The sequence below is a fragment of the Massilia sp. TSP1-1-2 genome (assembly GCF_049896185.1).
Lineage (GTDB): Bacteria > Pseudomonadota > Gammaproteobacteria > Burkholderiales > Burkholderiaceae_D > Telluria_A.
Map to the genome: position 1 here is coordinate 1 of NZ_JAFCTU010000017.1, position 115343 is coordinate 115343.

General features: G+C 63.3%; 80 protein-coding genes (1 of these 80 running past the window's edge). 36 read left to right on the forward strand and 44 right to left on the reverse strand.

The window, feature by feature from the left end; genetic code table 11:
• Positions 1–315 precede the first annotated feature (315 nt).
• From ACP7BV_RS15665 to ACP7BV_RS15695, 7 genes are all read left to right on the forward strand, one after another.
• Positions 316–600: a cupin domain-containing protein gene (locus ACP7BV_RS15665; RefSeq protein WP_426105098.1), complete on the forward strand. Its 285-nt coding sequence runs from the start codon at positions 316–318 to the stop codon at positions 598–600.
• Positions 601–727: 127 nt separating this feature from the next.
• The gene (gene ipdC, locus ACP7BV_RS15670; RefSeq protein WP_426105099.1) at positions 728–2398 is read left to right on the forward strand and encodes an indolepyruvate/phenylpyruvate decarboxylase; all 1671 of its coding nucleotides are present in this window, start codon (positions 728–730) and stop codon (positions 2396–2398) included.
• Between the two features lie 20 nt (positions 2399–2418).
• Positions 2419–3441, forward strand: a complete 1023-nt coding sequence (gene ubiU, locus ACP7BV_RS15675; RefSeq protein ID WP_426105101.1) for a ubiquinone anaerobic biosynthesis protein UbiU — start codon at positions 2419–2421, stop codon at positions 3439–3441.
• Between the two features lie 20 nt (positions 3442–3461).
• Positions 3462–4355, forward strand: a complete 894-nt coding sequence (locus ACP7BV_RS15680; RefSeq protein ID WP_426105102.1) for a U32 family peptidase — start codon at positions 3462–3464, stop codon at positions 4353–4355.
• Complete coding sequence (ubiT, locus tag ACP7BV_RS15685) at positions 4352–4840, forward strand: ubiquinone anaerobic biosynthesis accessory factor UbiT (protein ID WP_426105103.1); 489 nt, start codon at positions 4352–4354, stop codon at positions 4838–4840. The genes ACP7BV_RS15680 and ubiT overlap by 4 nt, the downstream gene beginning before the upstream one ends.
• Positions 4837–5250 carry a plastocyanin/azurin family copper-binding protein gene (locus ACP7BV_RS15690; protein WP_426105104.1) on the forward strand — a complete coding sequence of 138 codons (414 nt, stop codon included), beginning with the start codon at positions 4837–4839 and terminating at the stop codon, positions 5248–5250. Before ubiT ends, ACP7BV_RS15690 begins: the two co-directional genes overlap by 4 nt.
• 89 nt (positions 5251–5339) lie before the next feature.
• Positions 5340–7796: an adenosylcobalamin-dependent ribonucleoside-diphosphate reductase gene (locus ACP7BV_RS15695; RefSeq protein WP_426105106.1), complete on the forward strand. Its 2457-nt coding sequence runs from the start codon at positions 5340–5342 to the stop codon at positions 7794–7796.
• Positions 7797–8312: 516 nt separating this feature from the next.
• Here the strand turns inward: ACP7BV_RS15695 and ACP7BV_RS15700 are convergent.
• Positions 8313–8621: a c-type cytochrome gene (locus ACP7BV_RS15700; protein WP_426105108.1), complete on the reverse strand. Its 309-nt coding sequence runs from the start codon at positions 8619–8621 to the stop codon at positions 8313–8315.
• Positions 8622–8764: 143 nt separating this feature from the next.
• The gene (hemN, locus tag ACP7BV_RS15705; RefSeq protein ID WP_426105109.1) at positions 8765–10204 is read right to left on the reverse strand and encodes an oxygen-independent coproporphyrinogen III oxidase; all 1440 of its coding nucleotides are present in this window, start codon (positions 10202–10204) and stop codon (positions 8765–8767) included.
• Between the two features lie 385 nt (positions 10205–10589).
• Here hemN and ACP7BV_RS15710 point away from each other — a divergent pair, with 385 nt between their 5' ends.
• From ACP7BV_RS15710 to ACP7BV_RS15730, 5 genes are read left to right on the forward strand one after another with little or no spacing between them, the layout of a single operon-like run.
• Positions 10590–12866 carry a nitric-oxide reductase large subunit gene (locus ACP7BV_RS15710; protein WP_426105110.1) on the forward strand — a complete coding sequence of 759 codons (2277 nt, stop codon included), beginning with the start codon at positions 10590–10592 and terminating at the stop codon, positions 12864–12866.
• Positions 12867–12915: 49 nt separating this feature from the next.
• Entirely contained in the window at positions 12916–13401 is a 486-nt protein-coding gene (locus ACP7BV_RS15715) for an RrF2 family transcriptional regulator (protein ID WP_426105111.1), read from the forward strand.
• Complete coding sequence (locus tag ACP7BV_RS15720) at positions 13398–13802, forward strand: SirB2 family protein (protein ID WP_426105113.1); 405 nt, start codon at positions 13398–13400, stop codon at positions 13800–13802. The genes ACP7BV_RS15715 and ACP7BV_RS15720 overlap by 4 nt, the downstream gene beginning before the upstream one ends.
• A complete protein-coding gene (locus ACP7BV_RS15725) occupies positions 13799–14035 on the forward strand; it encodes a DUF2249 domain-containing protein (protein WP_426105115.1) in 237 nt (78 codons plus the stop codon). The genes ACP7BV_RS15720 and ACP7BV_RS15725 overlap by 4 nt, the downstream gene beginning before the upstream one ends.
• The gene (locus tag ACP7BV_RS15730; RefSeq protein WP_426105116.1) at positions 14035–15285 is read left to right on the forward strand and encodes a hypothetical protein; all 1251 of its coding nucleotides are present in this window, start codon (positions 14035–14037) and stop codon (positions 15283–15285) included. The genes ACP7BV_RS15725 and ACP7BV_RS15730 overlap by 1 nt, the downstream gene beginning before the upstream one ends.
• Here ACP7BV_RS15730 and ACP7BV_RS15735 read toward each other — a convergent pair.
• Both ACP7BV_RS15735 and nirK read right to left on the reverse strand, forming a co-directional pair.
• A complete protein-coding gene (locus ACP7BV_RS15735; protein WP_426105118.1) occupies positions 15273–15953 on the reverse strand; it encodes a Crp/Fnr family transcriptional regulator in 681 nt (226 codons plus the stop codon). The two genes, ACP7BV_RS15730 and ACP7BV_RS15735, sit on opposite strands and share 13 nt — an antisense overlap.
• Before the next feature lie 108 nt (positions 15954–16061).
• Positions 16062–17486, reverse strand: coding sequence for a copper-containing nitrite reductase (gene nirK / locus ACP7BV_RS15740; RefSeq protein WP_426105119.1), 1425 nt, complete (start codon positions 17484–17486; stop codon positions 16062–16064).
• A gap of 248 nt (positions 17487–17734) precedes the next feature.
• Here nirK and ACP7BV_RS15745 point away from each other — a divergent pair, with 248 nt between their 5' ends.
• Positions 17735–18694, forward strand: a complete 960-nt coding sequence (locus ACP7BV_RS15745) for a transporter (protein WP_426105121.1) — start codon at positions 17735–17737, stop codon at positions 18692–18694.
• 11 nt (positions 18695–18705) lie between these two features.
• Positions 18706–19170: a TlpA family protein disulfide reductase gene (locus ACP7BV_RS15750; RefSeq protein WP_426105122.1), complete on the forward strand. Its 465-nt coding sequence runs from the start codon at positions 18706–18708 to the stop codon at positions 19168–19170.
• Positions 19171–19517: 347 nt separating this feature from the next.
• Here ACP7BV_RS15750 and ACP7BV_RS15755 read toward each other — a convergent pair whose 3' ends face one another.
• From ACP7BV_RS15755 to ACP7BV_RS15775, 5 genes are all read right to left on the reverse strand, one after another.
• Entirely contained in the window at positions 19518–20147 is a 630-nt protein-coding gene (locus tag ACP7BV_RS15755; protein ID WP_426105124.1) for a hypothetical protein, read from the reverse strand.
• Positions 20148–20227: 80 nt separating this feature from the next.
• Entirely contained in the window at positions 20228–24862 is a 4635-nt protein-coding gene (locus ACP7BV_RS15760) for an RHS repeat-associated core domain-containing protein (protein ID WP_426105125.1), read from the reverse strand.
• A gap of 378 nt (positions 24863–25240) precedes the next feature.
• The gene (locus ACP7BV_RS15765; RefSeq protein WP_426105127.1) at positions 25241–27691 is read right to left on the reverse strand and encodes a putative bifunctional diguanylate cyclase/phosphodiesterase; all 2451 of its coding nucleotides are present in this window, start codon (positions 27689–27691) and stop codon (positions 25241–25243) included.
• Positions 27692–27748: 57 nt separating this feature from the next.
• Complete coding sequence (locus tag ACP7BV_RS15770; RefSeq protein WP_426105129.1) at positions 27749–28246, reverse strand: RrF2 family transcriptional regulator; 498 nt, start codon at positions 28244–28246, stop codon at positions 27749–27751.
• A 68-nt stretch (positions 28247–28314) separates the two neighbouring features.
• Positions 28315–29505 carry an NnrS family protein gene (locus ACP7BV_RS15775; RefSeq protein ID WP_426105131.1) on the reverse strand — a complete coding sequence of 397 codons (1191 nt, stop codon included), beginning with the start codon at positions 29503–29505 and terminating at the stop codon, positions 28315–28317.
• A gap of 230 nt (positions 29506–29735) precedes the next feature.
• On the opposite strand from ACP7BV_RS15775, the gene ACP7BV_RS15780 reads away from it, so the two are divergent.
• Positions 29736–29987 carry a heavy-metal-associated domain-containing protein gene (locus ACP7BV_RS15780; RefSeq protein ID WP_426105133.1) on the forward strand — a complete coding sequence of 84 codons (252 nt, stop codon included), beginning with the start codon at positions 29736–29738 and terminating at the stop codon, positions 29985–29987.
• A gap of 16 nt (positions 29988–30003) precedes the next feature.
• Here the strand turns inward: ACP7BV_RS15780 and ACP7BV_RS15785 are convergent, their stop codons facing one another.
• From ACP7BV_RS15785 to nosZ, 10 genes are all read right to left on the reverse strand, one after another.
• Positions 30004–30696, reverse strand: a complete 693-nt coding sequence (locus tag ACP7BV_RS15785; RefSeq protein ID WP_426105135.1) for a response regulator — start codon at positions 30694–30696, stop codon at positions 30004–30006.
• A gap of 32 nt (positions 30697–30728) precedes the next feature.
• The gene (locus ACP7BV_RS15790; RefSeq protein WP_426105137.1) at positions 30729–32654 is read right to left on the reverse strand and encodes a type IV pili methyl-accepting chemotaxis transducer N-terminal domain-containing protein; all 1926 of its coding nucleotides are present in this window, start codon (positions 32652–32654) and stop codon (positions 30729–30731) included.
• A 76-nt stretch (positions 32655–32730) separates the two neighbouring features.
• A complete protein-coding gene (locus ACP7BV_RS15795; protein ID WP_426105139.1) occupies positions 32731–33759 on the reverse strand; it encodes an FAD:protein FMN transferase in 1029 nt (342 codons plus the stop codon).
• A gap of 84 nt (positions 33760–33843) precedes the next feature.
• Positions 33844–34275, reverse strand: coding sequence for a c-type cytochrome (locus tag ACP7BV_RS15800; protein ID WP_426105141.1), 432 nt, complete (start codon positions 34273–34275; stop codon positions 33844–33846).
• Between the two features lie 26 nt (positions 34276–34301).
• Positions 34302–34799: a nitrous oxide reductase accessory protein NosL gene (locus tag ACP7BV_RS15805; protein WP_426105143.1), complete on the reverse strand. Its 498-nt coding sequence runs from the start codon at positions 34797–34799 to the stop codon at positions 34302–34304.
• Positions 34784–35620 carry an ABC transporter permease gene (locus tag ACP7BV_RS15810; protein ID WP_426105145.1) on the reverse strand — a complete coding sequence of 279 codons (837 nt, stop codon included), beginning with the start codon at positions 35618–35620 and terminating at the stop codon, positions 34784–34786. Before ACP7BV_RS15810 ends, ACP7BV_RS15805 begins: the two co-directional genes overlap by 16 nt.
• Positions 35604–36533, reverse strand: coding sequence for an ABC transporter ATP-binding protein (locus tag ACP7BV_RS15815; protein WP_426105147.1), 930 nt, complete (start codon positions 36531–36533; stop codon positions 35604–35606). Before ACP7BV_RS15815 ends, ACP7BV_RS15810 begins: the two co-directional genes overlap by 17 nt.
• Positions 36514–37785 (reverse strand): nitrous oxide reductase family maturation protein NosD, encoded by a 1272-nt coding sequence (locus ACP7BV_RS15820; RefSeq protein ID WP_426105149.1) that lies wholly within the window; start codon positions 37783–37785, stop codon positions 36514–36516. Before ACP7BV_RS15820 ends, ACP7BV_RS15815 begins: the two co-directional genes overlap by 20 nt.
• Before the next feature lie 77 nt (positions 37786–37862).
• Positions 37863–40025, reverse strand: coding sequence for a 4Fe-4S binding protein (locus tag ACP7BV_RS15825; protein WP_426105151.1), 2163 nt, complete (start codon positions 40023–40025; stop codon positions 37863–37865).
• 35 nt (positions 40026–40060) lie between these two features.
• Positions 40061–42001, reverse strand: a complete 1941-nt coding sequence (gene nosZ, locus ACP7BV_RS15830; protein ID WP_426105153.1) for a TAT-dependent nitrous-oxide reductase — start codon at positions 41999–42001, stop codon at positions 40061–40063.
• A 280-nt stretch (positions 42002–42281) separates the two neighbouring features.
• Here nosZ and ACP7BV_RS15835 point away from each other — a divergent pair, with 280 nt between their 5' ends.
• Positions 42282–42749 carry a hemerythrin domain-containing protein gene (locus ACP7BV_RS15835; RefSeq protein WP_426105155.1) on the forward strand — a complete coding sequence of 156 codons (468 nt, stop codon included), beginning with the start codon at positions 42282–42284 and terminating at the stop codon, positions 42747–42749.
• Between the two features lie 30 nt (positions 42750–42779).
• Here ACP7BV_RS15835 and ACP7BV_RS15840 read toward each other — a convergent pair whose 3' ends face one another.
• A complete protein-coding gene (locus tag ACP7BV_RS15840) occupies positions 42780–54059 on the reverse strand; it encodes an amino acid adenylation domain-containing protein (protein WP_426105157.1) in 11280 nt (3759 codons plus the stop codon).
• Between the two features lie 373 nt (positions 54060–54432).
• Here ACP7BV_RS15840 and ACP7BV_RS15845 point away from each other — a divergent pair, with 373 nt between their 5' ends.
• The 3 genes from ACP7BV_RS15845 to ACP7BV_RS15855 all read left to right on the forward strand — a co-directional run bounded on the left by ACP7BV_RS15845 (position 54433) and on the right by ACP7BV_RS15855 (position 56329).
• A complete protein-coding gene (locus ACP7BV_RS15845) occupies positions 54433–54651 on the forward strand; it encodes an MbtH family protein (RefSeq protein WP_426105159.1) in 219 nt (72 codons plus the stop codon).
• A 62-nt stretch (positions 54652–54713) separates the two neighbouring features.
• Positions 54714–55490: a thioesterase II family protein gene (locus ACP7BV_RS15850; protein ID WP_426105161.1), complete on the forward strand. Its 777-nt coding sequence runs from the start codon at positions 54714–54716 to the stop codon at positions 55488–55490.
• A 38-nt stretch (positions 55491–55528) separates the two neighbouring features.
• Positions 55529–56329 (forward strand): 4'-phosphopantetheinyl transferase family protein, encoded by an 801-nt coding sequence (locus ACP7BV_RS15855; RefSeq protein WP_426105163.1) that lies wholly within the window; start codon positions 55529–55531, stop codon positions 56327–56329.
• Between the two features lie 2 nt (positions 56330–56331).
• Here ACP7BV_RS15855 and ACP7BV_RS15860 read toward each other — a convergent pair whose 3' ends face one another.
• Entirely contained in the window at positions 56332–61656 is a 5325-nt protein-coding gene (locus ACP7BV_RS15860) for an amino acid adenylation domain-containing protein (RefSeq protein WP_426105165.1), read from the reverse strand.
• A 246-nt stretch (positions 61657–61902) separates the two neighbouring features.
• Between ACP7BV_RS15860 and ACP7BV_RS15865 the strand changes: the two genes are divergently transcribed.
• Genes ACP7BV_RS15865 through ACP7BV_RS15880 form a run of 4 tightly spaced genes read left to right on the forward strand, consistent with a single transcriptional unit; the run spans position 61903 to position 66275 of the window.
• Positions 61903–63018, forward strand: a complete 1116-nt coding sequence (locus ACP7BV_RS15865; RefSeq protein ID WP_426105167.1) for an efflux RND transporter periplasmic adaptor subunit — start codon at positions 61903–61905, stop codon at positions 63016–63018.
• Positions 63015–63698, forward strand: coding sequence for an ABC transporter ATP-binding protein (locus ACP7BV_RS15870; RefSeq protein WP_426105168.1), 684 nt, complete (start codon positions 63015–63017; stop codon positions 63696–63698). The genes ACP7BV_RS15865 and ACP7BV_RS15870 overlap by 4 nt, the downstream gene beginning before the upstream one ends.
• Complete coding sequence (locus tag ACP7BV_RS15875; RefSeq protein ID WP_426105170.1) at positions 63695–64945, forward strand: ABC transporter permease; 1251 nt, start codon at positions 63695–63697, stop codon at positions 64943–64945. The genes ACP7BV_RS15870 and ACP7BV_RS15875 overlap by 4 nt, the downstream gene beginning before the upstream one ends.
• Positions 64938–66275: a TolC family protein gene (locus ACP7BV_RS15880; protein WP_426105172.1), complete on the forward strand. Its 1338-nt coding sequence runs from the start codon at positions 64938–64940 to the stop codon at positions 66273–66275. The genes ACP7BV_RS15875 and ACP7BV_RS15880 overlap by 8 nt, the downstream gene beginning before the upstream one ends.
• 57 nt (positions 66276–66332) lie before the next feature.
• On the opposite strand, the gene ACP7BV_RS15885 is transcribed toward ACP7BV_RS15880, so the two are convergent.
• Positions 66333–67700 (reverse strand): UDP-glucose dehydrogenase family protein, encoded by a 1368-nt coding sequence (locus tag ACP7BV_RS15885; RefSeq protein WP_426105174.1) that lies wholly within the window; start codon positions 67698–67700, stop codon positions 66333–66335.
• A 240-nt stretch (positions 67701–67940) separates the two neighbouring features.
• Between ACP7BV_RS15885 and ACP7BV_RS15890 the strand changes: the two genes are divergently transcribed.
• The 12 genes from ACP7BV_RS15890 (at position 67941) to ACP7BV_RS15945 (ending at position 82638) form a co-directional block, all read left to right on the forward strand.
• Complete coding sequence (locus ACP7BV_RS15890; RefSeq protein ID WP_426105176.1) at positions 67941–69605, forward strand: NucA/NucB deoxyribonuclease domain-containing protein; 1665 nt, start codon at positions 67941–67943, stop codon at positions 69603–69605.
• A 104-nt stretch (positions 69606–69709) separates the two neighbouring features.
• Positions 69710–70228, forward strand: a complete 519-nt coding sequence (locus ACP7BV_RS15895) for a hypothetical protein (protein WP_426105178.1) — start codon at positions 69710–69712, stop codon at positions 70226–70228.
• A gap of 706 nt (positions 70229–70934) precedes the next feature.
• Positions 70935–71315 carry a hypothetical protein gene (locus ACP7BV_RS15900; RefSeq protein WP_426105180.1) on the forward strand — a complete coding sequence of 127 codons (381 nt, stop codon included), beginning with the start codon at positions 70935–70937 and terminating at the stop codon, positions 71313–71315.
• Positions 71312–72088, forward strand: coding sequence for a TorF family putative porin (locus ACP7BV_RS15905; RefSeq protein WP_426105181.1), 777 nt, complete (start codon positions 71312–71314; stop codon positions 72086–72088). Before ACP7BV_RS15900 ends, ACP7BV_RS15905 begins: the two co-directional genes overlap by 4 nt.
• Before the next feature lie 233 nt (positions 72089–72321).
• Complete coding sequence (kdpF, locus tag ACP7BV_RS15910; RefSeq protein WP_426105183.1) at positions 72322–72411, forward strand: K(+)-transporting ATPase subunit F; 90 nt, start codon at positions 72322–72324, stop codon at positions 72409–72411.
• Complete coding sequence (gene kdpA, locus ACP7BV_RS15915; protein WP_426105185.1) at positions 72411–74216, forward strand: potassium-transporting ATPase subunit KdpA; 1806 nt, start codon at positions 72411–72413, stop codon at positions 74214–74216. Before kdpF ends, kdpA begins: the two co-directional genes overlap by 1 nt.
• Positions 74217–74235: 19 nt before the next feature.
• Entirely contained in the window at positions 74236–76317 is a 2082-nt protein-coding gene (gene kdpB, locus ACP7BV_RS15920; protein ID WP_426105187.1) for a potassium-transporting ATPase subunit KdpB, read from the forward strand.
• A gap of 12 nt (positions 76318–76329) precedes the next feature.
• The gene (gene kdpC, locus ACP7BV_RS15925) at positions 76330–76914 is read left to right on the forward strand and encodes a potassium-transporting ATPase subunit KdpC (RefSeq protein WP_426105189.1); all 585 of its coding nucleotides are present in this window, start codon (positions 76330–76332) and stop codon (positions 76912–76914) included.
• Between the two features lie 2 nt (positions 76915–76916).
• Positions 76917–79646, forward strand: coding sequence for a two-component system sensor histidine kinase KdpD (kdpD, locus tag ACP7BV_RS15930; RefSeq protein WP_426105190.1), 2730 nt, complete (start codon positions 76917–76919; stop codon positions 79644–79646).
• A gap of 1 nt (position 79647) precedes the next feature.
• Positions 79648–80346 (forward strand): two-component system response regulator KdpE, encoded by a 699-nt coding sequence (kdpE, locus tag ACP7BV_RS15935; protein WP_426105192.1) that lies wholly within the window; start codon positions 79648–79650, stop codon positions 80344–80346.
• 7 nt (positions 80347–80353) lie between these two features.
• Positions 80354–80620: a hypothetical protein gene (locus ACP7BV_RS15940; RefSeq protein ID WP_426105194.1), complete on the forward strand. Its 267-nt coding sequence runs from the start codon at positions 80354–80356 to the stop codon at positions 80618–80620.
• Positions 80621–80745: 125 nt separating this feature from the next.
• The gene (locus ACP7BV_RS15945) at positions 80746–82638 is read left to right on the forward strand and encodes a potassium transporter Kup (protein ID WP_426105196.1); all 1893 of its coding nucleotides are present in this window, start codon (positions 80746–80748) and stop codon (positions 82636–82638) included.
• Between the two features lie 263 nt (positions 82639–82901).
• Here the strand turns inward: ACP7BV_RS15945 and ACP7BV_RS15950 are convergent, their stop codons facing one another.
• The 19 genes from ACP7BV_RS15950 to ACP7BV_RS16040 form a co-directional block, all read right to left on the reverse strand.
• Complete coding sequence (locus ACP7BV_RS15950; protein WP_426105198.1) at positions 82902–85970, reverse strand: DUF6519 domain-containing protein; 3069 nt, start codon at positions 85968–85970, stop codon at positions 82902–82904.
• A gap of 42 nt (positions 85971–86012) precedes the next feature.
• A complete protein-coding gene (locus ACP7BV_RS15955; protein ID WP_426105200.1) occupies positions 86013–88115 on the reverse strand; it encodes a phage tail protein in 2103 nt (700 codons plus the stop codon).
• Positions 88112–91276 (reverse strand): PA14 domain-containing protein, encoded by a 3165-nt coding sequence (locus ACP7BV_RS15960; RefSeq protein WP_426105202.1) that lies wholly within the window; start codon positions 91274–91276, stop codon positions 88112–88114. Before ACP7BV_RS15960 ends, ACP7BV_RS15955 begins: the two co-directional genes overlap by 4 nt.
• A complete protein-coding gene (locus ACP7BV_RS15965) occupies positions 91273–93708 on the reverse strand; it encodes a putative baseplate assembly protein (protein ID WP_426105204.1) in 2436 nt (811 codons plus the stop codon). Before ACP7BV_RS15965 ends, ACP7BV_RS15960 begins: the two co-directional genes overlap by 4 nt.
• Positions 93705–94064, reverse strand: coding sequence for a GPW/gp25 family protein (locus tag ACP7BV_RS15970; protein WP_426105206.1), 360 nt, complete (start codon positions 94062–94064; stop codon positions 93705–93707). Before ACP7BV_RS15970 ends, ACP7BV_RS15965 begins: the two co-directional genes overlap by 4 nt.
• Position 94065: 1 nt before the next feature.
• The gene (locus tag ACP7BV_RS15975) at positions 94066–94389 is read right to left on the reverse strand and encodes a hypothetical protein (protein WP_426105207.1); all 324 of its coding nucleotides are present in this window, start codon (positions 94387–94389) and stop codon (positions 94066–94068) included.
• A gap of 38 nt (positions 94390–94427) precedes the next feature.
• The gene (locus ACP7BV_RS15980; RefSeq protein ID WP_426105208.1) at positions 94428–94943 is read right to left on the reverse strand and encodes a phage baseplate assembly protein V; all 516 of its coding nucleotides are present in this window, start codon (positions 94941–94943) and stop codon (positions 94428–94430) included.
• On the reverse strand, positions 94940–96064 hold the full coding sequence (locus tag ACP7BV_RS15985) for a hypothetical protein (protein ID WP_426105210.1): 1125 nt from the start codon (positions 96062–96064) through the stop codon (positions 94940–94942). The genes ACP7BV_RS15980 and ACP7BV_RS15985 overlap by 4 nt, the downstream gene beginning before the upstream one ends.
• Entirely contained in the window at positions 96057–96446 is a 390-nt protein-coding gene (locus tag ACP7BV_RS15990) for a LysM domain-containing protein (protein ID WP_426105211.1), read from the reverse strand. The genes ACP7BV_RS15985 and ACP7BV_RS15990 overlap by 8 nt, the downstream gene beginning before the upstream one ends.
• 19 nt (positions 96447–96465) lie before the next feature.
• On the reverse strand, positions 96466–97122 hold the full coding sequence (locus tag ACP7BV_RS15995; protein WP_426105212.1) for a hypothetical protein: 657 nt from the start codon (positions 97120–97122) through the stop codon (positions 96466–96468).
• Positions 97123–97129: 7 nt separating this feature from the next.
• On the reverse strand, positions 97130–100477 hold the full coding sequence (locus ACP7BV_RS16000; RefSeq protein ID WP_426105213.1) for a DUF4157 domain-containing protein: 3348 nt from the start codon (positions 100475–100477) through the stop codon (positions 97130–97132).
• A complete protein-coding gene (locus tag ACP7BV_RS16005; protein WP_426105214.1) occupies positions 100474–100743 on the reverse strand; it encodes a hypothetical protein in 270 nt (89 codons plus the stop codon). The genes ACP7BV_RS16000 and ACP7BV_RS16005 overlap by 4 nt, the downstream gene beginning before the upstream one ends.
• A complete protein-coding gene (locus ACP7BV_RS16010) occupies positions 100740–102674 on the reverse strand; it encodes an ATP-binding protein (protein ID WP_426105216.1) in 1935 nt (644 codons plus the stop codon). The genes ACP7BV_RS16005 and ACP7BV_RS16010 overlap by 4 nt, the downstream gene beginning before the upstream one ends.
• A complete protein-coding gene (locus ACP7BV_RS16015; protein ID WP_426105217.1) occupies positions 102671–103978 on the reverse strand; it encodes a DUF4255 domain-containing protein in 1308 nt (435 codons plus the stop codon). Before ACP7BV_RS16015 ends, ACP7BV_RS16010 begins: the two co-directional genes overlap by 4 nt.
• Positions 103975–104778 (reverse strand): hypothetical protein, encoded by an 804-nt coding sequence (locus tag ACP7BV_RS16020; protein ID WP_426105219.1) that lies wholly within the window; start codon positions 104776–104778, stop codon positions 103975–103977. Before ACP7BV_RS16020 ends, ACP7BV_RS16015 begins: the two co-directional genes overlap by 4 nt.
• Positions 104775–105506 (reverse strand): hypothetical protein, encoded by a 732-nt coding sequence (locus ACP7BV_RS16025; RefSeq protein WP_426105220.1) that lies wholly within the window; start codon positions 105504–105506, stop codon positions 104775–104777. The genes ACP7BV_RS16020 and ACP7BV_RS16025 overlap by 4 nt, the downstream gene beginning before the upstream one ends.
• Positions 105506–106027, reverse strand: coding sequence for a phage tail protein (locus ACP7BV_RS16030; protein ID WP_426105221.1), 522 nt, complete (start codon positions 106025–106027; stop codon positions 105506–105508). The genes ACP7BV_RS16025 and ACP7BV_RS16030 overlap by 1 nt, the downstream gene beginning before the upstream one ends.
• A gap of 11 nt (positions 106028–106038) precedes the next feature.
• On the reverse strand, positions 106039–108324 hold the full coding sequence (locus ACP7BV_RS16035) for a phage tail sheath family protein (RefSeq protein WP_426105223.1): 2286 nt from the start codon (positions 108322–108324) through the stop codon (positions 106039–106041).
• A 519-nt stretch (positions 108325–108843) separates the two neighbouring features.
• Positions 108844–109257: a hypothetical protein gene (locus ACP7BV_RS16040; RefSeq protein ID WP_426105225.1), complete on the reverse strand. Its 414-nt coding sequence runs from the start codon at positions 109255–109257 to the stop codon at positions 108844–108846.
• 238 nt (positions 109258–109495) lie between these two features.
• On the opposite strand from ACP7BV_RS16040, the gene ACP7BV_RS16045 reads away from it, so the two are divergent.
• A complete protein-coding gene (locus ACP7BV_RS16045) occupies positions 109496–110437 on the forward strand; it encodes a DUF726 domain-containing protein (RefSeq protein ID WP_426105226.1) in 942 nt (313 codons plus the stop codon).
• On the opposite strand, the gene ACP7BV_RS16050 is transcribed toward ACP7BV_RS16045, so the two are convergent.
• From ACP7BV_RS16050 to ACP7BV_RS16060, 3 genes are all read right to left on the reverse strand, one after another.
• Positions 110434–111699 (reverse strand): DUF6708 domain-containing protein, encoded by a 1266-nt coding sequence (locus tag ACP7BV_RS16050; protein WP_426105227.1) that lies wholly within the window; start codon positions 111697–111699, stop codon positions 110434–110436. The two genes, ACP7BV_RS16045 and ACP7BV_RS16050, sit on opposite strands and share 4 nt — an antisense overlap.
• 579 nt (positions 111700–112278) lie before the next feature.
• On the reverse strand, positions 112279–113967 hold the full coding sequence (locus ACP7BV_RS16055; RefSeq protein ID WP_426105229.1) for a cyclic peptide export ABC transporter: 1689 nt from the start codon (positions 113965–113967) through the stop codon (positions 112279–112281).
• Positions 113964–115343 carry the 3' portion of a penicillin acylase family protein gene (locus tag ACP7BV_RS16060; RefSeq protein ID WP_426105230.1) on the reverse strand. It continues 1104 nt past the right edge of the window, so only the last 1380 of its 2484 coding nucleotides appear in the window; its start codon lies off the right edge, out of view; it ends in the stop codon at positions 113964–113966. The genes ACP7BV_RS16055 and ACP7BV_RS16060 overlap by 4 nt, the downstream gene beginning before the upstream one ends.

Below are 115343 nucleotides of genomic sequence, written 5' to 3' on the forward strand. Positions count from 1 at the left end.
CGACACCGGCCAGGTCATTTAACTCGTCCTGAGTAAGTCACGTCCGGTCTGCCGAGAACTGACCACCCCGCCGCCAAACATCAACCCCATGCCGCTTCATTAATGTCCCGTTTAAATGGGTAGGGGAGCTATTGCTCGCAACATTGAAATTGCTGCCGATGAGGCACTGCGTCGGCCAGCCGGACACGCAGTGGCAGTTTATGAAACATTCAGGCTAGCGCCCGGAAATGCGCCGCCCTCGCCCTTACTCTGGCCCTGCTCCCGCCGTCGCTCGCACTGGCCCAGGTCAAGCGCACCCCGGTCCTGACCGCCGACGTGGCCGCCCCCGGCCGTGAAGCGGTGGTGGTGCGCGGCGAAATCGACCCCGGCGCAAACGCGCCGCGCCACACCCACCCGGGCGACGAAATCAGCTATGTCATCGAAGGCGAAGTCGCACTGCTGATCGACGGCGAGCCGGCCCGCACCATCAAGGCCGGCGAGGCGTTCGTGGTCCCGGCCGGCAAAGTGCATGGCGCGCGTAACGACAGCGGCGCGCCGGTCCGGTTTGTCGGCGTGTACGTCGTGGACAAGGGCCGTCCATTGGCCACGCCGGCACGCTGACGCGGCGCAAGTTCCGGCTCGCATCGGCTTTCGTTTTCCTTAATCCAGTTTAAGGCGGACAGGCTGCTGCCTGGGATACATTGCGTGTGGGCCGGCACTGGATCGGCTCGCCTCCAATGAGTCCCCCATGAATCTGTCACAGGCTTTACTGCACGCGCTGCGCCAGCACGGCGCGCGTGAAATATTCGGCATTCCCGGCGACTTTATTCTGGCGTTTTTCCGCCAGGTGGAAACGACCGGCATCCTGCCCATGTATACCCTGAGCCATGAACCGGCAGTCGGCTTTGCCGCCGATGCGGCCGCGCGCTACCATACCCGCCTGGGCGTGGCGGCCGTCACCTACGGCGCCGGTGCGCTGAACATGGTCAATGCCGTGGCGTCCTCGTATGCCGAAAAGGTGCCGCTGGTGGTGATTTCGGGCGCTCCCGGCGCGGCGGAGCGGCGCAGCGGCTACTTGTTGCACCACCAGGCCAAGACGCTCGACTCGCAAATGGCGATCTTCCGCGAGATCACCTGCGACCAGGTGGTCCTCGACGACCCGGCGCGCGCCCCGCAGGACATTGCGCGCGTACTGGCCAGTTGCATCGCGCAATCGCGCCCGGTGTATATCGAGCTGCCGCGCGACATAGTGATGGCGCCCTGCGCGCCGGTTGAACGCCTGGCGAGAGCGCCCGTGCCGGCGCGCGCGCTGGCCGCCTGCGCGGACGCGGTACTGGCCAGGCTGGCGCAGGCAAGTTCCCCCCTGCTGCTGGTCGGCGTCGAAATCCGCCGCTACGGCATCGAGGAAAAAGTCGCCCGCCTCGCGCACCTGCTGGGCATTCCGGTGGCCACTACCTTCATGGGCCGCGGCCTGCTGGCCGAGACCGACGTTCCTCTGCTGGGCACCTACCTTGGCGTGGCCGGGCCGCTGGCGCTGTCGGCGGCGGTCGAGCAGTCCGACGCGCTGTTCATGCTGGGCGTGATCGTCTCGGACACCAACTTTGGCGTCTCGGGCGACAAGGTCGATCTGCACGGCGCCATCCTGGCCTGCGACGGCGCGGTGACGATGGACTACGAGGTCTACCCCGGCGTGCCGCTCGAAGCGCTGGTGGACGCTCTGCTCGAACGCGGGCACCGGGTCTGCGACCGGCCGCACGCGCTGGCGCCGCCGTCCTACCCGCACGGCCTGCAGCGCGACGCGGCCTCGATCGCCCCGCGCGACATCGCGCGCGCCCTGAACGACATGCTCGCCACGGACCCCGGCCTGCCGCTCGCGTCCGACATTGGCGACTGCCTTTTCACCGCGCTCGATATCGCCCACACCGCGCTGGTGGCGCCCGGCTACTACGCCACCATGGGTTACGGCGTGCCGGCCGGGCTCGGGCTGCAGGCCGGCGGCGCGGGGCGTCCCGTCATCCTGGTCGGCGACGGCGCCTTCCAGATGACAGGCTGGGAGCTGGGCAACTGCCAGCGCTACGGCTGGGACCCTATCGTCATCGTCTTTAACAACTGCAGCTGGGAGATGCTGCGCGCCTTCGAACCGGCGGCCGGCTTTACTGCGCTGAGCGACTGGCACTTCGCCGACATGGCGCCTGCGCTGGGCGGCAACGGCTGCCGCGTCAACACCCGCGCCGAACTTGGCGCCGCGCTGGACGCCGCACTTGAACGGCGCGGCCGCTTCGAGCTGATCGAAGTGATGATCCCGCGCGGCGTGGTGTCGGACACGCTGGAGCGCTTCGTGCAGGGCGTGCGGCGCCTGCAGCAGCCACATCAGTCCACCACCGTAGCGACCCCGCTCGAAATCGAACCAGCGCTCTAATTGACAGGCGACAGACCTACTTGAACACTTCAACTACTCACGCAGTTCCCGAACTGGTATGCCCGGCCGGCAGCCTGCCCGCCCTCAAGGCCGCCGTTGACAATGGCGCCGATTGCGTCTACCTCGGCTTTCGCGACGCGACCAACGCGCGCAATTTTGCAGGCCTCAATTTTGACGACGAGACCATTGCGCAAGGCGTCGCCTATGCCCACAAGCGCAACTGCAAGGTACTGGTCGCCCTGAACACCTATCCGCAGGCCGGCGACTGGCGCGCCTGGCGCCAGGCCGCGCAGCGCGCCGCCGAAGCCGGCGTGGACGCGCTGATCTGCGCCGACCCGGCCCTGATGGCCTGGGTCGCCGAACACCATCCGGCACTGCGCCTGCACCTGTCGGTGCAAGGCTCGGCCACCAACGCCGAAGCGATCAATTTTTACCACCGCCATTTTGGCATTGCGCGCGCCGTGCTGCCGCGGGTGCTCTCGATGGCGCAGGTGCGCCAGGTGATCGCCAGCACGCCGGTGGAAATCGAGGTCTTCGGCTTTGGCAGCCTGTGCGTCATGGTCGAGGGCCGCTGCGCCCTGTCCTCGTACGCTACCGGCGAGTCGCCCAATACCCACGGCGTGTGCTCGCCGGCCAAGGCTGTGCGCTGGCACACCACCCCGCAGTCGCTCGAGGCGCGCCTGAACGGCGTGCTGATCGACCGCTACGCAAACGACGAGAACGCCAGCTACCCCACGCTGTGCAAAGGGCGCTTCGAGGTCGAGGGCGAGAACTACTACGCGATCGAGGAACCGGCCAGCCTGAACACGCTCGAACTGCTGCCGCAACTGATCGCGGCCGGCGTGCGCGCCGTGAAGATCGAAGGCCGGCAGCGCAGCCCCGCTTACGTTGCCCAGGTCACGCGGGTGTGGCGCGAAGCGCTCGACGCCTGCCGCGACAACCTGCCGCGATACTCGGTCCACCCGGCCTGGATGGCGGCGCTGGACAAAGTGGCCGAAGGCCAGCAGCACACGCTGGGCGCCTATCACCGCGCCTGGAAATGAATACTACCGGAGTTTAGTCCATGTTAAAGCTGGCCCTTGGCCCCGTACTGACCTATTGGCCGCGCGCGGCCACGTTCGATTTTTACCAGGAGGTGGCCGAAGGGCCGGCCGACATCGTCTACCTGGGCGAGACGGTCTGTTCGCGCCGCCACGAAATGAAGCTGAGCGACTGGCTCGACGTGGCCGACCTGCTGGCCGACGCCGGCAAACAGGCCGTGCTCTCGACCCAGGCGCTGATCGAATCGAACAGCGAACTGGGAACCCTGCGCAAAATCGCCGCCAACGGGCGCTACCTGGTCGAAGCGAATGATTTTGGCGCCGTCCACAGCATGGCGCCGGGCACGCCTTTTGTCGCCGGACCCCACCTGAACCTGTACAACGGCCCTTCGCTGGCAGTGCTGGCCGAACTGGGCGCATCGCGCTGGGTGCTGCCGCTGGAGATGGGGCGCGAACAGCTGGCCCATGTGATGCGCGACGGCCCGGTGCAGATGGAAACCGAGATCTTCGCCCATGGGCGCATGCCGCTCGCCTTTTCGGCGCGCTGCTTCACGGCGCGCAACCGCAACCTGCCCAAGGACGACTGCCAGTTCAGTTGCCTGGACCATCCCGACGGCCTGCTGCTGCGCACCCGCGAGCAAAAGCCCTTTCTGGTCCTGAACGGCACCCAGACCCAGTCCGCGTCCGTGAACTGCCTGATCGGCGAACTGGAAGACCTGGCGCGCTGCGGCGTGGACGTGCTGCGCATCAGTCCCCAGGCCAGCGGCACGGCGCAAGTGCTCGCCATCTACGACCAGGCCAGGCGCGGTTTGCTGGACGCGAGCGACGCCCGCGCGCAGCTGGCGCCTTTGCTGCCGGGCGAAGCCTGCAACGGTTACTGGTACGGCCAGAGCGGCATGCAGCAGGTGGCGGCATGACCTGGCGCCAGCGCCCCCTGCCCGTGTTGCCGCCTCTGCTGCCGCCCCTTGGCAGCGTCCTGTCGCGCCTTCCCGCCTACCCCGGTTCATGGCTGTTTGCGCGCATGCTCAATGCATCGCTGGCACCCCAGCTGGCCGCCGACACCAAGGCCGGCCTGGAAGGCAAGCTGCTGCGGCTGCGGGTCAGCGATCTTGGCATCGCCTTTGATGTCAGCTGGCGCAAAACCGGCTTTGCACCATCCGCGCCACAGGCAACGCCCGACCTTGCCATTGCAGCCTCGCTGCACGACCTGTGGCTGCTGGCGCGGCGCGAAGAAGACCCGGACAGCCTGTTTTTCCGGCGCCGCCTAGTGCTCGAAGGCGACACGGAACTGGGCCTGCTTTTCAAGAACGCCATTGACGCGTTCGAACTGGGCGCCTTGGACCTGTTCCTGCGCCGCCTGGCGCCGTTTTCCCGGCACGCCACGCCCAAGGATGCAGCATGAACGCGATGGGCGCCGCGGCGGCACTGCTGGCGACACTGGCGATACTGCACGGCCAAACCGCCACTGCCGGCCAGGCGCGCACGGTCGACATTGGCATGTACGACAGCATGCGCTTTGCGCCCGGCGAGTTAAGCGTCGAGCATGGCGAGACGATCCGCTTCATCGTCCGCAACCAGGGCAAGGTGCAGCATGAAATCGTGATTGGCACCCGCGACGACATCGCGAACCGGCGCCAGTCCGGTCACCACGGGCATGGGGCCGGGAGCGCCATGCTGCACGTCGCTCCCGGCGCCAGCGAACAGTTCCTGTGGCAGGCCGAGCTATCCGGCGAACTGGAATACGCCTGCCTTTTGCCCGGCCACTACGAGGCCGGCATGCGCGGCACGATCCTGGTGCTGCCAAATCCTTAGCCTGCTTCAAGGACTTTTTTCATCGCCTGGCCGATAGTAGCGTGCGCTGGCGCCGTCGTGGCGGCCGGCATACAGATTTCAGGATACGCATGAACGCCAACGAAAATATGTTTAACCGCACCCTGCCCGCGCAGGAAGTATCGATCGATGTCTTGTGCGAAAAATACGCAAAGGGCAGCGAAGACAGCATCGCCGCAGTGCAGGCACGGGTGGCCCGTTCGCTGGCCCAGTACGAGAGCGCCGAGCTGCACGAGACAATGAACGAGCGCTTCCTGTGGGCGCAGCAGCAAGGCTTCATTCCCGCCGGGCGCATCAATTCAGCGGTCGGCATGGGCATGAAGGCGACCTTGATGAACTGCTTCGTGCAGCCCGTTGGCGACTCGGTGACCGGCCTGCACGAAGGCCTGCCGGGCATCTACACGGCCCTTGCCGAAGCGGCCGAGACGATGCGCCGCGGCGGCGGCGTGGGCTACGATTTCAGCGCCATCCGCCCGTGCGGCAGCAAGGTCAAAGGCACCCATTCACGCGCCTCCGGTCCCGTGTCGTACATGGAGGTATTCGACGCCTCCTGCAAGACGGTGGAATCGGCCGGCGCGCGGCGCGGCGCGCAAATGGGCGTGCTGCGCATCGACCATCCGGACATCGAACGCTTCATCACGGCCAAGCATGACGGCGCCCTGACCAACTTCAATTTGTCGATTGCGGTAACCGACGCCTTCATGCAGGCGCTCGAGGCCAAGCTGCCGTTCGAGCTGGTGCACGCTGCAGAACCGTCGGACGACCAGATCGCCGCCGGCGCGCGCCAAAGGATCGATGGCCAATGGATCTACCACACGCTGGACGCGTCCCTGCTGTGGCATGCCGTCATGCAGTCCACCTACGACCATGCCGAACCGGGCGTCCTGTTCATCGACCGCATCAACGCCGAAAACAATCTGTACTACGCCGAAGAGCTGTGCGCCACCAATCCGTGCGGCGAGCAGCCGCTGCCGCCGTACGGCTGCTGCGACTTGGGCTCGGTCGACCTGACCCGTTTTGTCGACGCGCCATTTACGCCCGGCGCCACGCTCGACTTTGCGCGCCTGCGCGAAGTGGTGGCCGTGGGCGTGCGCATGCTCGACCTGGCGCTCGACGCCACCGAGTGGCCGCTCCCGCAGCAGGCCGAAGAAGGCCGCACCAAGCGCCGCGTGGGACTGGGGTTCTTGGGCCTGGGCAGCGCGCTGGTCATGCTCGGCGTCGCCTACGACAGCGAGGCGGGGCGCAGCCTGGCCGCGCGCATCGCCGAAGAAATGCGCGACGCCGCCTACGCCGCTTCAATTGCACTGGCCCGCGAAAAAGGCCCGTTCCCGCTGTTTGACGCCGACGCCTACCTGGGCGGCCAGTTTATCGCTCGCCTGCCGCAGGCGCTGCGCGAGCAGATCGCCGAACATGGCATCCGCAATTCGCACCTGCTCTCGATCGCCCCGACCGGGTCCATCACGCTCGCCTTTGCCGACAACGCCTCGAACGGCATCGAACCAGCCTTTTCGTGGACCTATTTCCGCAAAAAGCGCATGGCTGACGGCAGCACGCGCAGCTATGAGGTGGCCGACCATGCGTGGCGCCTGTATCGCCACCTCGGCCACGATGTCAGCGACGCAGCCGCCTTGCCGGCGCAGTTCGTCACGGCGCTCCAAATGGCCGCCACCGACCACCTGGGCATGATGCAGGCGGTGCAGCCGTTCATCGACACGGCGATTTCAAAAACCGTCAACGTTCCGACCGACTATCCGTATGCCGACTTCAAGAACCTGTACCGCGACGCCTGGCGTGCCGGCCTGAAAGGCCTGGCCACCTACCGGCCCAACGCGGGCCTGGCCAGCGTGCTCAGTGTGGCCCCGGCCGAACCGGCGCCAAGCCTGCCGGACGAAGACCCGCTGCGGCGGCGCTTTGACAGCCGCCCGTCCGGGGAACTGGAATCGGTCACCTGCAAGGTGCGTTACAGTACGCAGGAAGGGGCCAAGGCGGCCTACCTGACGGTCAGTTTCATCCGCGCCGAGGGGCGCCTGGCGGGCCTGCCGGTGGTCATCGAGCGTCCGTTCGAGTTTTTCATGCCGGCCAACCAGCGCAGCGACGGGCAGCAGTGGATCACGTCGACCATGCGCCTGCTTTCGCTGGCGGCGCGCGCCGGCAGCTCGGTTGCCAAGGCCCTGGCGGACATGCGCGAAGTAGTGTGGGAAAAGGGGCCGGTGCGCTGCGGTACGCTCACGCGCGCAGATGGCGCCGAGGTGCCGGTGTATCACGATTCGGAAGTGGCGGCGATTGCCTTTACGCTGCAGCGCGTGCTGATACGGCGCGGGTTTCTGGACCAGCAGGGCAACCAGGTGCCGACAGAGCAACTGGCGCGCCAGCTCGAGGGTGCAGCAGCGCCGGCACCGCGAGTGCCAACCGCGCAAGCTGCGCAGCATGCGGGGCGCAAGTGTCCTGACTGCGGAGCCTATGCCTTGCACAAGGTTGATGGGTGCAGCCATTGCAGCGAGTGTCATTACATTGGCAGCTGCGGCTAGCGCAGCGGTTTAGTTGATCGCACTGCCAGAAGCGGGCATACCGACAAGCGTCATCGACGGCTCATGTCGGAATGCTCGCTTCGCGCTTCTCCGGTATCTACTGGCTGCCAACTAGAAATCGCCACATTTGACACCACGAAAGCCTAAACCAACATCGTCCTCGCGCACGCGGGGACCCAAAGAACGGTAGCTCGGTTGAAACGTTCTATAGGTCCCCGCGTGCGCGAGGACGATGTTGGTTTGGAGCCGTGGGGTTGAGAACATCGCAACTCATGTTCGGCGACGCGCTTTTCCGACCGTCTGGCTGCCGACTAGAAATCGCCACCTTTGACACCACGAAAGCCCAAACCAACATCGTCCTCGCGCACGCGGGGACCCATAGAACGGTAGCTCAGTTGAACCGTTCTATAGGTCCCCGCGTGCGCGAGGACGATGTTGGTTTGGCGCTGTGGGGTCGAGAACATCGCAATCCATGTTCTTTCCAGGACCGGCGAGCGTGTTACATCACCCTGCCCGTTATTTCTGCGCCAGCACCCACTTGGCCAGCGTGGCCGCTTCAGCCGGGCTCACGGCATTCGGCGGCATCGCCATCGGACCCCAGACACCCGTGCTGCCTTTGGTGATGCTGGCCACCAGCTTGGCTTCGGCGTCCTTCTGCCCCTTGTACTTGGCCGCCACATCGCGGTAAGCCGGTCCGATCACCTTCTTGTCGATCGCGTGGCAACCCATGCAGTTCTTGGCCTTTGCCAGATCGGCGTTGGCCTGTGCCTGGCCGCCGACAGCCATGGCGGCGAAGGCAAGCAAGGCGAAAATCGTGGTCTTCATAATCATCTCCATATAAACCGCAAACGCGGCAAAACAATTGTAGAACGAGCTTTCCAGTGCACGGACCGCACGCGCCGATTTACTTGAACCAGCTTAAGAACCAGCTTAAGAACCAGCTTAAGAACCAGCTTAAGTACGCGCTCTCAGATCGTCTTCGAGTAACGCATGCGCTGCAGCGGGATCTCGTTGGGACTGCCGAAGTATTTGTCGAACACCATGCACAGGTTGCGCACCAGCAGGCGCCCGGCCGGCGTGACGGTCAGCGCGGCGTCTTGCACCGTGAGCAGGCCGTCAGCCTCGAACTCGCGCAGGCGCGCCAGTTCCGGGCCAAAGTAGAGAGCAAAGTCGATGCCGTGCGCATGCTCCACCGACCGCACGCTCAGCGCAAAGTCGCACATCAGGCGTCCGATCACGTCGCGCCGGATAACGTCGTCCGGCGTCAGTTCAATCCCGCGCGCCACCGGCAAGTGGCCCGCATCAAGCCCGGCGTAATAGCGCTCCAGCGATTTTTCGTTCTGGCAGTACGACTCGCCCACGGCGCTGATGGCCGACACGCCGCACGAAACCATATCGGTATCGGCGTGCGTCGAGTAACCCTGGAAGTTGCGGTGCAGCTGGCCGCTGCGCTGGGCCACGGCCAGCTCGTCGTCGGGCTTGGCGAAATGGTCCATGCCGATGTAGACGTAGCCGGCTGCGGTGAGGCGCTCGATGCACAGGCCCAGCATGGCCAGCTTGTCATGGTCGGTGGGCAGGTCGGCGTCGACGATCAGGCGCTGCGACTTGAACAGCTGCGGCATGTGCGCGTAATTGTAGATCGAGATGCGGTCCGGGCTGGCCGCCACCACCTTGGTCAGCGTCTCGCCGATGGTCTTCAAGCTTTGCTTGGGCAGGCCGTAAATGAGGTCGATGCTGATCGAGCGAAAACCGGCCGCGCGCGCTGCGCTGATCGCGTCGTGCGTCAGGGCGTCGGGCTGGATGCGGTTGACCGCTTTTTGCACTTCCGGGTCAAAGTCCTGCACGCCCAGACTCACGCGGTTGAAACCCTGGCGCCGCAGCGAGCGAATGCGCTCCGGGTCTACGGTGCGCGGATCGATCTCGATCGAATACTCGCCGCTATCGTCGTCGGCAAAGGTAAAGCAGCTGCGCAGGTGCTCCATGAGCGAGGCCATCTGCGCGTCGGTCAGGTAGGTCGGCGTGCCGCCGCCCAAGTGTAGCTGCTCGACCCGCTGTTCGCTGCCAAGCAAGGCTGCCTGCAGGCTGATTTCGCGCTTCAGGTAATCGAGGTAGATGGCCGCCTTGTCGTGTTCCTTGGTGATGATCTTGTTGCAGGCGCAGTAGTAGCACAGCGACTCGCAAAACGGGATGTGCAGATAGAGCGACAGCGGCAATCGCGCGGCGCCCTGGCCCAGGCCCGCCACCACGGCGGCATACTCGGCATGGCCGTAGCCGGCGCGAAAGCGGTCGGCGGTCGGGTAGGACGTATAGCGCGGACCCTGCTGGCTCATTTTTGCAATCAGCGCGGCGTCGAAATGGACTGCCGACGAGGGCGCGCCCTTCAAGCCTGTCGCATCGTTGTTTCCCATGGTCGTTCTCCTGTTTTCGCCGCAGACAGCGGCGTCAATTGCTTCTATTCGGCAATCATGGTAGTCACGCCTGCGAAGCGCGGCAAGCCGAATCGTGCGCTGCGCAACTATATTTGCACGTGCCACGTGTTCTTCCGGAAATTTGATCTACATCATGGGCAATTCCCGCGCAATGCCGATAAGATCCGCTCTCCTGGCGCTATCTGGCATGCACGTTCTGGCGTGCCAGTGCCGCCAACCCCGACCGCGCACCCCCGCCACCACTACTGCGGAAAAACCTAAACTGGATCAATTTTAGCCCTACATAATCTTTGCACCGAATAAAAGATGCAAATAGAATGCATCTTAGTACTCACTCCATCACTACAACATCAGAAGGAACATCATGCACGCCACGCGCAAACTATGGACATGGCTAGCTGTCATCTGCGTACTTTCATTTGCCGCCCTTGGCTGGGTCGGCCGTGAAATTTACCTTGAGGCGCCGCCCATCCCGATGCAGGTCCGCAGTACCGACGGAACTGTGCTCTTCTCGAAAGATAACGTCCAATACGGCCAGCAGGCATGGCTCATGGCCGGCGGCCAGCAGCTCGGCACCGTCTGGGGCCACGGCAGCTACGTCGCGCCCGACTGGTCGGCCGACTGGCTGCACCGCGAGGCGCTCGCCTTGCAAGACCTGCTCGCCGAACGCACGCTCTCGCGCAAGTACGTTGAGCTCGACGCCGGCGACAAGGGCAAAATCGACGTCATGGTCAAGACCGAACTGCGCACCAACACCTATGACGCGGCAACCGGCACCCTGGCGCTCTCGCCAATTCGGGCCGAAGCCGTGCGCCGCACCGCTGCGCACTTCAACGATTTGTTCGGCAACGCCGCTTCCCTGAACGCCTTGCGCGAACAGTATGCGATGACGCCCAACGCGCTGCCAAAGGCCTACGACCGCGAGTCGCTCACCGCCTTCTTCTTCTGGACGGCGTGGGCAGCGGCCACCGACCGCCCGGGTGAAACCAACCTGTCTTACACCAGCAACTGGCCGCATGAGCCGCTGGTGGACAATACGCCGACCGCCGGCACCGGCATCTGGTCGATCGCCAGCGTCATCCTGATGATCGGCGCCATCTGCGGCATGATCTTCTACCATTCGATGCACAAGGAAGAAGGCGACCCGGTTCCGGCCAAGGACGACCCGCTGTTCGAACTGAAGCCCACCGCATCGATGAAAGCGACCCGCAAGTACTTCTTCGTGGTCGTCGGCCTGATCCTGGCGCAAGTGGGCATGGGCATCATCACGGCCCACTACTCGGTGGAAGGCACCAGCTTCTTTGGCTTCCCATTGGCCCAGATCCTGCCCTTTACCATCAGCCGCACCATCCACACCCAGTTCGCGGTGCTATGGATCGCCACCGCGTGGCTGGCCACCGGCCTGTACATCGCCCCTGCCATTTCGGGCCATGAGCCAAAGTACCAGGCGCTGGGCGTGAACGTGCTGTTCTATGCGCTGCTGTTCATCGTGGTCGGCTCGACCGCCTTCGGCTGGCTCGGCACGCTGCAAAAACAGGGCACCGACTTTGCCTTCTGGATCGGTAACCAGGGCCTGGAATTTACCAGCATGGGCCGTATCTGGCAGATCCTGCTGTTCGTTGGCCTGCTGTTCTGGGTCTTGCTGCTCGGCCGCGGTCTGTGGCCTGCCCTGAAAAAGCCATCGGAAAGCCGTGGCCTGATCGCCATGGTATTCCTGGCGGCACTGTGCATCGGCGGCTTCTATGCCACCTCGCTTACCTGGGGTCCAAAAACGCACTACTCGATGGTTGAATACTGGCGCTGGTGGTTGGTCCACCTGTGGGTTGAAGGCTTCTTTGAAGTGTTCGCCACTGCCGTCATCGCGCTGCTGTTCACCCGCCTTGGCCTGATTCGCGCCGCTTCAGCCAACACCGCCATCGTGCTTGAAACGATCGTGTTCCTGTTCGGCGGCATCCTGGGCACGCTGCACCACCTGTACTTTACCGGCACCCCGACCGCCGTCATTGCGATCGGCTCCATGTTCTCCGCGCTTGAAGTGGTGCCGCTGTCGATCATCGGCGTTGAAGCCTACCGCAACTTCCAGCGCTCGAAAGCGGCGCCGTGGGTACAGAACTACAAGTGGCCGATCCTGTGCTTCATCGCAGTGGGCTTCTGGAACATCGTTGGCGCCGGCCTGCTGGGCTTTTCGATCAACACCCCGATCGCGCTGTACTACATGCAAGGCATGAACATGACGGCAGCCCACGGCCACGCAGCGCTGTTCGGCGTGTACGGCATGCTGGGCATCGGCCTGATGCTGTTCTGCCTGCGCGGCCTGTCCGATCGCCTGGCCTGGTCCGACAGCGCGCTGCGTCCGATGTTCTGGCTGCTCAACATTGGTCTGGCGATGATGGTGTTCATCTCGCTGGTCCCGGCCGGCATCTACCAGGCCTGGGCAAGCGTGTCGCGCGGCGTCTGGTACGCCCGCTCGCCTGAAGTGGTCCACTCCGCGTTCATGGAAACCATGGTCTGGCTGCGGGTACCGGGCGACATCGTGTTCACCGTCGGCGTGATGTTCCTGGTCCTGTTCATGTGGCGCTTGGTGTTCCAGAATCGTCCTGCGCGCAAACTGGCGGCAGCACAGCTGGCAATCGTCAAGTAAAGACCCCCGGCGCCGGCCTGCCAGTTGGTTGGCAGCCGGCGCCGGTTGCATGTTCACGCAACAGGGATCACCCATGCGCCTGACCGACTACACCGACTATGCACTGCGCTTGCTGATGCATCTGGGAGGACATCCCGGCAAGCTCATCACGGTGCGCGAGATCGCCGGCATTCATGGCATTTCGCGCAACCACCTGACCAAGATCGCGCACCAGCTTGGCGCGCTTGGCGTTTTGCGAACACTGCGCGGGCGCGCCGGCGGCATCCAGCTGGCGCGGCCACCCGAGCAAATCATGTTAGGGTCTGTCATTCGCATGACGGAGCCCGATTTTCAAATGGTCGACTGCTTTTCCGCCGCACCGAGCAACTGCCTGCTGGCCGGCCGCTGCGTTCTCAAGGGCTTGCTGGCTGAAGCCACCGCCGCTTTTCTTGAGCGGCTTGACCGCGTGCCGCTGTCGGCCCTGCTGGGCATTGGCCCCGGACCCGCGCCCGAAGGCGTCCATCTGCTCTCCTTTTGCCGTACCCTGACACCATGAACTACCTCCTTCTCAAGCATGCGCACATGACCTTCGCCGCCATCAGCGCGGCGCTGTTTTTGGTGCGCGGCGTGTGGATGCTGGCCGACTCGCCCATGCGCGAGCGCGCCTGGGTCAAAAGCCTGCCGCACATGGTCGACTCGCTGCTGCTGGCCACGGCCATCGCGCTGGCCTGGTGGAGCGGCCAGTCGCCCACCACCAGCGCCTGGCTGGCGGCCAAGGTGGGCGCGCTGATCGCCTACATCCTGCTTGGCTCGGTCGCCCTCAAATACGGCAAGACGCGCCTGATCCGCGGCGCCGCTTTTGTCGCCGCCCTCGCCTGCTTTGGCTACATCGTCGCCACGGCCATCACCAAAAACCCCCTGTTCTTTCTCCCTCTTCTTTCTTTGAGAGCGCCATGACACAGCACACCGTTCCCCCTGAAGTGTTCCTGGACTTGCGCGGCATGTTCCCGCCCGAACCCATGGAACGCGTGCTCGACGCCCTCGCCGGCCTGCTCGCCGGCCAGCAGATCCGCTTGCTGATCGAACGCGAACCGCACCCGCTGTTTCGCATCCTGGAGCGCAATAACTACCTATACACCACTACCCAGCCGGAGCCGGGCCTGTACCAGATCGTGATCCGGGAGCGCTGATGCAGCGCTCCCTTGCCTATGCGCTCTCGCCCGCGCCAGGCTTGCCGCTGCGTTTTCTGCTGGCCGCGCCATGGTTCGGCGTGCTCGCCGCGCTCGCGCTGTTTGCCGCCGGCGAGCGCGCCTTCGCCTCGCGCTGGTCGGCCGGCGTGCTCGGTTCGACCCACTTGCTGACCTTGGGTTACCTGGGCATGGCGATGGCAGGTTCGATGCTGCAGCTGATTCCCGTGGTCACCGGCGCCGCCGTGCCGGTGAGCCGCGCGGCGGCGGCGACGGCCTGGGGCGGCCTGGCGCTGGGCGCCCTGCTGCTGGCATGCGCGCTGGGCCTGGGGGCAAGTTTCCTGTTTCTGCCGGCCGCGCTGCTGCTGGCGTGCGCTTTCGCCGTGCTCCTGGTCGTCATTGGACGCGCCTTGTGGCGCCCTGGCACGGCGCCCGCCATGCCGATGGTGCGCGGCATGCGGCTGGCACTGGCCGGCCTGGCCGTCACGGTGTCCCTGGGCGTGACGCTGGCGTTCGCCCTGAGCGGCGCACTGGCCGCGCCGGTGCCGATGCTGGCCGACCTGCATGCCGGCTGGGGATTGCTCGGGTGGGTCGCCATGCTGGTGGTGGGCGTCGCGTTCCAGGTGATCCCGATGTTCCAGTCATCGAAACTCTATCCGGCGCAGGTAACGCGCTGGGCGCCATGGCTCCTTTTCAGCCTGCTGGCCGCCTGGTCCGGCGGCGCCCCGTATGCCGGCGCCCTGCTGGCAGCAGCCCTGGTCGCCTTTGCCGCCTTCACGGCGTGGCTGCTCACTACCCGCAAGCGCAAGGAGCCGGACGCCACCACGCGCTACTGGCGCCTGTCGCTGGGCAGCCTGGCGGCCAGCGCGCTGCTGTTCTTTCTGCCCCCGTCAGCGCAAGCCCCGCTCGCCCTGGGCGTCGTGTTCATCGGCGGCTTTGCGATGGGTGCGGTCAACGGCATGCTGTACAAGATTGTGCCGTTCCTGCTGTGGTATCACCTGCAAAGCGATCCGCATGCGACCAAGGGCCAGGTGCCGACGATTCGCCTGATCCTGCCCGACGCTCTGGCGCGGCGCCAATTTTACTGGCATGCGCTGGCGCTGGCGGCGCTGCTGGGAGCCGTCTACTGGCCCGGCTATCTGGTGCGCCCGGCCTGCGCGCTACTGGCCGTCTCGAGCCTGCTGCTGGCAACCGACCTGTGGCGCGCGGCGAACAGCTGCCGCAAGATCAAGGCGATCTTTCAGCCTTCGTAGGTGCGCAGGCGTTCAATGTCCAGGATCGTGATCAAGCGCCCTTTCACGGTGATCATGCCCAGCTCCGACAGGTCGTGCAGCACGCGTGAAAAATACTCGGGCGTCAGGTTCAGGCGCGAAGCGAGCAGCTTTTTGCTGACGGCGAGCGTGACCTGCGAACCATCGCCGTCCGGTTCATCCTTGAGCAAGTAGCCGACAATGCGCTGGCTTCCCGAGCGCAGCGAATACGACTCCACATCCTTCATCAAACCATGCAAGCGCCGGCTCATGCCAGCGAGCATGCGGCGCGCGAACGCCGGGTTGTGTTCCAGTTCGCCGAACACGGCTTCCTTGGCAATGTGCAGCAGCATGGTGTCAACCAGCGCCGTGGCGCCAACGATATACGGCTTTTCCATGAACATCAGCGCTTCGCCAAAGCTAAAGCCCGGCCCGATGATCTCGACGATTTTTTCATCACCCTGGACTGACAAAAAGCCCAGTTTGACCTGGCCGTAAATGACGATGTGAAAGCCGCGGCACGGGTCGCCCCGGTGGAAAATAGGCGTGCCGCGCGGGACATGCACTTCGTGGGTGGCGGCGGCGAGCACGGTGAGCTCGTCGGCGGTGAAGTCGGCAAACAGCGGCAGCCGCTTGAGAAACTCGCGCCGGTCGATTTTGGAGGTAAGCATGGTGCATCTTTCATTCAAACGAAGCTAAGTACAAACGCAAACTACAACGCCAAACCACAACGCAAAAAAGACCCGCAGGCTGCGGGTCTTGCAAAACGCGTTGCCGGATCAGTGTCCTGAAGGGGCGTCGGGCCTGCTGGTGGTACGGAACACTTCCGGGTTATCCTTGCCCGTCACGTAGAGGAAACCGGCCAGGCCTTTTTCCATGCGCGACAGTGCATGGTCAACCAGGATGTAACGCCCCGGCACCTCGACCTTGAATTCCACCATCGTAGCACCACCGGGCGCAACCGTTGTCGTCTGCACGTTCTTTGCCGGCAGCGACGTCAGGTCAGCCTGCGAATAGACGCGGTCGAACACTTCGCCAATCACGTGAAAGCTCGACGTCAGGTTAGGCCCGCCCACCCCGAAGAAAATGCGCACCGTTTCGCCCACTTTCGCTTCCATGCGGTGCGTCTTGGTGAGCGCATCGTGGGTGCCGTTGAACATCAGGTGCTCGGGCTGCTCGTTGAGCAGTTTTTCGAGCGAGAACTCGGCTTCGCCTGGCGTGCCGTGGCGCTGAGCGGTGTACAGCTCACCTTGCATCACATAGAACTCGCGGTCCACTTTGGCCAGGCCGCCTTCCGGCTCGACCAGGATCATGCCGTACATGCCGTTCGAGATGTGCTGGGCGACCATCGGAGTGGCGCAGTGATACACATACAGGCCGGGATTGAGCGCCTTGAACGTGAAGCTTTTGGTGCTGCCGGGCGCGGCCTGGGTGACTGCAGCGCCGCCGCCGGGACCGGTTACTGCATGGAAGTCAACCGAGTGGATCATGTGGCTATCCTTGGCGTTGCTCAGGTTTACCTCGACCGTGTCGCCGACCCGTACCCGTAAAAAGGGACCGGGCACCTTGCTGTTGAAGGTCCAGTATTTGTACGTGGTGCCGTCAGCCAATTGGCCGACGACTTCCGTCGTCTCCAGCCCGACCGTCAGCTTTTGCGGTCCGCGCGCGCCGACCGGCGTACCCACGTCGGTCGGGTTGCGCGAAATGTCGGCGCCCTTGGCCACCGGCGCGGCAACTGCCCCGCCGACGATGATCTTGCCGATCATGCCGGCCGCAACGTGGCCGGGCAAGGAGCAGATATAATTGAAGACGCCCTTTTTGTCGGCCTTGAAGACGATCGAGGTGCTGGCGCCCTTGTCGTTGATCTGGTTCGACTTGACGTTAAAGTCGGGCACCGTCAAGTCGTGGGTGGCGCCGTCGCCATTGACCAGATTGATCTGCACTACTGCGCCTTCAGGCACATTGAGCGTTGGGTTGGCCGTGCCCTTGTTGGCGCCCGTCTCGCTGATGAACACCAGCTTGCCGTCGGCAATATCGGTGCGCAGCGTGTACGTCACGTCCGGCCGGTACTGAACGGCCGAGCTTCCCGTAGCGGCGCCGTGTCCGGCGTGCTGGGCAAGTGCCGACGACAAGCCAGCTGGCGACAAGGAAGCTGCGCCGATAACCAGCGTCAGGAGGGCTTGCGAAATGATGGTCCTTTTCATGTTTTTCTCACCTAGTAATGTCTGGTGCGAATCTGCACCGCTTGACCTTGATCAAATCATACATTTGATCAGCATATTAAAAAATTGATCCAGATCAAAAATTTCCCAACCTGCAATATTATTGGGTTTTCTGGAAAATTTTGATGTAGATCATGTGAAAAACATGCGCGCTAAAAGTATGATTTCCACGCCACGACAAGCAGTCGTCCATACCTGCCCTGGCAGGCTTTCATTCTCAGGGACACATTATGAAAACAACGCACACTCTCCTGGCCGCGGCCCTTGCAGCACTGGCGCCATCAATTGCGCTGGCCAGCTGCGGCGCCTCCTTTTGCGCCGTCAACACCAACTGGACAGCCGAGAGCGCGCTGACTGAAGCAAGCGACGCCTTCGACCTGCGCTACGAGTACATGAACCAGGACCAGCCGATGTCCGGTTCGGATAAGGTGTCGGTCGGCCAGGTCCCCTCGCACCATGACGAAGTGAGCACACAAAACCGCAACGTGGTGCTAAGCTACGGCCACAATTTCGGCAATGGCTTTGGCCTGACGGTCAGCGCCGCGGCTGTTCAGCGCGAACACTTTCATATTCACAATCACCACGGCGCCAAGATCGGCGACAGCTGGAAATTTACCGCTTTGAACGACGCGCGCATCATTGGGCGCTACCAGTTGACGGGCGTGGCCGACCCGCTCAAGCCGGCCAGCGCCGGCATTACTTTCGGCGTCAAGCTGCCGACCGGAAAATATGACGAGAGCAACGCCCAGGGTGCGCGGGCCGAGCGCAGCATGCAGCCCGGCAGCGGCACCATGGACTTGATCGCAGGCAGCTACTATCATCAAAAACTGACCGCGCTCGACGCTTCCTGGTTTGCCCAGGCACAGTACCAGCACGCGATCAACACGCGCGAAAACTTCCGCCCCGGCGCCCAGCTCGGCGTGGATGTGGGCGTGCGCAAGGGCCTGGCTGGCGGCCTGGGCATCCAGGGCCAGCTGAACTACGTCCACAAGAGCGCCGACAGCGGCAGCGAAGCGGAACCGGCCAGCAGCGGCGGACGCTTCCTGTACGCCAGCCCGGGCCTGAGCTATGCGCTGAGCAAGTCGACGCAACTGTATGCGTTCTACCAGGTGCCGCTGCACCGCCACGTCACCGGCGTGCAACTGACGGCCAACCGCGCACTGGTCATCGGCCTGTCGGCCCGCTTGTAATGCGCGCCCGGATGCGTACCCGCTCCCTGCTGGCGGCGGCCCTGCTGGCCGTTGCCGCTTTGTCGCCCGCCCACGCCATGCACCTGACCGATGTCGAAGGCAAGCTGCACACGCTCGAAGCCTATCGCGGCAAATGGGTGGTGCTCAATGTCTGGGCCACATGGTGCGCGCCGTGCATTCAGGAGATGCCCGAACTCGAAGCGCTGTCGCACGCGCGCAGCGACGTAATGGTGCTGGGACTGGCGGCCGACGGCGAGAGCGTGATGCGCTTGCGCCAGTTCGCCAGGGCGCTGCACGTGAGCTACCCCATCATTGCCGGCAACGAGCAAGCCATCAAGGAATTCAAGGTGCAAGCTTACCCGACCACGCTGCTGTTCAACCCGGAAGGCAAGCTGGTGTTGACGCGGCTGGGGCAATTGACCCGGGCGGAACTGGAAACGCATTTGCCGGCCGTGCCAGGCCGGCTGCGCCCGTAGCGGCTTGTGGGTGAGGGCTGATGGCCCAGCAAGGCGCCCATGTCGGCGGCGGCGAGCGGACGTGAGAACAGAAAACCCTGGCCGAAGTCGCACCCTGCGTGCGCGAGCGCCAGCTTGAAGGCATCGTTGTCGCCAGCGCGGGGAGCCTATGACGGGCGCTGGCCGTCGATGAACTTGGTCGAGGTCCGGCGCTGCGCGGCGAGGAAAAGCTGGGTTCGACGGCGATTGCACGCAAGGCGACGCCACGGATACCGGCATTCCCGCGGCGCCCCCCCCCCCTCGATATCAATAGGAGGATAGATCGAACGGCATAACTACCCCGTGCCGTTCCGTGGCGGCTTCCCTCGTTATCGCGAGGTTTTCTTTTCCGGGTCGCTTTTAAGGTGTTTCGCGGCTAAGTCTTCCCAGTTTTGAAGTGGATTAATTCCAATGAGTTTCGCGAAGCCATAGAACTTTGAAATAAAGGCCCCAGGAACAGATGCTGCTGAGCCCGCCCATTCCGCCCTGCCGCAAGCAAAATCAATAGACATTTTCTTAGGTTCGTTTTTCTGGAGAAAAAAAGTAATGCTGTGGTGCGGCGCGAATATACATGATTTTGAACTCACCTCTGGCGTGTTCAGAATCTTCAGATCAACACTCCGGTTTGCACCAACTTCTTGGTCCATCTCCCAGAGCAGAGCGACGAGCTTTGAGGTTTGCTCTTCACTGAGAATTTTACTTTGATAAACGATATCGACAGGCACCAACGAAATCCCCCTTTGAGAATCGAGCGCGTCGATAATTGAGGAGTGTTCCGTTACAAGGATTTTATCTGCTTGATCAACCAGCGAAATCATCTCCTGAGTGAATGTCAAATTCGGCCCTTGTTTGGCTAGTCTGGCAGGAGCAGACTCCAACACTGGAGGCGAAGCCCGATCAGGCTGACAGCCAACCGATAATATAGATAACACTAGAAATCCACTATGCACAATTTTCATACATCACTCGAAAAAATGGGAGCATTAAAACCGATGGGCAACCACTGGAAAGATTAAATTTAAAGCGGACGCTATAGAGCTCAGTGACGCATTCCGGGAACTTTAGTGACCCATGGGCCCTGTCCATCCCAGCTCGGCGGTGGGCCAATCTTTCCGGACCCTAGCATGCCGCCATTGTTGTACCACGCCTCTTCAGTCGGGGCAAAAACCCAAGTTCCGAGTTGACCAGCTAAGTCTTCTGCATAGCCGGGCGCCCCATCTTTGCGGTCTCTACCCGTCTCACACGAGCCTAAAATGATCGGTTGACCATGCCAGTTCTTGTCCGCTCTAATAATTGCTGCCAGATCTTTAGGGAACATCAAACCCTTTCCGGTTGGCCCATACATGACCACAGAAGCTCCATGTCCAGCGACGGTATAGTAGCCCGGCACATTCCAAGCATTCGCACCTGACCAAAATTTGGGCTCTGTTGGACTGAAAAAGTTAAGATCTGCCAGACCAAACGGGTCGGCGTGCGTGAGAGGACGACTCCCAACGTAAGCGTACGTATTGATTCCGCCGTCTAACCCAATTGGATCGCTCTGCACATACCGCCCCGTCTGCGGATCATAATCCCTGAAGTAGTTGTAGTGGCTGTTGGTCTCTCTGTCATACACCTGTCCTGGAAAGCGCGGATTGTAGGTGAACTTCGGCAGGCCGGCCGGGCTCTCGTCGGGCTGCTGAAGGCCGAACGGATCGGCGTTGTCCCAGCGCCAGACCAGCCGGTTGTCGCTAAGCTGCGTGATTGCCCGCGGCGTCAGAATGTGATCGGCGTACACGCTGAAGACATCGGTCATCGACGTGGGCGGCGCCCCTGGCACCGGAGTCCCGCTGTCGCGGGGCTTCAATACGGCTACCGGCAAATCACCCAGATACACGGTTTCCTGGATTGCGCTTCCGGCTCGGTCGTACTCACCGACCAGATGGCCCTCTCGGTCGTAGACATAGAAGGTCAGTGCACCGCCGGCCCCGGATTTCGCAACCCGCTGGCCAAAGCCGTTGTACCGGTAGCTTGTGGTGCCCCCGGCCACGGCGACGGCCATGAGCCTGCCATTGGTTCCGTAGGTGTATTTCACGGTCCCGTCGCTCGTCAGATTGCCCGCGTTGTCGTAAGTATTCGTTTTGGCCGGCGCCGGGCCTGACGTCTTGTCGAGCCGGTTGCTCGTGGGAGCGACGATATTGATATAGGTCCCGGACCCAAAACGTGCCTTGATGCGGTTGCCGTTGGCGTCGTAGTCGAAACCCTGGCTGACGTTCGCGCCCTCCACCCGAATCAAACGGTCCAGATCGTCATACGTGTAGCTTTGATCGAGGCGCATTGCGTTCGGCGCGCCGCTGTGGACGATCGATTTGATGCGATCGGCTGCATCGTAGTTCAACGTTCGCACAACGCCGCCGGCGCCGGCCAGGCCCAGGGGATAAGTCTTGAGCCGGCCAACTGCATCGAACTCCCGCTTGTAGATATTCTTGCTCGCTGCGCTCCCCCAGCTCCAGCTCTGTACGGCTCCGAGCGCGGAGTACCCAATGTTCGACAGGATCGCTGTCGCGGTCTGCGCATTCGGTGCTGTGAGGGAGAGCTCGCTCGCCTTTCCATCGGCGCCATAGACGACGTCGATGCGATTGCCGCTTGGGTAGGTCATCGACGTCACGTGCCCGGTGCCGCCGCCGCTGGTCCCGTATTTGTAGCCAAGCGCAAACTGCTTTGCCGCAGTGCCGCTGCCGATAATATGAACCTGCGCCTCAAGGCGGCCGTACCCGTCATAGGCAAAATTGCTTCTGCCTGAGTCGTCGGTCATCGCCGTTATTCGTCCGGCTGCGCTGGACGCGCCTTTGCCATACGCATAAATACTGGTGCCGACTTTCGTCACCCGCCGCGCCGCATCATAGCTATAGGCGGTTGTGACACCGCGGCCGTCACGGCTGGCCACAAGATTGCCCACGTCGTCGAACTCGTACGTGGCGGCGCTGGTGTCCGGGCTGTTCACGGCTCTTTGCTGGCCGTAGCCATCCAGCGTATAACGCGTGGTCAGTTGGCGAGGGTCAGTGACGCTGACCAGATTGTCCTGGTGGTCGTAGCCGTAGCTGGTCGCCGTCACCGGCTTGCCGGCCGCCGCAGGAGGCAGCGCCGCTTTCGCAAGGCGGTCGAGGTTGTCGAACTCGGCGGTGGTGACGCGGCCCAGCGCATCAGTGAGCGCCCGCAGGTTTCCTCCACGGTCGTATTGCAGCGTCGTTGCTGCAGTCTGCTGGCCACGCTGGATGCTTGCCAGACGATTGAGCGCGTCAAAGGCGCGGTTGCCGACCATAACCTGCGCCCCGGAGGAATTGCGCAGCTCCTGCTGGGTCACATTGCCCATCTTGTCCAACGTCAGTTGAACCTGGTTGCCCGCGCCGTCGCGCAGACTGGTCAAGCGGTGGGCGTTGTCGTAAGCCAGCGTCACCGTCGAACCGTCCGGGGAAAGGACGCTTTTCAACTGGCCCGCAGCATCATAGGAATACCGGGTTGTCTCGACACCGCCCTTGCTTCCTGCAACGGTGCTGGAATCGAGTCGCTGCCCGGCCCCATACACCAAATTGACCGTCACGCCATTGGCGCGCAGGATTTTGCTTGCAAGGCCATCCTGGGTGTACTCAAGGAACTGCGTTACTTCGCCCACGGCATTCTGTGTGGTGGCAAGATCTCCCGTGGCATGGCTCGCTGTCGTGTCGTCGTAGTAGACATTGGTGATCGATTCCGCCTGGCCCAGCGCATTCGCCGGCCCGGTAGCTTTGAGCAACTGGCCGGAGGCGTTGTAGCTGTAATGCCAGGTCCTGGCGCGGCCGTCGCTCTGCGCCGCGAACCCGCCAGATCCGTTTGCATCGCGCGTTGCCTGGACCGTTGTGGAGCACAGGACGACGATGGGCTTGCCGTTGGGGAGCAGCGCACCAGCCGCGCAGCCGGCTACGGTGCCATTGGCGTCTGGCTGGCCGTTGTAGACATACCTTGTGATCTGCTTGGGGCTAGCGATGGCGGTCTCGAGTTCCATGTCCGGATGCCATTGCTTGCTTGTCCTGCGGCTAGTGGCGGCGATGGCTTCGGTGGCGCTGGCCGGGCAGCTGGCGGCCGCCGTCAGACCGGATACCTGGCTTGTCAGCAATCCGCGTACGGGATCGGTAATGAAGCAGGTTTTTTGATCGTTGAAATCGATGCTGCTGGTCAGCTGGCCAACATTGTCGTAGGCCAGCTTGCTCGATCCCGGCCCGCAGCCTGCGCCGCCGGGCTGGCTCTCGCTCGCGACCAGTCCCCCGGTGCCTCCCGGAAAGGCCAGACCGATCTCGCGCGTGGTTCCCAACGAGTCGGTGATGATGCGCTTCGCTTTTTCTGGATAGCCGAACGTGTAGCGATCGGCGCCGCCCGCATGCTCGGACAGCACCGCCTGCCCGGCGTCGTTGTAGGCGTAACTTGCAAACCAGACGCCGTTCTCATCCGTGATTCCGGTCAGCAGGTGCGCGTAATTGCGGTCTTCATAGTGGTAGCGCCGCGTGCTCAGCAGCGCTGCCTGGGCGTCGTAGAACTCAACTGTTGCAAGTCGCTCGGTCCCGGCGAGTTCGCTGTCGTCGTCGTCTTTGTACACATCATAGTTGTAGTGCACGGACATCGTCGCGCCAGTGATCGTGTCCACTGCGTCGCCGCGCCAGGTCACCGTCAGCGAGCGGCCGCTGGCGTCGGCAATCGTGGCCAGTCTGTTGTCCGGCCCGTAGGTGTAGGACTGGCCAACGCCTTCCCGGGTATGCGTGCTGACCAGCAAGTACCGTTCGCCGATCTTCTTGAACCGTTCGATGCTGCCGTCGCGCCTGGTCAGCTCCCAGTCGTCGAGTGTTGTGTTGAGGCTGCGGAGCGTTTCGCGTTTGTCCGTCTTGGAAGCAAAGGGGCCCGATTGCAGTCGGCCGAATTCAAAATAGGCGCCGTCGCCAAATGTTCCGGTCACCCCGACAGGCTGAGAGGGATGGAGTAACGAAAATACCACGGCGAAACTGCGGTCGAATGAAAAGGACCAGCCTTGTCCTGCGGACTGGCCCATGCCACCTTCGCGCAGCGAACGATAGGTCCTGCTGATGCGCAGCGTCCCGTTCGGCGCGCCCTGCAAATCGGTTCCGGTTTGAATCTTGGCGCCGCTGCTAACTGCGACAGGATTTCCCTTGACAAACCCGCGTTGAGAAGCTGCGCAGCTTGGCGGGCGCGCCCTTTCCGCCCATTTGACGCAGATGCCGGGCGACTTGGCGGTGTAACCATCTTCGCAGTCCAGATAAGTATGCGAGTAGTCCCAGACTGGGGCACCTTCCAATAGCTTGTAATAACAGCCATAGCTGGGTATGTTGAGTTCCTCCGGCTTCATCGAGCGAAGCCTGACACCCCAGTGGTTCGTCGCACTGAGCTTGCACGCTTCTTGCGGTGTGCGGACATGGCCGATTTTATTAATCGAGATGAAATAACTCCAGCCTTTCATGCCGGCTGGCATTGTCTCGGCAGCCTGGGCGCTTGCCGATGCGGCAAGGCCAAGGGCCAACGCGAGTACCAGCTTGTGGTGTCGGGAAACCATGGTCCGCAAGGATGGTGAAGCATGTCCCGGTTGTAAATGACAAAGCACGTTGAGACCCCGGTGATACTTGTCGATCGAACGATCGAGTCGGGTCGGCATTGTTTTTCCTGTGAATATTTGTCTGACAAAGGCACGCTCATCAAATTTAAGGCGGAACGGGTATTGTTGCGCCCGCCCAATCTTTGGTATTTTCCAACGCGCTTGCGATGACAGATGATCAGGCACATTGCTTTTTTGACATTGATGATGATCACGGAACAGACGACGTGAGGACAACAAGATTTGATTTGAACGTGGGGCGCTGGGGCAACCCAGCCGCAGCGACGAGGTGCAAGTTCACCCGACCACGCTGCTGTTCGAGCCAGAAGGCAAACTGGTGTTAACGCGGCTAAGGCAATTGACACGGGCGGAACTGAAAACCAATTTGCCGGGCGATGCAGGCCGTTCGCGCCGGTGAGCGGCTCGCCCGTGCAGCGCCTAATGCCCCAGCAAGGCGCCCATGTCGGCCGCCACGAGCGGGTGAGAAAACAAAAACCCCTGGCCGAAGTCGCACCCTGCGTGTGCCAGCAAGTCGCGCTGCTCTTGCCTTTCTATGCCTTCGGCAATCACCCTGATGCCCAGCTTGTGGGCCATGGCAATGATGGCTTCGCACATGGTCAGGTCGTCTGAATGCGCACTCAAGCCCCGCACAAAGGTCTGGTCGATCTTGAGATAGTCGACATGAAACTTCCTCAGATATGACAGCGCCGAGTAGCCGGTGCCGAAATCATCGATGGCAAGTTCTCCGCCCGCGTCGCGCCAGCCTTGCAACTGCTCCATGACGGCCTTGCTCGATTCCAGCAGCAATCCCTCGGTGATTTCCAGAATGGCCCCCGCCCCGCCCGACGGCGGCCTGGCCTTGCCCACGCTTTGGCTGGCAAACTGCGTGCCGCCTCCCCCACCGTTCTGGCGCAGCTGCACCGGCGACAAGTTGACGCTGACCTTGAACTGCGGGTCAGCAATCTTGCGCCAGATGTGCGCCTGCTGGCTGGCGCGCTGGTAGACCCACTCGCCGATCGCCGTGATCATCCCGGTCTGTTCGGCCACGGTAATGAATTCAAGCGGGCTGACCATGCCGCGCACCGGATGGCGCCAGCGCAGCAGCGCCTCCGCCTTGTGGATGGCGCCGTCGGCCAGCGCCACGATCGGCTGGTAGCGCAGCTCGAACTGGTCGTTGGCCAGCGCACCGCGCAAGTCGTTGATCATCCGCATCCGGCCCAGCGCTTCGTTTTGCATGCGCTGGGTAAAATAATGAAAGCGGTCGCGGCCATGATTCTTGGCCGCGTACATGGCCTGGTCGGCATTCCTGATCAAGCCATCGGCCTCGCGCGCATCTTCCGGAAACAGCGTAATGCCCACGCTGGCCGAGACATAAATGGTATTTTGCGCGACGTAAAACGGCAGCGCCATGGTCTGCACGATGGTGGAAGCAACCCGTTCGACCACGGCAGGGTCCTCCAGTTCGCCTAAAATCACGGTAAATTCATCGCCCCCGATGCGCGCCACCGTATCGGCGCCGCGCACGCAGCTGGCCAGGCGGCCGGCCGCCTGCTTGAGCAAGCTGTCGCCCATTTCGTGGCCGAGCGTGTCGTTGACTTCCTTGAACTGGTCCAGATCGATGAACATCAGCGCCAGCCGATGGCCGGCGCGTCCCGCTTTTTGTATCTCGTGCTCAAGCCGGTCGCGAAACATGCTGCGGTTCGGCAAACCGGTCAGCATATCGAAGTTCGCTTGCCGCCAGATCGTTTCATTGGCCCGCTTTTGGTCCGTGACATGCGAGAACATGCAAATGCGCAGCTTGTCGCGCTTGTGCTGGTCGTAAATCGTATCGATCCGCAGCCATTTCAGGCTGATTTCAGCTGACTTGAGCCGGATGCGCAGCGAGCCGGCCCAGTGCCCGGTCCTGCCCAGCAGTTGCTCGGCATCGGCGCCAATCAAATGCTCGGCGCCACCCTTGAGCAGGTCGGCGTCGTGCCCGATTACTTCCTCTTCGGTGTAGCCGGTAAGCATGGTAAAGGCGGGATTGATGGCCTCGATGCGCCCATTCATGCAAACAACCATGATCGCTTCGCCGATGGCTTGGTACACCATGTCCGACAGGCGCAAGGCTTTGTCGGTCTTGCGTTTTTCCGTCATGTCGGTGGAAATGCCAATCACGCCAATCAGTTGTTGGCGCTCATTGCGCAGCGGGGAATCGGTGACGTGCACCGGCAGTATGCGCCCGCTGCGGTGACGCACGTCGAAGTCGCCCGACCAGCTCTCGCCCTGCTGCAGACGGGCCATGATGTCCACCGCTTGCGTCTGGTTCAACTCGGTCGGCGTGACGTCGACGATATTGCGGCCCAACACCTCGGCCGCCGGCCAGCCATACAGCCGCTCGGCAAAAGGATTCCAGAACAGGATGGTGCCGGCCAGGTCGGTCGCAATGACAGCCTGTTCGACCGACGCCAGCAGATTTTGCTGCAGGCGCATCTGGCGGTCCGCCATATTCGGCCCGGCAATCTCTTCGTGCACGGCGACGACGTGCCGCGCCCCGGCCGCGTGCACGCCCGTCAGCTTGAGCCGGTACCAGCGTTCCTCGGTGGGCGAGTCACACGGATACTCGAGGCTGGCGTGTTGGACCCTGCCGCTCAAAATATCCCGTATCAAGTCTGCGGCAGCCGACGCGCAGCCGTCTCCCTGGACGGCGGCGCGCGCGCACGCGTCCAGATAGTTGGCGCCAACAAGCACGGCGGAAAGATCGGCGCCGTTGGCGCGCGCAAAGGCGATCCAGGCGTGATTGATACTGACGATGACGCCGGACGCGTCGATCACGGCAATCTGGTCTTGCAACAGATCGAGGGTCGATAGCGGCAGGCTTGGCGCCTGGTCGGCCGGTTCCAGTTTCATGGGAGCCTTCACCCGTCAAGGTTCCGCCATTTTGCGCCTTGATCGGCGCGCCTGCAACTAGGTTTTGTCGCGCGCGCGGCCGCGGCCCCTGCCCATGGGGTGGAACTGCACCAGCACCGGCAGCGGCGCGCCCTTGGCCTTGGCCTTGCGCACTTCCTTGATGATCATCTGTTCCAGCGTGACGGCGTCCAGCACGTCCAGGAAGGCTGCCGTGGCTTGGCCCAGCACCCCTTTGAGCGCGCACGCGGCCGCGTACATGCAGCCGGCCGAAGCGACGTCGAAGCAGGACGCCATGTGGAAATCGGTTTCGGTATAACGCACGACCTCGCCGACATTGATGTCGGCCGGTTCGCGCCCCAGCCGCAAGCCGCCATTGCGCCCGCGCACGGTGTCGATGTAGCCGAGCGTGCCCAGATGATGCACGACCTTGGTCAGGTGGTTCTTGGCGATGCCGTGGGCGTCGGCAATATCCTGGATCGTGACCAGCTGCTCCCGGTTCATGGCCAGGAAAATCAGGGTACGCAGCGAATAATCGGTGTAGGCAGTCAGTCTCATGGGCAATGATGGGTAGTCTGGCAAGTGCAGCGGTCAGGCTAGCATTCTACTTCCTTCCTTGCGGCAAGTTACCCTTCTTTGCCGTCCACGCGGGCACGCCACAGATAAGGGGCATAGACCAGCAGGAACAGCGCAAACGACATGCTCCAGCACGCGCCAGCGGCAATGAGCAAGCCGGCGCGCCACGCAAGCGGCGCCATGCCGGCCCCGACCCGCAGGAAAGCACCGGCCTGGATCAGCACATACATGGCCGTTTCAGCCTTGCCGGCGACCATCTTGCGGCCCGTGTGGCCGAGCGTGGTGCGGGTCATCATGCCCATGATCAAGCCTGCCATCGATCCTACCGTGAGCGCATGGAAGGCGGTGCTGGCCGTGCCGATGCCCAGCGCGGCCAGGGCCAGCAGCAGGAAGCCGGCGCAAATCCAGGCGTAGCTCAGGTGCAGTATCCACAGCAAGGGAAAGCGCAGCGTGCGCTGCGGCTTCCAGCCGGCCAGGCGCAGCGCCGTGGCGCAGCAAGCCAGGAATGCAAGCCCGGCCGCCAGCGGCCCCGGCGCGCCGAACACCCAGCCTGCAACGGCGGCGACCACGACCGCCAAGGCGATCTTGTCGTTGCGCGGCAAGACCAGCGACTTGGCGCCGGGCGCCATGTTATCGGTAAACATCGGGATCACGCGTCCGCCAATCACCGCTTCGATCAGCACGATGAGCAAGATGGCCGCATGGATGGGCGCCACCTGGCCGATGGGAAGGATGCCCATGCCGGCGCCATGGAAGGCGGCGTTGGCCACCGTCAGCAGCCCCAGCAGCACAATGAGGAACATATTGCGCTTGTTGCCGGCCCGGTGCAGCACGCGGTACATGGACCAGGCTGCCATTGGCAGGAACAACAAGTCGATGCCGGCGGCGAGCCACGCGGGCGCCGTCAGCATGGCCACGCGCGCGGCCACCCACACCAGCGCCAGCCCCGCCAGATGCGCGCCGTAGGGCGTCTGCAGCCCGGTCCACGCGCGCCCCGCCGTCAACAGGAAGCCGACCACGACGGCGATGGCGAAGCCGAACACCATTTCATGCACGTGCCAACCAAGCGTGATGTGGGTGGACGCCCCGGCCCAGCCCAGATAGTGCGCCAGCCACAGCGGAATGAACAACACCGCCAGCAGCGCGGCCAGGATGTAAAACGGCCGGAATCCCAGCGCCCACAGCGCATGCTGGCCGCTCCAGAGGGGATGGACAGCGCCGGTGGCGGGTTCTTCGATCATGTGCAAGCTCATGCTGCGGCCTTCTGATTATAAGACATCGGTTTAAAGATACATTCAAAATACTACTTCAAACGCAGCCATACGGCAACAGCATTTCCTGGTTTATGAGGTGAAATTGATGTACCTTACGTTTTTCCAAAATAGCGCCCGGCGCGCATCGAATGTGGTGGACGGCAATCTTAATCCTGCTTACGCTGAGAAGCATTACCACAGGAAACCATGGAGTTCATATGCAAACCGCCTCACTCATCATCCCCGCCATGAATACCGAAGCGATCGCGGTCCAGGTCGCCAAAGCGCTGGAAGCTATCGCTGGCGTCGACCGCGTGCACATCACGCTGGCCAGCACGCTGGCCCGGGTCGGCTTTGACGAAACGCGCGCCACCCCGGCCGCGCTGCGTTCTGCCGTCAACACGGCCGGCTTTATCGTGGCCGAGCCGCCATCGAGCTGCTGCGGTGGTTGCGGCGGCGGCGGGCACTAATCCCCGCCTTGATGTACTAACCCTGGCGCTCTCCCAGGGTGCTGGCCATGCGGTGTTCCACCGCGAACACCGCCGCCTGTACCCGGCTCGACAGCTTGAGCTTCTTGAGCACGTTCTGGACATGGATCTTGACCGTGCTTTCCGCCAGGTCCAGCTTGCGGGCGATAAACTTGTTGCTCTCCCCTAGCGCCAGGCAATCGAGAATATCCTTTTCGCGCGGCGTCAGCTTGTCGATGTCCGACACGGGCGCTACCGGCGCCGTCGCGTACATCTGCGCCACCAGCTTGCCGGTGAGCGCTTCGGCCACGACCACTTCGCCCGCATGGGCGCGGCGGATGGCCCGCAGCAGATAATCGGTCTCGATATTTTTGATCAGGTAGCCCTGCGCCCCGGCGCGCATGGCCAGCGCCAGGTCTTCCGACTCTTCCGACACGGTCAGCATGATGATGGCGATGCCCGCGCAATCTTGCTGCATCAGCTGCAAGGTTTCCACGCCCGACATGCCGGGCATGTGCAGGTCGAGCAAGACCACGTCCGGCTTGAGCTGCTTGCAGCGCTTGATGCCCTCCACCCCGTCGGCAGCTTCGCCCACCACGGCAAACTCGGCGTGGCGCTGCAGCAGTGAACGTATGCCACTGCGAAACAGCGAGTGGTCGTCGACCAGCAGCACGCGGATCGCTTGGTCGGCGTTTTTCAGCGCGTTTTTCATCCCGTTGTCCATCTCTGTTCCCTCTGAAAGACTCATGCCGCGCGCCGTTGCGCCTGCGGCAAGGTGAGCGTGATGCTGGTGCCGCTGCCCGGGGCCGACGTGACGGCGAGCGCGGCGTCGATGCGGTGCGCCCGTTCGCGCATGATGTGGATGCCGATATGCTCGTCGCCCCGCCGGTCGAGCTGGGCGGGGTCGAAACCGGCTCCGTCGTCGGTGATCGTGAGCGTGAAATCGTCGCCTTCTTCCAGGCGCACCAGCACGCGCCTGGCGTCGGCATGCTTGCGCACGTTCGACAGCGCTTCCTGCACGATGAACAGCAATTGCAGCTGCTGCTCGCGGGGGAACGGCGCGCCGTCGGGGTCGGCCACCAGCTCGGCGACCAGCCCCGTCTGGCGACCGAATTTGTCGACCGTGGTTTGCAGCGTTTCGATCAGGCTGCCTTCGACCAGGCGCGTGCGGAAATTATGCAGTAGCTCGCGTACATCTTCGTAACTTTGCTGCACGCCCGCGCGCAGCAGCGGCACGATGTCGGCCACGTCGCCGATGTGGCCCGCCTTGACCGACTGGTCCAGCATCTGCACCTGCAAGTTCAAAAAATTAAGGCTTTGGGCGATGCTGTCGTGCAGACCCTGGGCCACCAGGTTGCGCTCTTCGGAGACGGCCAGTTCGCGTTCGCGCGCGACCAGGCGCAGGTTTTCGACGGCGGTGCCTAGCAGCTGGCCCAGCGTTTCAAGCAAGCTTTGTTCGCGCGCGTCAAACGTTTTCGGCTGACGAAAATACAGGTTGAAAAAACCCAGGTTGACCCGCTGCGCGCAAATATGGAACACCGACACGGTCGCAAAACCTTCGCGGTGGCATGCGAGCTCGTGCTCCTTGTCGAGCTTGCGCAAGTCGTGGATCACGTTGATTTTGCGCGCCACCGCGTCGCCGCACAGGCATTCGCCGACCTTGATGCAATGCTCGCGCTCGACCAGCTGGGGCGACATGCCCTGGTGGACCACCAGGTGCAAGTTGTTGCCCCCGGCGTCGAGCACGCGCACCGAGCCGCCGTCGGCATTGAAATAGTCGCACATGCGCTCCAGCAAACCCTGGCACAGCGGTTCGAGCGCCTGCGGATGCTGCAGAAAGGCCGAGGCGTCGTACAGCAGCGCCAGCTCGCGGTTCTGGTGTTCCAGCGCGGCGGTCTTGCGCGCCACCCGGCCTTCAAGATTATCGTACAGCGTCTTGAGGCGATCGGCCATCTTGTTAAAACCACGCGCCAGCTGGCCGAATTCGCCCGGGCCCTCGCCTGCCAGCCGCACTTCAAAATCCTTGGCCGCCATGCGCCGCAATCCGTCATGCAAGCGCGTGACGGGGGCAATGATCAGGCTGAGCATCAGGTACACCAGGCTGACCGTGCCGGCCAGGGCCATGACCAGCAGCGCCAGCTGCGAGCCGCGCAGCCAGAACATGCGCGTTTCGCTGTCGCGCTCGATGAGCCGGACCAGCGCGTCGGCTTCGGCGACAAAGCGCTCGGTGTCGGGGCGGAACTTGCCCAGCGCCTGCGCACGCGGCGCGCCGTCAAGTGCCAGCAGCGCCAGCGCGGCGGGACGAATCTCGTTGTGCCAGCGCGCGGTCAACTGCGCGAAGTCGCGCCGAATCGCGTCGGCCGGCGGCAGTAGCAGCGGGCGTTGCGGGTCGCCCTGTTCAAGTTGCGCCAGCGTGGCGCCGATGTCGGCGATCAGGCGCGCGGCGGCCGGGTCGGCGAGCGCGCCTTGCGAGAGCGTCAGCGACAGGTGGAAGCTATCCATGCGCAAGCTGCCGGCATCGTTGATGGCGGCGGCGCTGCCTTCAAGCTGCCAGGACAGGTACAGCGTGAGCGAAATGGCGGCCAGGGCCAGCGACAAAAAGCCTACCAGCGCGCCCATGATCCTGGTCGAGAGGCGGTGCCAGGTGGGTATGAGCGAATCGAGGTTCATCGGCGGTCCTTGCGTGCTGTGCGCAAACGGGGCGCGATTGCCTGGCGCCGCCTGTGCATGATACGCGAGCGCCGGCTCATCGGCTGCCAGCTTGCAGCCGCGCCTGCATGGCCGGCGTCATCAGGAAACGCTTGTCGGCGCCGATCAGCAGTACTTCGGTCAGGTGCATCTTGGCCGCCATGGCTTCCCAGTTGGCCGGGCCGGCGATGAACAGCGGCTTGGAGTTGCCGTCCGAGCGCAGCCCGGCATCCTGGCCGCCGGAGGTGATGATCGTCACCGACGCCACCAGGTCGACCGTATTGCCGGTGCGCGGGTCGATGATGTGCGGGTGGCGCGTGCCGCCGGCAAAAAAATAGCGCTGGTAGTCGCCGCTGGTGCCCATCGCTTCGTTGTCGTGCAGCGCCACGCGCGCCAGCGTGCCGTCGCCGCGCGGGTCTTGCACGCCCACGGTCCACGGCCGCGCGCCGGGCCGGCCGATGGCGATCAGGTTGCCGCCCACGTTCACTAGCGCCGCTTTTACGCCGCCGCGGCGCAAAATCAGGGCGGCGCGGTCGAGCGCGTAACCTTTGGCGTAGCCGCCCAGGTCGATCATGACGGCCCGGTTGGTACTGGTGATTACAACGCCCTGGTAGCGCAGGTCGGCCAGGCGCGGCTTGGCCGCGACCCAGCGCGCGATTTCCGCGGCGGGCGGGTCGCGCCCCTCGAAGGTGCTGCTCTGGAAGCCCCACAGGCGGATCAGGTGGCCGATGGCGGGGTTGAACAAATTGTCGGAGCGCTCGGCCAGCACCGTGGCCGATTGCAGCAGGCTGACCATTTCAGCATCGGCGGTGAACGGCTCGCCGCGCGCGATGGCGTCGTTCAGGCGCGTGAGCATGCTGGGCTGCCAGGCGTGGAATTTGTGGTGCAGGCGGTCGAATTCGGCCAGCACGGCGCGGCTCAGTTCAGCGGCGCGCTCGGGGGAACCGCCATAGATGCTGACGTCGACAACGGTGCCAAAAACGCGGCCGGTGGTGTGATGCGTGGCCTCAGCTTGCGTGCAGGCCGCCGCAAACAGCATCAGCAGCATCAGCAGCAGCGCGGCAAACAGGCTCCGGGTCATTCTCATGATACATTTTGCATTGATATGGCGCTTATTTTGTGTCATATTTTCCGCATCGTCCCCGCGCGCGAGGACGATGCGGGGTACTTATCACATTGCCTTGCTGACCATGTAATCGACCGCAGCCTTTATCTCTTCGTCCTTCAACGCCGCATTCCCGCCGCGCGGGGGCATCATCTTCAAGCCTTCCAAGGCGCTTTTATACAGCGTGTCCACGCCCTTGGCGATGCGCGGGCTCCAGGACGGCTTGTCGCCCAGCTTCGGGGCGCCGAGCACGGCTGCGCCGTGGCACGACGCGCAGTTGGCCGTGTACACCTTTTCGCCAACGGCCAGGTCGGCGGCACTGGCAACGACCACCGGTGCTGCCGATGCTGCCGGTGCCGCAGGCGCAGCGGCGGCGGGCGCGTCCACAACCGCGGCTGCGGCAGGCACTTCGGGCGCAGCGGTCGGCTCCGCCTTCTTGCCGCAGGCGCTAAGCGCGCCGACCATCAACAGCGATACCAATATACTTTTCTTCATCATATCCACCCTCAAAAACGTTAAAAAAATCAATGACGCGCATTGGCGGCCGCGCCACTCTTGTCAAGCATTGCTGCCTTCATATGGTCGAACTGCACGATCGTGCCGCCCTCCCTCTGGACAAAGGCGGCCGCCTCTTGCGCGCTTGCAAACGCGCCGAACGTCGCCCCCATCGAGCCCTGCTTCCTGCTACCCACCACAAACAGCGCATCCTTGGCCACGATCCAGTGCCCGCTTGGTTTGGCCCAGTCGGTCTTGCCCGCGTCCTGCACGAACACCGCCGCCACCTTGCGCTTGTGTTCCGGCGCGAGCAGCACGGCAAACAATTCGGTCAGGTCGCAATAATAGTCCGGCTTGCCTTCGGTGTAGTGCACTTGCGCCTTGGGACCGGGAAAATCCTGCAGCACCATGCCGTCCAGTGCGCACGCGGCGCCGGCGCTCGGTTCCTGGGCGACCGGCGCAAGCGTAGCCTCGCTGCACGCTGCAAGCACGAAGGCAAACAGGACGCACCCTATTTTGGTTGGCATGTAAATCTCCAGTGAGCGATCAAAAACGGCACCACGATCCAGGCCGCCATGATCGCCAGCAGCACGGCCGGATCGGTCAGCCGTTCCGGCATCACCGTCGCCAGGCCGTACATGGTTTGCACCTGCTCGGAACTGAAGATATTCATCAGCCGGAACACGTCGGCGGGATTGAACATCAGCAGCGCGGCAAACAGCGTACTGCCAAGGCCCCCCTGGCTCATCACCAACGCGCCCATCAGCAGCAGGTCGAAAATAAGCACGAAAAAGAACCACAGCGCAATTGCCACGCCGCTGGCGCGCACCCGGTCGAGCGCCACCACCGACACCAGCATCGAAATACTCAGGAAGGCCAGGCCCATCAGGATGGCGCTGCCGACAAAACCGGCGTAATGAAAGCCGTCGCGCACCGTCAGCTCGCTGGCCATGGGCAGCAGGCCGGCGCCAAAACCGAGCACGGTGGCCGTGGTCAGCGCCGCCGCCAGCCCCAGGTATTTGCCCAGCAAAATCTCAAAGCGCGTGATCGGCATCGACAGCATCAGTTCGAGCGAGCCGCGTTCGCGTTCGCCCACGATGGCATCGTAGCCGAGGATCAGCGCAATCAGCGGCACCAGGTAAATCACCAGGCTGACCAGGCTGGCTACCGTCACGTCGATGCTGTGAAAACCCACTTCACCCTGCTGCGAGGCGCCAAAATAGGCAATTGCCAACGCGAACAGCGCAAAAATGACGGCCACGGCCAGCACCCAGCGGTTGCGGATCCGGTCGCGAAACTCCTTGGCGGCAATCACGCGCACCTGGCGAAAATCAATGCGTTCGCGCATGCCGGCCTCCATAGCCTAGGAACAGGTCTTCCAGCGATGGCTCGCGGATCGTCACGTCCAGCAGCGCCGGCGCCATCAAGGCCAGGATGGGCGCCTTGAGCGCGGCCGGACAGCTGATGTGAGCATGGTCGGGGTGGTCGGCGTCCAGCGTCACGGTGACGCCCTCCATGTGCGCCAGCATGCCGGCGGCCAGCGCAGCGTGGCCGGGGCGCAGCAGCAGTTCGAGCGTGGACGGCAGCACATGTTGCCCGCGCAGCTCGGCCAGCGTGCCCAGCGCGGCGACCTTGCCGGCGTCCAGGATCAGCAGGCGGTCTACCCGGTCCTGAATTTCCGCCAATATGTGGGAAGTGATCACGATGGTGGCGCCGCGCGCCTGGGCGGCGCGCAGCAGCACGTAAAAACCGGCGATACCTTCCGGGTCCAGCCCGTTGGTCGGCTCGTCGAGAAAAATCAGGTCCGGGTCGCCCAGCAGCACTTGCGCAAAGCCGAGCCGCTGGCGCATGCCTTTGGAATAGGTGTGCAGGCGGCGCGCGCCGTCGCCGGCCAGGCCGACAAGCTCCAGCACGTCAGCGCAGGCGCTGCGCGTCACCCCTTTCAGGTCGGCGAACAGGCGCAGCACTTCAAGGCCGCTCAGGTTGTCGTAACTGACAAAGGTTTCGGGCAGGTAGCCGATGCGCCGGCGCACCTGGCGGAACTGCGCGCTGGCGGTGTCCACGCCGCCCACGCGCACGCTGCCCGCGCTGGCCGGCAGCAAGCCGAGCATCAGCTTGAACAAGGTGCTCTTGCCGGCGCCGTTGTGGCCGATCAGGCCGAACATTTCGCCCTTGCCGATCGCCACGGACACATTGCGCACCGCGTCGACCTTGCCGAAGGACTTGCTCACCGCGTCCAGTTCAATGGGGATGCTTGTCATTGAAGCGTCTCCATTCAGGGTTGTTCGGCCGCATGCGCGGGTGTGCTTCGGTCACGCTGGGCGCGCGCAGCACGGGAAACTGGCGGGCCACGAAGCGCAGCGTCTGCACTGCGGGACTGGTCAAGACCAGCTTGACCAGCGGATATTGCCAGTTCAAGCGGTCAACCAGGTCGCTCGCCTCGTAGGCCACGTCGCCGGCGCCGTCGCCGTCCTGGTCCCAGCCGCTGTAATTGCTCCAGTAATTGCCTTGCTTGCGGCCCCAGGCAACGTCGCGCGCGGCGACGAACTTGACCGCTTCCTCGTTGCCAATGAAGTCATTGCCGTCGACCTGGTTGTTGGAGGAACCGGCCGACAGGTGCACGCCAACCCGGTTGTTGATGACAACGTTGTTGCGCAGTACGTTGTATTCGGCGTCATACACGAAGAAACCGCGTCCGTTGGCGGCCACGACATTGTGCTCGATGATCGAATCCTGGATGGTGCGCAGCATGATGCCGTGGTCTTCGTTGCCCCAGGCGATGTTGTTGCGCACCACAAGGTTGCGCACCTCCATCAGCGCCAGGCCGCCGCGGTTCAGGTAGGACTCGTTGCCCTCCCAGGTACTGTGATTCGTATTCATATAGTGCGTACCATACCGCACATGGTGAATTTTATTTCCCCTGAATAGTGCGCGGGTCGAGATATCGACGTAAATGCCGTCGCGCGCGTGGCTGATGGTGTTGCCGATCACTTCCACATCGGCCGTGTTGTAGACCTGGATGCCATTGCCGCGCGCGGCCGACAGCAAATCCGGCTTGCCGGTGATGGTGTTGCCCGTCACCTTGGAATGGTTGGATTTTTCAAGCCACAGGCCGAACAGCGTGTTCGACAGCACGCAGTCGCGCAGCGTAAAGCGGTCGGCGCCGGGCACGACATAGACGCCCGCGTTTTGTTTGTCCAGGTCGGCGCCGCTGTCGCGGATGGCCAGGCCTTCGATGACGACATCGCTGGCCGTGACGCGGATCACGTCGCCCGTGCCTTGGGCGCTGATGACGGGCCGGCCTTGGCCGCGCAAGGTCAGTCGTTTATCGACCAGCACGTGTTCCTTATAGGTGCCTGCGGCGATGAGCAGCGTGTCGCCCGGCGCCGCCTGGGCAATGGCGGCCACGATCGATTGTCCGGGCAACACCCGCAATTCAGCGGCGCTCGCCCCGAAAGCCAGCAAAGAAAGCGCGAGCAGCGTAGGTCGGACAAGCGAAGCGCGTTCCGACATGTTCGCGTCGCGTCGACGCACGTCGGAAAAGGGGGCCGCCCAGGCCTGCGCTTTTCCTACGGTTCGCTTGCCGCCCATCACGGAGCCAACTCTCCTGCCCGGTTTGCCAATGCATCCTTGACCGATTCGAGCTTGATGAAATACCCGCCCGCATCAATGGCCGTCAATGCCTGCCCATTCTTCTCGCGCCGCTTGCGCTCGCCCACCAGCGGCGGACAGGCATGGTCGTCGTAATACAAAATCATGCAATCGAGGCACAACATGCATTCCATCTGGTCGATATTGCCGGCGCTATCGATCGCGTGCGAACCGCAACCGGCAGCGCACGCATGGCAGGTCGTGCATTCTGCTTTGCGCTTGAGCCCAAACAGGCGGAACTTGCCCGGCAGCGCCAACCCCGCGCCCAACGGGCACAGGTATTTGCAATACGGGCGCTCGCTGAAGAATGACCAACCCAGTATGCCGCCAATAAAGATCCAGAACGGCCACGACCGGTTCCACACGCCCACGATAAAGGTGGTCTTGAACGGCTCGATCTCGGCCAGATGCTCGGCCGTTTCCATCGAATAAAACGACACCCCGAGCAACACGGCAAAAATCACATACTTTAGGTACCTGAGCTTGTCATGCAAGGGCTTGGGCAACAATTTTTGATACTTCTTCAAGCCAATGACCTTGCCGATGCTCAGGGCCAGTTGCTGCAGCGAGCCAAACGGGCACAGCCAGCCGCAAAACACACCCCTGCCCCACACCAGCGTGCTGATGATAATGAACCACCAGAACAGGAAAATGTAAGGATCGGACAAGAACAATTCCCACTTCCACTGGTGCAGCACGGCATGGAACCAGGTCAGCACTTGCGTAATGCTCGGCTGCGCCTTCAGGTAAAAGCCCAGGAACACGACGCTCACCAGCCACAGCACATGGCGCGGGCGCTTGATCCACGGCTTGTGCTTGCGCGACGAAATGCGCACCAGCGTGTCGCGCTGCGAATACATGACGGCAGTAAAGGCGAGCACGAACAGGAACAGACCGATCTCGACCTTCTTGCCGCCCCAGATCGCCTTCCACACTGCCTGCGGCAGCTCGACCCTGGGACGTCCGCCCACCAGGTAGCGCGACGGCAGCCAATATTGTTTGTCAAAGTGCACAAACGTCTTGGCGCCGCTCTGCCCTTCAGCCTTGTTGGCCAGGAAAGTGAGCTGCCACGGCCAGGCCGGGTTGAAGTTCTCGGAACGGACGATAAACACGGCCGATTCGGTGAACGCGGGCGCGCCCTCGGCTTGAATGCCGTACAGGTTCTGGTAGTCGGTATCGCGGAAGGTAAAGCTTTGCGGATCCTGGCGCACCTGGATGCGGTCGTAGATGCCGCCGCGCACGTAACCGGACCCCTTGAAGGAGGCGGCGCCGCTGGCGATGATGAAAATGGCCTGTTCGTTTGGCTTGAGTTCATCCATCAGGCGCCGGTAAGCATGTTCGCCCAGCACGCTGATGCCGACGGACGGCACGTTCAAGTGTCCGAAATGCATGTCGATGTACGGTCCGTCGCCCTCGAGCCCGACTTCTTTGGGCGCCACTTGCAGGTGACTAACGCTGCCCTCGGCCAACAGTTGCTCCCAGCTCAGCTTTTCATTCAGCGGCGTATAGCGCGCCGGCGGGCGCACTTCGCTCTTGAACATGCCGACCTGACGCCCGATTTCATAGGCGCTGCGTGAAATGACCTGGTTTTCAGCAATCACGGTGACGGTGGCGCCGCTGATGGCGTCCAGCCCCACCGCGCCGTTGGCCGTGTCGCCATGGCCGATTTCCAGCTTGGCGTCGCCGCGCTGGCCGACATATTGCGCAATGAATTTAAGGAGTGTGGATTCGGGAATGCCGGCCAATAAAATCGGCTCGGAATGCTTGAGCACGCGCACGCCGGTGATCAGACCAGCCGTGTCCATGCCAATCAGGGTAACGATGGGTTTGCCGGAATAAGCGGGAATGTCGACCACATCGGTCGACAGGAAAACATAGCCGACGAGGTGCTCGGCCTTGTCGGGGCCGGCGCCGAAGGCTTCGACATAGCTCGGCCGGCCCTTGCGTTCAGAAAATCTCGTTGCCTGCGGCATAACGTCGCGGCACGGCGCTTGCGCGCACAAATTTGCGCCGTGCAGCAATTGCTGCGACAGCTCGGCATCGTAGACGGTGGCGCGCGCCGCGCCCCCCGCCAGCATCGACAGCAATGCCAGCAGCGCCATACACCATGGCCAGGGCGACAGTACGCGCATAGGCCTTACGCTTCCACCAGCAAACGGCTGCGCATTTCGAGGTGCAATGCGTGGCAGAAGTGGGTGCAGTAAATCCAGTAGGCGCCGGCATGCTCGGTCTTGAAGGTGACCGAACGGGTTTCCTGTGGATTGACGATAAAGTTAATGTTGTGATATGGAATCGCGCAGCCGTGGGTCAAGTCTTCGACCTTGTCAAAGTTGGTCAGCGTCAGCGTCACTTCGTCGCCCACCTTGACCTTGATGATCGGCATGCTGAACGCCGGCGCTTGCGACATCAGGCGCACATGCACCTTGTTGCCCTTGCGCTCGATGCCGGCGGTTTCTGCCGTGACAGCGTTCGGGAAGTCCGTCATCACCGACACTTGCTTGGTCTTGACGAAATCGCGGCGCACGATAATGCCGTCATGCGGCTCCGGGTAGGCCGTGTGGTCCGCCACGAGCACCATCTTGGCGCCGCTGATGTCGAGAATCTGCTCGGTTTCCGGGTGCAAGGGCCCCACTGGCAGGAAGCGGTCTTTCGAAAACTTGTTGCCAGAGTTAAAGTACTTGCCGTCCGCATCCTTGGTTTCACCCATGGAACTGTAGCCGTGGCCCGGCTGGTAGTGCACGTCGGCACGGTCGAGGATCGGCTTGACGGTCTTGTCGCCCTTGAACTGGGCAATTGCCATGTCCACATTCCATTTGACGACCTGGCTGTCCAAAAACAGCGAGGTGTAGGCATTGCCCTTGCCGTCGAAGGCGGTGTGCAATGGGCCCAGGCCAATTTCCGGCTCGGCAACCACGCTGTCGCGCGGCAGCTTGAGCGCGCCGTCGAACCATTGCAGTACCTTGGCCAGTTCGATCACGGTCGCCGTTGGCGAGAGCTTGCCGGCGCAGACAAAATACTTGCCGTCAGGGCTGGCGTTCACGCCGTGCGGGTTTTTGCCGACCGGGACGTAGCAGGTCAGTGCCGTTTTCGGATCTTCATTGGCGGCCTTGCGTCCGTCAACCACGGGCACCTTGGAGCTGCCGATGGTCGTAAAGGTGCCGGCCTTGATCATCGCTTCGATACGCGCCACGTTGAAGAACACGCAGGCGTCGCGTTCGGCGGCCATCATGCCGGCCAGGTCAGCAGCGCCTTCGGTGTTGTACTGGGTGGCGGCAGCGAGCTTGCCGTCATAGGACGTGGCAAGCAACTCCATGTTGCCGTCGATGCGGCACTGCCAGCGCACTTCCATGCTGGCCGCGTCAACGCAGGTGAACAGGCAGCCCCATTTCGATGGGTCGTCCAGGTCGCGTCCGTCGTTTGGCAGCGGAATGTGGAATTCGGCGCCGCAAAATACGCGCGTGGTGTGATTGATGGCGGCGTCGACCGGGTCGCGCTTGTCCGGGAAAATACCGTGGAAACCCATCACGTTCGGAATCGACGTGATCTTGTCGCATTCCATCGTGTCCATGCGGATACGGGCCAGGCGCGAATGGATCTTGTCGTTCACGAACAACCAGCGGCTGTCGTAGGTGCCGTCCTTGTAGCTGCCGTGCACGTGGTGGGTGTCGCCGGTGGTGTACTGCAGCGTGCCGTCGGGCTTGGTGCCCATGACTGCCTTGGACTCGTTGGTGATGCCCCAGCCGACCATGCAGTCGGTGTTAAAGACGGGAATGCGCTTGAGCGTGCGGCCCGATGGCAGACCCAGTACCCGCACTTCGCCGCCGTGACCGGCGCTAATAAAAGCGTAATAGGTATCGAGCTGACCCGGGGCGACGTGGCTGCCGTCGGCGGCGCCCTTGGCGGGTACCGGTGCAGCCTTGCCTGCAACCGTTTCTTCCTTGCAGCCGGCCAGGCCGAGCACGGCGCCGGCGCCGGCCAGGCCAACCATGGCGCTCTTGCCCAGAAAGCCGCGGCGGCTGGCTGCAACGCTGGCTACAACTTCGGTCGTGCTGTCGTTCGAATCTTTTTTGTTGTCCATCAGTATTCTCCTAGAGGTGCATTGGCGGGCGGCCTTGCTGCGGTGCAAGGCTATAACCAGAAGAGTGTATGGAGCACGTTTGAAATTTCCTATTCGCACTATGGTTATCGCATCTCGCAGAGTGCTTAGACGTACTAGTCTTTTAGAACTATACGAATGCCAGAAGGACGGCAAAAGGACGGCAAATGGCACGCGGGGTTATTTTCCTTAAAGTGGATTAAGGATTTTGGCAGCAGGTGCGGGCGACAATGGCGCATCGCCAATCGGCCGGAGAATGCGAATGGATACGCTGGGCAACTACCTGACGCACGATCATGCGCGCTGCGATGCGCTGTTGCGGCGCACGCAGCAGTCCGTTGGCGCGGCCTGCTGGCCCGATGCACAAGAGAACATGGCTGTCTTCCAGCATGGGCTGGAACGCCATTTGCTGATCGAGGAACAAATCCTGTATCCCGCCTTTGAACTGGCGCTGGGGCGCGCCGTTGCACTAACCGCCACCATGCGCACAGAGCATTTGCGCATCCGGGCCGTGGCGCAGCGCCTGGCCGATGCCGTCGCCGCCTTCAGCGCTTCTGCCTTCGTCAAGCATGCCGAAGCCTTGCTGCTGACACTGCACCAGCACAGCGAAAAGGAAGAAGGCGTGCTCTATCCCATGATGGAGCGCGTGCTGGCGCGTCGCGGCCCGGACCTGCTGGAGGCCGCGCGCGCATTTGGCGCTGGCGAGCAAGTGCGGGCAATCGCACGCTGACGGCGCAAGCGATCGCCGCCGTGCCGCGTGCTATCCGCCCCGGGTACCGTCCAAGGGCAAACCGGCAGCACCGTCCCGCTTACTTGACGCCAACTGCTGCATCACGTGCCGGATATGTTCGGACAGGAGTTGCACTTGATCCGGCAATTGCTCCGGATAAAGCGGGCGGCCGATCCGGATCACGATGGTGCCCGGCGTGTAGACGTTCCTTTGGGTATCGATCAACGAGGCGGAATTGAGGATCGCAATCGGCACCACCGGCACGGCCGCGTTCAGCACGATCCGGCAACACGCGTCGCCAATCTTGGCAATCGCATCGCCCTTGCTGATGCCGCCTTCCGGCGAAAACAGGACGCGTCCGCCATTTTCCAAATGTTTCTGGGCAAGCTGAAACTCCTCGAACGTTTTTGTTGCGTCATCCTTGTAGTGCGTGAAGACGAGATCGCACACTTCGATCATCCACTGAACGATATGCAATTTCTTTTGGCGCCGCAAGTGGTTGTCGTCGGCCGAAAACCATTTGTACACGAAGGGCAAGGACGACAGCAGTAAATAGCCGTCGAAAATGCTCTTGTGATTGGCCATCAGTACGAAGGCCGAGTCCGGGTCGGGCAGATTCTCCCGTCCTTCGAGCACGATGCGAATGCCGCTGCCTTTCAGGATCCCCTGCCCGATCATGCGCGGCATGTGTGCGCGCAGCCAGCGCGCGCCCCCTGGCCACACCTGCTTGCACGCCAGATAGCACAGCGTCATGATCAAGCCCGCCACCAGCGCGATGAGGAAACTGAGCGACAGGCGCAACTGATCCAGGCCGGCGCGCCAACCCATGCGGCGCCTGCCAGCGGCGCGGGCCGTTGCGGCCACTGGCAACGCAACCGGCGTTGGCGTGACGTTGTCGTGAGCTGACAGCTCCCCTTCCAGTTCAGCATCATCAACATGAGCAACTCCGCCGGCGCTGGCAATCATGACAGCCTCGGCAAATTGCGACAGCGTCGGGGTGATGTATAACTGCCGCAGCGCAATCTCGACCCCCATCTCCTTACTGGTGCGCGACACCACCGGTACCGCCAGCAGCGAGTGCCCGCCCAGCGTAAAGAAATTGTCGTGGCGGCCGATGGTATCGATGCCCAGCACATCCTTCCAGATGAGCGCGATGCGGCATTCGCAGTCGGTCAGCGGCAAGGCGAACTCGGCGCGTTCGATCTGCGGCAGCGCCAGCGCGGCCCGGTCGATCTTGCCGTTCGGCGTCAAGGGCAACTGCGGCAATGCCATCCAGCGCGTCGGAATCATGTACTCGGGCAAGCTGTCACGCAAGGCTGCGCGCAGCGCCGCCAGCGGCAGATCCGCATCGCGTCCCACGATGTAGGCGACCAGCACCTGCTCGCCCTGGCCATCGTCCCGCACATCGGCAAGCGCGGCCGCAACGCCAGGCAAGTTGCACAGCGCGCCCTCCACTTCCGCCAGTTCGATGCGAAAGCCGCGAATCTTGAACTGGTCATCGATCCGGCCGATATAGGTAATCGCGCCATCGTCGCGATAGCTCGCCAGGTCGCCCGAGCAGTACATGCGCGCGCCAGGCACGGCGGAAAACGGATCTGGAATGAATTTTTCGGCCGTCAGGTCAGGCCGACCAAGGTAGCCGCGCGCTAGACCAATGCCGGCAATGTGCAGCTGACCGGCAACGCCCACCGGAACCGGATTGAAGTGCTGGTCGAGGATGTACATCTGCGTGTTGGCAATCGGGCGCCCGATAGGCACCACGTTGCTTGCACTGTCGCGCTCGCAAGCCCACGCCGTCACGTCAATCGACGCTTCGGTTGGCCCGTACAGATTGTGCAGCTCAACATGCTGGAACTGCTTGAAGAAGCGCTGCTGCAAGTCGAATGGCAAAGCTTGCCCACTGCACAGCACCCGCTTGAGGGAGCGGCAACGTTCCAGCTCCACGGCGTCCAGGAAGACATCGAGCATGGGCGGGACGAAATGCAAGGTCGTGATGGCTTGCTGTTCAATCAGCCGTGACAAGTAGACGGGGTCCTGGTGCCCGCCGGGCGCGGCCACTATCAGGCGCGCGCCGGTGGCCAGCGGCCAAAAGAATTCCCACACCGAGACATCGAAACTGAACGGCGTTTTTTGCAAAACCCGGTCCGCTTCGGTCAAACCATAGGTCTCTTGCATCCACAACAGGCGATTGACAATGCCTGCGTGATCGATCCCTACGCCTTTTGGTTTACCCGTGGAGCCAGACGTATAAATGACGTACGCCAGATGATGCTGGTGGACCCGATTGGGCTGGTTGGCGCGCGAGGTTGCGGCCAGGGTGTGCCAGTCCGCGTCGAGATAAAACACCGGCGTCTGGCTTGGCGGCAGCAGGGTTTTCAAGTGCTGCTGGCTGAGCAGCATGTCAGGCTTGGCGTCGGCCAGCATATAGGCCAGCCGCTCCTTCGGATAGCCCGGATCCAATGGCACATAAGCGCCGCCCGCCTTCAGGATGGCAAACAGACCAATGACCATCTCCAGCGAACGCTCGACGCAGATCGCCACCAGCACGTCCGGCCCGACACCGGCCGCAACAAGATGATTGGCCAGCTGATTGGCTTTGGCATTGAGCTCGGCATAGGTCAACTGCGCGTCGCCAAAGACCACCGCGACGGCGTTCGGCGTGCGCGCAGCCTGCGCCTCGAACAGCTGATGCAGCGCCGGGGTTGCCGGGTAGCTGACGGCAGTGGCATTCCAGTCCACCAGCATGTGGCGCTGCTCGGCGTCCGACAGCAGGCACAGGTCGCCGATGCGTGTGCCAGGGCTTGCGCACATTTGGCGCAAGGTATTGTGCAAATACGACAGGAACCGCTGCGCCGTTGCCTCTGCAAACAAGTCGGTGCTGTATTCCAGGCTGATGGCCAGTCCCGTTGCCGACTGCTTGATGAAAAACTGCAGATCGAACTTGGACGTCAACCAGTCATTGGGCAAGGCCTCGAGCGCGACGCCGTCAAAAATATGACTCAGATTGCTTTCCATCTGCGCTGTCTGGTAAATCAACATCACCGAGAAAATCGGCGAGCGCGCCAGGTCACGCACGGGATTGACAACCTCCACCACGCGGTCGAACGGAAAGTCCTGGTTGGCGTAGGCTTCAGTGGCGATTTGCCGCACCTCATGCAGCAATTGGCTCACTGTCGGATTGCCGCCCAGGTCGGCGCGCAAGGCAAGCGCATTGACGAACAAGCCGATCAAAGGCTCGAGCGAGGCCGCATTGCGCCCTGCAATCGGGCTGCCGACGATCACGTCGCTTTGCTGCGTCAAATGATGCAAGACGGCATACAGCGCGCTCAACAGCGTCATGAACATCGTCACGTTGTGACTGGCCGCCAATTGCACCAGGCTGTCGGTTTCCTGCACATCAATATCAAGGCGCGCGACCGCGCCGCGATACGACTGCATGGCGGGCCGGGGAAAGTCGGTGGGCAGCTGCAAGACCGGCAGCTCGCCGGCCAGCCTGGCCTGCCAGTAACGCTGCTGGTCATCCCAGGCACCGTCGCGGATCAGGCGGTTCTGCCAAACGGCGTAGTCCTTGTAAAAAACCGGCAACTGAATCGGGTTAGCCGCTTCGCCGCGATGAAACACGTTATAGGCGTGCGCCATCTGGCGTACAAACACGCCCATTGACCAGCCATCGGCAATGATATGGTGCAGCACATACAGGAACACATGCGATGTTACGGACAAGCGCACCAGCGTAATCCTGAGCAAGGGCGCGCAGCTCATGTCGAATGCTTGCTCGCTCTCGTCGGTACGCAACTGCGCCAGCGCCGCGCGCTGTTCGTGCGGCGCCAACGCGGACAAGTCCACGTGGCGCACGCCTGCCTCGATAGCCTCATCGATCACCTGGCGCGGTTCGTCGTTCATGTCGACAAAGCGCGTGCGCAGCGATTCCTGGGCGGCGACAATGGCTTTGAGCGCGCTGTCGAAGGCAGCAATGTCGAGCGGCCCGTCAATCTGTACCGCGCCAGGAATGTTGTAGAAGGGATTGCCCGGTTCCAATTGCGCCATGAACCACAGGCGCCGCTGCGCGGGCGACAGTTCATAGTCCGCCGCCGGCGCGGCGCTCTGCAAGTCGTGCTCGTGCTCGTGCTCGCGCTCGTTCGTCGCGCCCTCGGTGGACAGGTAGCGTTCGAGCGCCTCGCCATGTTCGGCCACCAGATAGGCAGCCAGCAAATTGACGGTGTCGTATTCGAAGAACAGCGACAGCGGCAGTGCGATCCCCAGCTTCGACTGCAAGGCGTTGCCAGTTTGCATGGTCACCAGGGAGTCGATGCCCAGCATCGAGAGCGACTCGTCGCGATCCGAGACCTTCAGGTCCTGGTTCGCCAGTTCATTTTCCAGCAGCGTCGCCGCACATTCATGGGCCGACATGGAAGACGACAGCCTGGTGACGGCGCGCGCCACCGGCGCCGCTGGCGCCATCATCAGCGCAGCGTGCGCGGCGCCTGGCGCGGCGTCCGACTGGTTCATATTGCGGGCGATCACGATCGCCGTTCCCGTATCGGCCGCGTCGCCGCGATTGCCCACGGGCACCACTGCGACCTCAAAGCCTTCTTCGCGTAACAGCACTTGCCATTGCTGCATGCTCAAGAGCGGATAGCCGTCGCGCAAGTCGGCATCGCGGAACGACCACCAGCCGTCGAGCAGGCCGACGGTGCAATCGGCAAAACGGTTCGGGGCCACCGTTTCGACCAGCACCAGGTGGCCGCCCTCGCGCAAGGTGCGGCGCAGGTGCCGGATGGAACGGCGCAGATCGGGCGAAGCGTGGATCACGTTGGCGGCGACGACCACGTCGAAACTGCCTTCTTGCAAGCCTTGCGCTGCAGGATCTTTGTCGATGTCAAGAATCATCGTGTGCAAGGCGGCGCAGGCGCCGAACTTTTTTTGTCCGTGCGCCAGAAAGCTTGAACTCACATCCGAATAGACATAGTGACCGATGCGCTCGCCCAGCGCGGGCAACAGCGCGCCGGTCAGGGCGCCGGTACCCGAACCAACTTCCAGGATGGACAGCCGGCTGTCATGCCGGCTGTCGGCAATGGCGCTGACCGTGCTTGCTGCCATGGTGTTAGCCAGCGCCAGCACCGGAAAGCGGCTATAGAACTCTTCCAGTTCCGTGATTGATCCGTTGTCGAACAACACCGCCACGGGCGACAGTTTGCCTGCCAGTACCTCAGGCAACGCGGCCATGCAGCGCTGCACCATCAGAATCGCATTGGCAGCGAAGGAAAACTCTTGCTGCAGCCTGGCGATGTCGGCCTGGACGGTGGCCTCGTCCGGCAGCACGTTGCTGCTCCAGCGATACCGGTCCGTTTCCTTGCTCACCCACTGCTCTTCTTGCAAGATATCGAGCATGCGCTTCATCTGGGGACGGCGGTCCGCGCGGGCGCCCAGGCGTTGGCATAGCTCGTCAACCGACAAGGCAGGCGAACCATCGGCCAGCACCCCGCCGCGCCGCAGCGCCAGCCCGACCAAAATGGCGCACAATTGGTCGAAACGGCGCACCAGATCGCTTTGACGCGACAAGTCCTGCTTCAATTGCGCGCTGATCTGGTACCGTTCGCACGATTTCACGAGCGTGAGCAAATGCTGGTCGAGTCCAAAATCGGCGAAAAACCCGATGCCAACATTGGCGACGATGGCCCGTTCCTGGCCGCTTGCGCACGCTGCGGCAAAGGCATTGAGCGCAGCGGCGCTCGACATTGGATAGACGCGTTCGCGCGCTAGCAACGCGATATAGACCGGGTCGGCCACGACGCCGTCCTCGCCCCAGAAACCCCAGTTTACCACCAGGCTGGACTGCCCCTGCTGCGCCATCCAGCGCGCGAACGCATCCTGAAAACCATTGCCCGCTGCGTGGTTGGCCTGACCCGCATGGCCCGTGACGCTGACCAGCGAAGAGAACAGGATGAATTTGCCCGGCGTGAAGGAGCGCGTATGGCGATACAGCAGTACACTGCCGCGCACTTTGCTTGCCAGCACGGCGCGCAAAGCGTCGGCGCTCATGTTTTGTACCAGTACATCGTTCAGCGAACCGGCCGCGTGCAGCACGCCGTCCAGGCGCGTGCAGATTGCGGCAATTTCACGTTCGGCGCGCGCCATGTCGTCAGGATTGGCGATATCGGCCTGGATCAGGTGCACCGTCGCGCCCAGCGCCCGGATACGCGCCAGGCGCTCGCGCGCGTGCTCGTCCGGCAAGCGGCGCGCGAGCAAGATCAGCGTCGGACGATAGCGCCCCGCCATCCATTCGGACCATGCAAGGCCGATGCCGCCCAGGCCTCCCGCAATGAGGTAGGCGCCGCCGCTGACGAACGACGTCGCCGCTGGCACGGCAGGCGCGGCAGCCTGCTCAATGGCCATGATAAACCGGCGTGCACCCCGTAGCGCGGTAAAGCGCTGCTGCACCTTCGCGGCCTGATCGGACAGCACGCTGTCCACCAACAGCGCCGCGGCGTCGCCGCCGGCGCCAGCATCGATACAACGCACATCAAGCCAGCTGGTTTCCTGCGCCAGTGAGCGCGCAAAACTCCACACCGCCGCGCTTGTGGGCGACACGGCGCTGTCGTCGCTACCCACGCTCATCGCGCCGGAAGTGACGATGACGAACCTGGCGATATTGACACGCTGGGCCATCAACGCTTGCGACAAAACGAGTAGTCCCAACAGTTGCGCTTCGGCGTGTTCCGCCATGTTGTGTTCTTGCGCTATCTCGCCGTAGCGCGCATCGCACACGGTCAGCCTGGCGCCTTCCGGACCGGCAAACAGGGCTTGGTAAGCGTCGCTGTTTGCGCCTTCGGGCAGCAACGCACTGTCCACGCGTACGACATCGCAGCCGGCCGCCTCCAAGTCGTCGCATAGTGCGACGCCCGTCGCGCTGTCGGCGCCAAGTACCAGCACGCGGCGCGGCGCGCCGCGCGTGACATCGACGAGAAACGTTTCAATCCATGTGGCGCGGTAAAACCAGTCCGCGCCGGGCCGGCCGGCTGCCGACCAATCGACGGGCGCGTTCGCGGCAAGCGCTTGCGGAACCAAGGCAGGCAGGCGCAGGCTGCGCGCAGGAAGCCAGTACGAGCTGCGCTGCATCGGGTACGACGGCAAGTTGGCGATGCGCGCGTCCGAGCCACGGTACAGGCAGTGCCAGTCGATGGCAGCGCCATGCTGCCACAATGCGCCCAGACTGGTCAGCAATGCCTGATGGGGCAACGCTTCGCCACCGATGGCAACACAGAATTGCACGTCCGGCGCGGGCGACCGGTCACTGCCGCCAGCCACGCCGCTCTCGGCCCTGGCCGCCCAGTACGCGGGCAACTCGTTCGCCGACGCGGGAAACGCCGGTGCGCCGGCGAATATCACGTCCATGGCCGGCAGATTGAACTGCACTTTGTACTTTCGTGCAAGCAGCAGCGCCAGCGCATCGTGCAGGTTGAACACGCCGGCAAGGCATGCGGCTACGTGTTCGCCCACCCGGTCAGCGGCCAGCAACACGGTCGGCTTGATCCCGATACCGAGCCACAGGCGCGCCAATGCATAGCACGCCGCAAATTTGAGCGCATCTGGTGAAGCTGGTTCGGCCAGTGCATGCCCATCGCTTGACTCGGAACGCACGATACGCAAGGTATCGATGCAGCTGTCGAAGGCTTGCGCGAAAAGCGTATGGTTGCGGTAGAACGCTTGAATGAGTGCCGCATGGTCGGCCTCCCCGCAGCGCAACGCAAAAGCGATCTTCGCGCGCTCTTTTTTGAACCATGTCTCGCACGGGACGTATGGCTGGCTTTCCAGTTGGGCGAGCGCGTCGGCCACGTCTGTAACAATCAAGGCTTGGCGCGCGCTGAACTGCTGGCGTCCCGCACTGCGCGTAAAACACAGGTCGGCGATGGGCGTGTCTGGATGTGCGCGCAAATGGGCCCGCAAATCGGCGCGCATCAAAGCCAGTTCGTCCGGATTGCGCGCCGACAGGCACAGCAAATGGTGGCTGCCTGCACCCTGCGCACTGCGTTCTGCCTGCACATGATCGCGCACCACGAGGTGGGCGTTGGTGCCGCCAAAACCAAACGAGCTGATGCCCGCATAGCGCGGCGCCGGCCCTTGCGGCCAGGGCGTCAAGTGCGACACCAGGTAAAAAGGCGTTTCGCCGAAGCGGGCGCGCGGCTGGGGCCGCGTCACATTCAAGGTCGGCGGCAATTGCTGGTGGCGCAGCGCCAGGATGACCTTGATCAGACCGGCAATGCCGGCCGCAGCCAGCAAATGGCCGATATTCGTCTTGACCGAGCCGACACCGCAAGTGCCAACTTGCGCGACGGCGCCAAAGGCGCTGGTCAGGGCGCGCATTTCAATCGGGTCGCCAATCGGCGTGCTGGTGCCATGCGCTTCAATGTAGCTGATCGCGGCGGGAGAAATGCCGGCCTTGGCATAGGCCTTTTTCAGGACGGCTTCCTGGCCCTCCGGCGTGGGCGCCATGATGCCGATCGAACGGCCGTCGTTATTGATCGACGTGGCGGCAATGACGGCGTCGATCTGGTCGCCATCGGCGAGCGCGCGATCTAGCCGCTTCAGCACCACCGCGCCCAGTCCTTCACCGGGAACCATGCCGTTGGCCGCTTCGTCGAACGCGCGGCACACGCCGTCATTCGACAAGGCGCCGGCCTGCGCGAACAGTTCATGTCCGGTTGGCGTGAGCATCAAATTGACGCCGCCGGCAATCGCCATGTCGCAGTTATCGAGCAACAGGTCGTTGCAGGCTTGATGCAGCGCCACCAGCGACGACGAGCACGCGCTGTCAAAGGTGAGCGCCGGGCCCTTGAGGTTCAACGCGTGCGAGACGCGCGCGGCCACCATATTGAGCAGGTTGGCCGGCATCAATTTGGCGTTGTCGGACCCGGCAAAGGCGCCGTCGCGGCGCCGCTCCACGATCTCTTCAAAGTAACTGTTGTGGCTGACGCCCAGATACACGCCCACGTTGCGCTCTGCGTCCAGCCGCACGCCGTTGTAGCCGGCGCTGTCGAGCGCTTCATACGCCACTTCCAGCATCAAGCGCTGCTGGGGATCGGTAATGGCTGCCTCGTCGCCGGCAATGCCAAAAAAATCGGCGGCGAACAGATCGACGTCGGCCAGCATTCCCATGTAAAACTTGCCCTGGTCGCTATGCCAACGCTGCGGGGGAACCTCGCGCACCACGTTCACGCCGTCGCGCAGATTATTCCAGAACGCATCGAGCGAGGCGGCGCCGGGAAAGCGTCCGGACATGCCGATCACGGCAATGCGCATGTGCTCGTCGCGCGGACCCGGCGCTGTTGCGGGCAACGGGGAAGCAGTCTCGGGCACGACGCTGAGATGCGGCGCGACATGCTGTGCAATAAACTCTCCCACGTCGCGTACCGTGCGGCATTCGAGCAGCAGCGCGTAGCCAAAAATACGGCCAAACCGCTCTTCAAGCCGCGCCAGCATTTCAATCGCCTTGACCGAGGTGCCGCCCAGCGCCGTGAACGACATATCGATGCCGATGCTGGCAACGTCGCACTGCAAGACGTCGGCCCAGATGCGGCGAATCGCATCCTGCCGGTCGTCGGCCGGCGTGACCATTACAGTCGCGGCAGGCGCGTTGGACAGGAAGGCATCGCGCGCGTCGGCCAGCGCTCCGTTCAACCATTCCTGCGCCAGTTTGTAGCGCTGGATCTTGCCGCTCGAGGTGCGCGGCAGCTGCTTCATGGGCAACACTGAATCGACCGGGAACGACAGGTACTCTTCGGCGGCAAGTTTCATTTCATGCAGCCTGGCCCACGGCACGTTTCTGCTGCGGCTGGCGGCGAACATCACCACGCATTCGCGCCCCGTGTCCGGATGGGTGACGCCGCACGCGGCCAGTTCGCCCTCCTTCAAATCGAAGCACTGCGCCAGGTGCCGCTCCAGGTCGGCCGTCATGACGTTGCGTCCATTGATGAAGATGACGTCCTTGCTGCGGCCGGTGACGATCAAGCGGGCGTTTTTCAGAAAGCCGACGTCGCCCGTGCGCAACCAGCCATCGTGCGTGAACAATTCCCCGTTCCGGTCTTCCAGACCCTGGTAGCCGCTGGTGACGCTCACGCCGCGTATCTGGATGTCGCCCAGCCGCAGTGCTGGCTGCAGCTCGCCGCGCTCATTGACGATGCGCAGTTCGACCGACGGCAGGGGCGGGCCGACATCGACATAGTCCAGCGTGGGCAACTGGTCTTGCGCGGGAACGGCAACGCCTTCGGTAAACAGGGTATTGCGGTCGAATTGATGGACCAGCGGCGCCGCGTCCAGCGGGCTGAAGGTGACGGCAAGGCACGCTTCGGCCATGCCATACACCGGCAGCATTGCCGTGTTGCGAAAACCGGTGGGCGCCAGCTCGGCAATGAAACGCTGCATGACGGGCGCCGAAATTGGTTCGGCGCCGTTGTACAGCAGCCGGATGCATGACAGGTCGAGATGGCCGTAGTCGGCCGCGCCGAGCTTGTCGAGCACGTGCTGCAGCCCAAAGTTGGGGCAGCCAATCATGTTGGCGCGGTGCTGGTCGATCTTGCGCAGCCACAGCAAAGGGTCGGCGATGAAATGGGCCGCTTCCATCTTGATCTGGTTCATGCCCAGGTACAACGGCGTCAGGTGGAAGCCGACCAGTCCCATGTCGTGAAAATACGGCATCCAGCTGAGCGCGGTGACTTCCGCGTGGGCGGCGGAAGCCTGCGCGATCTCGACGATGTTGCAAACGATATTGCGATGGCTGAGCCGCACGCCTTTCGGCAAACCCGTCGAGCCGGACGAATACTGCAGATAGGCCAGCTCATCCGGGTGCGGCGTGTGCAGGCGCGCGGCGCCGGCAAGGCCTTGGGAAGGATCGTCGGCGATCGCCACGATGCCCTTTGCCACGAAATTCAATACACCCTTGGCATAATTGACGGCCTGGTCGGCGTCGACCAGGATAAACGGCTGCTCGAGCGTGTCGCACACGCCGCCAAGCTTGCGCGACGCTTCCGTGTCGCGCAACCACGACGCGACCTTCGGCAGCAACACCGGGATAATTCCACCAAGCACACACGCCCAGAATACCTCGAGCTGCCTGCCACTCGCGCCCACCTGCACCACCAGCATGCGCCCGGGGCATACGCCGTGGCCCTGCAAAAAGGCCAGCGTCTGCTTGGCGCGCTCATGGAGTTGGGCATACGTCTGCCTGCTTTCACTGCCATCGCGCGACACGTGTATGACACACTTGTCGGCAGCATGCATTGCGGTGTTTTCGAGGAGATCAACAAGCGTCATCAACTATCCTAAGACAAGAAATACCTTCGCCCCCGGGCCCGCGGGACCTGAACAAACAAGGGGAAGATTGAGGTGGCGAACTGTAGGACTCAAACAGGCTGGGAGCGCGCATCAGGGGCTGGGACATGGCAGTTCACTGATGGAATCCTGGATGGCATGATGAAAAATTATCACATAGGCAATTATCGCTTCTTCTCATTTTTTTGGCAACATTATTTTTTTGTGAAAGAAACGTCTGGGCGCCCAGGGGAAACGCCTTTGCCGGCATCAAAAACCGCATGCTTTAACATAAAAATAATGTTGCCAAAAATTGGGGAAACAGCCATAATTGCAAATGTGATAATTTTTTTACCGTCTTTTCCAGGAGTGTCAGATGTCTAGCGCGAACGAGCCGGCCGCACCATTGTTTGAAGTCGTCATCAATCACGAAGAGCAATATTCAATCTGGCCGGTGGACAAAGACGTTCCCGCCGGTTGGCGCGCGGTCGGCAAGCAAGGCGAAAAGCAGGATTGCCTGGACTACATCAACGAAGTCTGGACCGATATGCGTCCCCTCTCCCTGCGCCAGCAAATGCTCGCCGCGCAGCAATAAGAACATTTTCCTGCGACAGCAGCCCGGCTGGCAACGCCGGCGGGCCCCATTGGACCTTGCCCATGCAACCCACTAGCCGCTGGCTGATCAGCCGCCCCCATCCTTTTTGCCAACCGCGCCTGCGGCTCTACTGTTTTGCCTACGCGGGCGGCAGCGCCGCTGTTTTCCAGCCGTGGCAAGCGCTGTTGCCGCCCGACGTGGAAGTGTGCGCCATTCAACTGCCGGGTCGTGGCATCCGGTTCAGCGAAACGCCCTGCACTTCCATGCCAGCGCTCCTCGACCAGCTGAGCGCCGCCATGGCCGGCCAGCCGCCGCTGCCCTGCGTGTTTTTCGGGCATAGCCTGGGTGGCTTGATCGCCTTTGAACTGGCGCGCCATCGGATGGCGCGCGCCTTGCCGCTGCCGCTGCGCGTGATCGTGTCCGGCGCCGAAGCACCGCGCCATCGCGCACCGCCAAAAAACTTGCACGCCATGCCCGATGCGCAATTGATTGCCGCGCTGCGCGAATACAAAGGAACGCCCGAGGAAGTATTGGACAACCGCGAACTGATGGCGCTGCTCGCTCCGTCGATTCGGGCCGACTTTGCGCTGGTTGAACAATACGTCTACCAGGATGGCAAGCCTCTGAGCATGCCGTTGACCGTCTTTGCCGGCAAGCGCGACGACCATATCGTGCCGGAAAACGTGCAGTATTGGCAAAAAGAAACCAGCGCCGCGTTCCGGGTTCAATGGTTCGAGGGCGACCATTTCTTCATCAATTCAGAACGCGAGGCGGTGCTCGCGTGCGTGAAGGCCGAGTTGGAAGATTTGGCCGAGCTGGCCGAGATGGCAGAGCTGTAGCACGCGCAAACCGCCTCTCAATAACCGCACTGGCCCTGATGGAAAAGCCTTCCGTAGCACCTTGCCCCCTGCCGGAGCCCGGCTTCGCGCAACATGAGGTGCAGCTGTGGTGCGCCAACGTAGGCGATTTCTCAAGCGAGTTGGCCTCCCTGCAGGCCAGCCTGGCCCCGGATGAACTGGCGCGCGCAGGCGCTTATCGTTTCGCCGTCGACAAAGTGCGTTACGTGACCGCACGCGGCCTGCTGCGCCGCTTGCTGGGCCACTATCTCGGCCTGCCTGCCGCTGCGCTGCAGTTTCGCTATGGCCCCCAGGGCCGGCCGGCCCTGTGTGCGCTGCGCCATCCGCGCGCACCGCACTTCAACCTGTCCCATAGCGACGAGATGATCGTCTACGCCGTCAGCGAACGCCACGAACTGCTCGGCGTCGATGTCGAACGCAGCCGCGCACTGCCGGACATGCTCGACATCTCGGCGCGGTTTTTCTCAAAACGTGAAAGCGCCACGCTCGCAGCGCTCCCCTCCGGCGAACAGCAAGACGCTTTTTTTCGCTGCTGGACGCGCAAGGAAGCCGCCGTCAAGGCGCTTGGCACCGGCCTGTCGCACCCGCTCGACAATTTCGACGTGACCCTGGTGGCGGGCGCGCCGGCGCAATTGCACTGGCATGCGGCGCCGGCGCCGGCACTGGCCGCGTGGACGCTGCACGGCTTCGAGCCAGCAGCCGGCTATATCGCCGCGCTGGCGGTGGGCGCGCCCCACCCCACCTTCGCCTGCCGGAACCTGGCCGCGCTGGGGAGCATGCGTGGCGCCGGGCGCCTGCACCAGAGCAGCCTGGCCGGTTAACATCACAGCGGTAGTTGGGCGCCGAGCTGGTGCGCAAGGCCAGCCACGTGCGGGCTTGCCAGCATGCTGTAATGGTCGCCCTCGACCACGGCCTGCAGCGCCGCCGGCCAGTGCCGGTACAGCGCCAGCTCCGACTGCTCGGCCGACAGCGACCCACGCGCCCACAGCACGTGCGGCGCCACCTGCTGTTGCCCGGCCAGTCCTGCCAGCAGACCCAGATGGTGCCCGGTCACGCGCAGCTGCGTTTTCAGGTAGGCCAGCGTGGCGCCGTCCATGGCCTGGCCGCTCAGGCGGGTGAGCAGTTGCTGCAGGAATGCGTCATGCTGCCCTGTAAGCAGGGCAGCCAGCCCTAGTTGGCGCTGCACCAGCATGGCTTCGAGCTCGGCCAGTTGATCCGGACCGAGGCGCGCGCCGCGCAGGCTGCCGAGCAAAGCCAGCGCCGCTTCGGCCAGCACCTGCTGCGGATCGACCAGTGCGGCGCGCGGGCGCGCGTCGATCAAGCCCAGGTAGGCCACAGTCTGCCCTTGCGCCTCGAGTGCGGCGGCCAGCGCGCACGCAATCGCCCCGCCTGACGACCAGCCGGCCAGCCGGTACGGTCCCTCCGGCTGGCATGCGCGCACGGCGGCGCAATAGGCCGCGATCATCTCGTGCGCCTGCGCGTGGCCGGCGTCGTGGCCGGCAGCTTCAGGCGACTGGATGGCGTACACGGGAAAGCCTGGTGCGAGCGCCTCGGCCAGCTTTTGATAGAAAAATACCTGGCCGCCAATGGGGTGCAAGAAGAACAGGGGCACGCCGGCGCCGCCGGTGCGCAAAGGCACCAGCAGCGACTGGCGCCCCCGGCCCTGGTCAATCTGCGCGGCCAGCGCGGCCACCGTCGGCGCCGAGAAAATGGTCGCCAGCGGCAGCGCCACGCCAAATGCCTGTTTGATCATGTGGAACAAACTGATGGACAGCAGCGAATGCCCGCCCAAAGCAAAAAAGTTGTCCTGGGCGCCGATCCGGTCGACCGCGAGCAGCTTGACCCAGATCGCCGCCAAGGCCTGTTCGGTCGGCGTGACGGGAGCGACAAAGCGCTCGCCGCTGCGCGCCATGTCCGGCGTGGGCAAAGCCTTGCGATCGAGCTTGCCGCTGGGCGTGAGCGGCAAGCGCTCGAGCATGACCATCTGGCGCGGGATCATGTAGTCGGGCAGGGTCAGCGCCATGCTGGCCAGCAAGTCTTCGCGCAGCGCGTGGTGCGCTTGCACCAGCGCGGGCCGGTTGGCCAGCGGTTGCCCCGCCTGCGCGCGCGCGCCCGCGAGCGCCGCCCAGTCGACCTGCAGCGGCGCGCGCGACAACACCATATGGCACGTGTCGACACGGTCTGTCGCCATAGATGGCTGGGCCTGGTAACCATGGCGCTCGGCCAACTCCACCAGATCGCACAGATTGACTGCGGTCCCGCCCTGGCTGCGCACGGCCTGTTCCAGGTCGGCGGCACTGGCGTGCGCGTCCATCCGGCCCAGTTCATGCCAGGCCAGCACGTCCGCTTCGATCAAGCCATGCGGGACGTGCCGCAATGCCACGCAGTCGACGCCTTCTTCCAGCAGGCGCGCCAGCGCGGCCACGCCGCCTTCCAGCGCGCTCCAGTCGCGCCACGACAGCGCCGGGGCCGGCGCGACAGGTCCCACAGTCAGGATCACGTCGTAGCGGTACTTGCTCAATTCATTGTCCCGGCGCGACAGCTTGGGCAGAATCTCGACCTGGGCAATGCGCGCCGTGCGCCGCTGCAGATCTAAAAAGTAGCCGGGATGAAGCAGCAGTTCGGTTTCACTTTCGAGCGCGCGCGCCACCACGGCGCGCAAGGCTTCGATCGACGTGCCTGGAGCGGCCTGATAGCGCGCGACGGAGCAGCGGAACGCTTCGAGCAGGCCGAAATGGCGCACGTCGCCAACCAGCACCTTGCCGCCATCGGGCAAGCCATCGATCACCTGGGCCAGCACGCTGCCGAGATACTCGGCGCTAGGAAAATACTGGACCACGGAATTGATCACCACCGTGTCAAGGCGAGCGTGCAGCACGTCGGCCAGTTCGTGCGCCGGGCGCTGCAGAAGCGTCACGTCGCAGTTGGGGAAGGTGGCGGGACCGACGTGCTTGCGCAGTTCGGTCAACACGCTGGCCGACAAATCGGTGCCGCAGTACGTCTGGCACAGCGGCGCGATGCGGTGCAGCAGCAAGCCCGTGCCGCAGCCCACTTCCAGCACGCGGCGCGGTTGCAGGGCGGCGATCCGCGCGCACGTCTGCTGCACCCACTCGGCCATCTGTTCCGACGCGATCGGCAATCGGTCGTAGCTGCTGTCCCAGCCGAGAATATTAAAGGCCGGGTCGTCCGCCTGCTCGGGGGCGGCATTGATTTCATCAAAGGTCTGGCGCCAGAACGCGACCTGCTCGCCGTCGGCGGCGTCCGGCCGGCTGGCCGCCACCACGTAGGCCACCAGGCGCCGCTCGGCGCCGGCCTCGCCGCGCGCGACCACCACCGCTTCGCGCACGCCCGGGTGGCTGCACAGGGCAGCTTCGATTTCGCCCAGCTCGATGCGAAAGCCGCGCAGCTTGACTTGGTGATCGACCCGGGCCAGGTATTCGATGTTGCCGTCCTGCAGATAGCGCACCAGGTCGCCCGAGGCGTACATGCGTTCGCCCGCAGCGCCAAACGGATTGGGCAGGAATTTTTCGGCGCTCAGGCCCGGCTGGCCCAGGTAACCGCGCGCCAGGCCGACGCCGGCGATATACAGCTCGCCGCAACTACCCTGCGGCACCGGATTGAGGTACTTGTCGAGGATGTAGAACTGCATGTTGGCCACCGGCCGGCCGATCGGCAGGTACTGGGTGGCGGTCGGCTGCCAGCGTTGCGGGTGGGCGACCAGATAGGTGCTGGCGGTGATCGTCGTTTCGGTCGGGCCGTAGGCGTTCATCACCGCGCACGACAGGCCAAGGCGCGCCACCGCTTCGGGCAGCAGCGCGTCGCCGCCCACGATCAAGAGGCGCACGCTGGCGCAGGCGGCCAGCGCGGGGCCGCCTTCGGCCAGCGCGCCCCACATGGCGGCCGGCAGGTTCACCACCGTCATCTGGTGGCGCGCGATTTCCTCCCACAACTGCTCGGGCGTCCACAGCTGCGCTGCGCGCAAGACCAGCGCGGCGCCCATTGTCAGCGCCGAACAGACTTGTTCGATCGAGGCATCAAAATTGGTCGAGGCGAACTGCAGGGCCACGTCGGTGGGGCCAATCCCGTAGCGCGTGGCCGAAGCGAGCGTCTGGCGCGTGATGGCGTCCACCGAAATGAGCACGCCTTTCGGCTTGCCGGTGGAGCCGGACGTGTAGATGACATACGCCAGGCTTGCCCCACAGGCGCGTGGCGCCGGGTTGTGGACGGACAAATCGCCCAGGCCGGGTGCGTCGTCCACGCAAAACACGGGGCAGTTGCCGCATTGGGCAAGCTTGACCAGGTGCTGCTGCAGGTGTTGCTGCAGGTGTTGCTGCAGGTGCTGCTGCAGGTGTTGCTGCGTGAGCACCAGCACCGGTTTGGCGTCGGCCACCATATACGCCAGCCGCTCGGCCGGATAGGACGGGTCCAGCGGCAAGTAGGCCGCGCCCGCTTTCCAGATCGCCAGCATGGCAACGATCATGTCCGGCGAGCGTTCAACGCACACGCCCACCAGCGCTTCGGGACCCACGCCCTGCCCGATCAGATACCAGGCCAGGCGGTTCGCGCTGGCGTTGAGTTCGGCGTAGCTCATGCGCGCCCCGTCGCAGTAGAGCGCCGCTCGTTCGCCTTGCGTGCGCGCCTGCTCCTCGAACAGGGCAATGATGCTGGCGCCGGCCGGGTGCGCTTCGTCCGTGCGGTTCAGTTCGACCAGCAAATGGCGCCGCTCGTCCTCGCCCAGCAAGGGTAGCTCGCTAACGCAGACCTGCGGGTTGGCCTGCACGGCGCCCAGCAGGCGCACCAGCGCGGCGGCCATGCGCTCGATGGTGACGGCGTCGAACAGGTCGGTGTTGTACTCGAAAAAGCCGCACAGTCGCCCTTCGCTCTCGTAGGCGTCGACGGCGAAGTCGAAACGGGCGTGCTCGGGGGCGATGTCGAGCGGCTTGATCAGCAAGTCCTGGCTTCCCAGCACGCCAATAGGCGTGTTCTGCATGGCGAACATCACCTGGAACAGCGGCGACTGGCTCTGCTCGCGCTCGGGCCGCAGCACTTCGACCAGGTACTCGAACGGGATGTCCTGGTTCGACAGCGCACCCAGCGCGCTGGCGCGCACCTGTTGCAGCAATTGCGCAAAGCTTTGCTTGCCCACGCGCGTGCGCAGCACCAGCGTATTGACGAAAAAGCCGATCAGCGGTTCGATTTCGGCCATGCGCCGGTTCGCGCTCGGCGTGCCGATGCAGATGTCGTCCTGCCCGCAATAGCGCGCCAGCAAAACATTCAAGGTGGCGGCCACCAGCATGAACATGGTGGCGCCGGCATCGCGCGCCAGGCCGTGCAAGCCTTCGGTGACCGGCGCGGACACGGCAAAGTGACAGCGCGCCCCGTTGTAGCTTTGCACCCGCGGGCGCGGGCGGTCGGTCGGCAAGGCGAGCGACGCGGGGGCGTCGCGCAATTGCTCGACCCAGTAACTGAGCTGCTGGGCGCACACGCCGCCGGCCAGCCATTGCCGCTGCCACTGCGCATAATCGGCATACTGGATGGGCAGTTCCGGCAAGCTTGACGGCAGTTCCTGGCTAAAGGCGGTGTACAGCGACGCCACTTCCTTGACCAGCACGCCCAGCGACCAGCCGTCGGACACGATATGGTGCAGCGTGAACAGGACCACATGTTCTTGCTCGCCCAACTTGAGCAAACTGGCGCGCATCGGCGGGCCCGCCGTCAGGTCGAACGGCAGCTGCGCTTCGGCATGCGCCAGTTCCTTGGCCAGCGCCAGCCGGTGCTCGGGCGCGTGGCCGCTCAGGTCGGTGACGGGCAAGGCCAGCGTCAGATGCGGCTCGACCAGCTGGGCCGGCACGCCGTCGAGGTTGACAAAGCGCGTGCGCAACACCGCATGGCGGCGGAAGATTTCTTTGAATGTCAGCGTGAGAGCGGCCTGGTCGAGGCGACCGCTGAGGGTGACCGCCGCCGGCACGTTGTAGAGCGCGCTGCCTGGATCGACCTGGTCAAGAAACCACAAGCGTTGCTGGGCGTGCGACAGGGGCCTGGGACCCGTGTCCGTGCTGCGGAAAATGGTTTGCTGGCTGGCCCTGCCCTTGGCCCATTTGCTCAGTAATAAGCGCTTGGCGTCCGACAGACTCGATTTTTCAGCCATTGCACTTGCTCGCTTCAGTCATTGATTGTTCCGAAAAAAGTGATTGCAGCCGACGCCGGCGGCACTCTTGTATTTTTGCAATTATAGAATGAAAATTTACGTATCAGAATAAATAACCTTACTATTTCGTACACATTTTGGGCGTCAAGAATTGCTTGTTCTCATGCCACGCACAGGGCATAATGCGGGTCGCTTGTCATAAAAGCAAACTTTCAACATCTGATAACGCAGGCACCTGGAACCATCATGACGACTCGTGGAAAATCCTTCAGATCCAGATTCTGGGCGTGGGCACTGGGCCTGGGCGTGGTTGTCGCCGCCGCTGCATTTGGCCTGGCGCGCGCCGACTGGCTGCATCCGGCCACGCCGGTCCGCACCGCCACTGTGGTACGGGGAAACATACAATCGTTTATCACGGTCAGCGGCAATCTGATCGCCAGCGACGAAGTGTCGCTGTTCAGCCCGGTTTCGGGTCGGGTCACGGGCGTCAACGTCAAGGAAGGCTCGCTCAGCAAGCCCGGCCAGACCTTGCTCACGCTCGACGCGCGCGACCTGTTAAGCCGCATCGACGAACGGCGCAGCGCGCTCGCTGCCGCCCGCCGCGTGGCCGAAGCGGCCCGGCACGACTGGGACGCGCTGGAACAAATTTACAAGCTGGGCGGCGAGTCGCATAAAACCGTGGCCGACGCCCGCCTCAAGTGGCAGGAAAGCGTGCGCAACGCCGACGCCATCGGCTTTGACGTGCGGCGCCAGGAAATCGAACTGGAACGCTTTACCGTCAAGGCGCCGCTGGCCGCCTCGGTCACGGCGCTGGCGGCCACGCCCGGGGCCTGGGTCAACCAGGGCGACATGCTCATGAAGCTTTCTGGCAACGCCACGCGCGATATCGAAGTGAAGGTCGACTCGGGCGACGCGGGCGCCGTCAGCCTGGGCAAGGCGGTCACGCTCAGCAGCGAAGCCATGCCCGGCAAGGAATGGCCCGGCAAAATCACCTGGATTGCCGCCGCGACCAAGAAAGACGTTTCCTCCAACACGCTGGCGGTGCGCATTCCGCTGACGGCCGACGCCCCACCGCTCACGCTCGGCCAGCAGGTCGACGTCAGGATTCCAACTTTTACAGCGAGCAACGTGCTGGTGGTGCCGGCCGCGGCCGTGCTGACCAGCCAGGGCAAGTCGTCGGTGGCGGTGATCGAAAACGGCGCCGTGCACTTGCTGACCGTCACGCTGGGCAGCGCCGAATTGAAACTGGTGGAAGTCAAGAGCGGCGTGCGCGCCGGCCAAGTGATTATTGTTCCCGACGGAAAAGTACTGAAGGAACATGACAAGGTGACGGTTGCGCCGGCGGGCCCCGCGACGACATGATCCATCTATCGGGCGCGCGCAAGCGCTATCAAGTGGGCGAAGTGGCCATTGAAGTGCTCAAGGGCGTGTCGCTGGAGATCGCGCGCGGCGACTTTGTCGCCATCATGGGGCCGTCGGGCTCGGGCAAGTCGACCCTGCTCAACATCATCGGCTGCCTCGATTTTCTGGACGCGGGCGAATATACGCTGGACGGCCAGTCGCTCACCGTCAGCAGCGAGGAAGAACTGTGCACGATCCGCAACCAGCGGCTCGGCTTTGTGTTCCAGCAATTTAACCTGATACCGCGCATCAGCGCCCAGCGCAACGTTGAATTGCCGCTGGTGTATGCCGACGTCGACAGCGCCACGCGCCGCAGCCGCGCCAGCGCCCTGCTGGCCCAAGTCGGCCTGGCCGAACGCGCCGACCACACGCCGGCCCAGTTGTCGGGCGGCCAGCAGCAGCGCGTGGCCATTGCCCGCGCGCTGATCAACCAACCGGACGTGCTGATCGCCGATGAGCCCACCGGCAGCCTGGATTCGGCCGCCGGGGTCGAAATCATGCAGATTTTCCGCACCTTGAACGAGAGCGGCATCACCATTGTGATGGTCACCCACGAAAACGAAGTGGCCGCCTACGCCAAGCGCATCATTCGCCTGCGCGACGGCCAGCTCGAGCGCGCGCCGCGCGAGGCCCTGCAATGACGCTGCGGCGGCGCTGGCGCGAGCTGGTCAACGTGCTCGACCAGGCATTGCACGCGCTGGGCGACAACCAGCTGCGCACCTATCTGAGCGTGCTGGGCATCGCGATCGGCATCGCATCGGTGATTGCCGTCGGCTCGATCGGCAAGGGCGGCCACTACCTAGTGTTCAAGGAGCTCGAAACCTTTGGTTTGAAATCGGTCTGGGTCAAGCGCCTGGACGACGACAAAGGCCCGTACCGCGCCAGCCGGCGCGGCAGCGGCATTGACGAACTCGACCTGCAAAGCATCCGCGACGCCGGCTTCGCCACCATTGCGCGCACCTCGCCCATCGTCTACGGCAGCGGCGCGCTGTACATCCACAGCGGCAGCCAGTACAGCAACGGCAAGGTCAGCGGCATGGATGTGGCTTACCTGGACATTAATAACGACGGCTTGTCGGCGGGCATTGGCATTCGCAGCGACGACGTGCGCCAGCGGCGCAAGGTGGCGATTATCGGCCAGACCGTGGCCAATGATTTGTTCGGCGGCAGCATCGACGTCATCGGTAAGGAATTTCGCATCAACGACGCCAAGTACGTGGTCGTGGGCTTGCTGGAAGCGAAGAGCCGCGACTTTCTTGCCAGCATAGGTTCGGCCGGCCAGGATGCAAACAACCGCATCTTGCTGCCCTACACCACGCTGCAAGCCCAGATGGGCAACCACGATATCCACGCCATCCAGGCCGAGGCGCAAAGCTTTGAACAAGCGCCGCTGGCCGCCCAGCAGATGACCGACTTGCTGACCCGGCGCCATGGCGAGCGCTTCCGCTACCACTCCGACACCATGGCCAGGTATATCGATACGGCAAACCAGATTTTGCGGGGCGTGTCCTTGATCGGCGTGCTGGCCGCAGCGATTTCATTATTAGTAGGAGGAATGGGCATCATGAACATCGTGGCAACCTCAGTGCTTGAACGCACCAGGGAAATTGGCTTGCGCAAGGCAATCGGCGCGTCCCAGCACTTGATCTTGCTGCAGTTCTTGCTCGAATCGGTCATCATCAGCACCATCGGCGGCCTGATCGGGCTGGTCTTTGGCGGCGTGGTCAGCGTGGTCCTGTCGTGGCTAACCGGTTTTCCGCTGGCGCCCGAACCGGCCACGATCGTGCTGGCCTTGCTGGTGTCGATGGCGGTCGGACTGCTGTCGGGCTACTTTCCCGCGCGCCGCGCCGCCCGCCTGCGCCCTGTGGACGCGCTGCGTTATGAATAAGCTGCTGGGCGGCCTGGGCGCCGCATTCCTGTCTACCGCGACCGGCGCGGCAATGGCCGGCAGCGCCCCGCCGGCCAGCTTTGAGCAGGCGCTGCAGCAAGCAGTTGCCAACCGTACCGAACTGGCCATCGAGCGCGAAAAGATCCGCGCCGCCGATGGCCGCGTGGGCGAAATGGCGGCCAACTTCAAGCCGACCGTGGCCCTCACGTCTGCGGTCGAGCACGTGCACCGCTATGACCCGTTTTCGGGCGTGACCGCCTCCACCAACATTGGCGGGCAACCGGTCAGCGTGGACGTGGCCGCCAATCCGCCCCGCTACCAGGGGCGTCTTGGGGTGGAAGTGGCTTACAACCTGTACAAGGGCGGCGCCGACCGCGCCCGTCTGGAAGAGGCGCGCCAGCTGGCCCGCGCGGCGCAGGCCCAATATGCGCTGGAAACGAAAAAGGTCATGGCCGACGCCGCCGCCGCCTGCGCGGCGTGGATGAAGGCGGCGCTGGTGCAGCGCCAGGCCGCGCGCGCTGTGGAGATGGCCACGCTGGAAGCGGCGCAGCTGCAGCAGCGCCTGGCCGCCGGCAACGCGTCGGTGCTGGACGCGAAGGAAGCGGACATCCGGCTCAAGTCGGGCCAGATCGACCTGAAGGCCGCCGCGCGCGCCTTGCGTGAAGCGCAGCGCAAGTATTGCAGCGCGCTGAACACCGAATGCGCCGCGCCGGATGCTGAACTTGCCGCGCCCGAACTGAACTTGCGCATGCCCGATATGACTGCGCTGTACAGCAGGTTCGGCGTGGGCGGCAACCCTGACGCGGTCAAGGCGGAAGCGAGCACGCAGGCCGCCAGGCAGCGCATCGCGCTGGCGCGCGCCAGCTATGCGCCGGTGGTCGACCTGTACTACTCCCTGTCGAACCATGGCTACAGCAATGAAGGCTTCGGCGACGCGCGCAGCGGTTTTAAACGCGAGCAGTCCGCCGTCGGCGTGCGCCTGACCTGGACCTTGTTCGACGGCTTTCGCTCGGCCAGCTACCTGCAGCAGGAAGTGGCCGCGACCGAACAGATGCGTTTGCGGCAAACCATGGTCGGCGGAGAAACCGCCTCGCGGCAGGTGGCGGCGCAAGAGGAATTGGCCGGGCTGGAGGAACAATTGACGCTGGAAAAAATGCAGCTCGAACTGGCCCAGAGCAAGCAGGCGATCGGCGCGCAGCGGCTGCGCCTGAAGCTCATTTCGGATCTGGATCAGGCGCGCCTGGCCTTTGCGGTCGATGCACAAGAGAACCGCATCGCCAGCCTGACGCTGGATGTGACCGCCAGCAAACTCAAACTCGCGCTGCAATAAACACTTGCGGCAGCGCTGGTGTTGCCGGGCACCTACTGCCGTGCCCGGCAAAACACGTCAGGCCGCGTTTCCGGCGCGAATCCTTCCGATGCCTTCGTAACGCAGCCCTGCCGAGGCAACCTGGTCGGGATCGTAGATATTGCGCCCGTCAAAAATTGCCAGGTGACGCAGGGTTTTTGCCAACTGCGCAAAATCGGGCGAGCGAAACTCTTTCCACTCCGTCATTAACACCAGCACATCGGCATCGGCCGCGGCGTGCATTGCGCTCGTGACGATCCGCAGCGACTTCGCGCAGCGCTCGTCGCCGTACTCGGCTTGCAAGATGCGCAGTGCCTCGGCATTGGCGACGGGGTCGTAGGCGACGACGTTCGCGCCCGCATGGAACAGCGAGCGAATCAGGGTCAGGCTGGAAGCTTCCCGCATGTCGTCGGTATTGGGCTTGAACGACAAGCCCCACAAGGCGATTGTCTTGCCTTCCAAATTGTCTGCGCCGCCAAAAAAACGGACCAGCTTTTTATACAGGACCGTCTTTTGCTGGTTGTTGACCGCTTCGGTTGCGCTCAATATGCGCAACTGCTGATCGTATTCGGCAGCCGTATTGACGAGGGCTGCAATATCTTTAGGGAAACACGAACCGCCGTAGCCCGTGCCCGCGTACAGGAAATCCGGCCCGATGCGGGGATCCGAGCCAATGCCCTGGCGCACCGATTCAATGTCCGCGCCAAGCTGCTCGGCTAGACCGGCCAGCTCATTCATGAAGCTGATGCGCGTAGCAAGCATGGCATTGGCGGCGTACTTGGTCAGTTCCGCGCTGCGCACATTCATCATGACCATTTTTTCATGGTTGCGATTGAACGGCGCGTACAACTGGCGCATCAGCTTGATGGTGGCGGGATCTTCGCTGCCAACGACGATGCGGGCCGGCTTCATGAAGTCGTCAATGGCGGCGCCTTCCTTGAGAAACTCGGGGTTGCTGCAAATGGCGTACGTGACGTCGACCTGGCGGCGCGCCAATTCGGCGGCCACCACGGCGCTGATTTTATCGGCGCTGCCCACCGGGACGGTCGACTTGTCGACGATGACGACAGGTCGGACGATGCGCTCGCCGATCGAGCGCGCGACCGCGAGGATCTGGGTCAGGTCGGCGCGGCCGTCTTCCAGCGATGGCGTACCGACAGCCAGGAAAATCACCTCGGCATGGGTGATGGCGTCGTCGTAGCTGGTGGTGAAGGTTAGGCGGCCGGCGTTGGCATTGCGCACGACCAGTTGGTCAAGACCGGGCTCGTGAATAGGGATGGTGCCGTTTTTCAGAAGCTCGATGCGCGCTGCGTCGACGTCGAGGCAAAGAATGGTATTGCCGACGTCGGCGAAGCACGCGCCCGCAACCAGGCCTACGTAGCCAGTACCGATGATGGTGATCTTCATTGTTTGCCTCGCGCTATGTATGGTGACGTCGATGCAGCTTTGCTTCTCGCGCGCCAAGGTGTTCAAGACGCTAGAAAAGGCAGCGACGAATTATTTTTTGAACAAAATTATATCTTAAATAGCATTGATTAAACAATAATTAACTAAAAGCAGTTGTAGCTGTTCACAAAAGTTTTTTAAAGTTGACAACATTGTTTTTTAATTATAACTTGCGCATCCACGGAAAATTAAGGAATGTTCATGCTCAAGAGATCAGCCCGGTTACGCAGGACCGCCGGAGTAGCAAGTTGTTTTGCACTAAGCGTATTGTTGGGCGGCTGCGGCAACGGCAGCGGCGACGATAAAACGCTTCCAGCGCCCGCCGCCGAAAGCCGCCTGCTCGCCACGTCAAGCAGTTCCACGCTTGCAATTGACCCTGCAGTCCCTCCCACCATTGCAACGACTGGGTGCACCGGCGACGCGGATTTCTACCAAGCTGATTTCACGCCAAACCCGAATGCACTGATTAACCGGCACGTACTGTGCGTCCGGGACAAGAACACGGCCAGCGTGGACGTGAAGAATGCAGAAGGCGATCTGATCCATAACGCGGGCGAGATGAAGGTCGAAACGTATTGGTCGGTCTACGGTGGCAGCGTGGGCTTGAAGAAACAGGCAACGCTGACGCTGCGGTACTCCTACACTGATCTGCAGCCAGCGCTGAAACTGCCGGTTCCAACGCTGAAAATCAAGCCCCGCCTCGATTGCGTTGGACAGGAAACGGACGTGGCATGCGGGCCGGATGCGCAAATCCCGATGATCACGCTCAGTGCCAATGGGCAGATGACGAAATCATTTTCGTTTCCCATCACTTGGGATACGACCACTGTCAAAAAGGTCAGCACCACAATGTACGTCAAGTTGTTCTATACGACTGATGGCAGCGTGCCGGTGTATGCATGGTCGGGTGCGACCAATGTCATGCAACCTCTCACCGGCAATTGGGATTTGCGCTGTGATAAAGGCGTGATCAAATCCACGTCAGAGGGCTGCGTGTTCCCGGGCGCATCGGCTATTTGGCGCTTCCAGGACCCGAGCGGAAGTGCTCCTCAGGCACGCAAGCTGATCGCCGATGCATTTTCCAACTTCCCTGAAATTCCAGGAAAGTTCCGTTTGGCAGATGGCATGCGCTCGGTCGCCTCGAGCGCCCCCGGCTATATGCCCTTGACGCGAACATTCAACGAAACAACGCAGAATGCCAATCGCTACACGGCAGGTCTTCGATGCGACAAACAATGGCCGGTCGCGATGCCGCCGACCTGTAGCGACCGCAAGCTGTGCGATTGCGACGAATACCCACCTGCAGCTGCATTGGAGGGCGCCCGTTCCGTTGCAACCGAAGAGCACAAATACACCGTCAACTTGATCCCTACCACCGATAACCGCTCCGGTGGCGGACAAATGCTCACGTTCTTCAATGACGAGCGCGTGGACGACAATGAAAATTTTTGGGTTTATCTGGGCAATATCACCGGGACGCCGCCACCACCACCGCCACCACCGCCAGGACCAAAGGATGTCACCAGCTCGTTTACGATCACCAGGAACTACCTTTACTCGGAAGGCCAGGATCAAAAATATAATTTCACCATCACCAATAATGCACCGGGCCCGTTAGCCGGTCCATTCCGCCTGTACTTTAAGAATCTTCCGGTTGGCCTCATGGTGCTTGGCTCCTATCAGAGTTCGAGCGGTGTTTTCATTGCCATTAACGAACCCGCGATCGTCGGTTCGATGATTCTCCCAGTCACGATCAGAGCGCCCTCGCAGAAATTCTCGTTCACAACAACGATGTTTAGCGGAAAATTTACAGACGACAGTTTCCCTGTTGACCCGCCTTTTGATCCACGCGGTCCAGCAATTTAATCGAACGCAAAAACACGGCCACGGATAGTTTGTGGCCGCCGTTGCATATCCCGACGGCCTGCGCCGTCGCTTACATTGAACCATGCTCACTCAAAGGGGAATACATGACACAGCTGTTTACCATGAGCGAAGCGGTAAAGACCAGTTACAGTCAAGTGTATCTCACGTCGCTGAACTACCGAGAGGGGGAATTATCGGTAGACGCCTTCAAAGGACAGACGAACGGCTTATGCGGCGCAGCGGTACCGGGCGGGCTATTTCTGGGCCTCGGTTGCTGGGGCGGACGAGTACCTTTCACCGTCGAGGTGCACGACGTCGCCCCCCCGGTCGATGCTTCCTGGGACGAAATTGTTGAAGCCTCGTGCAGGTTTGAACATCTTCCTGTAGCGCTGACAGGCTGTGATGGCGACTGTGCCTATCCGCTTCCTTTGACCACGGGCGAATACAGAGTGCGGTTTTGCGCGAAAGGCTATGGCGAATCGAAACAAGTCGGCGGCTTTTGCGATCCAGCGATCGAATCCTACCTGTTGATTCTCTGGCCCGAAACGCAGCGGGCAGATGAAGTGATCAAGCAGACCAGCGCAAAAGCCGCTCATTTTCATGACGAGGTAAGAAACCGGTAACGTTGCAGCGAGCGTGATCCTGCGCGATCTATCGTTCGGCAATGTTTGCATTCTATCCTGACGGCAACGATGGAGCCTGCGCCAGCACGGCGCGGGCTCAATATTCTTCGTGCGGCTACCCCTATGCCGCACCATCTCTTCAAGACCACGCTAGCGCGCGCTCTGTCACCAGCCCGTTGGCCGACCAAAGCGCGAAGCGGAGCCGAATCAGCCTGGTATTGCACTGCGGGTGATGGTGCAGCACATCGACGGTACTGCCCTCGCGGCAGAAGTCGAACGCTCGGCGCCACGCCTCAGCCGTGCGCGCGGCGGCCGCAATCCGTAGCGCAGGGCAAGATTGTCCGTGTATCCAGGCTCACCAGTTCCGCTATCGCTACCCAACGCGCACGAAATGCGACGTTATCCCTTGCGTCTGCGACGCCGGCATATGAGAGCCGGAAATACTCAGCCGAGATGAGCGCATGTGGGCATGTTCAGCGCGGATTCAGCTCAGCGACTGACGCTGCACCGGTTTTCTGAACTGCCTGGACTGGGTTTATATAGCGCGTTTATGCAAACGACCAAACTCTTTAGAAAGTTTTTACCTCCTATTCGATAACCTGCAGGCAGTTCATCTACCCACAGGCTATTTCATGAATTCGCGCTCGATTACTGCCGCTGCAATCGCCTGCCCAGGATCACCCAATCAGCCATGGTGCACGGCGCCATGATCATTGCCGTCGCCGGGCCATGCAGTTGCGACAGCAGCGCCATCGTTGCCGCGCTCGCCGCCGCGCGCGCACGCTGCTTGCAGCGCGACCAGCTCGTTGCGCGTCTCAATTCAACGCGCATGTTCAATCCTGGCCTGCATGTGCTGTTCGCAGTGGTCTGTGGCGATGCTGAACCAAGCGCAGCCCAACTTGCCTGCGTACGGGGTCATGCGTCCGAAGTCATGTCGGCCACGCGTTGCAAGACCGTCATTGATTCAGGATCGGGAAACGCCATCGGTATGGCCGAGCTGTATCACGACGTCTTTGAACACTGGACCATCGAATTGATCCCCCGTCAAAACCTTATTTCACCACTACCTGAAAGATTGCAGTCATGAAAACCAAGATCTACGTAGCCGCCTTATTGACACTGTTCGCAGGCAATGCTGCCAAGGCCGATGAGGCGCTCGTTGCCACCATAGTTGACGAAGCAAAACCGGACAAGGCCGTCAGCATGAATGCCGCCCTCGTGTCCGACTACCGTTTCCGCGGCATCTCGCAAAGCCGTCTCAAGAGCGCTGCCCAGGGAGGCGCAGACTATGTTCACAACCGAACCGGCCTGTATGCGGGGGCATGGCTGTCGACAATCACATGGGCCAAGGATGCTGGCGGCGGCGGCAACACCGAACTCGATTTGTATGCAGGCAAACGCGGCCAGTTCGGCCAGGACGTGCGCTACGACGTCGGCGTACTGACCTATGTCTACCCATCCAACAATCTGGCCCACGTGGCTGGTTTTGCGAACGCCAACACCACCGAGCTCTATGGCCAGCTGGGCTATGGTCCCGCTTACATCAAGTATTCGCATGCGCTCACCAATCTGTTCGGCTTCATGGACAGCAAGAACAGTGCTTACCTGGACGTGGGGGCCAACATCGATGCCGGCAATCAGCTCGTAATTAACCTGCATGCCGGTCATCAGAACGTCAAGAGCACGTCCGCTGCCAGCTACACCGACTGGAAAGCCGGCGCAACCAGGGACTTCGGCGTCGTTAGCGTTGCTGCCGCCCTGATCGGGACCAATGCCGGCAAGGTCATCTATGCCTCGCCCGCGAACGGCAAGTTTCTTGGACGATCAGCGCTGACTGTGACGGTCAGCAAGACCTTTTAAGGTGCAACTGGCCAGGGCATCGGCAGACGCTCGGGCAAAAATCTATATACCGCGTATACGTCCCCGCCCGAAGTGTTTACAAAGTTTTTAGACGCTCACGGCTAAGCTTCTACGTAATCAAATCAATCTGTGTGAGGGTAACAAATGGACATAATTTTCGTTGGGGCGATCTGCGCCTTTGTCGCAGTATGCTGGGCGATGGTGGCCGGCTGCGCAACGCTGAGGGGTGATCAATGACGCTCTTTTACGTGATCGGCGCGCTCAGTTCCGCCGGGCTTTTCGTCTACCTTCTGGTCGCCTTGCTGAATGCGGAGAACCTGTAATGACGTCTCAATCGCTTGTTTTATTGATCGGCTTCCTGGTCGTGCTGTTCGCCCTGGCTTATCCGCTGGGGATGTTGCTGGCCCGCGTCGGCAGCGGCGCCCCCATCTCCGGTCTGGGCTGGATCGGCAAGATCGAGAACCTGCTCTACCGCGCGGCCGGCACCACAGCCACGGATGGACAATCCTGGAGGGCGTATGCCGTTGCGCTGCTGGCCTTTAACGCTCTGGGCGCGCTGTTCGTATACGGCCTACAGCGCATCCAATTCTGGCTGCCCCTCAATCCGCAGGCGCTGCCCAACGTGAGCCCGGACTCCGCTTTCAATACGGCAGTCAGCTTTGTCAGCAACACCAACTGGCAGGGCTATAGCGGCGAACAAACCATGGGGTTCCTCACCCAGATGCTGGCCCTGACCGGGCAAAATTTCTTCTCGGCGGCGACCGGCATGGCCGTTGCCTTTGCGCTGGTGCGCGGCTTCAGTTCGCGCTCTGTCAAGTCGATCGGCAATTTTTGGGTCGACCTGACCCGATCCACCTTGTACGTCCTGCTGCCTTTGTCGCTGCTGTTCGCGGTATTCCTGATGGGTCAGGGGGTGATCCAGAACTTCTCCGCATACAAGGAGGTTACCCTGCTCGACCAGGTCAGCTACTCCCAGCCGAAAAATGGCGCCGACGGCCAGCCGCTCAAAGACGCCAAGGGCGAAGCGCTGACCGAGTCGGTCGTGACTAGGACCCAGACCATCGCCATGGGCCCGGTCGCCTCGCAGGAAGCGATCAAGATGCTCGGCACCAATGGTGGCGGATTTTTCAATGCCAACTCGGCCCACCCTTACGAGAATCCGACTGCGCTGACCAACTTTGTCCAGATGCTGTCGATTTTCCTGATCCCGGCCGGCCTGTGCTTTGCCTTCGGCCGCATGGTCGGCGACCGGCGGCAGGGCTGGGCCTTGCTGGCCGCAATGACCCTAGTCTTCACCATGACGACGGTCGTGGTCATGGGCGCCGAACAGCAGGTCCATCCCGCGCTGCAAGCGATGGGTGTCGACCAGCGTGCCAGCCTGCTGCAGGCTGGCGGCAACATGGAAGGCAAGGAAACCCGCTTTGGCATCAGCGCATCGACCCTGTTCGCCGCCGTGACCACCGCCGCTTCGTGCGGCGCGGTGAACGCCATGCATGACGCTTTCATGCCGGTGGGCGGCATGGTGCCGTTGATGCTGATCCAGTTCGGCGAAGTCATTTTCGGCGGCGTCGGTTCTGGCCTGTATGGCATGCTGATCTTTGCCATCATGGCCGTGTTCATTGCCGGCCTGATGATAGGGCGCACCCCGGAATACCTGGGCAAGAAGATCCAGTCCTACGAGATCAAGATGACCTCGATCGCAATCTTGGTCACGCCGACGCTGGTGCTGGCCGGGACCGCCATCGCAGTACTGCTCGACGTTGGCAAGGCAGGCATGGCCAACCCCGGCGCGCATGGTTTTTCGGAAGTTTTGTATGCCTTCAGTTCGGCGGCCAACAACAACGGCAGTGCCTTCGCCGGCTTGGCCGCCAACACGCCCTTCTACAACGCCATGCTGGGCGTTGCCATGTGGCTAGGCCGGTTTGCCACGATCGTGCCGATTCTCGCCATTGCCGGCTCACTGGCGAGCAAGCAGCGCCTTGAAGCGAACGCCGGCACCATGCCGACCCACGGCCCGATGTTCATCGGCCTGTTGATTGCCGTTGTGGTGCTGGTGGGCGTGCTCAATTATGTACCGGCGCTGGCCCTCGGTCCAATGGTCGAACATTTGCAGTTGTTCGCCAACTAATCACAATCAGGAGTTCACGATGTCGCAAGCCCTTACGTCACGCAAAGCGCTGACGCTGTTCGATTCCGCACTGCTTGGCCCGGCCATTGTCGATGCGTTCAAAAAGCTCAGTCCACGCACTCAGCTGCGAAGCCCGGTCATGTTCGTGGTCTACATCGGCAGCATCATCACCACGCTGCTGTATTTCCAGGCCCTGAGCGGCAAGGGCGAGGCCAGTCCCGGCTTCATCCTGGCCACCAGCATCTGGCTGTGGTTCACGGTCCTGTTTGCCAATTTCGCCGAAGCGCTGGCCGAGGGCCGCAGCAAGGCGCAGGCCGCCTCGCTGCGCAATCTGAAGCAGACCGTGATGGCCAAAAAGCTCCATACGCCCAAGCACGGCACCACCTGGCTGCCATGCGCGGCCACCGACCTGCGCCGCGGCATGACGATCCTGGTCGAAGCAGGCGACGTGATCCCGATTGACGGTGAAGTGATCGAAGGCGTGGCCTCGGTTGACGAGAGCGCCATCACGGGCGAGTCGGCACCGGTCATCCGCGAGTCCGGCGGTGATTTCTCGGCCGTCACAGGTGGCACCCGCGTGCTGTCGGACTGGCTGGTGGTGCGCGTATCAGCCAATCCCGGCGAGACCTTTCTCGACCGCATGATCGCCATGGTGGAAGGCGCCAAGCGCCAAAAGACGCCGAACGAAATTGCGCTCACGATCCTGCTGGTGGCACTGACGATCGTGTTCCTGGTCGTGACCGTCACGCTGCTGCCGTTTTCCCTGTTCGCCGTCGCTGCGGCGCAATCCGGGACGCCGGTCAGCATCACAGTGCTGATCGCGCTGCTGGTGTGCCTGATCCCAACCACCATCGGTGGGCTGCTCTCGGCCATCGGCGTGGCCGGCATGAGCCGCATGATGCAGGCCAACGTCATCGCCACCTCCGGCCGGGCGGTGGAAGCGGCGGGCGACGTCGACGTGCTACTGCTCGACAAGACCGGCACCATCACGCTCGGCAATCGGCAGGCGTCAGCCTTCTTCCCCGCTCCGGGGTTGACCGAACAGCAGCTCGCCGATGTGGCGCAACTGGCTTCGCTGGCCGACGAAACCCCGGAAGGCCGCAGCATCGTGGTGCTCGCAAAACAGAAGTTCAACATCCGGGAACGCGAGATGGCGGCCTTGCACGCGACCTTTGTCCCGTTCAGCGCAAATACCCGCATGAGCGGCGTCGACCTTGGTCAACGGGAAGTGCGCAAGGGCGCTGCCGATTCGATGCGCAAATACGTCGAGGCGCTGGGCAACCCTTACCCGGCCGATGTGGCGCGCACGGTCGACGATGTGGCGCGCCGTGGCAGCACGCCACTGGTTGTCACCGATGCAGGCAAGGTGGCCGGCGTGGTCGAACTGAAAGACATCGTCAAGGGTGGCATCAAGGAACGCTTTGCCGAACTGCGCCGCATGGGTATCAAGACCGTGATGATCACCGGCGACAACAAGCTGACCGCAGCGGCCATCGCTGCCGAAGCCGGCGTCGACGACTTTTTGGCCGAGGCGACGCCCGAGGACAAGTTGAAGCTCATTCGCAGCTACCAGGCCGAAGGGCGCCTGGTGGCGATGACTGGCGACGGCACCAACGATGCGCCAGCGCTGGCCCAGGCCGACGTGGCCGTGGCGATGAATTCGGGCACCCAGGCCGCCAAGGAAGCCGGCAATATGGTGGATCTGGATTCGAACCCGACCAAGTTGCTGGAAATCGTTGAAATCGGCAAGCAAATGCTGATGACGCGCGGCTCGCTGACGACGTTCTCGATTTCGAACGACATCGCCAAGTACTTCGCAATCATCCCGGCTGCTTTCGTTGGCACCTATCCCAGCCTGAAGGCGCTCGACGTCATGCACCTGTCGAGTCCCTCGTCGGCCATCATGTCGGCCGTGATCTTCAATGCCTTGATCATCGTGGTACTGATTCCGCTGGCGCTCAAGGGCGTGCAATACCGGGCCATTGGCGCGGCCGCGCTGCTGCGCCGCAATCTGCTGCTGTATGGCGTGGGCGGCCTCATCCTGCCCTTCATCGGCATCAAGCTGATCGACGTGCTGCTATCTTTTCTCAATCTGGCCTAAACTGGAGTTGCCATGCAATCTACCCTTCGTCCAGCGCTTGTATTGTTCGGCGCACTCACCCTGGTCTGCGGCGTGCTTTATCCGCTTGCCGTGACCGGTCTCGGCCAAATCCTGTATCCACACCAGGCCGCAGGCAGCATGATCGAGCGCGACGGCATCGTTGTTGGTTCGCACCTGATCGGCCAGTCGTTCACCTCGCCCAAGTATTTCTGGGGCCGTCCTTCAGCCACCGCGCCCATGGCAAATAATGGCGCCGGTTCTGGCGGCGCCAATCTGGGACCGACCAATCCGGCGCAAATCGCGGCGGTGAAGGGCCGGGTTGAAGCGCTCAAGGCTGCCGACCCAGGCAATACCCTGCCGATTCCGGTTGACCTTGTAACGGCCTCAGCCAGTGGTCTGGATCCGGAAATCAGCGTGGCTGCCGCGCGCTACCAGAGCGGCCGGGTTGCCGCTGCGCGTGGCATCAGCGTCGCGCGCATCAACACGCTGGTCGAGCAGTACAGCGAACTGCAGTTGGCCGGGGTGGTGGGCGAGTCCCGGGTGAACGTGCTGGCATTAAACCTCGCGCTTGACGCGCAAGCGGCGACAGCCCCCTGATCATGTTTCCCAACGACGCCCAACGCCCGGACCCCGACCTCTTGCTTGCCAATGTACAGGCACAGGACAGGAAAGAAGCGCGCGGCAAGCTGCGCATCTACTTTGGGGCGTCGGCCGGCGTGGGCAAGACCTTCGGCATGCTGGCCGCCGCCTGCAAGCTGCATGCGCAAGGGCAGCAATTGCTGGTTGGCGTAATTGAAACGCATGGTCGCAGCGAAACGGCCGCCATGCTCGAAGGCTTGCCGCTATTGCCCTTGAAAGCGGTGCAATATCGTGGCAAAACGCTTAGCGAATTCGACCTGGACGCGGCATTGGCGCACCAGCCGGCGTTGATCCTGATGGACGAACTGGCGCATTCGAATGCGCCCGGGTCGCGCCATCCAAAGCGTTGGCAAGATGTGGAAGATTTGCTCGGCGCCGGCATTGATGTTTTCACGACGATCAACGTCCAGCATCTCGACAGCTTGAACGACGTCGTCGGTGGCATCACCGGCATTCGGGTCGCCGAAACGGTGCCCGATACGGTGTTCGACCAGGCCGACGAAGTCGTTCTGGTCGATATCCCGGCAGACGAGCTGCTGGCGCGCCTGAAAAGCGGCAAGGTCTATCAGGAACAGCAGGCCGAACGCGCCGCCCAAAATTTTTTCCGGAAGGGCAACCTGATCGCGCTGCGCGAACTGGCGCTACGTCGTACGGCCGACCGGATCGGCGACGACGTGCGCGCCTACCGCGTCGAAAAATCGATTGCGGCGATCTGGAAGACCGATGCGGCGCTGCTGGCATGCATCGGCCCCCGTCCCGGCGGCGAGCATGTGGTGCGCAGTACCGCACGCCTGGCCGGCCAGCTCGGCGCCGAATGGCATGCCATCTATATAGAAACGCCGTCGCTGCAGCAGCTGCCGGGCGCCCAGCGCGAGCAAATACTGCAGACACTGAAGCTGGCCCAGGACCTTGGCGCGAGCACGGCCGTGCTGTCTGCCAGCGACATTGCCGCCGCTGCGGTCGAGTACGCACGCAGCCACAATCTGTCGAAAATCATGCTGGGCCGCGGACATCGGAGCTGGCCATGGCGCACCCCGCACATCCGGCGAATCGCCCACTACGCGCCGGATATCGACCTCACTGAAATCGGCGCCGCCGCCAGCGACACTGCGGCCGGGGCGCCATCGGCGCCTGGCCTGGGGCAAGGGGGAATAAACGGGATGCCCGCCAAGCGCCGCCTCTGGAAATATGGTTGGGCCGGCGCGGCCAGTGTCGCGACCGCGCTGGTGGCCACCCCGCTGTTTGCCTTTTTAGACCTGGCCAATATTGCCATGTTATTCCTGTTGGTGGTGGTCTTGGTCGCATTGCGATTTGGACGGGGACCTTCGGTCGTGGCCACTTGCGTCAGCGTTGCCTGCTTCGATTTTTTCTTCGTTCCTCCGCGCTTTACCTTTGCCATTTCCGATGCACAGTACCTCGTCACGTTCGCAGTCATGTTGGCCGTTGGCCTGATCACCGGCCATCTGACGGCAAATCTGCGCTTTCAGGCGCGCGTGGCTTCGCACCGTGAAAGCCGTTCACGCGCCCTGTATGAATTCGCGCGAGAACTGTCCGGAACACTGCAGACCGAGCAGATTTTCGACATCACCAGCAGGTTCGTTCAGCGCGCCTTCCGCGCCAAGGCCACCTTGCTGGTGCCCGACGCTGACGGCAGACTGCTTGCGCCAGAAGCGGGCATGAACGACAGTTTGGCCGCCGCGCTTGACATCGGCATCGCCCAGTGGGCGTTCGACCGGGCCACCAGCGCCGGCCTGGGCACCGACACGCTGCCGGCCAGCAAACTATTTTACCTTCCCCTGGTCGCGCCGATGCGTACCCGGGGCGTACTGGCCATTGAGCCGGAAAGCCTGCGCTGGATCCTCATTCCCGAGCAAAGGCAACAGCTCGACGCTTTTGCGGCGCTGGCCGCCATCGCCCTTGAACGTGTCCATTACATCGAGGTGGCGCAGAACGCACTGGTAAACATGGAGTCGGAACGCTTGCGCAATTCCCTGTTGGCGGCCCTGTCGCACGACCTGCGCACGCCCCTGACATCGCTGGTGGGCGTGTCCGAGACGCTGGTGCGCTCCAGACCGGCCCTCGATCCCGCCCAGCTTGCCTACGCCCATACCCTGCATGACGAGTCGATTCGCATGAGCGCCCTGGTATCGAACCTGCTCGACATGGCGCGCATTCAAAGCGGCGAAGTCACATTCAACCTCGAATGGCAGACACTCGAGGAAGTCGTCGGCAGCGCGCTGCGGGCCAGCGGCTCGCAGCTCAAACGCCATCAGGTGATCACCCAGCTCGAGCCCAATCTACCGCTGCTGCGCTTTGACGCCGTCTTGCTCGAGCGCGTCCTGTGCAATCTGCTGGAAAACGCAGCCAAGTATACGCCCGAGGGCTCGCGCATCGTGATCGCCGCCAAGGCGCATGGCAGCGTCGTCAATGTGATGGTCTACGACAATGGTCCCGGCTTGCCGTTGGGGCGCCAGGAAGCCTTGTTCGAGAAATTCACGCGCGGCGAGAAGGAATCGACCAAGACGGGCGTCGGGCTCGGGCTGGCCATCTGCCGCGCCATTGTCGAGGCACATGGCGGAACCATCGACACTTGCGTCTCGCCGGAAGGCGGTGCCGGCTTTGTATTTTCGCTGGCGCTGGGCACACCGCCGGCGATGCCTGAACTTGATTTAGTCCAATCGGAGCAATAACATGCATGAACTGGCACCAAAAGCATTGCTCGTCGAAGACGAACCCCAGATACGACGCTTCGTGCGCGCGGCGCTGGAGGAAGAAGGCTGGCACGTACACGAGGCCGCTACGCTGGCGCGCGGCCTGATCGATGCCGGGACTCGCCCGCCGGACCTGATCGTGCTCGATCTCGGCCTTCCAGATGGCGATGGGATCGATTTCATTGCCGATCTGCGCAAGTGGTCGAACATTCCCATCATTGTGCTCTCCGCCCGCACCAGCGAGCGCGAAAAAGTGCGCGCGCTCGATGCCGGTGCGGACGACTATCTGAGCAAGCCTTTTGGTGTCGACGAGTTATTGGCCAGGGTGAGAGCGGCACTGCGGCGCCAGCGCGGGGCGGCAGTCCAGGCGGAAATGGATGTCGTGCGCTTCGGCGACGTGTCGGTCGACCTGAGGGACCGGCGCGTTGCGAAGGCAGGCACCCACGTGCATCTGACGCCCACCGAATATCGCCTGCTGTCCGTCATGGTGGCCAATTCGGGAAAGGTAGTCAGCAATCCGCAGTTGCTGCGCTCGGTATGGGGCCCACAGCATACCGAGAGCGGTCATTACCTGCGCATCTACATGGGTCACCTGCGGCACAAACTGGAGGACGACCCGACCCAACCGCGTCATCTGATCACCGAGACTGGCGTTGGTTACCGCCTGCTGCTGAACTGATTTTAAAATGACCGTCAAGCAGCTCGTATTCCATCTAGCCGTGATGGCATCGGCTTACGCCGGCGTACTGATTGTCCCGGTCATAGCCTACGTCACCTGCAATATCCATTCCGAGCTTGACGTCATTGTCTGGCTCAACGTGGGCCTATTCGTCATGCAGATGAAGAAAATTTCGTTCCCCACACCAAGTATGCATCATGTCGACACCATGGGTGGTCTACGGCTGTTGTGGTGGGCGTTATTCTGGCCACGCTACTTGCTACGCGCCAAATAAGTGATTGGCAATTTTTATAGCGTTTTTACGCCATTTAGCCATTTCTTTACACGCTTTTTACGTGCATCTGTATAAGCTTTTCCTGATATTCTCGAAGTTTCAGGGTGCGCTGCACCTCAACCTATATGACTGGTGCGATTTTGACGTCCGAAAACAAGAACAGCAAGCTGCTCGCCCTCACCCTGTCCGCAGTTGGCATTGTCTATGGCGACATCGGCACCAGCCCCCTTTACACGCTCAAGACAATTTTCGATCCCACGCACGGCCTGGCATTAACCCAGGCCAATTTGCTCGGGATTGTTTCCCTGATTTTCTGGGGATTGACCATCATCGTCTCGCTGAAGTACGTGACGCTGGTGCTGCGGGCAGACAATCGAGGCGAAGGCGGCATCGTCGCCCTGCTTGCGCTGGCACTTGGCGCCTCGGTGAAGGGCTCGCGTATCTATGCCGGGCTGCTCATTGCCGGCGTCTTTGGCGCGGCCCTGTTTTACGGCGACAGCGTGATCACCCCCGCGATCTCGGTGCTGTCGGCGATCGAAGGATTGGAAGTCGCTACACCCGCGCTGAAGCCGTATGTGGTCCCGATGACCATGATCGTGCTAATCCTCCTATATTCGGCCCAGCGTTACGGCACCGCCGGCATCGGCCGCTGGTTCGGACCGATCATGGTGCTCTGGTTCGCCGTGCTCGCCACAATGGGCGCGATCAATATTGTCCATTCGCCCGCGATCCTGTCCGCAATCAATCCCGTGCATGCCGTCGCTTTCATGATCAACAACCGGTATACCGCCTTCATCGCCCTCGGTGCCGTGGTGCTTGCCTTTACCGGTGCCGAGGCCTTGTACGCGGACATGGGGCACTTTGGAAAAAAGCCGATCCGCGCCGCCTGGTTCTTCATTGCCTTTCCTTCACTAGCGTTGAATTACTTGGGTCAGGGCGGCCTGTTGCTGGCCCATCCCGAAGCAATATCGAATCCGTTCTACCAGCAACTGGGCGCATGGAGCATTTATCCTCTGGTAATCCTTTCCACCATCGCCACCGTGATCGCATCGCAGGCGACCATTTCAGGTACTTTTTCGATGACCAAGCAGGCCATCGCCATGGGACTGCTGCCGCGCATGCGGGTGCAACACACATCGGAAAGCGAAATCGGCCAGATCTACATGCCGGCGGTGAACTGGCTTCAGCTGGTGGTGGTGCTGATCGCGGTAATCGGTTTTGGCTCCTCGGAGAATCTGGCTGCCGCCTACGGCATTGCCGTCACGGCGACGATGCTGGCCACGACCATCCTGACTTTCTTTGTGATCCGTTACCGTTGGAAATTGAACCCCTTGCTGTGCTGGACCGCAACCGGCTTCTTCCTTGTCATCGACCTCACCTTTTTCTCCGCCAACCTACTCAAGTTGTTGCATGGCGGTTGGTTTCCGCTAATGCTAGGCTCGGTCTTGTTTATCGTCATGCTGACCTGGAAGCGCGGCCGCCGGCTGGTGTTTCTGAACCTGCAAAAACATGCCATCCCGCTCGATGACTTCCTGCAATCGCTGTTTGTATCGCCGCCGCTTCGCGTGCCTGGTACCGCCGTTTTCATGCGCTCGGAGAGCGACGGGGTGCCGCATGCCATGTTGCACAATCTTTCGCACAACAAGGTCTTGCACGAGCGCGTCATATTCCTGACGGTGCAAGTGATCGAGGAGCCGTGGGTCGCGGACACGCAGCGGGTAAGCATTACGCCGCTCGGGCACGACTGCCACCAGGTCAACGTCAAGTATGGTTTCAAGGACGAGCCGGATATTCCTGGTGCCCTGGTGCTGTGTACAGAGCACGGCCTGAAGTTCGACATGATGGAGACATCGTTCTTCGTGGCGCGCCAGACCGTGATTTCGACGCCGGGAAGTGGCATGATGCCATGGCGCGAGCATCTATTCGTCACCATGTCCAGGAATGCACGCGACGCGGCAGATTATTTCCGCATTCCGAGCAATCGAGTGATCGAACTGGGGACTCAGGTCGAGATTTGAATCCGTGCCACCGGCGGAAGGTGCATGCGGCCGCGACACTGCGCGCAAGCGGATCGCGACCTTGTGGCCGAACATGCAGCGGGTCATGGCCGCCGATGCCGGACCCACCCGTCCGGTATCGCGCATGGACCAAGCGGTGTCGTTCAGACCGGATGCGTGCGCCCCCGGCAGCCTATGGTAGGACGCTGTCCTGGGTTGGCCCCGGCGCTTCCATTGCACATGGATGGCAACTGGCTCAAGTAACGTTACGCCGCTGGCGTGCCTCAGACGATATTTAACGCACCGTTGCCGAACTTTTCGGCCACATTGCCGACATTGAAAATCCGAAAATCGTTATGCGCGAAATTGCCCAGATATTTGGCCTGGGTCGCAAACACGGTACCCACGTCCTGATACGGGTGCAGCACGTTGTGGCACAGCGCCAGATCGAACGCCAGCATCTGCGTTTGGTAGCCAACCATGGTGTTTCCCTCGGCGATCAGCGTGCCGTAGGATTCATTGGTGTTCCCCTCCACCGACTGGCGCAGCCACTCGTCGCCCAAACGCATTTCGCGCATCTCGTTATTGCGTATGCGTAGCGCGCAGCGCCCGTCCCGGATCCTGAATGCCCCGGTTTGCACGCGTCCGCGCAAAGCATTGATCCTGCCATCCTCGTTGATGTCGCCACCGGACGATTCTCCATACACCGACAGCCGGCCATTGATCTGGTTGTCGCTAAGCGATGCGAGCGCCGGCGTGCCGCCCAGCATCAGCGCAAACCCGGGCGTATTCAACATCAACCCGGTGCGCAAGTTGTCCAGCGCCTGCGCCATGCCGCCCATTCTCGTCGACACCGTCTCGGCCAGCTCTGACAGGGCCCGCAAGGCATTGGTGGTGACCACGCCATCGCTACTGTGCTTCCTGACAAACAATTCATAGGTCTTGATCAACTCCCTGCGCTGCGCCTCGTCGTAGTTGACGAGCTCGCCCACCACGTCGGCCGTGATAGGACGGAAGAGCTCGCCGCCGCTGAGCTGCAAGCTGCGTTCAAGCGGCCTTAGCAAAGGAATCTCGGCCAGCACCAGGCCGAAGATTTCGACCGAGCTCTTCTGGAAGGTGCTCAGGCGGCAGTCGCGCATGTCAATATTGCCGGCGTCGGAGAGCCGCACCAGGCTTTGGCCGGGTTCGCTCATGCCGCCGATATGCAGATTGTGCAATTGCACCTGTGCCGTGCCCTCGACCCGCAAGCCGCTGGGCACACCCGTGTTGATGAGGTCGAAATCGCGCAAGGTCAGCGCCTGCATGCCAAGGAAGTTCAATTCCTGACCGTCGAACATGAGGCGGCTGGCGCGCCCGGCGCCGTGGATCAGGAGCTTGAGGCCAGGAGCCTGCTGATCGATACCGCTCTCACCAAGATGATGCTCGCCGGGCAGCAGGCAGATGCAGATGTCGGACTTTTCCTGTTCGAGCAGCGTGCGCAGGGCCACGTCAAGGGTGGGAAAACTGCCTTCCTTGCCCACCGTCACGCAGCAGCCGCCCCCATGCGTGCGCGTGCACAGGACGTCGATGGCGTCCTGCACATTGCTTACGCCCGCCGCGGCGAGATCGGCGCACTTGGACGCGTCGTAGGCCACTTGCGCGGCGACCAACAGGCGGGCCGAGAAATGCACGCTGGCGAACTTGCCCGGCGCCGTCTGCCCGGCTTCCAGCAATTCAACTGTGACGCGCTGATCGAGCACGTTCGCATCGAGCGTCCAGCCAATCGCGGCGATGCCGGTCGCCGCCGTGGTGGCGATCTCGACCTTGCCCCCGCCCGGGAAAAATCCGTCGCTGGCGGTGAATCGGAGCGCCGCGCCGGCCACGGGATACTGGCCGTTGAAGACCCCCACTTCAAGTGGACTAGGCAACAAATTATTGGCGGGGTCGAGAAAGTCGGGCATGATCTCCTGGCCGTCGCCGCCCACATACACCAGGTTTGTCAGTTCGCTCAGCGCCGGGAACAGCGACCGGCAATCGGACAGCACGCTCCAGGTGCCACCCGCCGCCGAGAGCATGGCCAGGCGCGCGAACGCGCGCAACACGCCTTGCGGCCCGATGAAGGCGCTCTGGCCGCTGGGCTCGCGCGGCCATTCGATGTCGGCGCTTGCGGTGCGTGCCGGAATAGTCCAGTAGTCGCCCATCCGGTAGCTGCCGGACGTAAATTTGATCTCGACCCCGTCCTCCAGCTCAACCCAGCCGCCGGCAGCGCCTGGCGCCGCCAGCGTCATGTCGCCCCAGTCTTCCCACACCCGCACGCGCGGGTTTTGCAGGAACAGCGCTTGATCAAGGCTGCCGGTCGCGCTCGCCAGGTCGAGCGTGACGACGTTGCCGGCCGTCTTGAGCACCCTGACCAGCGTGCCCGACAGGCCCAGCAACTCGTGGTTGTCGTCGAAGAACTCGAGCCAGCAGCGCGCCACGATGGCCAACGTGGCGTCGCGCCCGATCGAATCGACCTCGCATTCGTCGGCAATCGGGCTGCCCAGCCAGCGCACCACTTTGGAGGCCAGAAAACCGTTATTGCGCGACCATTTATAGCGCAGCGAGGTCTGCGAACCGTCGTCGTGGATTTCGACCCGGTACAACTGGTTTTCCAGACGCCGGTAGCCGGCGTCGGGACTGAGCAGGCAAGGATCCTTGGGCGGCGAGCCCGGTTCGGCGCGCGCGGCCAGTTGCCCGGTCGGCGGCGCCGTTAGCGTGTTCCAGTCCGCCACGTCCGACAGGCACGTCAGGGCCTCGCCCGGTTCGCCCGCGCGCAGCAGCTTGACCTGCCACAGGGTTTTTTCGCGCGTGGCCGTGTCCGGCCCGCCCAGCGCGACCTCGCGCATCAAGGGCTGCTCGAGCACCGTCAGGTGGCGCTGCCACAGTTCGAGGTAGGCGATGTAGACCCCGTCCGGTGGATCCTGGGGCGCGCCGGCGCCGTCGTAGACGATGATATTGGCCGGCCGTGGCGCGCCGGCCGGCGGCAGGTCAATCGAAAAAGCGCCGGGCGGCACAATGGGCGAGGCCGCCGCCGGAAAATCGGGCTGGGTGGTCATGCTCACCTGCGCCGCGTTTTCGCACACAATGCCCTCGACATAGTAGCGCCCCGCCCCGATCAGCACATTCTTGCCGAACGCCGTGAGCGTGAAGCCGGGCTTGGCCAGGGGACCGGCCGCGTGGCCGAGCGTGTCGACGGTTTCGCCTTCGATCCGGTGGTTGAGGATATCCTGCTGCTCGTTCCAGTCGGCGTCGAGCTGGACCCGCCCCTGCTGCATGCGCACGCTGCGATAGTGGTTCTCTTGCTGATACGTGAGGCGGGTGAGGTCTGCTTTCATTGCGCGTGTTTCCTTCGACGTGAATGGAGTTGTTCTGACGTTCTAATTGACGAAAATGACACCCGCCTCCAGGCCGAAGCGCAAGTATTCGTCGAGCGCCTGGGTGATGTTGGCTTCGCGCTGGGCTTGTTTGAGCATGTTCCACACGCCCATTTCGGCGCCATCGTCGGCGCCGCGCCGGATTTCGCTGGCCGTGCCGGAGGTCAATTGGAAATAGGCCGGGTCGGCATAGCCGACCTGGGTAAAACTCGGTCTGACCCGCACCGCCTCGGCCGCCGCCAGCGCCGGCGCGAGGTCCTTGACGACCATGTCGGGCTGGCAGCGGTGGCGGCGCGGCGTCTGCGAGCTCTGGGGCACGTAACAAAAGCGCACGCATCCCTGCTGGGTGCGCTCGATGCTCACGCGCGCACCAAACAGGCTGTTGCCGGCCGCCATTTCGCCGGCCGCCGTCGTGCCCGGCACGGTGCAGCGTTCGATCCGCAGCGCGCTGCGCGGCAGATCGAAGGACGCCACCACGCTGTCGCCGGCCGCCACCGAACCCAGCGCGTTTTGCGCCCGTACCGGTCCGCACACGCAATGGCTGAGCACAAGCTGCAGTTCCGGCGCACTGCCCGTGTGCGCGATGCCCCCGCGCGCCGGGGTCAGGCCGCAGTGACGCAGGTCGACTTCGCGCAGCGGGCCGTCGAGCAGCAACTGGCCGTCCAGCGTGATGCCCGAAAGGCCAAAGCGCGTGGTTCCATTACCCTGCAGATGGATGTCGCCAATGAGCACCGGGCGGCGCCGGTTGCGCGCTTCGATTACCAGGTACGATTCGGGCAGCACCAGCATGGGAGAAATGGCTTCGCTGGCGTCCGTGTCGAGCTCGATCAAGGTACGCTTGCCTGCCACCACCAGCGCCAGCGCTGCTGCCAGCGTGGGCAACGCGCCCGCGCCCGCGCCAACCCGCAGCGCCACGTCAAAGCCGCGCCCGCCCAGCAGACCGCTGCCGTCCTCGTCGGCGCGGCGCGCACCGCGCCGGTCGTACGGCCCGCCCCCTATGTCGCCGGGAAAACCGACCGCGTACGCCACCTCGACTTTGGCCGCGACTTTGCCCGCCGGCAAAGCGATCCGGCCCAGCACCGGATCGATGCCGACCAGCATGCGCGCCGAGTCGCGCGGAAAGTCGAGCTTGGGCCGCCCGGCCACGCGCGCGGCCACCGTCAGCTGCGCCGGCGGGCGGCGCCAGTCGTGCGGGGCTGCGTCGTCCGAGCGCGCCGACAGATTGCACACAAGCATATTTTCAGGCGGGACTGCCTCGCCGTCGAGCCAGATGCGCAGCACCGCCCCGCCGTCCGCGTCAAAGTAGCCGAGCGGCGGATCGGTGTCGTCGACCAGCGCCTGGCGCAGCGCGTTCAGTTCGTCGTGCAGCAGCCGGCGCGAGATCGGCTCGGGCACGTTGACCGGTTCTGCCAAGTGGCCCACGCTGTCTTCGGCGCGCGGGCGGTTGAACAGCGCCATGTCGCGTCCCAAGGGGTCGAACCGGAAGCGGCCTGCGTGCGCCGCCTCGGCCGGCGCGCTGCCGCGTCCCTGCAGGGCGAACGCGGACAGGCGCCACAGGTACAGGCCGACGTTGGCAATGTTGTAGCGCCCACCGGGCAGCGCGCGCAGTTCGGCAGTGTGGGCGGCGCGGTCAAAGGCGCCGTCGATACGCTCCATGGCGAGCGCGTGGCGCAAGTCGGGCGTGCGCACATTCGCAGTACGGGTGTGGTTCACGTGCTGGGTGGTGGCCAGCAGCTGGAAAAATTCGACCGCGCGCGCCGGCCAGCCGCTCGCGTTGAAGGCCAGCTCCTCGAGCACGGACAAGGTGCCTTTGCGGCGCCGCAGGCGCAAGGTGTTGGCCACCAGCGCGCGCTGTCCGAAGGCGGGCGTGCCGGCCACCGAGTACAGGCCGCGCACACCTAGCAGGTCGCCGATGTACGGCACCAGCGACTCGTCGCACGTCTCGATGAACCAGTTCTCGTACAGGCGCGCGATGTCGTCGTCAAGCACCGCGCCTTGGGCGGCGATTACTGTCAGCAGCGCGCGCAGCGAGCCGCCCTGCTCGGCGTCGCGGCTCTGGTAAAACGCCGGCAGGCGCGAAAACAGGAAATCGGCGTCGAAGCTCATGCCGTCACCTCGGACAGGTTCACATCAGCCAAGTCGGGCAGCAGCAGTTCGGCCGGTGCCACTTGCCCGTCCTGCCAGTGCGCGCGCTGCGATCGCAGGCGACCGTCCGGGCCGGGCACTTGTGCCTGCACCGGCCCGCCGGGCGTCGCGCGCAGCCGCATCTGGTCAAGGTCGATCCAGTCGACCCCTTCCACCGCCTGCATCGCGGCCAGCAGTTCGCTGCCGCTGAGCGACTGTCCGTAGCTGCGCGCGGCAAAACCGAACGCCGCCTGCACGGCCAGCCGCACGCGCGCGAACACCGGTGCGGCGCGCTGCCCAGCCAGCACCGCCACGCGCGCATCCAACCCGAACCACAGGGTGCGCCCGGGGGCAATGGTGAGCATCTGGTGGGGCGCACGCGCCGCGTCGACGGCAGCGGCCAGATTGCGATGCAGCGCCGAGAGCGGGTCGATGTCGGCGCCGTCGACCCCGCCCACGGTCAGGTGCACCAGGCGCTGGGCGCCGTTCCACAGCCAGACCGCCTGCGCCTTGCCGATCCCGGCAAAGGCGGCGGCGAAGTCCTGGACATCGCGCAGCGACACGATCCGGTCGAGCGTACGCACCGTCAGCGGCGCGTTGGCGCGCGCCCGCGCCCCGCTCTCGGGGTCGGCGCCGCCGCTGGCGGGAACCGGGTTGACCACCTCTTTCAGGCCGAGTGGACGCATCAGCAGCAGGTCGATTTTTCCGCTCGCCAGATTGCCTTGCGAGCCGAGGCCGACCCGGTAGCTCGCCTCGACGTTGAGTTCCCCACTGGGCAGGCGCGCGCCGTGCACGCCGTCGCCAAACTGCACTACGCTCTGGCCGTCGTCGTTCAATTGCAGCACGTAGCCGCGCGTGCGCGGCCCGAGCAGGCCGATGCGCGGCGCCGCCTGCCACAACACGCCGTCCACCCGCAGCGCGAGCGTGCTGGCCGCGCCCGACGCGGTGGCCGCCGCGATGTGGGTCAGCGGCGCCTGACGCAGGGCAAAGCGCTGGAACGTGCGGCTGCTGTCGCCGCCGCCAAGCAGCTCCGGCTGGATCTGCATCTGGCGGCTGTCGCCATGGCTGGCGGCAGCCACGTTGGCGTTGACGCGCAACGTCGCCGGCAAGTAAGCGTGCACCAGCGCGGTTTCCAGCAGCAGGCGGGTGTGCCCGTCCACCACCTCGGCGTGCTGGATGCGCACCACTTCCGAGGCTGGCTCGAGCAAGGCCGTCAGGCGCTGCCCGTCAATGAACGTGAACCTGGCCGACTTGCCGTCGCGCGCGGGTTCGAAAGCGGCCAGCGGATCGTGGTTTTGCAGGCGCGCCTTGAGCGCTGCGTTCCCGGCCCCCTCGCGCAGCACCTTGCCCGCCAGCGCGATCATGCGCCCGGCGGCCAGCTCGTCTTCCTGCGTGGTCAAGTCGAGCACCAGCCCTGCGAGCAGCCCGGAACGGGGCCGCGCGGCCCAGGCCAGTTCGCTCGACTCCCCGTACGCGGCGGTTGCGCGCAGCTGGTCGTTGAACAATTCGCGCAGCCGCGCGCCGCGCAAGAGCAGGCGCGTGGTCTTGCTGGTAAGCGTGAACTGCGAGCGGCCATCGTCGCTGGCCGTCACGACCTGATACAGCTCGCGCCGTTGGCCAAGGCCGAGCACCATCCAGCTACCCGCCACCCACTTCGTATAGCTGGCGTCCAGATGCACGCTGTTGACGTCGCGCGGATACAGGCGCTCGGCCGGCACCACCTGCTTGGCCAGGCCCGGACCCTGCCACGAAAAAACGATGGTCGCGCCGCCACCGTTTTCGTAATACTCGAGCCGCAGATCGTATTTTTTTCCCCGTTCCAGGCCCGCGGCCAGCACGCCAAATTCGGTACTCCCATGGTCGACCCATTGATCGATCAGGAGCTTGCCGTCCAGCCACAGGCGCACGCCATCGTCGACCAGCACGAACAGTGTGTAGTCGCCCGTGGCCGGCACTTCCAGCCAACCGCTCCAGCGCGCCGCAAAATGGTCGACGCCAACGCGCGCGTCCGGCCCGCCGGCGCCCCAGTGGAAATCGATGACCGGGTCAAGCCGCGCGCACGCCGGCACGTTGAGCTGTTTGCCAGCGAAATACTCGGCATACAGCCCGCTGCCGGCCAACTCGCCGGGCGGAGCGTCGGAGACGCCCGCCATGGTAAAGCCCGGCCACTGGCCGTGTTCACCGATCGGCGCCTGCTCCGGCTTGTCGAAGCCGAGGTAGGCCGCGCGCAGGGTGGCCGGCATGGCACGCCAGTCGGGCGCGTTGGCGCCGAACAGGGCGGCCTTGGCGCGCAGCGCGTAACAGCGCGCGTTGGTGGCGACGGGGGCGCCCGGCGGCGCGGACGAGCCGAGCGCGCGCTCCAGCGTGACGACGCTGTGGCCAGCCAGCGGATCGGCGCTGGCTTCAAGCGGGGCCACCGCCAGCACGCGCGTGACCTGGCGCACGTCCCAGTGCAAATCGGCCGGATCGGCCAGCCGTTCGTCGCCCACCACCAGCAGCAGGTCGCCGGCCTGCAGGCCGGTATGCTGGCCGCGCAGGTAGAGCGTGTCGGTGCCGACGACGGGCGTCACGCTATCCTCATGCGCGACCGCCAGCGCGTTCCAGCGCGCGCGCGCGTCAATCGCTTCGAGCGTCTCGAAGACCTGGGCGGTTTCGTCCTGCCCGGGCGTGCTTTGCGTCTTCAGGCCAAGCGGAATGCGCATGCCGGCCGGCGCGCCGGGCGCGCTTTCCATGCCGAACGCGAGATAGGTCGATGCCGCCACGCCGGGGCGCAATTCGTAGCCGATTGTGCGCGCCAGTTCGAGCACCGAGCGGCGCTCGGTGGCGCTGCGCAAATAACCCTCGTTGGCGATGCGCTCCTGGTAAAAACTAAGCACATCGAGCAGCGCCGACCAGCCGTCCAGCAGCGCCAGCGCGGGGTCGTCCGGCGCGCGCGTGGTCAAACCGTGCAAGGCGTCCTGGCCGGCCAGCGCGGCCACCTGGCTTTGCAGGAAGCGCGCATGGGTGCCGACCCGCATCTTGAGCGCCGACTGCCCGGGAGGATTGGCCTGGTCGGCCGGCGTGACGCTGTGCACGCCCTTGCAACAGTCGCAGTCGGCCAAGGTATCTGCAAAGGAGTCGGCCCGATTCAATTCGTCGCTCATATTCCCCCACACATGGTCAGCATCAGATGGCCGTTTTCCGGAAAGCTGGGATCGTTATCGAGGCGCAGGACCTCCAACGGCGCCGCCTGGATGCGCGCGTTCTCGATCTCGTGGTCGGCCGGTTTGCCCCAGCGTTGAAAGCGCAGCACCTCGATCGAGGCCACGCCGCTGACCTGCATGGCGGCCGCGATCAGGCGCGACACGCTCAGCGGGTCCCCAAAAGTAAAATGGTCCGGATGAAAAAAGCCGGCCTGCCCGTTCGCGTCGCGCCCGGCGCCCAGCGCCTGGTATAGGGCTTTTTCAACCGGAGCGCTGAAAAAGCCGGGCGCCACGCACACCAGCAGTGCGATATCGAGCGCCACGAACACCGGGGCGGCCAGGTCGAGGTCGTGGCCGGCCAGCCGAAAACGCTCGAGGTGCTCCAGCATGGCCGCGCGAAAGGCCGCATCGAGCGGCTTGCCGCCAAGCCGGTCGACGATGACGACCATGGTGTACCAGCTGCCGGTCCAGCGCAGCCGGGCCAGCGCGCGCTGCACTTCGGGATGGCGTTCGGCCACGCGCGCATAGTCGTCCTCCGTGACCGCGCGCTCCTGCACCCGGAATGCTTCGGGAGCGAGCAGCTTGATGGCGTCGGCCGGCTCCGGGTCGACCCCGCCGACGGCTGCCAGCGGGTTGCGTACGCCAACGATGGCCAGGCGCAGCACCGGGTCCTCGCTGACGATGCGGGTGAGCGACTCGGCCCCCACGTTGCCCTCGCCGCCGCCGCCGACCCGGTAGTGCGCCAGCAAGCGCGCCTGCGGCTCGGGCGCCATGCCGAACTGCCGGTCGCCAAAGCGCAGGTGGGCGCTGCCATCGTGCTCGGTCTCGACCACGAACTCTTGCGCGAAGCGGTCGCTGCCGAGCAGGTCGGCGCGCGCATTCCAGCGCGGCGCGGCAGCGGCGCCGTCCAGTTCCAGGTACATGCCGGCCGGCTGGACCTGTTGCAAGTCCTGGCTGAGCGCAGCGCGCGCCGACTGCCCCAGTGCGGCGCGGTGCCGGTAAGGCTGGGCGAACGCGAGGCCAGTGTCGGGCAGGCGCGGGCGGTAGCGCGACCCGGCCGGCGCGAGCGGCGGCAAGAGACCGACCCGGTCGCGCGTAAAGCCATGGTCGGCCAGCACCACGTTGCCGCGCGCGCGCGCCAGCTGCAGCGTTTGCAGGCCGCCGCCGAGCGGCCGTTCCACCGTCACGCACAAGGCAAACGGCAATGCGTCATCAGCGTGCCAGCGCACCAGTTGCAGCGCCACCGGCAGCGCCGCGTGGGTCACCGGATCGACCGCACCCATCGGGTCAACGCCCGCCTCCACTGCCAGCAGGCGCACGGCGTGCCGGTGGCTGCGGTCGGCGTCGGCGGCCAGGCCGGTGCCGGGATTGGCGACTTCCTCGAGCACCAGCACATCGCCGGCCTTGAGCGAGAGTCCGGCGCCGTCGACCAGCGCGGCCGAGGTGCTGCCGCGCGCCAGGCAAAAATTCGGATCGCCCCAGGCGTGGATGCCGATCCCGTTGTGGGCCGACTGTAGCGTGAGCTCGTGCATGGTCTCAAACACTTGCACCTGCGGGTCCGGCAGGGTGTGCAGGATGGCGGCCCGTTCGATCGCCCCGCCGCCCGCGGCGCCGCGCGTGAGCACTGGCGTGGACGCCGGCAAGACGCGTCCGTCGGCCGCCAGCAGCACGCTCAGGGCCACCCACACCCGGCTGTTGCAACCGTCATTGATGGCGTAGTCGAGCAGGCGCGCATGGCGGCGCAGCGAGACGCGCTGGCGCGCCGTGCCCAGGTAAGCTTCGGTGGCGACCGCGTCCTGGTAATAGCTGAGCTGGTCGCCCACGTGCGCCAGCATCTCGACCAGCGCCACGGAAAAATCAGCCGGATTGCGCTCGCGCGAAAGCGGCATGAGCTGCCCCATGCGCTCGAGCATGAGGCGCCGAAAACTCGTGTAATCCTTGGCCAGATAGTCGAGCCGGGGTTCCACGTAGACGGGCGGCGCGCAGGTGCGCGCCGTCAGGCAGTCGAAGTCGGACGGGCACTCGGCCTTGAAGCTGAAGGCAATGTTAGAGAGGCAAGGGTCGAAGCCGGCCGGTGCTTCGAGCGGCGCGGCCGGGTTTTGCAGCAGCAGCGTGTACGACGAAAAGTCGCCCGTCCGGTCTACGCGCACGCTCACCTCGCGCCCCGCCACCAGCACCGGCCCATCGAGCTTGACGCCGACGATCCTGACCCCGCCCTCGACCCGAAAATGGGCCGCTGCCAACCCCGCCACAGGGTGGACGAACACCACCTTGAGGGTGCGCTGGTCGGCGCTGCCAATTTCCAGATAGTCGATGCCGTTGAGCGTGGGCGGGTTCAGTTCGCGCAGCAGTTGCACGCGGTGCGGATGGGCGCTGCGGAACTGGCGCTTCAAGGCAGGCTCCGGGCAAACGAGGCGCGCACCCGCTCGCGGTCGCGCCGCACCACGTACTGGAGCTCGACATGCAGCTGCGCCTCGCGCGCCTCGACCGCCACCGCCTCCACTTCGATCAGTTCGCCCAGCCATTGCTGGAGCGCGCCTTGCACCGTCATCTGGACGGCGGCGGCGAGCGCGTCGCTGTTCGGCGCGAACGCCAGTTGCAGCAGGCCGCAGCCGAAGTCGGGGCGGTTGACGCGCTCGCCCGGCACCGTAAACAGTACCTGCTCGATCATGTCGCGCAGGTGCGCGTCCTCGAACACGGCGGCGCTGCGCCCGCGCGCGTCGATCCGGAAGGGGAAGGCGAGCGCCATGTCAAAGTCCCATCACGCGGGTCTGGGTTTGCAGCGCCGTCATCGGCGTTGCGGTGGGTGCGCAGATCGAGGGGGCCGCCTGCAGCAGCACGGGTTGGCCGCCCGCCATCACCCGGGTCGCACCGGCCAGCCACTGCCCGCTCACGCACGGTCCGTTGCCGGCCGGCGGCGGCGGCATCGCGCAACCGGCCACCACGTAGGGCGCGCCCAGCGTGACCACCGGCTGGCCGGACACGCTCACGCGCGGGAACGGCGCGCTCGGCGTAGCTTGGCCGCCGTGCGCGCAAATCACGGTGGCGCCGACGTGCAAAAGGAATCCGGGCATCTGGTGGTCCTCCAAAAAATGGCTAATATGAAAAAGCGCTAGATCACCGTCAGCGCGCCCGCGTTGATGTTGACCGCCGGTCCCAGCAGGGTGATGGTGGCGCCCTGCCCGTTGCTGATCGTGATGCCCAACTCGGTGATCGAAATGAGCGCACCGGTTGTACTCTTGAGCAGGATGCCGCCCGTCGGCCCCGGCAGGTCCGACAGCATCAGCGTGTTTTGCCCACCGGTCTGCAGCACCACGCTGGGCGAAACGGGCAGTCCGGCCAGCGCCAGCACCGGCACTTCGGCCGCGCTGCCCCAAAAACCGCCGACCCAGACCGGATAATCAAGATCGCCCTGCTCGAACTCGACCCAGACCCCGTCGCCGATCTGCGGCAGCACGTACAGGCCGCTCTGGCGGCCGGCGAAGGGCACGCAGGGCATGGCCCAGCTGCCCGGCACCAGCCCCGTGGTGTCGGGCACCATGACCTGGATGCGCCCTTTTTGCATGGGGTCGATGTTGTTGAGCACCGTGCCGCGGAACTTGCCGTAGAAACGCGTCCGTTCGCTCATGTCGGCACCAGGGGCAAGGTCGACAGCAGGCCGTTGCGCGCGAGGGAAAATGTTTGCTTGAATTCGCCCGGCTTGAAGGTGCTGCTAACCTTTTTGACGTAATACAGGCCGTCGAAGGCCCCCCCTGCGCCGCGCACGCCGACCAGGCGGCGCGCCATGAGGATGCTGCCATACCTGAACACGTCCAGGCTGCCGTTGGCGCTGACCACGTCGGCGCTCGAGGCGGCAGCGGCCAGACCGCGCGATATGGCGGCCATGGGCGACATCTTGGCGGTTTCCTTGAGCAAGGTGATCTCCTTGGGAATGGGCGCGAGCAGGCCAAGCGGTGGGCTGAGCAGCGAAATATTTGGAATTGGCAGCGGCAAGGCGATCTTGGTCAGCGCGTTATGGATAAACACGATCGGCATCGCCGCGCCGGTCTGGTTGACCGCGAACGAGAGCGTGTCCACATTGCTGTGCGCGTCCATGCCGATGTTGAGCGCCGGCTGGGGCAGGCCGAGCCGGATTTCCGGGCCCCAGTAAGCCGTGTTCATGCCCGGCAGCGGGCCCGGGCTTACGTAAAACACGTAGCCGACATCTTTGGCTAGCTTTTGCACGTAGGCCAGGTCGGTTCCCTCATGCAGGGGAATCGATTCGACCGGGATCGGCACGTCGGTAAAAATCGGGGGAATCACCAGCGGCACCATGCCAAACATTGCGTACTTTGCCAGCACCAGGGCCACCCGCGCCGGGGCCGGCATGGCCGGATAGGGAATGCCGTTGAACTCTTGCTGGTCCATCGCCACCGACAGGTCTTCGCCGGTGATGGTGAGCACGCTCATGCCCGGCTCGTTCGCGGCGCCGATCTCCTGGCGCGTGATCAGGCCATCCATCATCACCGTGGGCAGGCTGTTGATGGTGACCACGATGAGCACCCGCAGCCACGGCACCTGGCCGCCGGCCAGCAGCAAGAGCGTGTGCAGGGGCGAGTGATTGTCGACGTTGAACTTGATCTGAAAGCCACTGCGCGCACCCGCGTCCGACGTCACCTGGATGCTTTGCAGCGCGTCCATGACGGGCCTGGGAGCGGGCACCGGCTGCGCCGGCCCGACCAGCAGCGAGACGTGGATCCCCTTAAGCATCGACCGGCCCCGCCATGCCTTCGGGCAGGGTCAGGCGCAAGCGCCGCCCGCCCTGCTCCAGTTCGCGCGCGTCGAGCAGGCCGTTGGCGTCGGCCAGGCGCCAGAACAGGCCCGGGTCGCCCAAGTAGGTGGCGGTGAGCAGGTCGAGCCGCTCGCCTTGCACCACGCGATGCTCGAACAGGGTCGCGTAGCGTGACGGGTCGGGCACGAAACGGCGCCGCAGGTGGACGATGCGCTCGCCGTCGCGCACCATCTCGACCGTGCCGGTGGCGGCGTAACGGCTGGTGGGGGGGAAGTGCTTGTCGCTCATGCCTGCTCCTTCGCTCATGCCTGCTCCTTCGCTCATGCCTGCTCCTTCGCTCATGCCTGCTCCTTCGCTCATGCCTGCTCCTTGTGTGATTTCACGGCGCCGCGCCCAGGCCAAGCCCGGCCAGCGCCGCGCTGCCGGACTGCCGTGCCAACTGCTCTTTTTGCTGCTGGTAGACCATGAACAGGTGGCCGCCCTTGTCGTTGAAACCGAGGTCGTTGATGTTGAGCACCCGCATGCCCAGGCTCACGCGCGCGCGGATCGGATTGAGGTTGGCGTCGAAGGCTTCCTCGACGATCGAGAAATCGGTGATCCGCACCGGCACCACGCGCGACTGGCTCCACACGAACAGCGGCAGCGGCGCCTGCACCGGCGCGATTTCAAGCGTGCCGGCGCCGGCCAGCTGGTTGTTGCGGATCAGCGTCTCGCTGTTCGGGTAGACGATGATTTCAAGCGCGGCCAGTTGCGGATGCAGGCCCACCTTGACCGCCATCGGGTGCCCGGCGGGGAATTCAAGCTGGTCGCTCGCGTCAAGCACGATCTCGAGCTTGATGGTTTCCACGGGCGGGCCCTTGAGCCGCAATGGTTCGCTGGTGCCGCCGGCGCCGCCCGTGCTTTGCGGCTGCAAAGCGCGCGTGACTGTGTCCGGGTTGTACTGAAGCGCGATGACGCGCTGGATCAAGCCGTCCGCCGGATTCATCAGGATCAGGCCGCCCTTGAGCAGGCGCGGCGAATTGGAAAATCCCGTCATGGCGTCTTCATCCCTTTTTTTCGCTGCTCTTGGCGTCGCCGAACAGCTTTTCGAGCATGCGCGACGGGTTGATGTCCAGATTGGCCGGCTCCGGCTTGATGTCCGACAGCGAAGGCATCTTGAAGCCGTCCACGCTGTCGTAGTGCAAAGGCAGGCGCATGCCCAGCGCCAGGCCCGTGTCCAAACTGGTCTTGGCCAGGTTCCACACCTTCTCGGTGCGCACGCTGATGCCCAGCGCGCCCGCCTCGGCGTACACGCGCGCGTCAAGCCCTGCCCCCAGGATCACCTTGCCGCCCACGTAAGCGCTGGCGTCGATGCTGAAGCGGTCCTTGGCGTAGTTGATCTCGCTGGCCAGTTCCGCCTTGCCTTCCAGGCCGGCCGTGGCCGACACGCTCAAGCCGCCGCCGACCGAACCGAGCACCGCGTCAATGGCCAGGTCGGCGCCGATGGTGCCCGTGATGCCCCCGCCGGCCGGAATGCTGGCCGTCGCCTTGAGCTTGAAGGAGAAATCCGGGTCGGCCTCGAAGGGATTGAATTTGGCCTCGGCCTTGACGTTCTTGAGCACGCCGGGGCCCGCAAAATAATAGTATTCAAGCCCGCCGTAGACCTTGACCACGAGGCCGATCGGCCCGATCGAGGCGCCCGGAATGGGAATGCTGGCCGACGCCTTGAAGATCGAATGCTTCTCGCTGGAGGCTGGAAAGCGCTTGAACAACTCGATGTCGGGAAAGCTCAATTCGCCGTCGAAGGTGATTTTTTGCTTGTCGTCGATGGTGATGCCGGCGCTTGCCACCAGCCCCTTGCGGATCTCGTAGGACAGCTTGCCCTTGCCGGTGATGCTCTGGTTCGGATGCAGCTCGACCAGCATATTTCCTTTGGCGCGGCCCTGGTCGATCTTGATGTCGCCCTTGCCGTAGACTTTTTCGGCGCCGTCCTTGTTTTCGTAGGTGGCGTCAAGCGTACCGTCCAGGCCCTTGAAGGCGAAGCCGGCACGCCCGCTGGCCTTGAACAATTCACCGTCATACGACAGCGCCGCCTGGATCGGCTTGAGATAGGACGAGTTGACCTTGATCGCGCCGCGCCCGGCGAACAGCCACTTGTTGTTGCGGTAGCCCAGTTCGAGGTCGGCCTCGTTTTCACCCGGCAGCATCAGCTTGACCGTGCCGCCGGCGTCGATCTTGCCCTCCTTCAGACCGACCCGCAGTTCGCCGCCCTGCACGTATTTGAGCCGCTCGCGCAGTTTGGTGGCGCTGATGACGGCGCCACCGCTCCAGACGCCGCCCTGCCAGGTGATCTCGCCACTGGCGTCGTCCACACCCGGCAGGAACACGTTGAGCTTACCTTTCAAAACAAGCCCGGCCTCGTCGGCCGACACCTCCAGTTTGCTGCTGGCCAGTTTGCGCGCGGTGCCAAATTCAAAGCCGATGCTGCCCACCGCCTTCAGTTTGGGCGCCAGTTCCAGTCCGAGCGAGCCCTCGGTGATTTTCACGCCGGGAAAAGGCGGCTTGAGCTTGTCCTTGTCGAGCGGCGCCTTGATGCGGAAGTAATCAGGCGAAAACGCCACTTCCAGGCGCGGCAAAAAAGGTACTTTTTGCGGCGTGATGTAGCCCTCGCCGGACAGGCCGCTCGCGTCCGCGTGCAGCTTGGTGAAGCGGCCCGGGCTCAGGTAATCGTAGGTAAAGGCGATGCCGGCATCCTTTTGCGCCTGGGCCGAAAGCGTCAAGTCCCCGTCCTTGGCCACGTTCAGGCGCACCGGCGTGCCCTTGCCCGGCAGCGTGATCGGCAGGCGCGTCTTGCTGCGCGCGTCGATGTGGGCGTCGATATGGTGCTTGGCCGGGCCGCCCTCTTGGTTCAATTCATGCAGCAGCAGGCCGGGCAGGATTTCGGCGGCCGCCGTGTTGCCGGCCACGTCAGACTCGAAGATTTTGTTGCGCTTTTTTTTGCCATCGACCAGCAGAGCGACGCTCCTGCCGCCTGCCGCAATGGCATACTCGTCGAGCTTGACGCTGCCCTTATCGCCCGGCTTGGCTTTCCCGTTTTTCTGCTTGAATTTAGCGGCTGTTTTGCAGCACGGGCCGCAGTTTCCCGGCTTGGCCTTGACCCCTTGAAAGACCATGCGGATTTCCGCAGGCAGCGCCTTCTGGTCCTTGTCGAGCGTGCCGGCAATGGCTTGCGCCAGACCGCGCACCTGCTGCCAGATCAAGCTGCCGCTGGCGCCGTTGTCGGGCCGGTCCAGCACCTGGATGTTTTGTTCGGTGTTGTCGCCGCCCACCTGCAGCTCGATGATGTGGTCCATCTCGCAGCTGACCCCGGCCACCTTGGGAAACTCCGCATTCGCCCCTTCGGCCTTGCCCGCGTTTTGCCAGGCCTCGTTCAGGCCCGCGTCGCCTACCTTCCAGCCTAGCTGGTTGAGCCAGCGCTTGCGCAGCTCGTCCGAGCTGACGCGCTCCTGCCAATGGCCGGCCTGCACCGCCGCCAGCTTGTCCATCGTGACGGTGGCGCGCAGGGCGCCCGCCTTGGCCTTGCTTTCCCATTCCTTGCCGACCGCGCCCTTCGATTCGTTCAGTTCGATCTGGTCGACCAGGAACGAAGCGTGCTCCTTGTCCTTGCCATTCTCTTTGACCGTGTGCGACTTTTCGGGCGTCACTTTGTGCTGGGTCGCCATCTGCACGTCGATCTTGTTTTTTTCGCTGTAGTAGCTGCTCTCGACGGTGAGCGTGGGGTCGGGCGACTTTTCCTTGCGCGCCAGCCGCGCCGGGACGTGACTTAGCGCGCCCGGCGAGAGCGCCTGGCCGCGCATGACCGCGTCGGCCGCGTGGTCGGCCTCGCGCTCGAGGCGCTGGTACTGCGCTCCCTGATCCTCCAGATTGCTCACGCCGGCGCGCTGCAAACCCTGCTGCTGCAGCGTGTGCGCCAGTTCGTGCGCGATCAGGTGGCGCCCAGACTCGCTGTGCGGCTGGTACTGTCCCTGGTCGAACACGAGGTGCTGGCCGACCGTGTAGGCGTGCGCATCGACCGCGCGCGCCGAGCCGGCCGCCGTACTGTCGTCGTGCACGCGCACCGCGCCAAAATCGGCGCCAAAGCCCTTTTCCATGAAGCTGCGGGTGTCCGGCTCGAGCGGACGGCCCGGCTGCGCCAGCGTGGCGCCCACCGACGCCGGCATGGCGCGCGCGCTGCCCGTGCTTGCGCGCCGCTGCAGCATCGATGCCTGCTCGGCGCAAGCGCCGCACTGGCCGCCGGCGCCCGCGCCCGCCCCGCACGCGCATTTGCGTTGCAGCAGGATCGGCTGGCGCGCCGGCGATGGGGCGCGTTTGGCGGGGAGCGGCGCCACGGCGGCGGGCGCGCGTTCGCTCATGGCCGCAGCGACCTGACGATGGCGCGCGCGAGACGGCGCCCGGTTTGCTCGGGCCGCTCGGCGACGGCGCTGGCAAAATGCGGCAGCGCCAGCTTCTGCTGGCGAAAGCCTGCCGGTGGCGGCCCGCCGTGGGCCAGCAGTCTGCCCAATTCGCGCTGGAACGCGCCGCCCAGGCGCTCGCCGTCGCGCTTCGAATAGCCGGCCAGGCGCAGCTCGCCGATCGACACATGCACGGGCGCGGCGGGCCGCTTGGGGGTGCCGTTCATGTCCAGTCTTCCACTTCGCTGATTGGCAAGGGCTTCTCTAATTTGGCGAATTCTGCCTCGGCGGCGTGGCGCAAGTGGCGCATCGACACCCGGTCGCCGGCGTCGGCGGCCAGGAAGGCCGCGTTCAAGGCCAGGTTGCGGATATGGCCGCCGGACAGCGACAGGCGCGCCAGTTTGCCAATGTCGAGCGCCGTGGTCGGCGTGGCCGGCGGGAACACGCGGCCCCAGATCGCGCTGCGCGCTGCGGCATCGGGAAAAGGGAAATTGACGACGAATCGTATGCGGCGCTGGAACGCGCTGTCGATCGCCTGCTTCAGATTGGTGGTCAGGATGGCCAGACCGCGGTAGGTTTCCAGGCGCTGCAGCAGATAGCTGACTTCCAGGTTGGCGTAGCGGTCATGGCTGTCCTTGACTTCGCTGCGCTTGCCAAACAGCGCGTCGGCTTCGTCGAACAACAGGATCGCGCCGCTGGCTTCGGCCGCCTCGAACACTTTGGACAGGTTTTTTTCCGTCTCGCCGATGTACTTGCTGACCAGCGCGGCCAGGTCGACCCGGAACAGGTCGAGCCGCAGCTCGTTGGCCAGCACTTCGGCGGCCAGCGTCTTGCCGGTGCCGCTGCCGCCGGAGAACAGCGCACTGATGCCCAGGCCGCGCGCGCCGCGCTCGCCGAAACCCCATTCGCGGTAGACCCGCGATCGCTGCCGCACCTGCGCGACGATGGTGCGCAGCGCGCTAAGTGCGGCATCAGGCAGGATCAGCTGGTCCCAGCCGGCGCCGCTGTCGACCCGGCTGGCCAGCGCGCTCAGGCCGTGGCGCGCCTCGACCCGGCAGGCATTCCAGACAAGTTGTTGCAGCTGGTGCGGATCGGGCGCTTCGGCCTGCCCGCCCAGTTGCTCCTCCAGCCGCCCGGCCAGCGCGCCGATGACGGCCGCGCTCAAGTGGAATTGCTCGGCGATGGGTCCGAGCTGCCCGTTCAGGCGCAGCGCGTGCGTGCCCAGCGCCGCTTGCCAGCTGGCCAGGCGGCTGGGCGCCGAAGCGGCCGGCAGCACGATCTGGCGCTGCACGCGGCGCAGGGGCAGCGCATGGCTGCCGGTGCACACGGCCAGGCATTGCAGGCGATCGATGAAGTCGGCCACCAGCTCCTGCTCGCCGGCGCCCACGTGCACGGTTTCGATCCAGAGCAGGCCACCGCGCAGCAGGGCTTCGCGCTCCCACAGGCGGGCCAGCACCTCGCGTTCGGCCGGGGTTCCCGGGAGGGCCAGCGCGCAAAACCGGTAGGCGCGCAGCCCCAGCGCTGCGGCCAAGGCGCGCACGAAGCGCTCGCCATCGCCCTCCTGCATGCGCAATACGGGCGTGGCGGCCAAATCCGGCGCGTTTTGCCACACCCGGCCGATGGCGGCCAACTGCGCGCTCGACGCTGCGCCGTCGCCCTGGGCGCCCGGATCAGCGGCAAGTTCGCGAAACCACGGCGCGATGCGCGGATCGGGATACGTGCGCCCTGCCAGTTGGTGCAGGATGGCTTCATCGACCACCAGGGGCGCTTCGAACAGGCTGCCCGGCCCGCTCAATTCGAGCAACTGCCAGCGCCGCAAGGCGCCCACCGGGGTCGTCGCGCCCCAGTCGGGATTTGGCAACAGTCGCAGCGCCAGGCCAAAACTGAGCCAGGGCATGCCGGGATCCCCGTGCGCGGCAGCGAGCAACTGCTTGAAGCGCGCATCGAGCGCGGGCGCGGCGGCCAGCAGCAGCAGGTCCTGCTCGAAACGCGACAGCCGCAATCGCGCGCACAAGTGCGCGAGCGCGGGCGGCGGCGCCAAGTAAGTCAGATGTGGGGGGCCGCCCGGCGTCAGGCCGAGCGCGAGAAAATGGGCCAGCTGGTCGAGCGCCAGATCAAGCGCGCGCCGGTTGGCGGCCAGCGCCCGGCGCGCGCTCACGGCGCCACCATCGGTGTGAAAAAACGCCCGTCCGCGTTCGCCTGCAGCGCGCTCACGCCCGCATCAACCTGCACCCGCGCCAGGTAGTTACCTTGCACCACATGCTGGTACGCGATCAGGATCACGTCGGTGTCGGTGGCTGGGGCGGTGATGCCATTGCCGTCGGGCGCCTGAAAGGTATACGCCAGCGCGGCGGCGGCGGGGTCGAGCGCGTTGAGCAGCAGGCGCACGCGTTGTCTTGCGCCCACCCTGGGCGTGAGCGTGACCTTGATCTTGCCCGACTTGTAGGTGACCGCGCCCACCACGCTGGCGACCGCCCCGGGTTCGACGCTGAAGCTGGCCGCCGGGTTCAGCACAAAGCTGGCCAGGTTCGATTCCACCCCCATGTGTTCGACCGGCGGTTGCCCCATCAATTGCATTTGCTGGACCTGCATGGTGTTGACGCCCGAGCGCAGGCCGCTCGCCATGGCCGGCAGCAGCGTCAATTCAAGCACCGCGTCCTCGCGCCGGCTCAAGGCGCCCGTCACATCGAGTCCGCTCGCGCTTACGCGCATGGCAGGACCCTTGAAACGGGCTCCGCTCACGCGCAGCACGGTGTCGGGCAGGATGGCGCCGTTCGGCTGGCCAGCCGCTTCGACCCGGTCGATGCGCGGCTCGTTAAACGGCGCCACATAGATATTTGCCGAGCGCACCGGCAGCGCGGTGCTGGCGCTGCGCGCGCTGTCGATGAGCACCACGCTGACCTGGTAGGCGGCGCTCGGGCGCAGCGGCAGCTGGATCGCGGACCAGATGCGCGCCAGATCGTCGAGCCCGAAGTTGAGCGGTGTGATACGCAGCTGTTCGAGCTGGTCGGCAAGGCCGGCCAGTTCGAGTTGAACGGGCAGGTTCGGCTTGGCCGGGCCGCTCTTGAGCGCCGCGCGGATGGCCGCGCGTCCAAAGACCGCGCTTTCGTGCAGGATCTGCATGGCGGCGCCCAACAGCACTTCGGCATGAAAGTCGGACACGCCGTAAGCGGTCACCAAAAAATGCAGGTCCAGCGCCAGCGCCGGGTTGGTGCGCCGCTCGCCGCGGCTGTCGCGGCTGGGCAGGTCCATGTTGGCCCAGCCCGGATTGCGCGTCTGCTGGTAGAGGAACAGATTGAGCTGGCTGGCGGCGCCTTCGAGATCGATGCGGTCGGCCGGCATGCAGCTCACGTGCGGCGTGGTGATGCCCAGGACGTCGCCGATCTTCAGGCTGGACAGGCCGTTTTGCAGCATCTGCTGTAACACGGCGGCGGTGGCGGCCAGGCCGAGAGCGCTGCTCATGGCAGGCGCCCGCGCGCCGGGCCGCTGCGTTCATGCAGATAGTCGTCGAGCGACTTGCCGGCGGGCGCGCTCGCTGCAGGCTGACGCGCGCTCGAAACCGGGGCGGCTGCGGCGTGCACTTCGATGCTTCCGATGTGAATTTCCACCGCCGGTGGAGCCGGGTCAACGCCGGCGCCCGCCTGCGCGCGCGCGGTGTCGGACGTCGGCGCGTTGCCCTGCTGCGCGGGAGTTGCGGCGACAGGTGGGGCGGCGGGCAGGCGTTCCACCGGCTGGTTCAGCACATGCCGGGTGTGCGTGAGTATGGTTGCGCTCGTGGACGGTTGCATCGTCCGCTGTTCGTGTTGTTCGCGGTGTTCGTCCAGCGCAGGTTTAACCAAATCCGCTGTGGCCTTGGCCGGTGCTGCGGAAAACACAGGCTCGACAGACTCAAGGACGGCTTGCAGCGCTGACGCGGATCGAACAAGCGGCATCGCCAGCGACGTTTTAGGGACCACGCTGGCCGGCGACGGTGCGGCGCCCGGGTCCGCGCTCGCATCAACCGACAGCGGCGCCGGACCTGGCGCCCGGCGGGGCGGTGCGAGCGGTGGCCTGGTTGTTGCATCGATGCTGACCGGGCCGCCCGGTGCTCGCTCACTGGCTATCGGTGGCGCCACCGTGGCAGGCATCTCGTCACGCGCAGGATCAACATGCGGGGCCCCATGCGGGCCCTGGACGCCGCCTTCGAAGCGCGACGGTGCACGCGCGCGCAGCGCCGGCGCAGACACGGCGCGCCGGGCCAGCAGCATCAAAAAGTCGCTCATGCGCACACCCGCGCCAGATACTGCGCCCGGCGTGCCGGTGTGAGCGCAAAGATGGCGTCCTCGCTCCAATGGTAGGCGGTAGCCAGTGCGTGCACCTGGTCGAGCATGCGAGCGGCCCAGTGGCCCAGCGCCTCGGTCAGGAAGTGGGCGATCTCGAACGGCGCGTCCCAGCCATGGGCGCAGCTCGGGCACGTGAGCGCAAGTTCGGTTAACGCCTGGGGATCGGCATCGGCCATGGCGCGCGCGACGGCGTCAACCACCTCGGGCGGCAAGGCGTGCGCGGCCAGTGCGCCCCCATCGACTGCGGCCGCGCTCACGCAGCGTTCGAGCAGCAGGTTGCGCGCCGCTATGGGATCGGCGCAAGCCGCCGCGGCAGCCATGTCGCAACTGTCGGGCAGGCGAAATGTTATATAGTGGCCCCCGGCGTCCAGCGCCATGACGCGCGCCGGATGCGCGGCGAACGGCAGGCGCAGGCCGGCTGGCTCGACTTCAAGTTCGAGCATGGCGGCGCAGGCCGGACAGGCCGCCACGACCTCGATGCGCGGCCCGAACAAGGCTTGGTACAGGTCGAGCAAATGGGCGTCGCGCTGCCCGACGCTGAGCGCTTGCGCAGCCTCCTGCCCGCCTTCCATCAAGGGCGCAAGCAAGGCGCAAGGCCGCAGCGCCGGGGCCAGCGCGGCGCTGTCTTCCCAGGCCGCCAGCCACTGGGCGCAAGTGAGGGCCGCCATCAGGGCTCGCTAAAGCTCGGTTCGGACGGCTCGGCGACTTCGTAATCGCGCTCCCAGCCCTCGTTTTCCAGCTTGAGACGGGCGATCGCGACCGCGTTTGCATTGGCGTCCAGGTCGGGCAGGGACTGGAATTCCGAGACCCAGCAGCGAAACACCTTGTAGGCGAGCACCAGCTGACCGGCCTCGTTATACAGTTCGAGGATGAGATCCTTGCGGAAATCCTTGAGCGAGGATTCGGCCCCCAGGCCGGCGCCGAAATTCCAGACCTTGTTGGCCCATTTTTCAAATTCCTGGTCGTGCGTGACGCCCCGTTCGAGCGTGATGGCCTCGAATTCGGTGCGCCCCGGCGTCTTGCGGCTGGTGCTGGGGTCGCCCCCTTCGCGGTGCTTGAGCACTTCGGTGGTGCGCTTGAGCGCGGACACCTTGCTCACGCCGGCCACATATTTTCCATCCCATTTGATGCGGAATTTAAAGTTCTTGTAAGGGTCGAAACGCTGAGCGTTAGCAGTAAATGACGCCACGGTGTGCCTCCTTAAGTTTGGATCTGGCCGGCCAACTGCTGGATCCGGATGACCACGAATTCGGCCGGCTTGAGCGGCGCGAAGGCCACCAGTATGTTCACGATGCCGTGGTTAATGTCGTCCTGGGTCGTGGTCTCGCGGTCGCACTTGACCAAATACGCTTCGCGCGGCGTCTTGCCCTGGAACGCGCCCTGGCGAAACAAGCCGTTCATGAAGGCGCCCAGGTTCAGGCGGATCTGGGCCCACAGCGGCTCGTCGTTCGGTTCAAACACGATCCATTGAGTGCCGCGGTACAGGCTCTCCTCCAAAAACAGCGCGAGGCGGCGCACCGGCACGTATTTGTATTCCGACGTCATCTGGTCGGCTCCGCGCAAGGTGCGGGCGCCCCAGCACACGGCGCCGTGGACGGGAAAGACGCGCAGGCTGTTCATGCCGAGCGGATTGAGGGTGCCATTCTGGCTGTCGGTCATCTGGTAGGCCAGCGCCTGCACGCCCACCAGGCTTGCCTCGGTGCCGGCCGGCGCCTTCCACACGCCGCGGTCGGCGTCGGTGCGCGCGAACAGGCCGGCCACGGTGCCGGACGGCGCGCTCAGGCGCGGTTTGCCATTGCGCAGCGGGTCAGCGATGTACACCCACGGGTAATACACGCCCGCATGGTCGGACTTGGGCAGGTCGGTGCCGGTGATCAGCTGGACGGCCTCGTCCGGCGACTTGATGCCCTTTGGCGCGTCGATGATGAAAAATGCGCGCCGTTCCCGGCAATAGGCATTAGCGTCGGCCAGCACGCCCGGATCGTCGATGCCGGGCAGGACCAGCAGATTGAACAGGTCGACCTGCTCGAGCGCGTAAATGCCCTTGCGCTCGGCGCGGCTGCCGATGAAGGCCGTGTACACGTCGGCGCTGCCGAACTGCACTTCGGTCCCGGACTGCAGGCTCACGTTGACGGGCGATGTAGTCACGGTGCCCGAGGTCAGGTGCAGTTCGGCGGCCACGCTGTTGGCGGCGGCCGGCATGACGCTGATCGTACTGCCGCTGCCGCGGGTGCCGGTGGCAAGTACGACGCGGGTGTTGCCACCGGCGGTTGACACGGTGGCCGTGAAGTAGCGGTAGGCCGGCATGCCCGGCTTGAGCGCGCGCACCGCAGTTTGGAGCCGGCGGGCGACATCGGCCAGTTTGTCGGCCAGGGTGGCGCCGACGGCCAGCGCGGGACCGATGTCGACGAGGTCGGAAAAACCGTCAAGGCTGATGCGCAAGGCGCTGTGCGTAGCGTCGGGCAAGGCATCGAGGTCGGCGGCGGCAAAGGCGCCGCTGCTCAGGGTGGCCGGCGCCGGCACGGGCGCGGGGCGGATCGCGGCCACGCCATCGATCTCGGCGCCGCCGCTTTCGGCGCCCAGCCGCAGCACGCCACTGGCGTTGTTGCGTTCCCCAGGGAGGATGCGCACGCTCGAAAATTCGCCACCCGCGCCGGAGGTGAGCGCGATCGACGCGCCGGCCGGGGCGGCCGTGAAGGCGGCGTAGGCGGGGCGGCCGTTGGCCAGCGCTTGCACCTTGGCCTGGATCGCCGCGCACAGGCTGGCCAGGCGCAGTGACGCGCTGGCGCCTGCCACGTCGCCGGGTGCGATGACGATTTTCAGCGGCGCCAGGCCGTTCGCGCTGATCTGGAATTCATTGTGATTGAGGTCGATCAGCGTGCCCACATCGGGCAGCGCGGCGCTGGTCGACGTCGCCGCAGTGAGCGCATTCAAGGCGGGGGCGCTGACCAGGCGCTCGAGCGTGATCAACTGCGACGCGCCATTCACGGCCTCGATGGCGTAGCGGGAACTCATCGAATTCATCGACAGCTCAGCGTAACGCTCAACCAGGCCGTCGGAGGTGCGCAGCAGCGTCAGGTTGAAGGTGCTGCCGGGATTGCTCGTGAAATAGTCGACCTGCACTTCGAGGCCGTTGCCGTCACTGCCTTGGTCGATCGCGCTGGCTTTGAGGACGTTGAGCGGGGCGGCGCTTTGCAGCGTGATTTCGGCCCTGCTGGCGCTCTTGACGACCCGCACGACCCAGGCGTCGGTGCCACCGTTCTGAAAAAACTGGCGCACGCTGTAGCCCAGCTCGAATTCCTCGACCAGCGCGCCGAAGCGGCGTTCGTAATCGGAATAGCTAAACAGATGCACGGGAGAATTGACCGGACCGCGTTCGGCGGCGCCCGCGAAGGCCGCGACCGAGGTGGCGACACCGGTGATGCTGCGCACCCCGCTGGAAACCTCTTCCAGATAAACGCCGGGGTAAGTAAGAGCACTTGGCATTAGACATCCTTTCGCAGGTAGCGGTCCAGGCTTGACCCAGGCCTCCACGGGGAGTTGTCTGCGTGGCGCCGAGGTCCCATTGTGGGACGTTGCAAAATGGCACGTTTGCGAAATATCAAACCAAGAAGATATTGAAAAGACATAAGCGGCTGCGTTGCCGCGACGTGCCGCCCGAATGAGCGTGCTGGAGAAAGGGAGAAAAGTCTCTAATTCTTCCTACTTCTATTAGGAAAAAACGCTTAAGAATTAATGGCTTAGATGCAAGTTCGAAGGCATCGGATTGGATGGTTTTTGAGGCGTCGGCGGTGGCAGCCGTACTTCGAAAATGACGCTGAATTATTTCACGCGTAAAAAATGATGGCCTCAGCGTCCCGCTACTGTTCCTGGTGCTACACCTGCGGGCCGCACCACCTCTTGAAGACCAGCTATGCGTCGAGCACGACGGCAGCATCCCGAATATGAGTTGCGCGCTTCTCGATACGGAAGATCCGCACCCAACTGCACGAAAAACAGCCTTCTTCAGCCATCAGATGCGCCTAAAACCTTGCGCCGTGCCTTTGCAGTTTTGTCCAGCGCAATAGTGTAGGTGGCCGTCTCGTGCAGAGCATCTTCAATCTCAAGCATGCCAACGTAGCCCTTCACCAGGGTGTCCTCCCATTTCTGACCATCCCGGTTACAGGGCGCCACTGCCAGGTCTTTGAGCGCGCCCAGCTCACCATGGCCCGGCGACCTACTCGCACAGAGATAGGAATCGTAACGGCTGTTGGCGAATGCCGGCTTCTTTCCGTGCTTGTCAAAGCGCGAGTGCTGCTGGGTGAAGAACAGCACCGCGTTACGGTATGGTGCGAGCGACGGTGGGACCGTATAGTTAAGCTCTCGAACGATAGCGGCGGTTTTTTCACCACAGGTCGCCTGTTTTGGTAGCGAGATCATTTTTGGCGTTGGCTGCCCTTTCGCCGGTCCCCCGACGAGGCCTCGCCAGCGGCGACAGGTACGTTAGAATGACGCAAGATTATTTCACGCGTTGAAAATGATGACCTTAGCGTCCCGTTACTGTTCGTGGTGCTACACCCCCGGGCCGCATCATCTCTTCAAGACTACCTTGGCGCGCAGCCTGTACCAGTGTGATCACTGCAAGAATCGAACGCTGGTCTGCATTGTTCCGAAATGCATGCATATGGCAAAAGCGGGCGAAAGGTGGGACGACAATCTGTGCGCCGAGCACGACGGTAGCGTCCCGAACATGAGTTTATGGACGAGACCGCTCAGCGACATTGTCGAATTCAATGACGTCATCCATGCAGACGCCACCAATTTCCTGGCGATTCCTCATTCAACAATATTCGGGAAGCTCGGTCGCCTGCTGCCGTTGCCCATCAGTGATTTTAGGGCGCTTGAACACTTTGCGATCCGCAAGATCAGCGACGGCGCGCAACACGGCATCATCTTTGTTAACGGTTTTCTCTCGGAAGCTGAAACGGATACATGCGACTGGACCGGTTCGACTAAACAATACTTTGAAAAAGCCACTTGTTACCATCTGGACTGGGAGGCCACACGACATCTCAAAAACGCCTTGCCCGAAGCGCTTGCGTCTGCGTTTGTAAGTATCGCGAACAGTCACATCCTCTTCGCGGGAGCCAATATCGCCGCTTCATGGCATTTGAGTATGAAAAATGCTGAAGTCGCGGGCCGCCTGCTGGCCAGCGCGATCTTGCGAACTCCGGACTGGAGCTTTACGCTAGCGGGTCATTCGCTCGGGGCCAGGGTCATCCACTTTGCATTGGTTGAATTGGCTAAACACGGTAGCAAACGCATCGAAAACGCCTACCTGCTGGGTGCGGCAGTTGGCGGCGGCGGGAAAGATGATGACTGTTGGAGACAAGCAGCAAACGCGGTGCGGGGGAAAATTTTCAATTGCTTTTCAAGTGAAGACAGTACCCTTGCCATGCTTTACCGAGGGGCCAACGTCATGGTAAGCCGGCCAGCTGGGTACAGCGGGATTCACTTGGAACACGCACAAGTAATCAATGTTGACTGCAGTGACTTCGTGAAGGCCCACACGTTGTGGAAGTCGAAATTTGGGGAAATAATTAGAAGGCTAGAACACTAGGCAGCGACTTGTTCTCGAGCGCGGCTAGACGGAAAAAACCCTGCCATATCGCCTTCGAGTGCGACGGCAATTCCGAGCACCTTGAAGTCACTACAGGCAGACACAACCTCGCCACCGTGCGAAGTCTTGTCGCCTAAACGGACCACGCCGCCTGCTTTCGCATCTTTCATCTCTCTAGCCTCCTGCGCCAGGCAATGGGGGGCGGTTTCTTCGGCCCACAACAGCGCATTTTTTATTGCATCTGGCTCGCCGCGCCATTGCATTTGCGCGCATTGATCCTCGCATGGCCACGTACCACGCTCGCGCGCGACCGCCGTCGGGCCCCAGCCGATGGGCGTCGCGCCAGCCGGCTCGGTAAATGCATCGAATGCGACCGAACTGATCGCTTCAACCGCCTTTGGCCAGGCCGGGTCGCGGCAAGTCCACATGGCCAGCAATCGGATGGCGGCCAATACCGCAATAAACGGCATATGCAGAATTCGCATCAGCGCGCCATCGTCGGGACACATACGGTAGAGGCAAAAAAGGAAAGTCTCTTCCGCAGTCTCGCGCTCGCTGAAAAATAATGGCGGCTTCGGCAATTTTTCTGGTCCCTGATTCATATATTCGCACCAGTAATTCCATTGCGACAGCAGGCCCGGCAAATTCGCATTGCCATGCCATTCGCGGCCGATGGAAAAGGCGCGCAACACGTTGCCTTGCCCATCGACGACATAGTGCCGAATGTGATAATTGAGTACGCCTTGGCGGCGATTGGCATGCACGCAAAAAATCGACTCCGGGTCCCATGCCGCCTCCCAAGTCTCGTCACCGTCTCCCGGCTTGGCGAAAAAGCGGCGCCGACGCACTGCGTGAATGGTCCGGCTCCTCCGATTGAATCGAATCGGTCGCCGTTTCAGCGCGAAGAATTCGTCGCGGCCGAACCTGAATGCCAGCCTTGCAAACCAGGCCATGAACGCGCAGACGATGCCGATCAAGAAATGCGTGATGACATCCGGCGAAGGGAGCATCGTGGTCCACATCATCGTTGCAACGGCAGCTTCGATTAGCACCAGGCACGCGAGGGCAAAGATGAATGCAGCGAGATTTTGCCGACTCATGTAAGGCTGATCGGTCACATCCATAAACGTGGAATTGATCTTGAAAATGGTTCCACTATCCCGCAGATCAGGCCCGACGGGGCGATCAATAGGCAGGCGATGGCGCAGGTCCCATTCGGGGACCGGCATGCCGACCGCGGAAGAAAATACGCGCTCATCCATAGTGAAGCTCCCACCGCTTTCTTAAAGGCGATCAATTCATCTTTTGTTGTTGTAAAAGGGTCTGGCCGCATCTTACCTTTTGCTGCATTGACTTTGCGGGCTTCCTTCACTCCCCTGCTGAAGTAACACTTTGCAAACCACTCCTTGAGTTCGTCTCGACTTTACACCGCAATCACGATTCCCACGATGATCGACACGATCAGCAGCGGCCAGATCGCCAGGTCGGTCAGAGGAACGACTTTCTCAGGCATGTTTTTGGGCGCATCGAGTTTTGGGGGGCACGCGGACTTCCCCCGAAAATGCCCCGAAAGGTACTGGACGGAGCAACACAGAACTGGACAGTACAAAACAACAAACCCGCAGCCTCGGAGTAGAGACTACGGGTTTCTTGACAGCCCAATGCGAGTCATGGGTAAGCGACCCATAAAACCCAGACTTGTTGGCTAGGCTGAATCCACCGCTTCGCCAAACCGCGACAAAATAATTCGAATGCCCCCCCTCGTCGGTGACGACGAATACTTGATCAGGCTGCAAAAAACTGCGGGGGGCGCGCCTGTGCAACGCGCTTTTCCTGCCCGCTTAGGCGGCAATGGTCAACGGCGCGTTCTTTTCAGTGGCTTCTTCTTCAAGTATTTTTCCGTTTTCCATCACGATGAGCTTGTCGGCAAGGTGAAAATAGCGGTCATCGTGGGTGATGACGACGACCGCCTTGTTCTTCTGTTTCAACATGGGCAAGATCTCGTGATAAAAGAACTCCTTGAACTGAGGGTCCTGGTCCGCCGCCCATTCGTCGAACAGGTAGAGTTCCTTGTCCTCAAGGTAGGCGGTCAGCAAGGCCAAGCGCCGGCGTTGTCCATCCGATAGTGCCAGTGTAGAGAACTTGCCTTCCACATAGTTCACCTTGCCGTCGAGCTTGAGCACACGCAGGAAACTGTCGACGGCTTCCTGCTCGCAGTTCACCCCGATCAGACGGTCGAACAGGTGATAGTCGGAGTAGATCGCCGCAATGCTCTGGCGGCACGATACCAGCGTCAACCGGTCGACGCTGGTATCGCCGAAGTAGATTGTGCCGCCCGTCGGCATGTAATGCAGAGTCAACAGCTTGCACAAGGTCGACTTGCCTGCGCCGTTGCCGCCAACGATCATCGTGATCTCTCCCTTGCGCAATTCCAGGTTGACCGGGCCGAGCACGAAAAGGGCGCCGTCATCGTCGCGTTTATGCTCGTAACTGACATTGTCGAAGCGCACTGCCTCCCACTCGACCTTCTGGATCGGACCTTCAGTGACGTTTTCATCTTCCAGGCTAGAAATAACCGAGGCGACCCGCCCCAGTGCAACCTGTGAATTGAACACTGCGGGGATCATATGCAGGATCGCCGAGATCGGACCGGTAATATACAACAGCACCATCACCACCCCGAGCAACTCGGAATTGCTGATCGCGCGGTAATTGACGAAGATGAACGTCAGCGCGCCAATGATGAAGAAGCACAACATTTCGCCATAATTGGACGAGATACGGGTGACGGTGCTAATTGATTTCTGCAGGCCGAGCAGCTCGCGCTCGTGGTTCAACAGCATGGTGTCGAAAAACACCTCGCGCTTGTCGGCACTCAGTTTCAATTCCTTTGCGCCCCTGACGAGACCCGCAATGGCAGCATGCAGGGCGTCACCGACCACACGGCCGCGCATAAAGTAACGGCGGCCAAGCAGCACCGGGACTTGGTAGGTGACGACGCCGAACACGATGGCGCCGATCACAAACCAGAATACGCTGGCGTTGAGGTACAACAGGAAACCGAGCATGCCGACAATCGTCACCGAATTGATCAGCAGATCAGGCAGGAACTGGGCGCCGTCCACCACGGCGGGCAAGTCCTGGTTCATCGTCGCCAGCAGTTTGGGAATGCCTACGCGTTCGAGGGCGGCGATTGGCGCGTTGGCGATCCTGCGGTACAGCTCCATTCGCTGGTCAGACGCCAGGTCCATGGCGATGCGCGACAGCGACACCTGGGACAAGGTCCGAACGATCACGATGGCCAGGCAGCCGATGCCAAACACTAACGCGACCTTGGCATTGGAAATTTCCAGGCCCAGGAACATCGCGCCTGCGGCGCCGGTCGTTTCGAAGCGACCGTCCGGCTGCTTCAAGGCCGTCATGATCAGTGGTATCAGAAACGAATATGCCATACCGGAAATAATACCGAGAACGATGGAGCCGAACACCCGGTTCGGCGCCTTGCGCGACAACATTGAAAATAAGCTCATTGCAAGGCTCCCTGTTTTTGGACTGATGTGTTCGTTGCGGACGCCTCGCCTGTGCGGGCAGGTGATACCGAAGGCGCGATCTGGTAGAAGGCGACGTCGCGGAACGGCTCGACCATGTCGTCGTAATGGTCACTGAGCAGATTGCCGGACTGGCCGGTCGAATTCATATAGCTCATGCTCACCTTGTCTTTGCCCAGGGTGACAACCTGACGGAAGCCGGCGCCCAGCCCTTGCATGAAGCCTTTCTTGTCCTCAAAACTGGAGCCGGCCACATTAATCGTGTTGATCGATCCACCCGTGGGCACCTTGCGCTCGAAGAATTGATTGAACGGTTTGATCTGGCTGAACGGCGTGTGCGTAAAGACTGCGTTCTGCAAGGTGCCCCATTTCCACGATGCCATCGACTCATCGCCGCGCAGCGAATACAGCTCGCCGAGTGCCGCTTGCAGCGACAGCTGCAGCATGCGGTGGCAGGATTCGCGCTTGCCGACCTTGCTGCCCTGGCACCACCCCGAGTCGCTCCCGACCAGCACCTTGCGCAGTGTGTCATAGCTCACCTGGCCGCTCAGCGCCTGCACCACATCGTGCTGCTCAGGCTTGTCCCAAGAGCCTTTGCGCTCGCCGTCGAACAGCGCTAGGCGGAAGTGGCGCATCCAGAAAGTGAAGATGGCAGCGGCCTGGCTATCCCTGCTCATGTCGCCATTCCAGGACTTCAGGTACGCCAGCGCCGTGCGCTGCAACGCGTTTTCCGGCTTCACTTTCAGCAATTCAGGCAGCATCGCGAGCGCCTCGAGATCAACGGTGTCGCCCTGCATCCGCTGCATGTCTTGGGCCACTAACGGCTTCTTGTTTTCCAGTTGACCACGCAGCAATTGTTCGATCCGGCGCGCGCGCGCGGCCGGCGCCCAGTCGTTCGACAGGAAGAACTGATAGCTGTCATCGACGATCTTGTTGTTGGCCGTGACGATATAGCCCGACTCCGGATTGTACGTGCGCGGCAACTGGTCGAATGGAATGAAGCCGGTCCATGCCTTATCGTCGTTCCAGCCGGGCGCCGGCACCGAGCCATTGCCCGCCTTGCGCACCGGAATGCGGCCGGCCCCGAGGTAACCGATGTTGCCCTGTCGATCTGCGTACACGATATTGAGCGCAGGGGCGACGAGCGCCGATAACGCCTTGTTAAAACCATCCCAGTCGCTGGCGAAATTGAGGCGGTAGAACGCTTCGAAACTCGTGTCGCCGGCGTCCAGCGCCGTCCAGCGCAGCGCGACGGGCTGGTCGAACACCTTGAACTGGTCCGACAGGATCGGGCCGTGCACGCTGGACCTGACGCTCACTTGCAGCGGCTTGATTTCCTTGCTCAAGAATACGGGAAA

Excerpts from the sequence above, each read along its gene's own strand:
- ipdC (WP_426105099.1), top strand. The coding sequence starts at position 728 with ATGAATCTGTCACAGGCTTTACTGCACGCGCTGCGCCAGCACGGCGCG.
- ACP7BV_RS15680 (WP_426105102.1), top strand. The coding sequence starts at position 3,462 with ATGTTAAAGCTGGCCCTTGGCCCCGTACTGACCTATTGGCCGCGCGCG.
- ubiT (WP_426105103.1), top strand. The coding sequence starts at position 4,352 with ATGACCTGGCGCCAGCGCCCCCTGCCCGTGTTGCCGCCTCTGCTGCCG.
- ACP7BV_RS15690 (WP_426105104.1), top strand. The coding sequence starts at position 4,837 with ATGAACGCGATGGGCGCCGCGGCGGCACTGCTGGCGACACTGGCGATA.
- ACP7BV_RS15695 (WP_426105106.1), top strand. The coding sequence starts at position 5,340 with ATGAACGCCAACGAAAATATGTTTAACCGCACCCTGCCCGCGCAGGAA.
- ACP7BV_RS15700 (WP_426105108.1), bottom strand. The coding sequence starts at position 8,621 with ATGAAGACCACGATTTTCGCCTTGCTTGCCTTCGCCGCCATGGCTGTC.
- hemN (WP_426105109.1), bottom strand. The coding sequence starts at position 10,204 with ATGGGAAACAACGATGCGACAGGCTTGAAGGGCGCGCCCTCGTCGGCA.
- ACP7BV_RS15710 (WP_426105110.1), top strand. The coding sequence starts at position 10,590 with ATGCACGCCACGCGCAAACTATGGACATGGCTAGCTGTCATCTGCGTA.
- ACP7BV_RS15715 (WP_426105111.1), top strand. The coding sequence starts at position 12,916 with ATGTTCACGCAACAGGGATCACCCATGCGCCTGACCGACTACACCGAC.
- ACP7BV_RS15720 (WP_426105113.1), top strand. The coding sequence starts at position 13,398 with ATGAACTACCTCCTTCTCAAGCATGCGCACATGACCTTCGCCGCCATC.
- ACP7BV_RS15725 (WP_426105115.1), top strand. The coding sequence starts at position 13,799 with ATGACACAGCACACCGTTCCCCCTGAAGTGTTCCTGGACTTGCGCGGC.
- ACP7BV_RS15730 (WP_426105116.1), top strand. The coding sequence starts at position 14,035 with ATGCAGCGCTCCCTTGCCTATGCGCTCTCGCCCGCGCCAGGCTTGCCG.
- ACP7BV_RS15735 (WP_426105118.1), bottom strand. The coding sequence starts at position 15,953 with ATGCTTACCTCCAAAATCGACCGGCGCGAGTTTCTCAAGCGGCTGCCG.
- nirK (WP_426105119.1), bottom strand. The coding sequence starts at position 17,486 with ATGAAAAGGACCATCATTTCGCAAGCCCTCCTGACGCTGGTTATCGGC.
- ACP7BV_RS15745 (WP_426105121.1), top strand. The coding sequence starts at position 17,735 with ATGAAAACAACGCACACTCTCCTGGCCGCGGCCCTTGCAGCACTGGCG.
- ACP7BV_RS15750 (WP_426105122.1), top strand. The coding sequence starts at position 18,706 with ATGCGTACCCGCTCCCTGCTGGCGGCGGCCCTGCTGGCCGTTGCCGCT.
- ACP7BV_RS15755 (WP_426105124.1), bottom strand. The coding sequence starts at position 20,147 with ATGAAAATTGTGCATAGTGGATTTCTAGTGTTATCTATATTATCGGTT.
- ACP7BV_RS15760 (WP_426105125.1), bottom strand. The coding sequence starts at position 24,862 with ATGCCGACCCGACTCGATCGTTCGATCGACAAGTATCACCGGGGTCTC.
- ACP7BV_RS15765 (WP_426105127.1), bottom strand. The coding sequence starts at position 27,691 with ATGAAACTGGAACCGGCCGACCAGGCGCCAAGCCTGCCGCTATCGACC.
- ACP7BV_RS15770 (WP_426105129.1), bottom strand. The coding sequence starts at position 28,246 with ATGAGACTGACTGCCTACACCGATTATTCGCTGCGTACCCTGATTTTC.
- ACP7BV_RS15775 (WP_426105131.1), bottom strand. The coding sequence starts at position 29,505 with ATGATCGAAGAACCCGCCACCGGCGCTGTCCATCCCCTCTGGAGCGGC.
- ACP7BV_RS15780 (WP_426105133.1), top strand. The coding sequence starts at position 29,736 with ATGCAAACCGCCTCACTCATCATCCCCGCCATGAATACCGAAGCGATC.
- ACP7BV_RS15785 (WP_426105135.1), bottom strand. The coding sequence starts at position 30,696 with ATGAAAAACGCGCTGAAAAACGCCGACCAAGCGATCCGCGTGCTGCTG.
- ACP7BV_RS15790 (WP_426105137.1), bottom strand. The coding sequence starts at position 32,654 with ATGAACCTCGATTCGCTCATACCCACCTGGCACCGCCTCTCGACCAGG.
- ACP7BV_RS15795 (WP_426105139.1), bottom strand. The coding sequence starts at position 33,759 with ATGAGAATGACCCGGAGCCTGTTTGCCGCGCTGCTGCTGATGCTGCTG.
- ACP7BV_RS15800 (WP_426105141.1), bottom strand. The coding sequence starts at position 34,275 with ATGATGAAGAAAAGTATATTGGTATCGCTGTTGATGGTCGGCGCGCTT.
- ACP7BV_RS15805 (WP_426105143.1), bottom strand. The coding sequence starts at position 34,799 with ATGCCAACCAAAATAGGGTGCGTCCTGTTTGCCTTCGTGCTTGCAGCG.
- ACP7BV_RS15810 (WP_426105145.1), bottom strand. The coding sequence starts at position 35,620 with ATGCGCGAACGCATTGATTTTCGCCAGGTGCGCGTGATTGCCGCCAAG.
- ACP7BV_RS15815 (WP_426105147.1), bottom strand. The coding sequence starts at position 36,533 with ATGACAAGCATCCCCATTGAACTGGACGCGGTGAGCAAGTCCTTCGGC.
- ACP7BV_RS15820 (WP_426105149.1), bottom strand. The coding sequence starts at position 37,785 with ATGTCGGAACGCGCTTCGCTTGTCCGACCTACGCTGCTCGCGCTTTCT.
- ACP7BV_RS15825 (WP_426105151.1), bottom strand. The coding sequence starts at position 40,025 with ATGGCGCTGCTGGCATTGCTGTCGATGCTGGCGGGGGGCGCGGCGCGC.
- nosZ (WP_426105153.1), bottom strand. The coding sequence starts at position 42,001 with ATGGACAACAAAAAAGATTCGAACGACAGCACGACCGAAGTTGTAGCC.
- ACP7BV_RS15835 (WP_426105155.1), top strand. The coding sequence starts at position 42,282 with ATGGATACGCTGGGCAACTACCTGACGCACGATCATGCGCGCTGCGAT.
- ACP7BV_RS15840 (WP_426105157.1), bottom strand. The coding sequence starts at position 54,059 with ATGACGCTTGTTGATCTCCTCGAAAACACCGCAATGCATGCTGCCGAC.
- ACP7BV_RS15845 (WP_426105159.1), top strand. The coding sequence starts at position 54,433 with ATGTCTAGCGCGAACGAGCCGGCCGCACCATTGTTTGAAGTCGTCATC.
- ACP7BV_RS15850 (WP_426105161.1), top strand. The coding sequence starts at position 54,714 with ATGCAACCCACTAGCCGCTGGCTGATCAGCCGCCCCCATCCTTTTTGC.
- ACP7BV_RS15855 (WP_426105163.1), top strand. The coding sequence starts at position 55,529 with ATGGAAAAGCCTTCCGTAGCACCTTGCCCCCTGCCGGAGCCCGGCTTC.
- ACP7BV_RS15860 (WP_426105165.1), bottom strand. The coding sequence starts at position 61,656 with ATGGCTGAAAAATCGAGTCTGTCGGACGCCAAGCGCTTATTACTGAGC.
- ACP7BV_RS15865 (WP_426105167.1), top strand. The coding sequence starts at position 61,903 with ATGACGACTCGTGGAAAATCCTTCAGATCCAGATTCTGGGCGTGGGCA.
- ACP7BV_RS15870 (WP_426105168.1), top strand. The coding sequence starts at position 63,015 with ATGATCCATCTATCGGGCGCGCGCAAGCGCTATCAAGTGGGCGAAGTG.
- ACP7BV_RS15875 (WP_426105170.1), top strand. The coding sequence starts at position 63,695 with ATGACGCTGCGGCGGCGCTGGCGCGAGCTGGTCAACGTGCTCGACCAG.
- ACP7BV_RS15880 (WP_426105172.1), top strand. The coding sequence starts at position 64,938 with ATGAATAAGCTGCTGGGCGGCCTGGGCGCCGCATTCCTGTCTACCGCG.
- ACP7BV_RS15885 (WP_426105174.1), bottom strand. The coding sequence starts at position 67,700 with ATGAAGATCACCATCATCGGTACTGGCTACGTAGGCCTGGTTGCGGGC.
- ACP7BV_RS15890 (WP_426105176.1), top strand. The coding sequence starts at position 67,941 with ATGCTCAAGAGATCAGCCCGGTTACGCAGGACCGCCGGAGTAGCAAGT.
- ACP7BV_RS15895 (WP_426105178.1), top strand. The coding sequence starts at position 69,710 with ATGACACAGCTGTTTACCATGAGCGAAGCGGTAAAGACCAGTTACAGT.
- ACP7BV_RS15900 (WP_426105180.1), top strand. The coding sequence starts at position 70,935 with ATGATCATTGCCGTCGCCGGGCCATGCAGTTGCGACAGCAGCGCCATC.
- ACP7BV_RS15905 (WP_426105181.1), top strand. The coding sequence starts at position 71,312 with ATGAAAACCAAGATCTACGTAGCCGCCTTATTGACACTGTTCGCAGGC.
- kdpF (WP_426105183.1), top strand. The coding sequence starts at position 72,322 with ATGACGCTCTTTTACGTGATCGGCGCGCTCAGTTCCGCCGGGCTTTTC.
- kdpA (WP_426105185.1), top strand. The coding sequence starts at position 72,411 with ATGACGTCTCAATCGCTTGTTTTATTGATCGGCTTCCTGGTCGTGCTG.
- kdpB (WP_426105187.1), top strand. The coding sequence starts at position 74,236 with ATGTCGCAAGCCCTTACGTCACGCAAAGCGCTGACGCTGTTCGATTCC.
- kdpC (WP_426105189.1), top strand. The coding sequence starts at position 76,330 with ATGCAATCTACCCTTCGTCCAGCGCTTGTATTGTTCGGCGCACTCACC.
- kdpD (WP_426105190.1), top strand. The coding sequence starts at position 76,917 with ATGTTTCCCAACGACGCCCAACGCCCGGACCCCGACCTCTTGCTTGCC.
- kdpE (WP_426105192.1), top strand. The coding sequence starts at position 79,648 with ATGCATGAACTGGCACCAAAAGCATTGCTCGTCGAAGACGAACCCCAG.
- ACP7BV_RS15940 (WP_426105194.1), top strand. The coding sequence starts at position 80,354 with ATGACCGTCAAGCAGCTCGTATTCCATCTAGCCGTGATGGCATCGGCT.
- ACP7BV_RS15945 (WP_426105196.1), top strand. The coding sequence starts at position 80,746 with ATGACTGGTGCGATTTTGACGTCCGAAAACAAGAACAGCAAGCTGCTC.
- ACP7BV_RS15950 (WP_426105198.1), bottom strand. The coding sequence starts at position 85,970 with ATGAAAGCAGACCTCACCCGCCTCACGTATCAGCAAGAGAACCACTAT.
- ACP7BV_RS15955 (WP_426105200.1), bottom strand. The coding sequence starts at position 88,115 with ATGAGCTTCGACGCCGATTTCCTGTTTTCGCGCCTGCCGGCGTTTTAC.
- ACP7BV_RS15960 (WP_426105202.1), bottom strand. The coding sequence starts at position 91,276 with ATGAGCGACGAATTGAATCGGGCCGACTCCTTTGCAGATACCTTGGCC.
- ACP7BV_RS15970 (WP_426105206.1), bottom strand. The coding sequence starts at position 94,064 with ATGGCGCTCGCCTTCCCCTTCCGGATCGACGCGCGCGGGCGCAGCGCC.
- ACP7BV_RS15975 (WP_426105207.1), bottom strand. The coding sequence starts at position 94,389 with ATGCCCGGATTCCTTTTGCACGTCGGCGCCACCGTGATTTGCGCGCAC.
- ACP7BV_RS15980 (WP_426105208.1), bottom strand. The coding sequence starts at position 94,943 with ATGAGCGAACGGACGCGTTTCTACGGCAAGTTCCGCGGCACGGTGCTC.
- ACP7BV_RS15985 (WP_426105210.1), bottom strand. The coding sequence starts at position 96,064 with ATGCTTAAGGGGATCCACGTCTCGCTGCTGGTCGGGCCGGCGCAGCCG.
- ACP7BV_RS15990 (WP_426105211.1), bottom strand. The coding sequence starts at position 96,446 with ATGAGCGAAGGAGCAGGCATGAGCGAAGGAGCAGGCATGAGCGAAGGA.
- ACP7BV_RS15995 (WP_426105212.1), bottom strand. The coding sequence starts at position 97,122 with ATGACGGGATTTTCCAATTCGCCGCGCCTGCTCAAGGGCGGCCTGATC.
- ACP7BV_RS16000 (WP_426105213.1), bottom strand. The coding sequence starts at position 100,477 with ATGAGCGAACGCGCGCCCGCCGCCGTGGCGCCGCTCCCCGCCAAACGC.
- ACP7BV_RS16005 (WP_426105214.1), bottom strand. The coding sequence starts at position 100,743 with ATGAACGGCACCCCCAAGCGGCCCGCCGCGCCCGTGCATGTGTCGATC.
- ACP7BV_RS16015 (WP_426105217.1), bottom strand. The coding sequence starts at position 103,978 with ATGAGCAGCGCTCTCGGCCTGGCCGCCACCGCCGCCGTGTTACAGCAG.
- ACP7BV_RS16020 (WP_426105219.1), bottom strand. The coding sequence starts at position 104,778 with ATGAGCGACTTTTTGATGCTGCTGGCCCGGCGCGCCGTGTCTGCGCCG.
- ACP7BV_RS16025 (WP_426105220.1), bottom strand. The coding sequence starts at position 105,506 with ATGGCGGCCCTCACTTGCGCCCAGTGGCTGGCGGCCTGGGAAGACAGC.
- ACP7BV_RS16035 (WP_426105223.1), bottom strand. The coding sequence starts at position 108,324 with ATGCCAAGTGCTCTTACTTACCCCGGCGTTTATCTGGAAGAGGTTTCC.
- ACP7BV_RS16040 (WP_426105225.1), bottom strand. The coding sequence starts at position 109,257 with ATGATCTCGCTACCAAAACAGGCGACCTGTGGTGAAAAAACCGCCGCT.
- ACP7BV_RS16045 (WP_426105226.1), top strand. The coding sequence starts at position 109,496 with ATGCATATGGCAAAAGCGGGCGAAAGGTGGGACGACAATCTGTGCGCC.
- ACP7BV_RS16050 (WP_426105227.1), bottom strand. The coding sequence starts at position 111,699 with ATGGATGAGCGCGTATTTTCTTCCGCGGTCGGCATGCCGGTCCCCGAA.
- ACP7BV_RS16055 (WP_426105229.1), bottom strand. The coding sequence starts at position 113,967 with ATGAGCTTATTTTCAATGTTGTCGCGCAAGGCGCCGAACCGGGTGTTC.